This window comes from Ruegeria sp. S263 (assembly GCF_056780525.1).
In genome coordinates this window covers 195001-308151 of sequence record NZ_CM165558.1, presented here as the reverse complement: position 1 = coordinate 308151, position 113151 = coordinate 195001, and the positions used below count along the sequence as shown (strand labels likewise).

Annotated in this window: 109 protein-coding genes and 1 tRNA gene (1 of these 110 only partly in view); 60 read left to right on the top strand and 50 right to left on the bottom strand. The window is 57.4% G+C overall.

Going from position 1 to position 113151, the window contains the following annotated elements; genetic code table 11:
• From ACT2B1_RS01490 to msrA (ACT2B1_RS01475), 4 genes are all read left to right on the top strand, one after another.
• On the top strand, positions 1-428 hold the end of the coding sequence (locus ACT2B1_RS01490) for an argininosuccinate synthase (protein WP_171240445.1). 799 nt of this gene lie to the left of the window's left edge; the window shows 428 of its 1227 coding nt (coding positions 800-1227); its start codon lies off the left edge, out of view; its stop codon occupies positions 426-428.
• Positions 425-865 carry a DUF1810 domain-containing protein gene (locus tag ACT2B1_RS01485; protein ID WP_171240446.1) on the top strand — a complete coding sequence of 147 codons (441 nt, stop codon included), beginning with the start codon at positions 425-427 and terminating at the stop codon, positions 863-865. The genes ACT2B1_RS01490 and ACT2B1_RS01485 overlap by 4 nt, the downstream gene beginning before the upstream one ends.
• A gap of 77 nt (positions 866-942) precedes the next feature.
• Positions 943-1224, top strand: a complete 282-nt coding sequence (locus ACT2B1_RS01480; protein ID WP_171123810.1) for an SCP2 sterol-binding domain-containing protein — start codon at positions 943-945, stop codon at positions 1222-1224.
• An 88-nt stretch (positions 1225-1312) separates the two neighbouring features.
• Positions 1313-1984, top strand: a complete 672-nt coding sequence (msrA, locus tag ACT2B1_RS01475; RefSeq protein WP_171124105.1) for a peptide-methionine (S)-S-oxide reductase MsrA — start codon at positions 1313-1315, stop codon at positions 1982-1984.
• On the opposite strand, the gene ACT2B1_RS01470 is transcribed toward msrA (ACT2B1_RS01475), so the two are convergent.
• Both ACT2B1_RS01470 and ACT2B1_RS01465 read right to left on the bottom strand, forming a co-directional pair.
• On the bottom strand, positions 1981-2850 hold the full coding sequence (locus ACT2B1_RS01470; RefSeq protein WP_481668432.1) for a ribokinase: 870 nt from the start codon (positions 2848-2850) through the stop codon (positions 1981-1983). The genes msrA (ACT2B1_RS01475) and ACT2B1_RS01470 overlap by 4 nt on opposite strands.
• Positions 2851-2853: 3 nt before the next feature.
• Complete coding sequence (locus tag ACT2B1_RS01465; RefSeq protein WP_171124101.1) at positions 2854-5109, bottom strand: NADP-dependent malic enzyme; 2256 nt, start codon at positions 5107-5109, stop codon at positions 2854-2856.
• Between the two features lie 161 nt (positions 5110-5270).
• On the opposite strand from ACT2B1_RS01465, the gene mutS reads away from it, so the two are divergent.
• Positions 5271-7886 carry a DNA mismatch repair protein MutS gene (gene mutS / locus ACT2B1_RS01460; protein ID WP_481668994.1) on the top strand — a complete coding sequence of 872 codons (2616 nt, stop codon included), beginning with the start codon at positions 5271-5273 and terminating at the stop codon, positions 7884-7886.
• Between the two features lie 58 nt (positions 7887-7944).
• On the opposite strand, the gene ACT2B1_RS01455 is transcribed toward mutS, so the two are convergent.
• Both ACT2B1_RS01455 and hrcA read right to left on the bottom strand, forming a co-directional pair.
• Entirely contained in the window at positions 7945-8508 is a 564-nt protein-coding gene (locus ACT2B1_RS01455) for a nucleotide exchange factor GrpE (protein WP_481668431.1), read from the bottom strand.
• Positions 8509-8518: 10 nt separating this feature from the next.
• Entirely contained in the window at positions 8519-9583 is a 1065-nt protein-coding gene (gene hrcA / locus ACT2B1_RS01450; protein ID WP_171123802.1) for a heat-inducible transcriptional repressor HrcA, read from the bottom strand.
• Between the two features lie 112 nt (positions 9584-9695).
• On the opposite strand from hrcA, the gene rph reads away from it, so the two are divergent.
• From rph to ACT2B1_RS01430, 4 genes are read left to right on the top strand one after another with little or no spacing between them, the layout of a single operon-like run.
• Positions 9696-10409, top strand: a complete 714-nt coding sequence (gene rph, locus ACT2B1_RS01445; protein ID WP_171124098.1) for a ribonuclease PH — start codon at positions 9696-9698, stop codon at positions 10407-10409.
• A complete protein-coding gene (rdgB, locus tag ACT2B1_RS01440) occupies positions 10406-11020 on the top strand; it encodes an RdgB/HAM1 family non-canonical purine NTP pyrophosphatase (protein ID WP_171123799.1) in 615 nt (204 codons plus the stop codon). The genes rph and rdgB overlap by 4 nt, the downstream gene beginning before the upstream one ends.
• Positions 11010-12164: a radical SAM family heme chaperone HemW gene (gene hemW, locus ACT2B1_RS01435; RefSeq protein WP_481668430.1), complete on the top strand. Its 1155-nt coding sequence runs from the start codon at positions 11010-11012 to the stop codon at positions 12162-12164. Before rdgB ends, hemW begins: the two co-directional genes overlap by 11 nt.
• A 3-nt stretch (positions 12165-12167) precedes the next feature.
• Positions 12168-12521, top strand: a complete 354-nt coding sequence (locus ACT2B1_RS01430) for a YbaN family protein (protein WP_171123795.1) — start codon at positions 12168-12170, stop codon at positions 12519-12521.
• Here ACT2B1_RS01430 and ACT2B1_RS01425 read toward each other — a convergent pair.
• From ACT2B1_RS01425 to ACT2B1_RS01395, 7 genes are all read right to left on the bottom strand, one after another.
• The gene (locus tag ACT2B1_RS01425) at positions 12511-13404 is read right to left on the bottom strand and encodes a ParB/RepB/Spo0J family partition protein (protein WP_171240450.1); all 894 of its coding nucleotides are present in this window, start codon (positions 13402-13404) and stop codon (positions 12511-12513) included. The two genes, ACT2B1_RS01430 and ACT2B1_RS01425, sit on opposite strands and share 11 nt — an antisense overlap.
• A gap of 19 nt (positions 13405-13423) precedes the next feature.
• Positions 13424-14224: a ParA family protein gene (locus ACT2B1_RS01420; protein ID WP_171123791.1), complete on the bottom strand. Its 801-nt coding sequence runs from the start codon at positions 14222-14224 to the stop codon at positions 13424-13426.
• Positions 14217-14831, bottom strand: a complete 615-nt coding sequence (rsmG, locus tag ACT2B1_RS01415) for a 16S rRNA (guanine(527)-N(7))-methyltransferase RsmG (RefSeq protein ID WP_171240451.1) — start codon at positions 14829-14831, stop codon at positions 14217-14219. The genes ACT2B1_RS01420 and rsmG overlap by 8 nt, the downstream gene beginning before the upstream one ends.
• The gene (mnmG, locus tag ACT2B1_RS01410) at positions 14828-16696 is read right to left on the bottom strand and encodes a tRNA uridine-5-carboxymethylaminomethyl(34) synthesis enzyme MnmG (RefSeq protein WP_171240452.1); all 1869 of its coding nucleotides are present in this window, start codon (positions 16694-16696) and stop codon (positions 14828-14830) included. The genes rsmG and mnmG overlap by 4 nt, the downstream gene beginning before the upstream one ends.
• Positions 16697-16708: 12 nt before the next feature.
• Complete coding sequence (mnmE, locus tag ACT2B1_RS01405) at positions 16709-17995, bottom strand: tRNA uridine-5-carboxymethylaminomethyl(34) synthesis GTPase MnmE (protein WP_481668429.1); 1287 nt, start codon at positions 17993-17995, stop codon at positions 16709-16711.
• A 30-nt stretch (positions 17996-18025) separates the two neighbouring features.
• On the bottom strand, positions 18026-19297 hold the full coding sequence (gene rho, locus ACT2B1_RS01400; protein WP_171123784.1) for a transcription termination factor Rho: 1272 nt from the start codon (positions 19295-19297) through the stop codon (positions 18026-18028).
• A 148-nt stretch (positions 19298-19445) separates the two neighbouring features.
• On the bottom strand, positions 19446-19895 hold the full coding sequence (locus ACT2B1_RS01395; protein WP_481668428.1) for a CopD family protein: 450 nt from the start codon (positions 19893-19895) through the stop codon (positions 19446-19448).
• A gap of 404 nt (positions 19896-20299) precedes the next feature.
• Between ACT2B1_RS01395 and ACT2B1_RS01390 the strand changes: the two genes are divergently transcribed.
• The 4 genes from ACT2B1_RS01390 to dnaQ are packed head-to-tail and all read left to right on the top strand — an operon-like array spanning position 20300 to position 23034.
• Positions 20300-20899: a Maf family protein gene (locus tag ACT2B1_RS01390; protein ID WP_171123780.1), complete on the top strand. Its 600-nt coding sequence runs from the start codon at positions 20300-20302 to the stop codon at positions 20897-20899.
• Entirely contained in the window at positions 20896-21729 is an 834-nt protein-coding gene (locus ACT2B1_RS01385; RefSeq protein WP_481668427.1) for a shikimate dehydrogenase, read from the top strand. The genes ACT2B1_RS01390 and ACT2B1_RS01385 overlap by 4 nt, the downstream gene beginning before the upstream one ends.
• Positions 21726-22319, top strand: coding sequence for a dephospho-CoA kinase (gene coaE, locus ACT2B1_RS01380; protein ID WP_481668426.1), 594 nt, complete (start codon positions 21726-21728; stop codon positions 22317-22319). The genes ACT2B1_RS01385 and coaE overlap by 4 nt, the downstream gene beginning before the upstream one ends.
• Complete coding sequence (dnaQ, locus tag ACT2B1_RS01375; RefSeq protein ID WP_171124073.1) at positions 22312-23034, top strand: DNA polymerase III subunit epsilon; 723 nt, start codon at positions 22312-22314, stop codon at positions 23032-23034. The genes coaE and dnaQ overlap by 8 nt, the downstream gene beginning before the upstream one ends.
• 27 nt (positions 23035-23061) lie before the next feature.
• Here dnaQ and secB read toward each other — a convergent pair whose 3' ends face one another.
• Both secB and ACT2B1_RS01365 read right to left on the bottom strand, forming a co-directional pair.
• Positions 23062-23559 (bottom strand): protein-export chaperone SecB, encoded by a 498-nt coding sequence (secB, locus tag ACT2B1_RS01370; protein WP_171123773.1) that lies wholly within the window; start codon positions 23557-23559, stop codon positions 23062-23064.
• A 64-nt stretch (positions 23560-23623) separates the two neighbouring features.
• Entirely contained in the window at positions 23624-24115 is a 492-nt protein-coding gene (locus ACT2B1_RS01365) for an FxsA family protein (protein ID WP_481668425.1), read from the bottom strand.
• A 108-nt stretch (positions 24116-24223) separates the two neighbouring features.
• Between ACT2B1_RS01365 and ACT2B1_RS01360 the strand changes: the two genes are divergently transcribed.
• Genes ACT2B1_RS01360 through ACT2B1_RS01350 form a run of 3 tightly spaced genes read left to right on the top strand, consistent with a single transcriptional unit; the run spans position 24224 to position 26504 of the window.
• Positions 24224-24886 carry a Tim44/TimA family putative adaptor protein gene (locus ACT2B1_RS01360; RefSeq protein WP_481668424.1) on the top strand — a complete coding sequence of 221 codons (663 nt, stop codon included), beginning with the start codon at positions 24224-24226 and terminating at the stop codon, positions 24884-24886.
• Positions 24883-25917: a murein transglycosylase A gene (mltA, locus tag ACT2B1_RS01355; RefSeq protein WP_481668423.1), complete on the top strand. Its 1035-nt coding sequence runs from the start codon at positions 24883-24885 to the stop codon at positions 25915-25917. The genes ACT2B1_RS01360 and mltA overlap by 4 nt, the downstream gene beginning before the upstream one ends.
• Entirely contained in the window at positions 25917-26504 is a 588-nt protein-coding gene (locus ACT2B1_RS01350) for a Smr/MutS family protein (RefSeq protein WP_171240462.1), read from the top strand. The genes mltA and ACT2B1_RS01350 overlap by 1 nt, the downstream gene beginning before the upstream one ends.
• On the opposite strand, the gene ACT2B1_RS01345 is transcribed toward ACT2B1_RS01350, so the two are convergent.
• The 3 genes from ACT2B1_RS01345 to hslU all read right to left on the bottom strand — a co-directional run bounded on the left by ACT2B1_RS01345 (position 26501) and on the right by hslU (position 30222).
• Positions 26501-27721 carry an MFS transporter gene (locus ACT2B1_RS01345; protein WP_371808235.1) on the bottom strand — a complete coding sequence of 407 codons (1221 nt, stop codon included), beginning with the start codon at positions 27719-27721 and terminating at the stop codon, positions 26501-26503. The two genes, ACT2B1_RS01350 and ACT2B1_RS01345, sit on opposite strands and share 4 nt — an antisense overlap.
• Entirely contained in the window at positions 27718-28815 is a 1098-nt protein-coding gene (locus ACT2B1_RS01340) for an alpha/beta hydrolase (protein ID WP_171240463.1), read from the bottom strand. The genes ACT2B1_RS01345 and ACT2B1_RS01340 overlap by 4 nt, the downstream gene beginning before the upstream one ends.
• A gap of 99 nt (positions 28816-28914) precedes the next feature.
• Entirely contained in the window at positions 28915-30222 is a 1308-nt protein-coding gene (hslU, locus tag ACT2B1_RS01335) for an ATP-dependent protease ATPase subunit HslU (protein WP_171240464.1), read from the bottom strand.
• Between the two features lie 179 nt (positions 30223-30401).
• On the opposite strand from hslU, the gene ACT2B1_RS01330 reads away from it, so the two are divergent.
• A complete protein-coding gene (locus ACT2B1_RS01330; protein WP_171240465.1) occupies positions 30402-31643 on the top strand; it encodes an MFS transporter in 1242 nt (413 codons plus the stop codon).
• Here the strand turns inward: ACT2B1_RS01330 and hslV are convergent.
• Positions 31632-32192 carry an ATP-dependent protease subunit HslV gene (hslV, locus tag ACT2B1_RS01325; protein WP_171240466.1) on the bottom strand — a complete coding sequence of 187 codons (561 nt, stop codon included), beginning with the start codon at positions 32190-32192 and terminating at the stop codon, positions 31632-31634. The genes ACT2B1_RS01330 and hslV overlap by 12 nt on opposite strands.
• 197 nt (positions 32193-32389) lie before the next feature.
• Between hslV and ACT2B1_RS01320 the strand changes: the two genes are divergently transcribed.
• Positions 32390-32584, top strand: a complete 195-nt coding sequence (locus ACT2B1_RS01320) for a DUF1127 domain-containing protein (protein ID WP_171123756.1) — start codon at positions 32390-32392, stop codon at positions 32582-32584.
• Positions 32585-32642: 58 nt separating this feature from the next.
• Here ACT2B1_RS01320 and ACT2B1_RS01315 read toward each other — a convergent pair whose 3' ends face one another.
• The 10 genes from ACT2B1_RS01315 to regB form a co-directional block, all read right to left on the bottom strand.
• On the bottom strand, positions 32643-33002 hold the full coding sequence (locus ACT2B1_RS01315) for a Lin0512 family protein (protein WP_171124046.1): 360 nt from the start codon (positions 33000-33002) through the stop codon (positions 32643-32645).
• On the bottom strand, positions 32999-33349 hold the full coding sequence (locus ACT2B1_RS01310; RefSeq protein WP_171240467.1) for a Lin0512 family protein: 351 nt from the start codon (positions 33347-33349) through the stop codon (positions 32999-33001). The genes ACT2B1_RS01315 and ACT2B1_RS01310 overlap by 4 nt, the downstream gene beginning before the upstream one ends.
• Positions 33350-33416: 67 nt before the next feature.
• Positions 33417-33737, bottom strand: coding sequence for a thioredoxin (gene trxA, locus ACT2B1_RS01305; RefSeq protein WP_039542610.1), 321 nt, complete (start codon positions 33735-33737; stop codon positions 33417-33419).
• Positions 33738-33797: 60 nt separating this feature from the next.
• Positions 33798-37157, bottom strand: a complete 3360-nt coding sequence (gene addA, locus ACT2B1_RS01300) for a double-strand break repair helicase AddA (protein WP_481668422.1) — start codon at positions 37155-37157, stop codon at positions 33798-33800.
• Entirely contained in the window at positions 37154-40081 is a 2928-nt protein-coding gene (addB, locus tag ACT2B1_RS01295) for a double-strand break repair protein AddB (RefSeq protein WP_481668421.1), read from the bottom strand. Before addB ends, addA begins: the two co-directional genes overlap by 4 nt.
• Complete coding sequence (locus ACT2B1_RS01290; protein ID WP_171240470.1) at positions 40074-40760, bottom strand: nucleotidyltransferase family protein; 687 nt, start codon at positions 40758-40760, stop codon at positions 40074-40076. Before ACT2B1_RS01290 ends, addB begins: the two co-directional genes overlap by 8 nt.
• A complete protein-coding gene (locus ACT2B1_RS01285; protein ID WP_481668420.1) occupies positions 40757-41761 on the bottom strand; it encodes an aminoglycoside phosphotransferase family protein in 1005 nt (334 codons plus the stop codon). The genes ACT2B1_RS01290 and ACT2B1_RS01285 overlap by 4 nt, the downstream gene beginning before the upstream one ends.
• Positions 41758-42231, bottom strand: a complete 474-nt coding sequence (tsaE, locus tag ACT2B1_RS01280) for a tRNA (adenosine(37)-N6)-threonylcarbamoyltransferase complex ATPase subunit type 1 TsaE (RefSeq protein WP_481668419.1) — start codon at positions 42229-42231, stop codon at positions 41758-41760. The genes ACT2B1_RS01285 and tsaE overlap by 4 nt, the downstream gene beginning before the upstream one ends.
• Before the next feature lie 41 nt (positions 42232-42272).
• Positions 42273-43742, bottom strand: coding sequence for a PAS-domain containing protein (locus tag ACT2B1_RS01275; protein WP_481668418.1), 1470 nt, complete (start codon positions 43740-43742; stop codon positions 42273-42275).
• Between the two features lie 64 nt (positions 43743-43806).
• Positions 43807-45204: a sensor histidine kinase RegB gene (gene regB / locus ACT2B1_RS01270; protein WP_171123740.1), complete on the bottom strand. Its 1398-nt coding sequence runs from the start codon at positions 45202-45204 to the stop codon at positions 43807-43809.
• Between the two features lie 93 nt (positions 45205-45297).
• Between regB and ACT2B1_RS01265 the strand changes: the two genes are divergently transcribed.
• The 9 genes from ACT2B1_RS01265 to ACT2B1_RS01225 all read left to right on the top strand — a co-directional run bounded on the left by ACT2B1_RS01265 (position 45298) and on the right by ACT2B1_RS01225 (position 52838).
• On the top strand, positions 45298-45918 hold the full coding sequence (locus tag ACT2B1_RS01265; protein ID WP_171124030.1) for an SCO family protein: 621 nt from the start codon (positions 45298-45300) through the stop codon (positions 45916-45918).
• A 176-nt stretch (positions 45919-46094) separates the two neighbouring features.
• Positions 46095-47063, top strand: a complete 969-nt coding sequence (locus tag ACT2B1_RS01260) for a Hint domain-containing protein (protein WP_481668417.1) — start codon at positions 46095-46097, stop codon at positions 47061-47063.
• A complete protein-coding gene (locus ACT2B1_RS01255; protein ID WP_171240474.1) occupies positions 47060-47572 on the top strand; it encodes a toxin-activating lysine-acyltransferase in 513 nt (170 codons plus the stop codon). The genes ACT2B1_RS01260 and ACT2B1_RS01255 overlap by 4 nt, the downstream gene beginning before the upstream one ends.
• Positions 47573-47667: 95 nt before the next feature.
• A complete protein-coding gene (locus tag ACT2B1_RS01250) occupies positions 47668-48039 on the top strand; it encodes a cupin domain-containing protein (protein WP_171123723.1) in 372 nt (123 codons plus the stop codon).
• 406 nt (positions 48040-48445) lie between these two features.
• Complete coding sequence (locus ACT2B1_RS01245; protein ID WP_481668416.1) at positions 48446-50107, top strand: TadE/TadG family type IV pilus assembly protein; 1662 nt, start codon at positions 48446-48448, stop codon at positions 50105-50107.
• A 21-nt stretch (positions 50108-50128) separates the two neighbouring features.
• Entirely contained in the window at positions 50129-50755 is a 627-nt protein-coding gene (locus ACT2B1_RS01240) for a TadE/TadG family type IV pilus assembly protein (RefSeq protein WP_171212146.1), read from the top strand.
• A 1-nt stretch (position 50756) separates the two neighbouring features.
• Complete coding sequence (locus tag ACT2B1_RS01235) at positions 50757-51395, top strand: TadE/TadG family type IV pilus assembly protein (protein WP_171124020.1); 639 nt, start codon at positions 50757-50759, stop codon at positions 51393-51395.
• A 429-nt stretch (positions 51396-51824) separates the two neighbouring features.
• Entirely contained in the window at positions 51825-52379 is a 555-nt protein-coding gene (locus tag ACT2B1_RS01230) for an ActR/PrrA/RegA family redox response regulator transcription factor (protein ID WP_171123714.1), read from the top strand.
• Positions 52380-52466: 87 nt separating this feature from the next.
• Positions 52467-52838: a VOC family protein gene (locus ACT2B1_RS01225; RefSeq protein WP_481668415.1), complete on the top strand. Its 372-nt coding sequence runs from the start codon at positions 52467-52469 to the stop codon at positions 52836-52838.
• Here ACT2B1_RS01225 and ACT2B1_RS01220 read toward each other — a convergent pair.
• Positions 52835-53428: an HD domain-containing protein gene (locus tag ACT2B1_RS01220; protein WP_481668414.1), complete on the bottom strand. Its 594-nt coding sequence runs from the start codon at positions 53426-53428 to the stop codon at positions 52835-52837. The two genes, ACT2B1_RS01225 and ACT2B1_RS01220, sit on opposite strands and share 4 nt — an antisense overlap.
• Before the next feature lie 205 nt (positions 53429-53633).
• Between ACT2B1_RS01220 and ACT2B1_RS01215 the strand changes: the two genes are divergently transcribed.
• Together ACT2B1_RS01215 and ahcY are read left to right on the top strand one after the other, a co-directional pair.
• On the top strand, positions 53634-53954 hold the full coding sequence (locus ACT2B1_RS01215) for a hypothetical protein (RefSeq protein ID WP_171240479.1): 321 nt from the start codon (positions 53634-53636) through the stop codon (positions 53952-53954).
• A 101-nt stretch (positions 53955-54055) separates the two neighbouring features.
• Positions 54056-55444, top strand: coding sequence for an adenosylhomocysteinase (ahcY, locus tag ACT2B1_RS01210; protein WP_481668993.1), 1389 nt, complete (start codon positions 54056-54058; stop codon positions 55442-55444).
• Between the two features lie 63 nt (positions 55445-55507).
• Here the strand turns inward: ahcY and ACT2B1_RS01205 are convergent, their stop codons facing one another.
• Positions 55508-56155 carry a DUF899 family protein gene (locus ACT2B1_RS01205; RefSeq protein ID WP_171212148.1) on the bottom strand — a complete coding sequence of 216 codons (648 nt, stop codon included), beginning with the start codon at positions 56153-56155 and terminating at the stop codon, positions 55508-55510.
• 177 nt (positions 56156-56332) lie between these two features.
• On the opposite strand from ACT2B1_RS01205, the gene ACT2B1_RS01200 reads away from it, so the two are divergent.
• Positions 56333-56674: a DUF2853 family protein gene (locus ACT2B1_RS01200; protein WP_171123704.1), complete on the top strand. Its 342-nt coding sequence runs from the start codon at positions 56333-56335 to the stop codon at positions 56672-56674.
• Between the two features lie 201 nt (positions 56675-56875).
• Here ACT2B1_RS01200 and ACT2B1_RS01195 read toward each other — a convergent pair whose 3' ends face one another.
• From ACT2B1_RS01195 to tsaD, 4 genes are read right to left on the bottom strand one after another with little or no spacing between them, the layout of a single operon-like run.
• A complete protein-coding gene (locus tag ACT2B1_RS01195) occupies positions 56876-57298 on the bottom strand; it encodes an EVE domain-containing protein (protein ID WP_481668413.1) in 423 nt (140 codons plus the stop codon).
• Positions 57298-57567 carry a YciI family protein gene (locus ACT2B1_RS01190; protein WP_170386865.1) on the bottom strand — a complete coding sequence of 90 codons (270 nt, stop codon included), beginning with the start codon at positions 57565-57567 and terminating at the stop codon, positions 57298-57300. Before ACT2B1_RS01190 ends, ACT2B1_RS01195 begins: the two co-directional genes overlap by 1 nt.
• A 1-nt stretch (position 57568) precedes the next feature.
• Positions 57569-58531, bottom strand: a complete 963-nt coding sequence (locus tag ACT2B1_RS01185) for an NAD(P)H-dependent glycerol-3-phosphate dehydrogenase (RefSeq protein WP_171240481.1) — start codon at positions 58529-58531, stop codon at positions 57569-57571.
• Entirely contained in the window at positions 58528-59625 is a 1098-nt protein-coding gene (gene tsaD, locus ACT2B1_RS01180; protein ID WP_481668412.1) for a tRNA (adenosine(37)-N6)-threonylcarbamoyltransferase complex transferase subunit TsaD, read from the bottom strand. The genes ACT2B1_RS01185 and tsaD overlap by 4 nt, the downstream gene beginning before the upstream one ends.
• A 96-nt stretch (positions 59626-59721) precedes the next feature.
• Here tsaD and ACT2B1_RS01175 point away from each other — a divergent pair, with 96 nt between their 5' ends.
• The 3 genes from ACT2B1_RS01175 to ACT2B1_RS01165 are packed head-to-tail and all read left to right on the top strand — an operon-like array spanning position 59722 to position 63211.
• Entirely contained in the window at positions 59722-60435 is a 714-nt protein-coding gene (locus tag ACT2B1_RS01175; RefSeq protein WP_171240483.1) for a uroporphyrinogen-III synthase, read from the top strand.
• 54 nt (positions 60436-60489) lie between these two features.
• Positions 60490-61704, top strand: a complete 1215-nt coding sequence (locus ACT2B1_RS01170) for a COG4223 family protein (RefSeq protein WP_481668411.1) — start codon at positions 60490-60492, stop codon at positions 61702-61704.
• A 10-nt stretch (positions 61705-61714) separates the two neighbouring features.
• On the top strand, positions 61715-63211 hold the full coding sequence (locus ACT2B1_RS01165) for a heme biosynthesis protein HemY (RefSeq protein WP_171240485.1): 1497 nt from the start codon (positions 61715-61717) through the stop codon (positions 63209-63211).
• A 39-nt stretch (positions 63212-63250) separates the two neighbouring features.
• Here ACT2B1_RS01165 and ACT2B1_RS01160 read toward each other — a convergent pair whose 3' ends face one another.
• The 5 genes from ACT2B1_RS01160 to ACT2B1_RS01140 all read right to left on the bottom strand — a co-directional run bounded on the left by ACT2B1_RS01160 (position 63251) and on the right by ACT2B1_RS01140 (position 68240).
• Complete coding sequence (locus ACT2B1_RS01160; RefSeq protein WP_481668410.1) at positions 63251-64024, bottom strand: citryl-CoA lyase; 774 nt, start codon at positions 64022-64024, stop codon at positions 63251-63253.
• Complete coding sequence (locus tag ACT2B1_RS01155; RefSeq protein WP_481668409.1) at positions 64021-65208, bottom strand: CaiB/BaiF CoA transferase family protein; 1188 nt, start codon at positions 65206-65208, stop codon at positions 64021-64023. The genes ACT2B1_RS01160 and ACT2B1_RS01155 overlap by 4 nt, the downstream gene beginning before the upstream one ends.
• Positions 65198-66709, bottom strand: coding sequence for a tripartite tricarboxylate transporter permease (locus ACT2B1_RS01150; RefSeq protein WP_171123686.1), 1512 nt, complete (start codon positions 66707-66709; stop codon positions 65198-65200). The genes ACT2B1_RS01155 and ACT2B1_RS01150 overlap by 11 nt, the downstream gene beginning before the upstream one ends.
• Position 66710: 1 nt before the next feature.
• The gene (locus ACT2B1_RS01145; protein WP_171123684.1) at positions 66711-67193 is read right to left on the bottom strand and encodes a tripartite tricarboxylate transporter TctB family protein; all 483 of its coding nucleotides are present in this window, start codon (positions 67191-67193) and stop codon (positions 66711-66713) included.
• Between the two features lie 66 nt (positions 67194-67259).
• Positions 67260-68240: a Bug family tripartite tricarboxylate transporter substrate binding protein gene (locus ACT2B1_RS01140; protein ID WP_171123682.1), complete on the bottom strand. Its 981-nt coding sequence runs from the start codon at positions 68238-68240 to the stop codon at positions 67260-67262.
• Between the two features lie 108 nt (positions 68241-68348).
• Here ACT2B1_RS01140 and ACT2B1_RS01135 point away from each other — a divergent pair, with 108 nt between their 5' ends.
• The 12 genes from ACT2B1_RS01135 to ACT2B1_RS01080 all read left to right on the top strand — a co-directional run bounded on the left by ACT2B1_RS01135 (position 68349) and on the right by ACT2B1_RS01080 (position 81103).
• Positions 68349-69017 carry a response regulator transcription factor gene (locus ACT2B1_RS01135; protein ID WP_171123680.1) on the top strand — a complete coding sequence of 223 codons (669 nt, stop codon included), beginning with the start codon at positions 68349-68351 and terminating at the stop codon, positions 69015-69017.
• Positions 69007-70368: a sensor histidine kinase gene (locus ACT2B1_RS01130; protein ID WP_171240489.1), complete on the top strand. Its 1362-nt coding sequence runs from the start codon at positions 69007-69009 to the stop codon at positions 70366-70368. The genes ACT2B1_RS01135 and ACT2B1_RS01130 overlap by 11 nt, the downstream gene beginning before the upstream one ends.
• Positions 70347-71351: an ABC transporter substrate-binding protein gene (locus tag ACT2B1_RS01125; RefSeq protein ID WP_171240490.1), complete on the top strand. Its 1005-nt coding sequence runs from the start codon at positions 70347-70349 to the stop codon at positions 71349-71351. The genes ACT2B1_RS01130 and ACT2B1_RS01125 overlap by 22 nt, the downstream gene beginning before the upstream one ends.
• 120 nt (positions 71352-71471) lie before the next feature.
• Positions 71472-72563, top strand: a complete 1092-nt coding sequence (locus ACT2B1_RS01120; protein ID WP_171123674.1) for an MHYT domain-containing protein — start codon at positions 71472-71474, stop codon at positions 72561-72563.
• Between the two features lie 140 nt (positions 72564-72703).
• A complete protein-coding gene (locus ACT2B1_RS01115; protein WP_481668408.1) occupies positions 72704-73537 on the top strand; it encodes an FAD binding domain-containing protein in 834 nt (277 codons plus the stop codon).
• Positions 73538-73549: 12 nt separating this feature from the next.
• Positions 73550-74044, top strand: coding sequence for a (2Fe-2S)-binding protein (locus tag ACT2B1_RS01110; RefSeq protein WP_171123669.1), 495 nt, complete (start codon positions 73550-73552; stop codon positions 74042-74044).
• Positions 74041-76458 carry an aerobic carbon-monoxide dehydrogenase large subunit gene (locus ACT2B1_RS01105; protein ID WP_171240492.1) on the top strand — a complete coding sequence of 806 codons (2418 nt, stop codon included), beginning with the start codon at positions 74041-74043 and terminating at the stop codon, positions 76456-76458. The genes ACT2B1_RS01110 and ACT2B1_RS01105 overlap by 4 nt, the downstream gene beginning before the upstream one ends.
• A 170-nt stretch (positions 76459-76628) precedes the next feature.
• The gene (locus ACT2B1_RS01100; RefSeq protein WP_371808237.1) at positions 76629-77429 is read left to right on the top strand and encodes an AAA family ATPase; all 801 of its coding nucleotides are present in this window, start codon (positions 76629-76631) and stop codon (positions 77427-77429) included.
• Positions 77429-78616: a vWA domain-containing protein gene (locus tag ACT2B1_RS01095; RefSeq protein ID WP_171240494.1), complete on the top strand. Its 1188-nt coding sequence runs from the start codon at positions 77429-77431 to the stop codon at positions 78614-78616. Before ACT2B1_RS01100 ends, ACT2B1_RS01095 begins: the two co-directional genes overlap by 1 nt.
• Positions 78617-78626: 10 nt before the next feature.
• Entirely contained in the window at positions 78627-79430 is an 804-nt protein-coding gene (locus ACT2B1_RS01090; RefSeq protein WP_171240495.1) for an XdhC family protein, read from the top strand.
• A 106-nt stretch (positions 79431-79536) separates the two neighbouring features.
• A complete protein-coding gene (locus tag ACT2B1_RS01085) occupies positions 79537-79989 on the top strand; it encodes an SRPBCC family protein (RefSeq protein WP_171123979.1) in 453 nt (150 codons plus the stop codon).
• A 118-nt stretch (positions 79990-80107) separates the two neighbouring features.
• Complete coding sequence (locus tag ACT2B1_RS01080; protein WP_171123657.1) at positions 80108-81103, top strand: hypothetical protein; 996 nt, start codon at positions 80108-80110, stop codon at positions 81101-81103.
• A 55-nt stretch (positions 81104-81158) separates the two neighbouring features.
• Here ACT2B1_RS01080 and ACT2B1_RS01075 read toward each other — a convergent pair.
• A tRNA-Leu gene (locus tag ACT2B1_RS01075) sits at positions 81159-81245 on the bottom strand.
• A 197-nt stretch (positions 81246-81442) separates the two neighbouring features.
• Here ACT2B1_RS01075 and ACT2B1_RS01070 point away from each other — a divergent pair.
• Positions 81443-82426: a complex I NDUFA9 subunit family protein gene (locus ACT2B1_RS01070; RefSeq protein WP_171123655.1), complete on the top strand. Its 984-nt coding sequence runs from the start codon at positions 81443-81445 to the stop codon at positions 82424-82426.
• Here the strand turns inward: ACT2B1_RS01070 and ACT2B1_RS01065 are convergent, their stop codons facing one another.
• A complete protein-coding gene (locus ACT2B1_RS01065; protein ID WP_481668407.1) occupies positions 82427-83230 on the bottom strand; it encodes an undecaprenyl-diphosphate phosphatase in 804 nt (267 codons plus the stop codon).
• A 230-nt stretch (positions 83231-83460) separates the two neighbouring features.
• On the opposite strand from ACT2B1_RS01065, the gene ACT2B1_RS01060 reads away from it, so the two are divergent.
• From ACT2B1_RS01060 to ACT2B1_RS01030, 7 genes are all read left to right on the top strand, one after another.
• The gene (locus ACT2B1_RS01060) at positions 83461-84894 is read left to right on the top strand and encodes an NAD(P)-dependent oxidoreductase (RefSeq protein ID WP_171123972.1); all 1434 of its coding nucleotides are present in this window, start codon (positions 83461-83463) and stop codon (positions 84892-84894) included.
• Positions 84895-84917: 23 nt separating this feature from the next.
• Positions 84918-85352 carry a GFA family protein gene (locus tag ACT2B1_RS01055; protein WP_170786066.1) on the top strand — a complete coding sequence of 145 codons (435 nt, stop codon included), beginning with the start codon at positions 84918-84920 and terminating at the stop codon, positions 85350-85352.
• Entirely contained in the window at positions 85349-89881 is a 4533-nt protein-coding gene (gene gltB, locus ACT2B1_RS01050; RefSeq protein ID WP_481668406.1) for a glutamate synthase large subunit, read from the top strand. The genes ACT2B1_RS01055 and gltB overlap by 4 nt, the downstream gene beginning before the upstream one ends.
• A 111-nt stretch (positions 89882-89992) precedes the next feature.
• Entirely contained in the window at positions 89993-90727 is a 735-nt protein-coding gene (gene mtgA, locus ACT2B1_RS01045) for a monofunctional biosynthetic peptidoglycan transglycosylase (RefSeq protein ID WP_171123648.1), read from the top strand.
• Between the two features lie 58 nt (positions 90728-90785).
• Positions 90786-91451 (top strand): FtsZ-binding protein FzlA, encoded by a 666-nt coding sequence (gene fzlA, locus ACT2B1_RS01040; RefSeq protein WP_171124273.1) that lies wholly within the window; start codon positions 90786-90788, stop codon positions 91449-91451.
• A gap of 72 nt (positions 91452-91523) precedes the next feature.
• Positions 91524-92561: a tRNA epoxyqueuosine(34) reductase QueG gene (queG, locus tag ACT2B1_RS01035; RefSeq protein WP_171240513.1), complete on the top strand. Its 1038-nt coding sequence runs from the start codon at positions 91524-91526 to the stop codon at positions 92559-92561.
• A 72-nt stretch (positions 92562-92633) separates the two neighbouring features.
• Positions 92634-94637 (top strand): hydantoinase/oxoprolinase family protein, encoded by a 2004-nt coding sequence (locus ACT2B1_RS01030; RefSeq protein ID WP_481668405.1) that lies wholly within the window; start codon positions 92634-92636, stop codon positions 94635-94637.
• Between the two features lie 21 nt (positions 94638-94658).
• On the opposite strand, the gene msrA (ACT2B1_RS01025) is transcribed toward ACT2B1_RS01030, so the two are convergent.
• The 8 genes from msrA (ACT2B1_RS01025) to ACT2B1_RS00990 all read right to left on the bottom strand — a co-directional run bounded on the left by msrA (ACT2B1_RS01025) (position 94659) and on the right by ACT2B1_RS00990 (position 102119).
• Positions 94659-95168 (bottom strand): peptide-methionine (S)-S-oxide reductase MsrA, encoded by a 510-nt coding sequence (msrA, locus tag ACT2B1_RS01025; RefSeq protein ID WP_171240515.1) that lies wholly within the window; start codon positions 95166-95168, stop codon positions 94659-94661.
• Positions 95165-95614: a peptide-methionine (R)-S-oxide reductase MsrB gene (msrB, locus tag ACT2B1_RS01020; protein ID WP_171212168.1), complete on the bottom strand. Its 450-nt coding sequence runs from the start codon at positions 95612-95614 to the stop codon at positions 95165-95167. Before msrB ends, msrA (ACT2B1_RS01025) begins: the two co-directional genes overlap by 4 nt.
• A gap of 99 nt (positions 95615-95713) precedes the next feature.
• A complete protein-coding gene (locus tag ACT2B1_RS01015; protein ID WP_481668404.1) occupies positions 95714-96592 on the bottom strand; it encodes a DMT family transporter in 879 nt (292 codons plus the stop codon).
• 181 nt (positions 96593-96773) lie between these two features.
• The gene (locus ACT2B1_RS01010; RefSeq protein WP_481668403.1) at positions 96774-97229 is read right to left on the bottom strand and encodes a hypothetical protein; all 456 of its coding nucleotides are present in this window, start codon (positions 97227-97229) and stop codon (positions 96774-96776) included.
• Between the two features lie 191 nt (positions 97230-97420).
• Positions 97421-97708, bottom strand: coding sequence for an HU family DNA-binding protein (locus ACT2B1_RS01005; RefSeq protein ID WP_068341148.1), 288 nt, complete (start codon positions 97706-97708; stop codon positions 97421-97423).
• Positions 97709-97838: 130 nt separating this feature from the next.
• Positions 97839-99302, bottom strand: coding sequence for an AMP nucleosidase (locus ACT2B1_RS01000; protein ID WP_171123954.1), 1464 nt, complete (start codon positions 99300-99302; stop codon positions 97839-97841).
• Entirely contained in the window at positions 99299-101101 is a 1803-nt protein-coding gene (ade, locus tag ACT2B1_RS00995) for an adenine deaminase (RefSeq protein ID WP_481668402.1), read from the bottom strand. The genes ACT2B1_RS01000 and ade overlap by 4 nt, the downstream gene beginning before the upstream one ends.
• A gap of 142 nt (positions 101102-101243) precedes the next feature.
• Positions 101244-102119, bottom strand: coding sequence for a LysR substrate-binding domain-containing protein (locus ACT2B1_RS00990; RefSeq protein WP_171123951.1), 876 nt, complete (start codon positions 102117-102119; stop codon positions 101244-101246).
• A gap of 116 nt (positions 102120-102235) precedes the next feature.
• Between ACT2B1_RS00990 and ACT2B1_RS00985 the strand changes: the two genes are divergently transcribed.
• The gene (locus ACT2B1_RS00985; protein ID WP_171240519.1) at positions 102236-102991 is read left to right on the top strand and encodes a class II aldolase and adducin N-terminal domain-containing protein; all 756 of its coding nucleotides are present in this window, start codon (positions 102236-102238) and stop codon (positions 102989-102991) included.
• A 13-nt stretch (positions 102992-103004) separates the two neighbouring features.
• On the top strand, positions 103005-103994 hold the full coding sequence (locus ACT2B1_RS00980; protein WP_481668401.1) for a sterol desaturase family protein: 990 nt from the start codon (positions 103005-103007) through the stop codon (positions 103992-103994).
• Here the strand turns inward: ACT2B1_RS00980 and ACT2B1_RS00975 are convergent.
• Positions 103991-104932, bottom strand: coding sequence for a GlxA family transcriptional regulator (locus tag ACT2B1_RS00975; protein WP_171240521.1), 942 nt, complete (start codon positions 104930-104932; stop codon positions 103991-103993). The genes ACT2B1_RS00980 and ACT2B1_RS00975 overlap by 4 nt on opposite strands.
• 77 nt (positions 104933-105009) lie before the next feature.
• On the opposite strand from ACT2B1_RS00975, the gene ACT2B1_RS00970 reads away from it, so the two are divergent.
• From ACT2B1_RS00970 to ACT2B1_RS00960, 3 genes are read left to right on the top strand one after another with little or no spacing between them, the layout of a single operon-like run.
• Positions 105010-106170: an acyl-CoA dehydrogenase family protein gene (locus ACT2B1_RS00970; RefSeq protein WP_171240522.1), complete on the top strand. Its 1161-nt coding sequence runs from the start codon at positions 105010-105012 to the stop codon at positions 106168-106170.
• Entirely contained in the window at positions 106167-108185 is a 2019-nt protein-coding gene (locus ACT2B1_RS00965) for an acetate--CoA ligase family protein (protein WP_481668400.1), read from the top strand. The genes ACT2B1_RS00970 and ACT2B1_RS00965 overlap by 4 nt, the downstream gene beginning before the upstream one ends.
• Positions 108182-108961 (top strand): carnitinyl-CoA dehydratase, encoded by a 780-nt coding sequence (locus tag ACT2B1_RS00960; RefSeq protein WP_481668399.1) that lies wholly within the window; start codon positions 108182-108184, stop codon positions 108959-108961. The genes ACT2B1_RS00965 and ACT2B1_RS00960 overlap by 4 nt, the downstream gene beginning before the upstream one ends.
• On the opposite strand, the gene ACT2B1_RS00955 is transcribed toward ACT2B1_RS00960, so the two are convergent.
• Complete coding sequence (locus ACT2B1_RS00955) at positions 108958-109590, bottom strand: class I SAM-dependent DNA methyltransferase (RefSeq protein ID WP_171123617.1); 633 nt, start codon at positions 109588-109590, stop codon at positions 108958-108960. The two genes, ACT2B1_RS00960 and ACT2B1_RS00955, sit on opposite strands and share 4 nt — an antisense overlap.
• 90 nt (positions 109591-109680) lie before the next feature.
• On the opposite strand from ACT2B1_RS00955, the gene ACT2B1_RS00950 reads away from it, so the two are divergent.
• Entirely contained in the window at positions 109681-110526 is an 846-nt protein-coding gene (locus ACT2B1_RS00950; RefSeq protein ID WP_171212920.1) for an SDR family oxidoreductase, read from the top strand.
• A gap of 232 nt (positions 110527-110758) precedes the next feature.
• On the top strand, positions 110759-112960 hold the full coding sequence (gene katG / locus ACT2B1_RS00945; RefSeq protein ID WP_481668398.1) for a catalase/peroxidase HPI: 2202 nt from the start codon (positions 110759-110761) through the stop codon (positions 112958-112960).
• The last annotated feature ends 191 nt before the right edge of the window (positions 112961-113151 follow it).

The window sequence follows — 113151 nt, the reverse complement described above, 5'->3', positions numbered from 1 at the left end:
GCCGTTTTGTTGGCATGAAGTCGCGCGGTATCTACGAAACGCCCGGCGGCACCATCCTGCTGGAAGCGCACCGTGGCATTGAATCCATCACCATGGACCGCGGCGCGATGCACCTGAAAGACCAGTTGATGCCGCAATATGCTGAGTTGATCTATAACGGCTTCTGGTACTCGCCCGAACGCGAAATGCTGCAAGCGGCCATCGACAAGAGCCAGGAACACGTAACCGGCGCCGTGCGGGTGAAACTGTACAAAGGTCTGGCCTCGACCGTGGGCCGCTGGTCGGATCACTCGCTCTACTCCGAGGCGCACGTCACCTTCGAGGAAGACGCGGGTGCGTATGACCAGACAGATGCGGCGGGCTTTATCCAGTTGAACGCCCTGCGTCTTAAACTGCTGGCAGCCCGCGACAAGCGTTTGTCCAAGTGACCGAAGACGACGGCATCGGTGATGAGCTTGATCTGTTCATCGAAGCGCAGGACACGGTTTGGTCCGACGTCCTGCGCGAGTTGAAGCAGGGGCAGAAAACCAGCCACTGGATGTGGTTCGTCTTTCCGCAACTGGCCGCGCTTGGCCGGTCCGACATGGCGCAGCTCTACGGCATTGAAGATCTGGACGAGGCGACCGCCTATCTGGATCACCCAGAACTGCGCAAACGCCTGATAGAAACAGCGCAGTTGATGCTGCTGCACAAGGGCCGCGATGCCACGGACATTCTGGGCGGGATAGATGGCAAGAAGTTGCGGTCTTGCATGACGCTGTTCTCATCCGTACCCGATGCCCCGCCGGAATTTCTTGCCGTTCTGGACGCATTCTATGACGGTCAGCGGTGCGAACGCACTGTCCAGCTTTTGCAGGGGTCGTAGGCAGTGGTTCTCGTGGGGTCATCCTTGCCTGGCTAACCGGTTTAGCCTTACGCACAGGTCAACCGAGGAGAGATACCATGTTGCAGTCAATTGCGGACGACATTCAGAAAAACCTGGTTGGCAAAAGCTTCGAAGGCTCGTTGAAGTTCGATTGCGGCGATGACGGTGTGATCGTCCTGTCTGACAATCAGGCCACCACACAGGATCGGGAAACCGACTGCACCATCCGTATTTCGCAGAAGAACCTGACCAAACTGCTGACCGGCAAGCTGAACCCGATGACAGGAGTGGCTTTGGGCAAGCTCAAGATTTCGGGAAATATGGGCGTTGCGATGAAACTAGGGCAGTTGCTCGGATAAACTCCTCTCACCAGCGCGTGACAAACGATGTCAGGTGATTGCGTCGGGCAAAAAGACAAGGCAGCTTAATCTCAGAAGGAGACCTGCCATGACCCGCATCGCTTATCTCGACTACGTCAAACCGACGCTTCTTTTTACTTTGATCGCAATTGCCGCTCTGTTGCGAGCGACCCCGGCACCCGCCGCGGGAACCGAAACCCTGACGGTAGCCGGCGGGTGTTTCTGGTGTGTCGAATCCGACTTTGAATCCGTGAAAGGTGTGACAGGGGCAGTTTCCGGATTTACCGGCGGCAAAACCGCAAGCCCTACGTATGATCAGGTCTCCAAAGGGGGCACCGGTCATTACGAAGCCGTCCAGATCACCTTTGACCCATCGGTCGTTTCCCGTGAAACGCTGTTGAACCTCTTTTTCCGGTCCGTAGACCCTACCGATGCCGGAGGGCAGTTCTGTGATCGGGGGGATAGCTATAGAACCGCCATTTTTGTCTCTAATGCAGGCGAAAAAGCGTCTGCTGAACAGGCCAAGGCAGATGCACAACGTGCGCTGGGGCAGACCGTGGTTACGCCGATCCTGCAGGCTGGCACGTTCTATCCTGCCGACGCATATCATCAGGATTACTACAAAGGGTCCAAGCTGGTTCTCACGCGGTTTGGCCCCAAACGCCAACACAGCGCATACAAGGCTTACCGCAAAGCCTGCGGCCGGGACGCCCGTGTCAAGCAACTTTGGGGCGGCGACGCGCCATTTGCCGGATCCTAATCGAGCTTCGCGTCCCGGACCTCTTTCAAATCCGGGATGACATCTGCTGTACCGTGCCGCGTGACCATCAGGGCCGCGGCACGGTTTGCTTGGGAAATCGCCTGCGGGATCCGCATCCCTCGATCCATCCCGGCCAGAACATAGCCGGTAAAGGTATCCCCCGCGCCGGTCGTATCCACAGGCTGCACTTTATAGGCCGGGAAATCCGACGTCGCAGCGCGATGATGGTACCGCGCGCCTTTTGATCCCAAGGTGACAATTACATGCTCGACCTTCAAATCCGAGACCGATTGACCGGTGGCTTGACGCAGTTGATCGGCCTCAACTTCGTTCAATATCAGGAAATCCAGATAGGACAGCACGGCCTGCACCGCATCGGCCTGAAACGGGGCTGCGGCATAGCAGACAGTCAAACCCATCTCACGACCCATCTTCGCGGCCTCAACCTGAAGATTGGTTTCGTTCTGCATCACCAGCAAATCACCGCGCGAAGCTGAAGACAGCGCCTGCCCCAACTGATCCTGCGAGATTGCGTGGTTCGCCCCCTGAAACAGGATGATGTTGTTCTCACCTTCGGCATCCACGGCAATGATGGCGTGACCTGTCGGCACGTCGACCTGGGCGATATGGCGTGTGTCCACGCCATATTCCGTCAAACGATCCAACGCCCAGCGCCCATCCGACCCCACGGCCCCAACATGCGACACCTGCGCCCCGGCCCGCGCCGCCGCCACGGACATGTTCGCGCCTTTGCCGCCCAGAAAACGATCCAAACGGTTGGCCGAGAGCGTCTCCCCCGGCCCGGGAAGGTGCGGTACGTCGTAAATCATGTCCGCGTTGATCGAGCCGAGGTTCCAGATCGTCATCGCTTATCCAATGTCACAAGACGCCAGGATAGCCATGTTCAAGATGTCATTCGCCGTCGAAACGGTCGAGCAGATCTGAATCGGCTTGTCGACACCTGACAGGATCGGACCGATGACCGTAGCACCGCCCATTTCCTGCATCAGCTTGGTCGAGATCGACGCCGAATGGCGCGCGGGAACGATCAGGATATTTGCCGGGCCTGTCAGACGCTGGAATGGATAGCTGGCCTGTTGATCCACATTCAGGGCTACGTCGACGGTCATCTCGCCCTCATATTCGAAATCAACGCCACGCTGGTCCAGAACCGCAGGCGCACGGTGCATTTTTTCAGCCCGCTCCGACATCGGATAGCCGAATGTCGAAAAGCTGACGAAGGCCACGCGCGGCTCGAGCCCCATGTGGCGCGCAACGGCGGCCGAGCGCTCAGCGATGTTGGCCAGATCATTCTCGTCAGGCCATTCATGAACCAGTGTATCGCCGATCAACACGATCCGCCCCTTGTGCAATAACGCCGTTACACCAGCCGCGCCATGCGCCGCGTCCGCGTCGAACACGTGATTGATCCGGTCCAGAACATGCGCCGACTTGCGCGTGGCCCCGGTCACAAGACCATCGCCATGCCCATGCGCAAGCATCAGCGAGGAAAACACGTGACGGTCCCGCGCGGCAAGGCGGTGAATGTCCTTGCGGTCGAAACCCTTACGCTGAAGCCGATCGTACAGGAAGTTCGAGTAGGTCTCGAGATGCGCGGTATTGGCAGCGTTTACCACCTCAAGCTCACGCACGGCATCGCCCAGACCGGCCTCTTCCAGCTTGGCCTTTACGTCATCGGCACGCCCCACAACCAGCGCCTTGCCAAAGCCCGAACGCTGATAGGTGACAGCCGCGCGCAGCACGCGGGGATCGTCGCCCTCGGCAAAGATCATCCGGCTTTGCGCCTGACGCGCCCGCGCATTAAGGCCCCGCAGAATGCTGGCGGTCGGGTCCATGCGGGACTTGAGGCTCAGCTCATAGGCATCCATGTCGATGATCGGACGCCGCGCGGCCCCGGTATCCATACCGGCCTTAGCGACGGCAGGTGGAATACGGTGGATCAGGCGCGGGTCAAACGGCGTAGGGATGATATAGTCGCGCCCAAAGGTCAGCGATTTGCCATAGGCCATCGCAACCTCATCCGGCACATCCTCGCGCGCCAGGTTGGCAAGGGCGTGGGCACAGGCGATCTTCATCTCATCATTGATGGCGCGGGCATGGATATCCAGCGCGCCGCGGAACAGATAGGGAAAGCCCAGAACATTGTTCACCTGGTTCGGATAGTCGCTGCGCCCGGTGGCAACAATGGCATCAACACGAACTTCGTGCGCCTCTTCCGGGGTGATCTCGGGGTCGGGGTTGGCCATGGCGAAAATCACCGGGTTATCGGCCATCGACGCAACCATATCCTGCGTCACGGCCCCTTTGACCGACACGCCCAGAAACACATCCGCGCCCTTCATGGCTTCTTCCAGCGTGCGCAGTTCGGTCGTGATCGCATGAGCCGATTTCCACTGGTTCATACCTTCGGTCCGACCCTGATAGATCACGCCCTTGGTGTCACACACGATGCAGTTCTCGTGCCGCGCGCCCATTGACTTAAGCAGTTCGATACAGGCGATCCCCGCCGCACCCGCACCGTTCAGAACAATCTTCACATCTTCGATCTTCTTGCCCGAAATATGCAGCGCATTCAGCAAGCCCGCCGCACAGATCACCGCTGTACCATGCTGATCGTCGTGGAAGACGGGGATATCCATCTCTTCCTTGAGGCGCTGTTCAATGATGAAGCACTCGGGCGCTTTGATGTCTTCAAGGTTGATGCCGCCAAATGTTGGCCCCATCAGGCGGACCGCGCGACAGAACTCATCCGGATCTTCAGTGTCCAGTTCGATGTCGATCGAGTTCACGTCGGCAAAACGCTTAAACAGAACGGCCTTGCCCTCCATCACCGGCTTGCCGCCCAGCGCGCCCAGATTGCCGAGACCCAGCACAGCCGTCCCGTTCGAGATCACGGCGACCAGATTGCCCTTGTTGGTATAGTCATAGGCAGTCTCGGGTGCTTCGGCGATAGCTTCACAGGGAACGGCCACGCCAGGGCTATAGGCCAATGACAGATCGCGCTGCGTGGTCATGGGAACGGTGGCCTGCACCTCCCACTTGCCGGGGGTGGGGTCCAGGTGAAAGGCCAGCGCCTCTTCTTTGGTGATCTTCGCTTTGGGCATCTTATCGGTCGTTTCCATGAATTCGGGGCTGTTGCGTCATAGCGCAGGCGAGGCTGCGCCTCAACGACAATACGTTTTCACCTTTCGTCGCGGTTGGGGGATTTGTAAGGTCGCCACCGGAAGACGCCAAAAGGGGGCCGCTTTTGTCCACAATCACGCCAATGATGGCGCAATATCTTGAGATCAAAGAGGCCCATTCAGACGCCCTGCTGTTCTACCGCATGGGTGATTTCTACGAGATGTTTTTCCAGGACGCGGTGAATGCCGCCGAGGCGCTGGACATCGCCCTGACCAAACGCGGCAAGCACAATGGCGAGGATATCCCCATGTGCGGCGTTCCCGTTCATGCGGCCGAGGGCTATCTGCTGACGCTGATCCGCAAAGGCTTTCGCGTGGCTGTGTGCGAGCAGATGGAAAGCCCGGCCGAAGCCAAGAAAAGAGGCTCTAAATCAGTGGTTCGGCGGGATGTTGTGCGTCTGGTGACGCCCGGCACACTGACCGAGGACGCCCTGCTAGAGGCCCGTCGCCACAATTTTCTGGCCGCCTACGCCGAGGTTCGTGATGAAGCCGCGCTGGCCTGGGCCGATATTTCGACCGGAGCGTTCCACGTGATGCCTTTGACCTCGATCAGGCTTAGCCCCGAACTGGCGCGGCTTGCTCCGTCCGAGCTGATCGTGGGCGACGGGATGGAGCAGGCGTTAAATGAAACCGTCCGCGATCTGGGCATTTCGCTGACCCCGATCGGACGCGCCAGTTTCGACAGCACTGCGGCGGAAAAACGCATCTGCGGGTTGTTTCACGTGGGCGCTTTGGATGCGTTCGGGTCATTTGGGCGCGCCGAAGTGTCGGCCATGGGCGCGCTGGTCGACTATCTTGAGATCACGCAAAAGGGCAAACTGCCCCTGCTGCAAACGCCGCTCAAGGAATCCGAGGACCGCGTGGTGCAGATCGACGCCGCCACGCGCCGGAATCTGGAGCTGACCCGGTCGCTCTCCGGTGGGCGCGCCGGATCACTGCTGTCAGTGGTTGACCGTACCGTAACCCCGGGTGGTGCCCGGCTGCTGGAACAGCGTCTGTCCAGCCCGTCCCGCAATCTGGACGTGATCCACGCCCGGTTGGACGCGGTAAGTTTTGCCGCCGAAGACAGCCTGACCACCTCGGACTTGCGCGAGATCCTGCGCAAAACCCCTGATTTGGACCGTGCCCTGTCGCGCCTGTCGTTGGAGCGCGGAGGCCCCCGCGATCTGGCTGCCATTCGCAATGGGCTGACACAGGCATCGGCGATCGCTGAATTGTGCGAAGGTCAGGATCTTCCGGTCCTGCTGGCAACCGCAGTACAAAACCTTGTCGGCTTTGATGATCTACTGAACCTGCTGGACGAGGCGCTTGTTGCTGAACCACCCTTGCTTGCGCGCGATGGTGGCTTCATCGCCCCCGGTTTCGATGCCGAACTGGACGAAGCGCGCACGCTGCGCGACGAAGGTCGATCCGTCATAGCCGGGTTTCAGCAAAAATACGCAGAGCACACGGGCATCACATCGTTGAAGATCAAGCACAACAACGTGCTGGGCTACTTCATCGAAACCACGGCCACTCATGCCGAAAAAATGCTGAACCTACCGTTCAGTGAAACCTACATCCATCGTCAGACCACTGCGAACCAAGTCCGGTTCACCACGGTAGAACTGTCCGAGATCGAAACCCGCATCCTGAACGCCGGAAATCTGGCTTTGGAAATCGAGAAGCGGCTCTATCAAAGGCTTTCTAGCGAAATTCTGGCCCTCGCGGCCCGCCTCAACCAAGCGGCCCGAGGGTTGGCCGAACTGGATCTGACTACTGCTCTCGCTGATCTGGCGCGCGCAGAAAACTGGTGCCGTCCGCAGGTCGACAATTCGCGTGCATTCGGCATAAAAGGGGGTCGCCACCCGGTTGTAGAACGCGCGCTCCGCCAGCAATCAGGCGATGCCTTCATAGCCAACGACTGCGACCTGAGCGCCGATCAGGGTTCAGCGATCTGGCTGCTGACTGGTCCCAACATGGCCGGTAAATCAACCTTCCTGCGCCAAAATGCCCTGATCGCCCTGCTGGCCCAAATGGGCAGTTACGTTCCCGCCGAACGGGCCCATGTCGGCTTAGTTAGCCAACTTTTCAGCCGAGTAGGAGCGTCAGACGATCTGGCGCGGGGGCGTTCGACTTTCATGGTCGAAATGGTGGAAACCGCCGCAATCCTCAATCAGGCCGACGACCGCGCGCTGGTGATCCTCGACGAAATCGGGCGCGGCACCGCCACCTATGACGGCCTCTCCATCGCTTGGGCCACACTGGAACATCTGCACGCCGCCAACCAATGCCGCGCGCTGTTTGCCACCCACTACCACGAACTCACCGCCTTGGCCGGAAAACTCGAAAGCGTCGACAACGCCACTGTCGCTGTCAAAGAATGGGAGGGCGAAGTCATCTTCCTGCACGAAGTCCACAAAGGCGCCGCCGACCGATCTTATGGCGTGCAGGTCGCGCAATTGGCTGGGCTTCCCGCATCCGTGGTCGACCGCGCCCGCGTCGTGCTGGACCAATTGGAAAAAACTGAACGTGAAGGCGGAAAGCAAAAGGCATTGATCGACGATCTCCCCCTATTCTCAGCCGCATCAACCCCGCCGCCGCCCGCGCCAAAAACCTCACCAGTCACGAATATGCTGGACGACATCCTGCCCGATGAACTGACACCCCGCGAAGCGCTCGACCTGATCTACAAACTGAAAGAGGCGGCCAAATCCTGACCACCCCTTCTTCTGTTCAAAAATACTTCCGCCGGAGGCTTGGCCTCGCAGAGGTCAATCAGCTTGCAGGTGCTGAAGAAACGCCCACCTGCGCCGGACGCAGCAAACGGTCGTGCAGCATGAACCCCTCAGCCGAGACCTGAATGATATCGCCAGCCTTGGTGCCCGGAACAGGGGCCTCGAACATGGCTTCGTGAAGATTGGGATCAAACCGGTCGCCGACTTCGGGTGTGATCACCTCGATCCCGTGTTTCTGGAACACGTTCGTCAGTGCGCGCATGGTCAGCTCGACACCTTCGATCAAACCGGCAGCAACCTCTTTCTGCTCGTCGGTTGCGGCCTCAAGCGCACGTTTCATGTTGTCATATACCGGCAGCATATCGCGCGCCAGCTTGGACCCGCCATACTGCTCTGCATCCCGACGCGCTTTGTCGCCCCGTTTGCGCGCGTTTTCAGCATCAGCCAGTGCGCGCATGAACTTGTCCTTGAAATCATCACGCTCAGCGCGCAGGGCATCAATTTCCAGCGCCTCTTCACTGATTTCAGCAAACTCCTCGGCCAACTCTTCTGCCTCGGCTGTTGCGATATCGTCCAGAAAATCTTCGTTTTTGGGTTCCGCCATCTCTTACCCTCTAGCTCCGGTCGGAAATAAGCTTGCCGACCAGTTGCGCCGTATAATCCACGATCGGCACGATCCGTCCATAGTTGAGTCGTGTGGGTCCAATAACCCCGACCGCACCGATTATCTTTCGATCAGCGTTCATATATGGAGACACCACCAAAGAGGAACCCGAAAGTGAGAAAAGTTTGTTCTCAGAGCCGATAAAAATGCGCACACCCTCGCCTTCCTCGGTCAATTCAAGGAATTCGGCAATATCGCGCTTACGTTCCAGGTCATCAAACAAGGTGCGGATTCGATTCAGCTCTTCCGTTTGACCGGGTTCATTCAGCAGATTCGCGCGTCCACGCACAATCAATCGCGCTGAATCGCCTCCGTCTCCGTCCCAGGCGGCCATGCCGCTCTCGATCATCTCGCGCGCCAGTACGTCGATTTCCTGCTTACGGGCGTCAATCTGCGTCTGCATCTGCCGGCGGACTTCGCTTAGCGTTCGCCCCTCGATCAGCGCGTTCAGAAAATTCGCGGCCTCTCGCATCGAACTGGGTGTCTGTCCCGGCGGAGGAGTAAACAGCCGGTTTTCGACAGTTCCATCAGCAAAGACCAGCACGACGAGGGCGCGGTCATGAGCCAGAGAAACAAACTCGATATGCTTGATCTCGGATTCCTGTTTGGGCGTCAAAACCAATGAGGCACCATGGGTGACATGTGACAAAGCCGATCCCACACGATCCAGCATACCGCCCACATCGCCTGCGTTAGAGCCTAAAGTCTCATCCAATTTCTGCCGATCATCTGCCCCCAGATCGCCGACCTCAAGCAGCCCGTCGACAAACATCCGCAGTCCTTGCTGCGTAGGAATCCGCCCCGCGCTGACATGGGGGCTGTCCAACAGGCCCAGAAATTCCAGATCCTGCATCACATTGCGCACCGTCGCGGCGCTGACTTTTTCCGACAAGGTGCGGGTCAGGGTGCGGCTGCCCACCGGTTCTCCGCTATCCAAATAGCTTTCGACGATCAGCCGGAAAACCTCACGCGACCGGTCGTTCATCTCGTTCAGAATTTTGCTCGCTTCGCTCATCGGCGGTCCCCTGCTGGATCATCATTAAATCGCAGGCAAATGAAAGGTCAATCGGGGTTGCATCGTAACGCCACGGGGCGGTATCCCCAACCCAGCAAACAAAGGATTTTCCATGCGACCCTCAGGACGTAATCTAGACGAAATGCGCGCTGTTTCCATCGAGACAGGTTTCACCAAACATGCCGAAGGTTCCTGCCTGATTAAAATGGGCGATACCCATGTGCTGTGTACCGCCACGATCGAGGACCGCGTGCCGCCCTTCATCAAAGGCTCGGGCCTGGGTTGGGTGACAGCGGAATACGGGATGCTGCCCCGCGCAACCAACACACGGATGCGGCGTGAGGCGGCAAGCGGCAAACAAGGTGGCCGCACCGTGGAAATCCAGCGCCTGATCGGCCGGGCGCTACGCGCTGGTGTCGACCGGGTTGCTTTGGGCGAACGTCAGATCACCGTCGATTGTGACGTGATCCAGGCCGATGGCGGCACGCGCTGCGCTTCGATCACCGGGGGCTGGGTCGCGCTGCGTCTGGCTGTGAACAAGCTGATGAAAGCGGGTGATGTAATTTCTGATCCGCTGGTCGATCCCGTCGCTGCTGTGTCCTGCGGCATCTACGCAGGTCAGCCGGTTCTAGATCTGGACTACCCCGAAGACAGCGAAGCAGGCGTTGATGGCAACTTCATCATGACCGGCTCGGGCAAGCTGATCGAAGTGCAGATGAGCGCTGAAGGTTCCGTCTTTAGCCGCGCGCAGATGGACCAGCTTATGGATCTGGCCGAAAAAGGCGTCGGTGAACTGGCCGCCACGCAAAAGGCCGCCACCGCATGACCCGCAAGTTCGACGGTGACAGGCTGCTGGTCGCCACGCATAATAAAGGCAAGCTTGAGGAGATGGCGCATCTGCTTGAGCCCTTTGGCGTGACCGTGGTCGGAGCGGCAGAGATGAACCTGCCCGAACCGGACGAGACCGAGGATACATTCGTCGGCAATGCACGCATCAAGGCGCATGCCGCCGCCAAGGCCACCGGCCTGCCTGCCCTGTCGGACGATTCAGGGATTACCATTGATGCGTTGGACGGCGCGCCTGGTGTTTACACCGCCGATTGGGCTGAAACCGGTAATGGCCGCGATTTCCTGATGGCAATGACCCGCGCGCATGATGAGCTGGAAGCAAAAGACGCCCCGCACCCCCGCGCCGCTCAATTCCGATGCACTCTGGTACTGGCCTGGCCCGACGGTCACGACGAAGTGTTCGAAGGTATAGCCCCGGGCCATCTTGTCTGGCCGATCCGGGGTAAAGACGGGTTCGGTTATGACCCGATGTTTGTCCCTGACGGCCACGATATTACCTTTGCCGAAATGGATCGCTGGGAAAAGAACAAGATCAGCCATCGCGGCCGCGCGGTTGAGATGTTCGTGAAGGGCTGTTTTGGCGGATGATTGGCGCAACGGGGGCTTTGGCCTGTATGTGCATTGGCCCTTTTGCGAGGCCAAATGCCCCTATTGCGACTTCAATAGCCATGTTTCCAGAAATATTAATCAAAAACAATGGCTTAACAGCTATTTAGGCGAATTGCGACGCTCCGCCCTGGAAACGCCAGATCGGGTGCTGAATACGATCTTTTTTGGCGGTGGTACGCCGTCCTTAATGCATCCAGACTCCGTAGCCGCCATTATTGATGAGGCCCGCAGCCTGTGGCGACCTGCCAATGACATGGAAATCACGCTTGAGGCCAATCCCGGTTCGGTTGAGGCCGGGCGGTTTGCTGCCTATCGCGACGCTGGGGTCAACCGGATCTCGATGGGTGTACAGGCGCTGAATGACGATGACCTACGCAGATTAGGTCGAATCCACACGGTCGCTGAAGCACAGGCAGCGTTTGATATCGCCAGAACTTGCTTTGACAGAGTCAGCTTTGACTTGATCTATGCCCGCCAGCACCAAACCCTGGCCGCTTGGCGTGCTGAACTGACCCAAGCTTTGTCCATGGCCGTCGACCACCTGTCCTTGTATCAACTGACCATCGAAGACGGCACCGCTTTCGGCGACAGATATGCCGTTGGGAAATTGCGCGGCCTGCCCGAGGATGACAGCGCAGCCGACATGTATCTTGCAACACAAGAAATTTGCGAAGCCCACGGCCTGCCTGCTTATGAGGTTTCTAATCACGCCCGACCGGGGGCAGAATCCCGGCACAATCTGATTTATTGGCACTATGGCGATTACGTTGGCATCGGTCCCGGTGCCCATGGCCGAATTACGCTTGGCGATAGAAAACTGGCGACTGAAACCCACCTGATGCCGAACACTTGGCTGGACGCTGTGCGTAACGGCAGTGGAGAGCGGGAAAGAACCGAGCTTTCAAATCAGGATCAAGCAGTTGAATACCTTATGATGTGCCTAAGGCTAAAAGAAGGTCTATATATAGATCGTTATGAAGCCTTGTCTGGTTCTTCATTGCCGCAAGCAAAATTGGACGATCTGAGTGCCATCGGTATGATCGAACAGGTAAGCGGACGGGTCATCGCCACCAAAGATGGGCGTGCAGTATTGAACTCCATCATTCGCGAATTGTTGGGATAAGACATGCAATACGTCTGGGCGGCATTGGGATTGTTGAGCGTTGCACTTGCCGTCGTCGGCATCGCCCTTCCATTGCTACCGACCGTTCCGTTCCTGCTGTTGGCCGCTTTTTTCTTTGCACGCTCGTCTTCCCGGCTTCACAACTGGCTGATCACGCACCGGGTCTTTGGCCCGATGATCCTGGATTGGCAGAGTTCCGGTGCCATCCGTCCCGCAGCAAAAAAGGCGGCAACCCTCTCGATTGCCGCCGTTTTTGGAATTTCGATTATTCTCTCGGTCCCGAATTATGTGTTGGCAATTCAGGCGATTGTCTTGGGGGGTGTTCTAACCTTTATCTGGACTCGGCCTAGCGGCTGAGCTTTGCACAAAGATCGTCAAGCTGGTCCAGATTTTCATATGTCAGAACGACCTGCCCGGTTTCTGTCCCAGACTTGTGGTTGATGGCCACTTTCATCGCCAAGATAGCAGAGAGGTCTTTTTCAAGCGCCCGCGTATCGGCGTCTTTACCTGCATCCAGATTTCTGGATTTCGGCGTAGCTTTAACCGGGTCGGCCTGCTCTTTTTTAACAAGCGCTTCGGTCGCACGAACCGACAATCCGTCGCGTACCACGATCTTCGCCAATTCAGAGGGGTTGCTTGACGTAATCAACGCCCTTGCATGCCCTGCAGAAAGCTTACCTTCGACCACCAATTGCTGAACATCCATCGGCAACGACAGCAAACGAAGAAGATTCGCAATGTGACTGCGGCTTTTGCCAAGGGCCTCGGCCAGCTTTTCCTGCGTGTGCCCGAAACGATCCATAAGCTGCTTGTATCCGGCCGCTTCTTCGACAGCATTCAAGTCAGCTCTTTGAATATTCTCAATAATCGCAACTTCCAACACTTCGGTATCGTCGAAATCACGAACAATGACAGGAATATCATGCAGTTGCGCCATTTGCGCAGCACGCCAGCGGCGCTCACCCGCGACAATCTCATAGTCGCCTTCCGCAATCTCGCGGACGATCAGCGGCTGAATAATGCCCTTTTCCTTAACCGAAGCAGCAAGTTCATCCAGTTGTTCACGCGAAAAGGTACGGCGCGGCTGATTTGGGTTCGCATGAAGTTTTTCGATCGGAACCTTCATGTCCGCACGCCGCGGTTCAGATGGGCGCAACCCTTCTGTTTCCTGCGTTACGTCGGCCATCAAAGCCGATAGACCGCGGCCCAATCCCCTAGGTTTTGTTTTCTTAGCTGCCACTGGACCCTCCTACTGCCACTTATGCGGCTTTCTTGTTCTTGTGCATGACTTCGCGCGCCAAATGCCGATATGCCATCGCCCCCAGAGATCCGGAATCATATTGAAGTACAGGCAATGCGTAAGACGGCGCCTCACTGACCCGCACATTTCTGGGTATTTTGGTTTTAAATACCATCTCGCCCAGATTGTCACGCGCGTCTTTTTCGACCTGACGGGACAAGTTGTTGCGGTTGTCATACATCGTCAACACAACACCTTCGATCCGCAGGTCCGGATTGGCAGTTTGGCGGACCTCGCGAATAGTCAGCATCAACTGGGACAAACCTTCCAACGCGAAGAACTCACTCTGCAATGGAACAAGCACAGAATGCGCCGCGACCATCGCATTGACGGTCAACAAATTAAGGGACGGTGGACAATCTATCAGGACATAGTCCAGCTTGAACTGGTCAACTGACGTTTGCCGCAGCGCGTCGTGCAGCAGATAGCTTCGCTTTTCGTTGGAAATAAGCTCAATATCGGCTGAACTCAGGTCGACTGTGGCAGGGACCACGTATAAGCCGCCAATTTCAGTCTCCTGAATGACGGCTTCCAACGGGGCGTCGTCCAATATCAGGTCGTAGGTTGTCCAATCCCTGTCTTCAACGCCCAGACCTGTTGACGCGTTGCCCTGAGGATCCAAATCAACCACAAGAACGCGGCATCCGGCTTCGGCCAATCCCGCTGCAAGATTTATCGCAGTCGTCGTCTTCCCAACCCCACCCTTCTGATTGGCTACCGCAATAATCCGGGGCCCTGAGGGACGAGACAGATCAACCACGTGATACTCCTTTGATTTTAAGGATAACGGCCTGAGGTTCAGTTAAACTTGTAATCGGCTCGGCTTGGAAATTCCATTCCTTGCGCGCGTCTTCCAGTTCTTTTTTCCACGTTGCGCCTTTCGGCAACAGAGCCGTTCCAGAACTGCCTAAATGCCTGTCACAAAAGGACAATAAGACCGTCAGATCTGCTAAAGCACGCGCAGATAGGACATCCGCACCCAAGGGATCCACGGTTTCGATTCGTTTGGAAACAACGGAACACTTTGCACCACATTCCCGCGCCACTGTTCGCAAAAAGGCGGATTTCCTTTGATCACTTTCCACAAAAGTGAACTGCGCATTCGGGTTCTCTTCTATTGCCATGATCGCGCAAACCATTCCGGGGAACCCACCCCCGCTTCCCAAGTCCGCCCAATTCTGAAAGAATTCAGTGCAACGATATACCTGGATAGAATCTTTTATGTGCCGCGTCCAAATCTCGGGCAGGCTATTTCGGGAAACCAGGTTAATTTTCGGATTCCATCGCTTTACCAACTCAACATATTTGGCCAAACGCTCAAATGTTTCACGTGAAACATCCAAATCGCCAAATTGCACGTCACTCATGCCTTGCGGACCTTTTGTTCGCGACGCAGTTTCGCAAGAACAAGCGTCAAAGCGGCCGGAGTAACTCCTTCAACGCGACTGGCTTGCGCTATATTCTCTGGTCGCGCATTCGACAACTTTTGCTTCATCTCTGAAGACAAGCCATCCAGAGCGAAATATTCGAAATCCCTTGGAATTTCATGAGATTCGTCGCGCTTCATAGCTTCGACGTCCCTTTGCTGGCGCGCAATGTAGTTTGCGTACAGGGCATCCCTTTCAACCTGCTTCTGGATTTCAGGATCTGTATCCCCCAAGCTTGGAACCAGTGGTATAAGATCCCCAAACGAAACATCCGGGAATGCGAGAATAGCCATCCCATTTCGCCTATTTCCGTCCTGATTGACGCTGATACCAACTGATCGCATGTCTTTTGGGGTATAAGTCCTGTCCATCAGAATGGATTTTACCGCCGTCAATTTTTCCATCTTGTCGGAAAAGTGGCGCTCTCTAACGTCCCCTACGCAACCGATTTTCAAGCCAATCGGTGTTAACCTTTGATCTGCATTATCTGCGCGTAACGACAGTCTGAATTCCGCACGAGACGTAAACATACGGTAAGGTTCTGCTACTCCGCGCGTCGTCAAATCGTCTATCATTACACCGATATAGCTATCTGCACGCGTGAAATGAACCGGATCCCGATCAAATGAAAACAAGGCGGCATTCAAACCGGCGACCAAACCCTGTGCCGCGGCTTCCTCGTATCCAGTGGTACCGTTAATCTGCCCCGCAAGATATAGGCCCGAGATTTCCGGAACGGACAGGGATGAAGTTAAAACGCGCGGATCTACATAATCATATTCAATCGCGTAACCCGGTTGCAGAATTTCTGTATTCTCTAGCCCCTTAATGGACCGGACATATTGAAGTTGAACATCCTGGGGAAGCGATGTCGAAATCCCATTCGGGTAAATCGTATGATCATTAACACCTTCAGGCTCAAGGAATATCTGATGAGAGTCCTTATCGGCAAACCTGACTATTTTATCCTCAATTGAAGGGCAATACCTTGGGCCAACCCCATCAATATGCCCCCCGTACATTGCTGAACGGCTTAGGTTTTTCTCAATAATTTCATGCGTTCGCGCATTTGTATGCGTTATACCGCAAGAAATTTGGGGGGCCACAACAGACTTAGACAGAAATGAAAATAATGTAGGTTCATCATCTCCATCCTGGCGCTCCAGATCGGACCAGTCGATCGTGCGGCCATCAAGTCGGGGCGGAGTACCTGTTTTCAATCTTCCCAACGGAAGCTGAAAACTGTCTAAGCGTTGCGCCAATTTAACTGACGGATTGTCCCCCATTCTTCCGCCAGGGCGGGAAACGTCTCCAATATGTATCACACCCCGAAGGAACGTACCGGAAGTAAGTATGACTGCCTTGGCTCGAATCTCGGAACCATCTGCCAATCTGACTCCGCGCACGCTCTGCCCTTCCATCAGAAAATCGACAACTTCGCCTACCACAATCGAAAGACGTGGCTGGGCGTCGGTCTCTTTCTGCATCGCTGCGCGATACAACGCGCGGTCCGCCTGTGTCCTCGGCCCTTGAACTGCGGGTCCTTTGCGCCGATTCAACAGACGGAATTGAATTCCGGCTTTATCCGCTACACGGCCCATAACTCCGTCCAGGGCATCAATCTCTCTCACTAGGTGACCTTTTCCAAGGCCTCCAATCGCTGGATTGCAAGACATCACCCCGATGTCAGAAGCAGACAAGGTGACAAGCGCCGTTTCCGCCCCCATGCGGGCAGATGCATGTGCAGCCTCAGTTCCGGCATGACCCGCGCCGATAACAACAACATCAAAGTCTGAATGTTTCACGTGAAACACTCCCTATTTTCCCAGACAGAAGCTTGCGAAGATTTCATCCAAAAGATCTTCCACGCCTATTCTACCGACCAATGCCTCTAGCGCACGAATGGCTGTGCGCAATTCTTCGGCAGCGATATCATACAAGTCCGGGCCTGATTCCAGAACAGACATTGCTGCACCCAACGCCTCCTGAGCATTATTGAGCGAAATACGGTGCCTTTCGCGGGTTGCAATACCATAACTTGTGGCACGGCCACCCAATATACGCGATATATCGGAGATCAACTGATCCAAACCCTTACCAGTTTTACCTGATATCCCACCTTTTATATCATCCCTGAGGTCAGCCTTCGGCAAAACCTGAATATCACCGTCGCGCACTGAAACACCCAAAGACATCGGGTCCTCGGTCAGGAATACCCGTAAATCCGCGGCCTCTGCACGTTTAATCGCCAATTCGATTCCAAGGCTTTCAACATGATCTTCGGTTTCGCGAAGCCCGGCTGTGTCCAAAAGCGTGACTGGCAACCCCTCAAGATCCATTCGGACCTCGATCACATCGCGGGTCGTTCCGGCATATTCCGACGTTATCGCCGCATCTCGCCCGGCAAGTGCATTCAGTAAGGTGGACTTCCCTGCATTAGGAAGGCCGACAATTGCGACTTCGAACCCTGAGCGAATACGCTCCGCAATCCGAACTCCGTCGGCTTCGCGTTGCACATCAGCCATGACACCAGTGACCAAAGAACGGACTTCGGGCGTAACATCCGTCGGAACCTCTTCGTCAGCGAAATCAATGACAGCTTCCAAAAGGGATGCGGCGCGGATCAGATCACGACGCCAGCGTTCTGCAAGGGAACCCAGTTCGCCGGCTAATATTGTCTGTGCCTGTTTGCGCTGCGCTTCGGTTTCGGCATCAATCAAGTCGGCCAAGCCTTCGACCTGCGTCAAATCCATCTTGCCGTTTTCAAGCGCGCGACGCGTGAATTCCCCCGGCTCTGCAAGCCGCAAACCTTCAGTATCGCCAAGACTGCGCATCACCGCATTCACAGATGCCATACTTCCGTGAACCTGCAACTCTGCCACATCTTCACCGGTAAAGCTCGCAGGGGCCAGGAATGTTAGTACCAGACCCTCATCCAGAATTGAGCCGTCAGTTGCAAACAAGGCGCGCACACGCATGCCGCGGGCTGGCAGAGTATCCCTGGTTAATGCAGCCGCTGCGGAATGCGCCAAAGGACCAGAAAGGCGGATGACCGCCACCCCGGCTTTGCCCTGCGCGCTGGCCAAGGCGAATATCGTATCCATTCGAAGGCCTCGCGCCAGTTAAGACCTGTGTCAGGTGTTCATTGAATCGAAGAACTCGCCATTCGTCTTCGTCTGCTTCAGCTTGGATAGCAGGAACTCGATCGCGTCGGTCGTACCCATCGGGTTGAGGATACGGCGCAGAACGAAAGTTTTGGCCAAATCGCCCTTGTCGACCAGCAAGTCCTCTTTCCGGGTACCGGATTTGAGAATGTCGATGGCCGGGAACACGCGCTTGTCGGCAATTTTGCGATCCAGCACGATTTCCGAGTTACCGGTGCCTTTGAATTCTTCAAAGATCACCTCATCCATCCGGCTGCCGGTGTCGATCAGCGCGGTGGCGATAATGGTCAGCGAACCGCCCTCTTCGATATTCCGCGCGGCACCAAAGAACCGCTTGGGCCGTTGAAGGGCGTTCGCATCAACACCACCTGTCAGAACCTTGCCCGACGATGGTACCACTGTGTTAAACGCCCTACCAAGTCTTGTGATCGAATCGAGAAGAATAACAACATCTCGCTTGTGCTCGACCAGACGCTTGGCTTTTTCGATCACCATTTCCGACACGGCCACGTGGCGCGTTGCGGGTTCATCAAAGGTCGAGGATACAACCTCACCCTTTACCGAACGCTGCATGTCAGTCACCTCTTCCGGGCGTTCGTCGATCAGTAAGACGATCAGATAACATTCGGGGTGGTTCTGCTCGATCGAGTGCGCAATGTTCTGCAAGATCACCGTCTTACCCGTCCGCGGGGGCGCCACGATCAACGACCGCTGGCCCTTACCAATCGGTGCCACAAGGTCGATGACACGAGCAGATTTATCCTTGATGGTAGGATCCTCGATCTCCATCTTCAGACGCTCTTCTGGATACAAGGGCGTCAGGTTGTCGAACAGGATCTTGTGCTTGGCCTTCTCGGGCTCTTCAAAATTGATCTTAGTAACCTTGATCAGCGCAAAATAGCGTTCGTTGTCATCAGGTGCCTTGATCTCACCTTCAACCGTGTCGCCGGTACGAAGCGAATGCTGGCGGATCATGTCGGGTGAAACATAGATGTCGTCTGGACCCGGCAGATAGTTCGCCTCGGGCGAGCGCAGGAAGCCGAACCCGTCCTGCAAAACTTCCAGAACGCCGTCACCACCGACGGTCCAACCCTCATCCGCGCGTTCGCGCAGAATCTGGAACATCATCTCGCCTTTACGCATGGTCGAGGCGTTCTCGATCTCCAGCTCTTCGGCCATTGCCAGAAGGTCTTTGGGGCTTTTGGCCTTAAGGTCGGCCAGATTCAGAGTTTCATTGGACATGATACAAACCTTCACCGCTGTCAGCGCGGCACGAAGTGGAATTTCAGTACGGAAGATACGCCGCCCGGACGGGCGTGTTGACCCCTACATAAGCGTGGCTTCAGGTGGAGTCAAACCACCTGTCTGACCCTTATACGCAAAAAAGCCCTCAGAACTTCAGAATGACCGCCAGAACGATTATCACCATCAAAACGGTCGGAACCTCGTTCATCATGCGATACTGCCGCCCAGTGAGCTTATTTTGCCCCTCAAGGAAGTCTTTGCGCCGAGCCATCAGCCAATGATGAAACCAGGTCATACCAATCACGGATACGCCTTTGACCCAAGGCCATGCAAAATCCCAACCGACAATACCCGGTGTAAACACCATGATCAGGCCACAGACCCAAGCCACAATCATTGCGGGGCGCATGATCACACGCAGTAGCTTTTCTTCCATTTCAAAGAAGATTGCCTCAGCCCCTTCGACAGTCTGTGCTTTTTCGACGTGATAAACGAATAGTCTAGGCAAATAGAACAGGCCCACCATCCACGAGATCACTGCCATGATGTGAAGAGACTTCACCCATGGGTAAATCGTGAAAAGAAAATCCGTCATCTTGGCTCCGAAGATTACTCGGAACCCTCCCTAATAAAAAAATAAGAAAAGAAAAAGGAAGATGGTTTTGTAGGGTGAACAAAATCAGTGGATTACTTTTTTACACATCTGTTTTCCCCAGGTGGATAGAATCCGGTTTAGATACGGTGATTCTGTTGAGGGAATAAATTTCACAACAATTACAGTATTTTATATATTAACCGAGTATGAACTGCTGGGGATAAGTCTTTGAGTAACCTTGGAAAACCGGGTTATTCCTGTTCTTGGACTTATCCTTGTCCCTGCAGGATACCATTCGGGCGAATCCGGGAAGTTTAGCGTGAAAATCCCGGGCTTGCGTGTCAACTGGAAAACCATACAAACCATCCCGGAACAGTTAACGGTTTACTCAAGGGGTTTTCCACATGTCTGTCCCCATCATTCTGGCCTCTGGGTCGTCGATACGAGCGCAGCTTCTCAGGAACGCGGGCGTGCCCTTCACCGTGCAAACCGCGCGCGTGGATGAAGAGACAGCCAAACGGGCATTGCTAGCCGAGGATGCAAGCCCGCGCGATATTGCGGATACGCTTGCCGAAATGAAAGCACGCAAAGTCAGTGACAAATTTCCGGGTGCAATGGTGCTGGGCTGCGATCAGGTGCTGGATTTCGACGGTCGGTTGCTGTCCAAACCCGAAACGCCAACGGATGCACTGTCGCAACTCAGGGCGATGCGTGGCAAGCGACATATGCTGCTGTCTGCCGCTGTGATTTATCAAGACGGGGAACCCATCTGGCGACATGTGGGTCAGGTTCGATTGCGGATGCGGATGAGCTCGGACGCATATCTGCGAGATTATGTTGATCGCAACTGGGACAGTATCCGGCACGCGGTCGGGGCATATAAATTGGAGGAAGAAGGCGTGCGTCTGTTCGCAACCATTGACGGAGACTATTTTAACGTCTTGGGTATGCCCCTATTAGAGCTGTTGAATTTTCTGGCGGTCAAAGGGGTGATTGATCAATGAGTGAAGGCCGTATTCCTCTGGCAGGTGTGATTGGACACCCGGTTGCGCATTCAAAATCCCCGACCCTTCATGGACATTGGTTAAAATCCTATGGTCTGGCTGGGCACTATATTCCAATGGATGCTGCCCCGGATGATCTTGAAGTTGTCCTGCGCAGCTTACCTAAGGCTGGGTTTGTAGGGGCAAATGTAACGGTACCCCATAAAGAAGCGGCCTTGCGATTGGCGGATAACGTATCGGATCGGGCGCAGAAAATCGGTGCTGCGAACACGCTGGTCTTTCGTGAAGATGGCGCGATCCATGCCGACAATACCGATGGCTACGGATTCATGGAAAACCTGCGCAGCGGGGCACCGGATTGGACGCCGGGCGATGGTCCGGCCGTGGTGTTTGGCGCTGGCGGAGCTGCGCGCGCCGTTTTGCAAGCATTGGTCGAGGCCGGAGTGCCTAAGATCATGCTGACCAACCGAACACGGACCCGGGCGGATAAGCTGAAGGACGAATTCGGCCAAACCATCACCGTTGTCGATTGGGTGCAGGCCGGAAATGTGGTCGAAGATGCCGAGCTGGTGGTCAATACGACGTCACTTGGGATGCAAGGGCAGCTTGAGCTGCGGGTCCCTTTGGATGGGTTGCAGCCGGGTGCTGTTGTCACTGATCTGGTCTATGCGCCGCTGAAAACCCATCTTTTGCAAACGGCCGAAGAAGCCGGATGCACGGTCGTGGATGGGTTGGGTATGCTGCTGCATCAGGCCGTTCCTGGATTTGAAAGCTGGTTCGGGGTGCGGCCCGAGGTGAATCTGGATTTGCGCGCGGCTGTTTTGTCATGAGTTTCGCGCTGGGTCTGACCGGCTCGATCGGGATGGGGAAAAGCACGACGGCCCAGATGTTCGTCGATGAAGGCTGTGCGCTATGGGATGCGGATGCCGCGGTACATAGACTCTATTCAAGGGGTGGAGCGGCTGTTGAACCGATGCAGACGGCTTTTCCAGACGCAATTGTTGATGGGGCTGTCAGGCGTGATGCGCTGAAACGGATCATTGCGCGGGACGTATCCGCCTTAAAACAGATCGAGGAGATTGTTCACCCGCTGGTGGCGGCGGATCGGGCTGCGTTTCGGCAAAACGCGACCGCGGATATACTGGTTTTTGACATCCCTTTGTTGTTTGAAACCGGGGGTCATGTAGCGATGGACGCCGTGGCCTGTGTTTCGGTACCTGCCGATGAACAAAAACGCCGGGTGATGGATCGCGGCACGATGTCCGATGCGCAGTTTGAACAAATCCGCGCCAAGCAGATGCCGAACGAAGAAAAATGCGCCCGGTCAGATTTTGTGATCGTGACAGACAGTCTGGACCATGCCCGCGCACAGGTGCAGGATGTGGTCAAACAGATACGAGCGGGGCTGGCAGATGCGTGAGATTGTACTCGACACCGAAACCACGGGGTTCGATCCAGAAAGCGGTGACCGGATCGTGGAAATCGGTGCGGTTGAACTGTGGAACCACGTCGCCACAGGCGAAACCTATCACGTCTATATTAACCCCGAGCGCTCTATGCCTGAAGAAGCCTTTGGTGTGCATGGCATTGGCCCGGATCTGCTAGATAACCCGCGCCCGCCGGAAAAGGGTGAGGTGACGCTGAAGGACAAGCCGGTTTTCGCCAAGGTCGGTCAGGGATTTCGCGATTTCATCAAGGATTCGAAACTGGTCATTCACAACGCCTCGTTCGATATGAAATTCCTGAACGCCGAGCTGAAATGGATGGGTCTGCCCCCGATCCCGATGGATCAGGCGCTGGATACGCTGGCGATTGCGCGCAAACGCTTTCCCGGCTCACCTGCTTCTTTGGATGCGTTGTGCCGCCGGTTCAATATCGACAACTCGAATCGAGCGCTGCACGGGGCGCTGCTCGACTCCGAAATTCTGGCCGAGGTTTATCTGGAACTGATCGGGGGGCGACAGCCGGATTTCGGATTGTCGACTGCGGCATCCTCATCTGTGGGCGGCGGCGATGAATGGCGCCCAACAGCGCGCCCAAATGCGCTGGCGTCCCGTATTACCGAAGACGAACGCGCCGCGCATGATGCTTTCGTGGAAAAACTGGGCGAAAACGCATTGTGGACCCGCGCCTGAGAAACATCCCGGCGCGGGTCCGGAGCTTTAGGCTTCGGTTTTCTGGGCTTCGGCTTGGCGACGCATCAGTTCGTTGCGGTACAGGCTGACAAAGTCGATGTTGTCCAGATTTACCGGCGGGTAACCACCGTCGCGGGTCACATCGCTGACGATACGGCGCAGGAACGGGAACAGCATCCGGGGGCATTCGATCATAAGGAACGGATGCAGCTGATCTTCGGCAACACCTTCCACGTGGAACAGGCCGCAATAGTCCAGCTCACACAGGAACAGGATGTCTTCCAGACCCTTGGCCTTGGACTTGAGGTTCAGCTTGATCGACACTTCGTACTGATGGTCTGCCGGGCGCTTTTTCGCATCCAGATTGACCTGTACGGAAATCTCGGGCTGAACGTCGCCCGATACGCCCTTTTGGGCCATCACGTTTTCAAAAGACAGGTCACGGATGAATTGTCCCAGAACGCGCATCTGGATTTGCGGGGCGGCCTGGGCCGCGGTGTTTTCTTTGGCGTCTTCTTCGGCCATGGATCTACTCCGAAAATAAAATTCGTCACTGCTTAACAAGTTGGGGCAGACACCTCAATGCAGGTCACGGCCCTTCGACCCATTTCGATGGCTTTGATGGGTTCTGACGGGGGCGAACTTCGGTAAATTCGCCGTCAATCACGTCGTCTTGTTGAAACGGATCAGGCCCGGAGCGAAATTGTGCGCCAGTTCCCATCTGAAACTGCGTGATGGTGGCTTTGGATTTAAGGTACCGGAATACAGCAACCCGGACGCCGGGAATTAGTAAAGCAAAACCAACGGCATCGGTGAAAAACCCCGGCGTCAGTAGCAAAACGCCCGACAGCAGGATCATTGCGCCATGGGCCAGCGGCTCGGTCGGGTCGTCCAGTTCAGCAAAGGAACGTTGCAGGTTTTCCAGCGCCATGCGACCTTGTGTCCGTACCAAAACAGTGCCCAGAATGGCTGTCAGGACTACAATGGCAAGCGTTGGCCACAGGCCGATCAAGCCGCCAACCTGAATGAACAGAGCGATCTCGATGATCGGGACCAATAAAAAAGCCAAGAACAGATACATTTGCGCTATCCTTTACAGCAGGGCGGACTGTGGACTTGCCGCCTTGTGTCACCTACATAGTGGCTTGAGGCCGCGTACACAAAGTCCCGGCACTGAAAAGAGAATGAAATGAGCGACAACCCAATGATCCAGTTGCTGGTCCTGGCCGGAATTGCCGTTTTCCTGATCCTTCGCTTGAAAAGCGTTCTGGGCACGCGTGAGGGGTTTGAAAAACCCCCGGTTCAGCAGCAACCAGAGGCGCACAAGTCGCGCCGCGACTTCGAGGTGATCGAAGGCGGCCCGGATCACGACATCACCGACCACGTCGCCGAAGAAAGCGAACAGGCGCAAACCCTGACTGCGATGAAGCGGGTCGAGCCCAGCTTTTCTGTCAGTGAGTTCGTTCAGGGTGCGCGTGGCGCTTATGAGATGATCGTCATGGGGTTTGAAAAGGGCAATCTGGATGAAATACAGCCCTTCTTGTCCGAAGAGGTGTTCGACACGTTCGTATCCGTAGTCGCTGCCCGCGAAGATCAAGGTCTTACGATCGAGGCTGAATTTATTGGCGTGCGCGAGACATCCTTGGCAGATGTGAAGTTCGACAAGGATACCAACCAGGCCGAGATCACCATGAAGTTTGTTGGTGAGCTGACTTCGGTCGTGCGTGATCGCGGCGGGGACATCATCGAAGGCAACCCCAACACCGTCAAACGCCAGAAGGACAGCTGGACCTTTGCCCGCGTCATGGGCGCGGACGATCCGAACTGGCTGCTTGTCGCCACGGACGCATGATTGCTGCGCTTCGGTCGTTTTTTCTGGGGGCTGTGATGGCAACCTCTGTCAGCGCCGAAGCGACGCGTTCCATACTGACCTTTGACGATCTTGATGGCTGGGCCGAGGATGACCACGGCGCAGCCCTTTCGGTTTTTCTGAATACATGCGGTGATCTGGACGACCCTGACTGGCGTGCGCTGTGCGCCGTTGCCCGGGCCTATGAATCTGACGCTGCCCGATTGTTCTTTGAGCTGTTTTTCCGTCCTGTTCTGGTCGAAGACGGCAAAGATGCCCTATTTACCGGCTATTTCGAGCCCGAGCTGGATGGATCTCTGACCCGATCCGAACGTTTCAGATATCCGATTTACAAGATGCCGCCGGAAGCTCGCGCCGAAGGTCCGTGGCTGAGCCGCCGCGAAATTCTGACCGGCGACAGCATGACCGGCCGGGGTCTGGAGATTGCCTGGGTCGATGACCCGGTGGAATTGTTCTTTTTACAGATTCAGGGCTCTGGCCGTATTCGTCTGCCGGATGGGGGCGCGGTGCGCGTTGGGTATGGCGGGGCGAACGGCCACCCCTATCGGTCTATCGGGTCGGAACTGATCCGTCGCGGAGCGTTGGGTGCGCATCAGGTCAGCGCGCAGATGATCCGGGCTTGGGTGCGTAAAAACCCCGAAGCGGGTGCCGAACTGCTGTTCCACAATCCGTCATATGTGTTCTTCCGCGAAGTAAACCGCGTCGCGCCAGAATTGGGTCCCTTGGGTGCAATGAATCGGTCTGTCACCACACTGCGCAGCATTGCCGCTGATCCGGCCTATACGCCTTTGGGCGCGCCGGTTTGGGTTGAGAAAAACGGCAAAACACCGCTACGCCGATTGATGATCGCGCAGGACACAGGCGCCGCCATCAAGGGCGCCCAACGTGCAGACATCTTTTTCGGCACCGGGGATGAAGCCGGGGAAGCTGCCGGTCGATTAAAGGATTCGGGTCGAATGGTGCTTTTGCTGCCGATTCAACGCGCTTATGCGCTGTTGCCGGATGAGTTCTGATGACACGCCGTAAACTGACCGCGGAAGAAATTGAGCTGTGGCGCAAGGTGACCAATCAGGCCGAGCGCCTGCATCCCGAAGTGCCGCAAACTGTGCACCCGACGACGTTGCCCAAACCCAAGCCAACCAAAACGCCCAGGGTGCGGATTGAGCGGTTCGAGGTCGGGCAGAACGCCTTGGGAAAACCTGCGCGCAACGCGTTGAAGCCCACGGTCACAGAAAGCCTGCGCGCGACGCCGGTCCAGATGGATACCAAGGCTTTCAGCCGCATGAAACGGGGCAAGCTGAAGCCAGAGGGCAAGCTGGACTTGCATGGAATGCGCGTGGATACGGCGCATCCAACATTGATCCGGTTCATTCTGTCAGCGCAAGCATCAGGCAAACGTCTGGTTTTGGTCGTAACCGGAAAGGGCAAGGACCGTGATGAGCCCGGCCCCATTCCCACGCCGCGCGGTGTGTTGCGCAATCAAGTGCCGCAATGGTTATCTCTGCCACCCTTGGCGCAGGCTGTTCTGCAAGTGACACCTGCGCATGTCAGCCATGGCGGTGACGGGGCCTATTACGTGTATTTGCGCCGCGTTCGTTAAAGGGTTTGAGCGGCTCTTGCGATGCCAATGCGGGCAAGGACACTGACCAGTACGAAAAAGCCTCCGATCCACAGAAACTGGATGTCCAGCGGCACACCCAGATCAATCATCACGCCGGTCAACCCCGGCCCGATGGCTGATCCCAGAACCATGACCGCCGTTGCCATCGCCTTGATCGCGCCGATATGCCGGGTGCCATAGAATTCGGCCCAGAACGCGCTGGGCAGGGTGCTGTTGGCACCAACTGTCAGCGCCAGAAACATCAAGGCCAGCGTTGCGCCCCCGATCGACGATGTCATCCCCACGATCCCAAACCCAACGGCCATAGGCAGTTGATAAAACGGCATGATCCTAGCCGTGCCCCATTTATCCAGCGCCCAACCCCCCGCAAACATCGACAACATGGAAACGCTGGTGAAAATTGGAAACAGGGCAACCAGTTCGATATGCTGCCAGCCCTTCGAGCCCGCCAGATGAACCTGATGAAAGAAAAAGGCGGTGATAAAAGCAGACGGGCCCAGCAAGGCCGGTGCCATGAACCAGAACAGCGGATGAAAGATCGCTTCTTTCCGGGTCCAGTTACGACCTTCCATTCCCGTTGCCGAATATTCGCTGGACAGGCTTTGCGGGGTTCTTTCCTGACGAAGCAGCCGTAGCAGCGCAGGGATCCCCAAAAGGGTGACACACGCGGCAATCACCCAAAGCCACCGCCAGTCCAAGAAGGCCATGGCAGCCACAAAAGTGACCGGCAGCAACGCTTCGCCCACCGAGAAACCCAACGACGTGATCGCCAGTGCTTTGCCCCGTGTGGCAGTGAACCATCTGGCCATTGCCACCATCGCCAAGTGGGTGCTCATCCCCTGCCCAAACAGACGCAACAGAAACACCACAACAGGCAGCAAGGCAAGCCAGGCGTTCACCGCCATCGCCAACGCTGCCAGTGCCAGGCCTGCCAGAACCGCGGGGCCCAGAACCCTTACTCGAAAGATGTCGGTCAGCCCTCCGGCCCAGATCATCACGACGGCCGATATGGTGGTTCCAAGAGAATACAAACCGCCCCACGCGCCATGACTCAGACCAAAAGCGGCGCGGATTTCCCCAGAAAAGATCGAAATGAAAAAGGTCTGCCCAAAGCTGGACATGAAGGTCAGCAAGACTCCGGCACTTAACCATGTCGCGTTGTCCCGAAGGTATTGCCCCAACCGGAACCGCGTCACGGAGAGCTGACCCGCGCCTGCCCCGTTTCGCTTAGAACGATTTCAGTTGCACCCGTCGGGTTGCGAACGCTGTTGGGGGCGATCACATCAAACCCGCGACCGTCCGGGTCGAAGGTTCGGCTCACCCTTCGGGCGGAATTGATGATGGCCAAAAGCGCGGGCGACGTCGCGGCCACGAAATGCGAGGAATCCGCATCCTTGTTGAACGCCGTCGTGTCCAGAATGCTGATCTTGTAGTCCGCCAATGCATCAACGGAACTGATATTGCCAAGGCGCTCACCTTGAGTGGTGCCGCGCAGCCGGGCCGAAATGTTCAACAGTTTGTCTTTCCGCGACACCATCACGATGAAAGGGTCCGGTGGCGTTTTGATCGTATCCATTTGCGTCCGGAACAGATCGACATCCAGATCGGGGGCAATCAGTACGACACCTTCGATATTTTTGCTGGCCCAACCGGGTTCGCGCAATTCGGCCTGTCGCATCATCTCCATCGTCAGGGCTGTACCCATGGAATGGGCCACCAGAATAACGCGCCTTACACCCATTGCCTTAAGCTGTCGCACAGTCTGCTCTAATCCGTCGCGCGCAAACAGCATACTATCCAGATCATAGGCATATCCGGCACCACGGGCCTGGCTGGGCCAGGAATACACCATGATTGCACCGGGGATGTTGATGTCACGGCTTAGCTGGGCCGCGCGGAACGTGGTCTCGAACTGGGTTGTGTTATAGCCATGGATAAAGATGGACACCTCATCCTTGCCCCCCAATCGCGCCTTCATCTCACTTGGCCCTTGCAACTCATCCACACCGGCCATGACGAATTGCTTCTCGGGGTTCGGATTGGCATATGAAAAATCAAGGGTCCCGGGTGTGTGATTGGGCGGGATCGAAACCGTCATTTCCAGATATTGCAACGCCTCGCCCCGCTTAAATCCATAAGAACCGTCCGGCTCTCGCGCACGCGTTGTCGTTGCAAAAACGGTTTCAGGGCTTCCGACGGACAGCGCAGTTGGCACCGTCTCGGATATCGTACGGTCGACACAGGCGGTTAGAGGCACCGCCAGCAGGAAAATGAAAAAATAGCGCAGCAAAGGATTGGTCCTCGGGACAATATGCGCCCACGCTATCTGATTTTCGCCTCAGGTCCAGCGGTGCCGTACAGAATGACCGGCGGAAACCGGCTGGACCTATTACAAGACGTAACGGCTAAGGTCTGTGGACTTGGTCAGCTCACCCAGATTGTCATCGACGAATTGCGCGTTCACCGTGATCTTGGCCCCGGCCTGATCTGGGGCGGTGAAGGACAGTTCTTCGAACACACGCTCCATCACCGTGTACAAACGCCGCGCACCGATGTTTTCGACGCTTTGGTTCACGTCCGCCGCGATTTTGGCCAAGGCCGCGATGCCATCGTCGGTGAAGCTGACCGTGACCGCTTCGGTGCCCATCAGGGCGGTGTACTGGCGGGTCAGGGCGTTGTCTGTCTCGGTCAGGATACGCACGAAATCCTCTTCGGTCAGCGCGCGCAGTTCAACCCGGATCGGCAGACGGCCCTGCAATTCCGGCAACAGGTCCGAGGGTTTGGCGATGTGGAACGCGCCCGAAGCGATAAACAGGATATGGTCGGTTTTGACCGCACCGTGTTTGGTGCTGACAGTTGTGCCCTCAATCAGGGGAAGCAGGTCGCGCTGTACCCCTTCCCGGCTGACGTCGCCGCCGCGTGCATCTGATCGCGCGCAGACCTTGTCGATCTCATCCAGAAAAACGATGCCATTCTGTTCGACCGATTCCAAAGCCACGCGGTTGACGGTTTCATCATCCAGCAGCTTGTCGGCCTCTTCCCCGATCAGCGCGTCATAGCTTTCGGCGACAGTCATCTTCTTTTTGACGGTCCGCCCACCGAACGCCTTGCCGAAGATGTCGCCCAGATTCATCATACCCATCTGGCTGCCGGGTTGACCGGGAATGTCGAACATCGGCATTGGGTTCGCGCTGTCGGACAACTCCAACTCGATCACCGTATCATCCAGCTCGCCCGCTTTCAGTTTCTTGCGGAACATCTCGCGCGTGCCTTCCCGGGCATCGGTACCGGCGATGGCTTCGATCACGCGATCTTCGGCGGCCTGATGCGCCTTGGCTTTGACGTCTTCGCGCATGAATTCGCGGGTCTGGATAATCGCGGCATCTGCCAGATCACGCACGATCTGTTCCACGTCGCGCCCGACATATCCAACTTCGGTAAACTTGGTGGCTTCGACCTTGATGAATGGCGCGCGGGCGAGTTTCGCCAGTCGGCGGCTGATCTCGGTCTTGCCAACACCGGTGGGGCCGATCATCAGGATGTTTTTCGGATACACTTCATCCCGAATGTCATCGGTCAGTTGCTTGCGCCGCCAGCGGTTGCGCAGCGCGACGGCGACTGCGCGTTTGGCATCCTTCTGCCCGATAATGAAACGGTCCAGTTCCGAGACAATCTCGCGCGGGGTCAGGTCGGTCAAGGCGCAGTCCTTTCGGTCGGCATATGGAAACTTGGGCTTAGGTAATCACCGCTGGATCGAAAACAACAGCGGCAGCGTTGGTTAGCAATGCCCTATCCGGTTTGCAAATGCTTTCCTTAGGTGAAACGCACCCCCTCTGATACAGTAATTTCAAGGTGTTGAGGGTCAGGAGCGCGCGGATGACGAAAATTGCCAAGATCACCCTTCTGTTCGTGGTGTTTGTGGACCTGCTTGGGCAGGGGCTGGTTTTCCCGATCATCAACTCGCTGATCATGGAGACGAAATCCAACTTCCTGCCCGAAAGCACCGCAATGGGTATGCGGCATCTGTACTATGGGCTGGTGATCGGTTGTTTCTTTCTGTCCTGGTTTCTGGGCGTTGTGTATGTCTCGAAAGTCTCAGACTCGATCGGGCGCAAGAACGCATTGCTGGTCTGTCTGGGTGGAGCGTTGGCAGGCTATGCGCTGACCATTACGGCGCTGTATCTCAACAGTCTGATCCTGTTGATTATCGGTAGGTCGATCACGGGCTTTACGGCTGGGAACCAACCTATTGCACAGGCGGCAATGATTGATGGCAGCTCTGACGCCGCCGATCGCGACCGCAATATGGGATATATCATCACTGGCGTTAGCTTTGGCCTTGTCGGAGGTCCGATAATTGGTGCCGTCCTGTCCGATGCCAACCTGCTGGGCAGTTATGCGACGCTGAAAACACCGTTCTACGGGGCCTTCGCTCTGGTACTGATTGCGATTTTCCTTGTGATGTTCTTTTTCAAGGACACCCGCACGGAACGCGCAGCCTTTGTTTTTCGCCCCCGCGATATCACCGACAGCCTGATCGCGGTCCGCACGCATCCGTTGGTTCTGAAAATCCTGCCGGTTTATGCCTTGTTCATGATCGCGAATGTCACCTTCTATGTCTTCGTCGACAATTTCCTGACATCTGCATGGGGCTATGGCGTGATCGGCGGAAGCATGGCGATGGTGGTGATCGGATTTGCGCTGGCGTTCTCAAGCACTTTCCTTGTGAAACCGGCACAAGAAAGGTTCAGCAAGCATCAGATCATCTACACATCGCTGGTGGTCATGGTGATCTGCGGGTTTGGTTTTGCCTTCAGTCCCAGCGGTGTGCTGAGTTACATCCCGGTCTTCTTCTTCTATTTCTTCTTTGGCGTATCCTACCCAACCTTGCTGGGCCTGTTTTCTTCGGCCGTCAGCGAAACCGATCAGGGTTGGGTGATGGGCGTGACCACGGCTGTCTTCTGTCTGGCCGGAGGGGTCATGTCCCTGATCGGCGGCGGGTTGATGAGCATCGACATCCGGGTGCCGTACTACATCGTCATCCTCGCCGCGATACTGGGCCTGATCGGGATGCACCTGCGGTGGAAGGGGAAAGAGATCAAGGCGCTACTGGCCTGAGATTTCCTCAACCGTCAGGTTGCCATTGGTATAGACGCAAATATCGGCGGCAATCGCCATTGCCTCACGCGCCACCGTTTCGGCGGGCTTGTCGCTGTCCATCATCGCGCGCGCTGCGGCCAGAGCGAAATTGCCGCCGGATCCGATGGCGGCGACGTTGTGTTCCGGCTCCAGCACGTCCCCTGCCCCTGTGATCACTAGCAGATCCTTGCCATCCGTGACGATCAGCATCGCCTCAAGCTTTTGCAGGTATTTATCCGTCCGCCAGTCTTTCGCCAGCTCGACCGAGGCGCGGGCCAGTTGGCCTGGCGTGGCCTCCAACTTGGCTTCCAGCCGCTCCAGCAAAGTGAATGCATCGGCTGTTGATCCGGCGAAACCCGCGACAACCTCGAACCCGCCCGGCGACAGGCGGCGCACTTTCCGGGCGGTGCCTTTGATCACGGTTTGACCCAGGCTGACTTGACCGTCCCCGGCAATCACCACTTGGCCGCCTTTCTTGACGCCAATAATTGTCGTGCCGTGCCATCCGGGATAATCGCTGTCTGCCATGGAAGCCTCCGTTTTGTCTGGTCCCCTATATGGGCCGGGCGCGCGTACAGCGCAACAGTTCACAAACCGCTTAAAAGATATGCATTAAATGCAATTCGGGGTTACCAGACTAGCAATTGTGAGTCTCAGGCAATGCTCCTACATGAGCCTTACAACCGACACGAGGTCGGCTGTTTCAGTCACAAGGAAATGCGCAAATGGCAACTACTGCAAATATCCATGCGCCGCTCGGAGCAGCTACCATCCTGCATGTAGTGGACGCGATCTACGGAACATTCGAAAAAGCGGCTTTGTGGAATGAATCCCGCAAGACACGCAAGCTTTTGTCGAACCTGAGCGACGCCCAGTTGGAAGATGTCGGTCTGACCCGCGCGGAAATCGAGACGATCTGACCCGCACGATCATTACAAGAATAGTTGAGCCGCTCAGACTTGGGCGGCTTTTTCTTTTTCAGGATAATTTGTATCGGTCGGAAAGATCCGGCAGAAACGCCTCGACCGCAGCGGTGGCCACCACATGCCGCGTCCCGTCTTTGTCGTCGATATCCAGCCCGCCCTTTACGGCACGTACCTTGGCCCGCCCGCGTGGAAGATCTGCAGCGACCTGATCACAATCCACAGCTTCGGGATCTTGAACACCGATTGTCACCTGAACGCGCATCTCGTGGTGATCCACGCCCAGCTTGGAAAACAGCGTGATCGACGAGTGATGCAAGGCGTCTTGCACGGCCCGTCGTGCGGCCTTGGTGTAATCCTGTCCATACAGATCGTTGCCAGTACCCATTTCCAGAATGATACGTTTTTCGCTCATGTCGCAGGCTCCATGTCGAACGAGACTATAATGGCCGCGTTTGCGATGACGGTGCGCCCCTCGGCGTGGGGTTTGTCGATATCCAGTCCGCCTTCGGTGACAGTCACATTCGGCTGACCATAAGGAAATACGGCTTTCAGCGCATCCTGGTCCACCTGATCGGGCTTCTGCACCCCGATTTCAGCATCAATGATCATTGCCTCTTTCGGGAAATCGAACAATTCTGCCATGTTGACAGAGTTGTGCCAAAGCGCATCCTTGATCGCACGCAGAGCGGCCTCGGTATAATCCTCGCGGCGCAGCGAGGTTCCCATTCCAAATTCAACAAGAACCCGAGTTTTTGTCATGTGCCCTCCCGGCAGAAAGAAAGGCGCCCCGGTTGGGACGCCTTTGAAAACAGTCTGTCCAATCAGATCAGATGGACTCGTCAATCCAGCTTTGCAGCGCGGCTTTGGGCGCGGCACCTGCGCGGTTCGAAACAACCTGACCGTCTTTGAAGATGAACAGTGCCGGAATACCGCGCACGCCCATGGCGGCGGCTGCGTTCGGGTTGCTGTCCACGTCTACCTTGGCAATCTTGACCTTGCCGCCATACTCAGTGGCCAGCTCTTCCAGAGCGGGGCCGATCTGTTTACAGGGGCCACACCATTCGGCCCAGAAATCGACAACAACGGGGATGTCGGAATTCTTGACTTCGGCGTCAAAGGTATCATCGGTTACGGCTACGGTCGACATATTCTGTCTCCTGAATGGGGAATGCTTGGTCACTGAACCTAGGTGCGAGGTTTTCCAAGGTCAAGGCATCGGCGCACGGGCCAGTGCATCCGTCACAAGATCGTGTGGCAACCACATCAGCCCGGCGGTTCTGGTCCAGAGGATTGCAGTTCGGATATCCCGGTCCGGATAGATCTGCGACAGGGCTTGTGCATAAGCGCCCATCTGACGCAACAGCCCCTCAGGGCAGGCGTTCGCATCCTCGGGGATTGTGGCATTGGATTTGAAATCAATGGCTTGCACAGTATCGGCCGTGACGATCAACCGATCTATGACCCCGTGCATCCGGTGGCCGTTCAGGTCGGCGGTAATCGGAACCTCGGCCAGTGCGTCCGGACCAAATATGTCCTGCAGATGTTCTGCAGTCAGGACTGTATGGGCTTCGTCAAACAGCTCTTGTCGGTCCATTTCCTGCATATCGGGAAGAACGCGGGCGCAGAGCTGCGGCCAGTTGTCCCGTGGCACCGGCGGCAAATGCTCAAGCAGCAGGTGCAGGCGCGTGCCGCGAAGTTTGGCTGCGTCTTCGTCCTGACCGCTGTCACCCGGCAACGCCTTAGGGCCACCCAGATCCGATGGGCTGATCGTTTGTTGCGCCGGGGACGGGGTTGCAGCCGCCGCTAGAAACGCGGCAGGCAAATCGGCGTCTTCAACAGGTGCCTCTGCATGAGAGACAAGCGGCAAGCTGGTCCAGTCCCCATGTGACAGCCTTAATGTATCAGACCCCGGCTCTTGAGTAGCCCCTGCCCGGCCCATCGCGGCCTCAACCATCTGATACCAACTGGTTCCGTCCTTTCCGACATCCCCAGCGGCCCCAACGATCAGCCATTTCTCTGCCCGTGTCAGCGCAACGTAAAGCAGCCGGAGGCGTTCATTTTCCTCCCGCGTTCGCGCCTCGGTCCGGGCCTGTGCGATCAGGCTGGGGGACGCATCTGAGGGAACCTTCCACAGTGGCGTGTCATCGGCCACCATGATTTCGGCATCGCGCGGGGCTTGCCGCTTGCCGGTATCCGGCAGGATGACAATCGGTGCCTCAAGACCTTTGGACCCATGTACGGTCATCACGCGGATCATGTTGCCCACACCGCTCATCTGCCGCTTGATTTCCAGATCATCTGTCTGCATCCAGACCAGAAAACCCGTCAGGCTGGGTATATCCGTCCGCTCATAGGCAAGCGCCTGAGAAAGCAAGGCGTTGATGCCATCCTCAGCCTCGGCCCCCAACCGGCCCAGCAGGTTTCGCCGCCCGTGATGGCGGGTCAAGATGCGTTCGATCAAGTCATATGGGCGAAGAAAGTCGATCTGGCTGCGTAGGTCATTCAGCACGGCCAGCGTTTCGGGAAACTCTTCGGCGCGGTTGCGCAGCGCTGCCCACAGGAATTGTTCCTGCCGTCGATGCGCCAGATCGAAAATCTGCTGCTCGGTCCACCCAAATAGAGGAGATTTCAGCACAGTGGCCAGCGACAGGCTGTCTTCGGGCGTGGCCAGAAAACTCAGCAACGCAGCAAGGTCCTTCACGGCCAACTCCGCGCCGACCTTCAACCGGTCGGCCCCAGCGATTGGCAGGCGCAATGCTTTGCAGGCACGGATGATCTCGGCAAACAGATCCGAGCGGCGCTGCACAAGGATCAGAAAGTCCCCGGGCTGCACCTTGCGGCGAACGAACGTACCGGGGGTTTCACCGTCCTCGGGGATCGTTTCGCCAGTGTCGATCATCGACTTGATCGAATGGGCTATCTTTTCCGCAAGAATGACAGTGTGATGCCGCGCACCGGGGCGGTCTACCGGATCGGTCCAGTCGGCTTCGTCATCGTCGGTCACCTTTTCGATCGCAGGCCAAAGGTCTACGCGACCCGGCAGGCTGGACTTGAACGCGCGGTGCAGGGCTTTGTCCTGAAACCCCGCCTCGGCGTGGCCTTCAAACAGGATATTCACCAAAGACAAGATCGCACTGGACGAGCGGAAGGAGTATTCCAGCTCTAAACTCTCCAATTTAGAGCCTGAATTGATCAGTCGCCGCCCAAATTCCTGCTGCATCCGGTCAAAGGCTGCGGGATCGGCCCCCTGAAAGGAATAGATCGACTGTTTCTTATCCCCGACCACAAAGATCGTGCGTTCGACCCCGGATCGGGCCCCCTCCCCGCTGGTAAATTCCTGCGCCAGCTTTTCAACCACGTCCCATTGATCTGGGCTGGTATCTTGCGCTTCGTCCACAAGAATATGGTCGATGCCGCCATCCAGCCGATACAGCACCCATTCTGCGACCGCCGGGTCGTTCAGCACCCGCCGTGCGCGCAGGATCAGGTCGTCGAAATCCAGCCACCCACGCAACTGTTTACGACGTTCATATTCGGGCAGGAAAGCGGCGGCAAAGCGATGCAGTACATGGGTCTTACGTGCGGCAACCAAGGCCAAACGCAGCTCACGCGCGGCCTCGATGCGTAGCATCAGCGCCTCAAGCTGGGGCATTCGATCAGCCAACGCGCCTTCGCGCAGCGCCTTGGTCGAGAAGCTGTTAACCTTGGCCGAGAACGGTTCTTTGGCCCCTTTGCCGGTTAGAAAGACGCTTTCCAACATAGGCAGACTGGTCAGCCGGGGCTCGGTGAATGCCGCCAGTTTCGCCGCAGTTTTAGCGTTGGTGTTTCCGCCTTCGGAAAGCGCAGGCAGGATTGACTGAATAAATTCAACTTCTCCACCTAAAAATACTCGCTCCAGCAGCGCGTCTTCGTCAAACCCTTCGGGCAGATCAAATCGCCTTTGAATTTCCGCCCAGTCTAGCGCCTGCGCAAACAAGTTGCGTTTTTGGGTGATCGCAGCCGTTAGATTGTCGAACCCGGTATCTGTTACAAACCGGGCCACGTCTTCGATCAAAGCGGCTTGCGGTCCTTCTGCAAAATCTTCAACGATTTCCTCGCGCAACAGGGCGGCGGCGCGGTCTTCCATTTCCGCGAATTGCGGGCTGACCCCGGCTTCAAGCGGAAATCGACGCAGCAATGAGGCGCAGAAAGAGTGGATCGTCTGAATCTTCAGCCCGCCCGGTGTTTCAATCGCGCGCGCAAACAATGTTCGCGCCTGCGCCAGGCGACCGGAATTAATTGCGCCGGGCACACCCAGTTCCGTCAATTGCGCGCGCAAGGCGTCATCGCCCAGCATGGCCCATTCACCCAGTCGTTTGAACAGACGGTTCTGCATCTCGCTGGCGGCGGCCTTGGTGTAGGTCAAGCACAGGATATGCTGCGGCTGCACACCATCCAGCAGCAGGCGCGCAACCCGGTCCGTCAACACCCGCGTTTTGCCGGAACCCGCGTTCGCCGCAAGCCAGGTCGATGCATCGGGCCGTGCGGCTTGCACCTGCCGTTCGGTCGCGTCGTTGCGGTGGCTCATGTCAGAACCTCCGGCGCAGAGTCGCTGGTCCGATCCCATTCGCCGAAGCGGGCAAGATGATCATAGTCGCCGACATCCGTATCTTTGTGCAGCATCCTCCGCGCCGTGAAGCCCTGATCAGGCTCTAAATATGCGGAAATCAGTTCTCTTAGCTCTGCAATGACCTTATCTGGCGGTTCTTTTGCCAAGGGCGCAAGGACCTCTTTATACGTTCCGCCCATCCCCACAAACACGGCCTCGGCCACGGGCAGCGGATTCAGCCCCTCGATCCCGCCTTGTTCGGCGATGGCTGCCTCGATCAGCAATTGTTTTTCAAACTTCGCCTGCTGGCTTTCGCTCGGAGGTGCGCCGGTCTTGTAATCTATCAGACGCACTGCACCCCTGCTGTTCAGGTCGACCCGGTCGGCGCGGCCCACGATGGCGAAGTCCAAAGGAGCAAGAACAAGGTTCATTTTGGCCTCAAACGAAACCGGCCCCCCATCCCCGTGCCGAGCAGTTTCTGCGCTGAGAAAGTCATCCGCGATCCGGTCTAGCCGCGCCAGCCACAGCTTGCGCGCTGTCGGCCACGCGACGTGTTGCGCAAGCAGGTTTTCGGCGCGTTTCAGGAAATTCTCGCGTGTCAGCAGGGCTGTATCCAGAACACTGTCCTTGACGAAATGCTCCAGAATTTCATGAATCACGATCCCCCGTAGCAAGGCATCGGGGGCCTGAACCAACGGATCAAGGGGCCTCAGGCGCAGCACGTGCTTAGCGTAGATTGCGTATGGATCACGGATCAGACGTTTGATTTCCGTAACGCTCAGGCGGCGCGGTCGCGCAGCGACCGGCGGACGCGGAGAGGGACGCGGCGCGGGTTCAATCCGAGGTGCAGCTTCAAGCTGTTCCGACCAGCGCAGCCATTTCCTGCCGCGGGCGCGCATCTGGGACAGCGCCTCGCGGCCTCCCTGATCCGGTAACCCCTGCAGTAAGTTCGTCAAACGGTTCAACCAGCGGGACGGTACGGTTTCGGCATCATCAGACCGGGTTGCGCGCGTCAGCCACACTTCGGGCGCGCCGATCGCCTGTTGGAAATCATGCGCCGACAGTCCAATCCTACGTTCCGGAAGCAATAGGCCGACCTTGTCGCGCATCTGCCGGTTCAGCCACGGGTCAGGCGCTGCAGCTTCGGGCCAACTGCCTTCATTCAGTCCGCCCAAAATCAGCAGATCGGCCCCCTGTACACGCGCCTCAAGCGTGCCCCAGATCATGATAAGCGGATGTGGTGCGTCCCTGTCGCGGACCTCTTCTCCCGCCAGCAAAGCGCCAAGAAGATCCGCAAAATCACGCGCATTCATTGACCCGCCATGATGCGCTTCTGCCTCCAGCGCGCTTAGAACGGACAGTGCCTTTTGCCCGGCGTTCTTGTCCCACAGCGTACCTGCGTCCCCTGCACTTCCAGCGGAAATGCTTTCGGCCAGATCGCGCAGCCGCGCCACCCAATCTGGCAGTGCAAGCTCGTCACCGATCGGTTGATCGCAGAAATGGCGTACAAGCCACTGCATCCATGCGTTTGGCGCTTCTTTTCGGATAGCAAAATCGGTCAGGCTGCGCCCGTCCGGAAACGGCGGGCCATTGCGACGAAGATCCAGTTCAAGATCCCGCGTATGCAGCAGATGCGCCCCCCGATCGCCACCGTCATGGCACAGGGGGTGTTTCAAAAGGGTTAGCAGAGCTTCGCCGTCCAACCGCCGTGCAAACAGGTTCGCAACGTGCCGCAGGAATCGGCCGGGCGGCGATAACTGCAACGGAAGGCCTGCGCTGTCATCGGGCAGGATGTCCCAGCGGTCCAGCGCTGCGCTGACCTGACGCGTCAACATCCGGTCCGGGGTTATCAGGGCAGCGGTTTGGCCCGATTCCGCAGCCTCGCGCAGGCGCAGGGCAATCGCTAAAGCCTCGGCGCGCGGAGATTGGGCCTCGACCAGAGTCAGGTCTGCAGCCGCGCTGTCCAGACCAGTAAGTTGCGGGCCTTCGGACATCCACGCATCCGTGATCGGCGCAGGACGCAACGCCAATGAAACCAGCCGGTTACGGGCAGGGGAAGGCGGGGTATCCTGTGTCCATGGCCTGATCTGATCGGGTTTTAACCCAAGTTGCGCCATCAGTTTGCGGAACCGGTATTGTGGGTGATCTTCTGATGTCAACGCATCATCCAGATCTGTCCAGACATCGGCGGGCTGATCGAAGTCGAACCCGGGCAGGATCAGCGCGCCCTGCGGCAACCGCGCGACAGCCTCCATCAGCATCAGGGTCGTCCCCCTTGATCCCGTGGACCCGGCAAGAATAACCGGATGTTGCGGCGGTTCCGCCGTCCAGCGGTCGATCAGGTTCAGGACGACGCGCCGTTGTCGGGCCTGCATGTCAAGCGCATCGACCCCGGTGTCGATGAAATTATCCGCGATCCCGATAAACGCCTGTGCTCGCGCCCAGTGTCCGGACAGATCGCTGATGTCCAGATTCCGGATCGCGTCAGGTGACACACCTTCGCCCTGCATTTCATCAATCAAAGCGGCCAAACTGTCGGACAGGTCAAACACGGATGACCGCGCCGCCAAATCCGGCTGCTGGTCCAGCAGCTTAGAAACCAGCTGCGTCAGTTCCAGGCGCCGTCGCAGGGGCGGGATTGCGGGCGGAACCTGCGCCAGATCAACACTTTCACCCAGATCGGTGATCAGCGACAGACGTGGCAAAAGGCAGGGTGGGCCTTGATCAAACAACTCTCGTACACGCCGGGCCATCCTTCGTGTGTTGACCACCAGTTGCACGCGGGCAAGGGCCTCGGGCGGGGTACCTTCGTGGCGGGCCTGCAGCCCCCGAACCAGCGCCTTGGGAAAGTCCGTACCGGGTGGAACCGCAAAAACGCGGGGTAGGGCGCTAGGCTCAAACACTTGCCAAAAGCTCCTCGGCGAGGGCGATCCCTTCGGGCCTTCCGACATCGCACCATCGGCCTGGATAAGACAGGGCAAACAGGCGGTTCTGACTGTGCATCTGGTCCCATAACAGGTTTAAAGAAAAAGACTTTTGCTGAAAATTCATCAATCCATCTGTCTTGGTGATTTGGATTCCGCCATAGATCAACCCCGGCCCACGCGTAATCCGGCCTGACGCGTCGGCGGTGAAATCTCCTGTCCCCATATATCCAATGGTCCGAGTGACGGGCACACACATCAACAGGGCGTCCATTCTGTCCGGGTCCCATGCGTCGCGCAGCAGCGCAAGTGGGTTCGGCCCGGCCCAGATCGCATCCGAGTTTGCCGTATATACGGGTTCTGTGCCCAACATCGGCAGGGCCGCGCGCAATCCGCCACCGGTTTCCAGAATCTCGGCGTCTTCGCGGGACAGTAATACACCCTTGGGGGCCAGATGCGCCTCAAGCTGATCGGGCAGGTAATGCAGGTTTGCGACAATCCTTTTGGGGTGAACGTCGTTGATCAGGTCCAGCGCATAATCGATCAAGGGCCGACCTGCGACCTCAATCAGCGGTTTGGGCGTCGTGCTGGTCAACGCGCCCATTCGGGTACCAAACCCGGCTGCGAACAGCATGACGGCTTCGGGAGTTCGGGTCATGCCTGTCTGAGCCTTTCCAAAGCCTCGGGTGTTGGGGCGGGTAGGGCGCGCCGCAGCAGATCGGCGACTGAAACCAGCGCCGGGTGTTCCAGATCGCGCATCAGGTGGGACCAAGTTGCCGGGATCAGGTCAATATACTGGGGCTTGCCGTATTCTGTTGCCAGCCGTGCAAACACCCCCAGAATTCGCAGGTTTCGCTGGGCGCCCAAAACGGCATAGGCCGTGCGGAAATCGTGGTCGTTGACACCCGTTTCTGTGATGTATCGTGTGATCATCCGCATCTCGGTGCCGGGTGCCACGTCGCGACGAACGTCCTGTAGCAGGGACACCAGATCATACGCCGGATGACCCAGCATAGCTGTTTGAAAGTCCAGAAGGCCGACGCGCTGAACCCCTGTGCGATCCGGCAGCCAGATCAGGTTTTCGGCATGATAATCGCGCTGGATGACTACCTTCTGGCCAGACGTTTCGGTGTGCAGGATATCGGCGAACCGATTCTCAAAACGGGCCCGCATATCTTCGTCATAAGCCCCCTGCACGGCTTGCGCGTATTTTGTGAAGGACAGCGCGGCCAGCTCGGTCATCAGGGATGGGCCGTAAGACTGCAAAGACAAGGTCGGCGCGTCGTGCAATGTGATTAGAACATCCGTGGCGGCCTCGTAGAGTTCACGCTCTTGCTGCGGATGGTGTTCGAGAACGCGCGCAAACAGATCGTCGCCCAGATCCTCCAGCAATAAGAACCCGAACTCTGTGTCTTCTGCATAGATCTTGGGTGCGCTCAAGCCAACTGACCGCAGGTATTCGGCCATGCGCACAAAAGCCTCCACCGGTTCAGCCTGACCTGGGGGGGAATCCATCAAAACAGCCGTATTTCCGGAATCAGGGTCCGTCAGGCGCTCGTACCTGCGGTTTGACGCATCGCCAGCCAAAGGCGCGCGCCGGGCATTTGCCCATGGCGTTTGGGCAATCAGGGCTTCGGCCAGAACCGCCCGGTTCGTCATGAGCAGGACTCCAACTTTTCTGACCATCTCGGGTCCGACCACGTCAGGGTCAGCATTCGTTTTTCCATCATATTAGGGTCTGTTTCGAACGTTAGTGTGAGGGCATTTTCAGGCCGAAGCGGACCCAGCTTGTCGGGCCATTCGATCAGGCAGATCGACGTGTCGAAGGCTTCGGTCAGGCCGAGTTCTTCAACCTCTTCTACCGCGGATAGGCGATAGAGATCGGCGTGCCAGATTTCGGCGGCGGCTGTGTCGTACACCTGTACCAACGTAAATGTTGGTGAGGGCACATCTTCCGGAATTGTCATCAATGACTGGATGAGGCTGCGCGCAAAATGCGTTTTACCGCTGCCAATCTCGCCCTCAAGCAGCACAATGTCACCGGGCAACAGTTTTGAGCCCAATCGAGCAGCAAACCCGGCTGCTTCTTCTGGGGAATTCAGGTCAATCGTCAGCGGCGCAGTCGTCATGGCGCCACAATGACCCTGTGTCCGGTTGGCTGCAACCCGGTTCAGGCGCTGATCTGTTGTATCTCGGCCGGACGGATAACCTGGGCGTCCGTGGAAAAGCGTATGATTGTGGCCCCGTTGTGCAAAGGGCTGACAGTGCAGGTCAATGAAGTGCCGTCACGCATTTCGACGAAATCGCGAATTTCGCCCAGGATGGGTGTTGCGGCGCATTGTGTCTGCCACCCGCGCGTCACCTCCAACACAGAATCCGAGTCAAACCCGGTATCCGAACTTTCCCCCCAAAGCTTTTGGTAAGCATAGTTTGTAAAGGCCAATGTTCCGTCATCGCCAAACACGGCGATCGCGTCGGCCAGTTTGTCCAGAATGGATTGCATCAGGTCCATTTCCGAACGGAAGCGGCGGGTCAACGTGATCTCGGCCGTGATATCCTCGAACAAAAAGGCCACAGCACCATCCGGGTGCGGGCGTCCGCTGACCGAGTAGACAGAGCCTGACGGCAAAGACCATGTCTCTTGGTAATTTCCGTCTTCGGCTGCCTCAAGAAGATCGTTCATCTGACTGCGCCATGTCCGGTAGTTCTTGGGCTCAGGCATCATGTGCTGGTCGCGCAACCTGTCAAAAAAGCTGGACAGGCTCGGGCGGCAACTCAGGAAATCGGGGGGCAGGGTGGTCAGGTCGATCAGGGCCGGATTGAACAGCGCCAATTGACGATTGCGATCAAATATCGCCAGCCCGATTGAAAGCTGGGCAAATGTTTTGGTCATGGTTTGTACGAATTTGCGTTGGGCTGTCTCAGCATCAACAATTGCGTTGATGTCCACCGCATAGCACAGATGCCCCTCGGGATGGTCTACAAGGGTCAGGTCAAACCACAGCTTGTTTTCACTTTCCTCGGGTGAGATTGAAACCCGTGTCTTCGTGCTTAGACGCGTGTCTTCGTCTGATCCGGGAAACAGCGACGCCGTGAGATCGGTATCAGGGCCGCGCACCTTGCGCACCAATGAGATATAGGCCGCATTGCACCACCGTACATTGTCCTGATGATCCAACAGCCAGACCGGGTAGGGCGCCCGATCCATTGCTTGACGAATGGGATCGCTTGCATCCCGGTGAATGGTTTCCGGGCGTTCGGCGTCGTCGCGCAACTGAATCCTGACGATACCGTCGATCCATTCACACAGAACATCACGATTAACGGTGCAATCAATTGCCGGGACAACCAGATTTCCTTCCTTTTGAATTGGGTCCGGGGTTTCCGGAACGGTTGGAAAGTCCCGTTTCAACAGACGGCGCAGGTCGGGCCAGTGCCGGACCTCTTCAAATCCGTCCAGCGCAATATCGGAATGGCTGATCAGTCGGTCCCCGTCGACCAGAAAGACTGTGTCAAATAAGGAGGATGGTGACGAAAGACCAAAGTTGTCGCCGCTGTGTCTGCGGCGGGGCAACAACCAATGGACGGCGGCACTGGCAGAAACCAGGCTGATAATGGCCAGAATGATCCAGTCGACCATGGACGCTCCGCAACAGAAATGACTGTTTCAGATTATGGTTACCATTGGTTAACGGGGTCTTAATTCAGATCTGAAAGCGCTGGTTTGCACCGGACGGGACGGGCGTGTCACCGATCTGGGCGTCCACCAGTTTGCGGGGCCATGCGACTTTGACGATCGCGCCCCGGTGTTCGGGATTGTCGGACAGGTTCTGATAGGGATCCGAGCCGTTGGCGAATTCCAGTTCAGCGCCGCTTCGCTCCAGCAGGGTTTTGGCGATGAACAGACCGAGGCCCATGCCTTCGTATTCTGGCCGTGCGCGTTGTTCGGTCTCGGCGCGGCGACGGCGCATGAAAGGGTCCCCGATCCGGCCGATCATGTGTGAAGGATAGCCGCGCCCATCATCCATGATACCGATCGAGATCTGATCGGGTGTCCATTCGGCTTCGACCCAGACATTTGCCCGAGAAAAATCCACGGCATTCTGGATCAGGTTTCTCAGCCCGTGGACGATCTCGGGTTTTCGCAGGATTGATGGCTGCTGCACGTCGCCTTCGCCTGCGGGGCCTTCAGTGAAATGAACGATCTTGCCGCGGTTGATATGGGGTTCGGCCGCTTCGTGAATGACGGTGGACAAAGGTGCCTGCCGAAGATGCAGGTCGTCTTTGCCCGCACGCCCCATGTCCCGCAGGATGTCCCTGCAGCGATTGGCCTGCTCACGGATCAGGGCGGCGTCGTCCTTCAGATCGGGGCGGTCATCCAGTTCCTCGATCAGTTCCGAACTGGTCAGCTTGATCGTGGCCAGAGGTGTACCCAACTCGTGCGCGGCTGCGGCGACAACACCGCCCAGATCGGTCAGCTTCTGTTCTCGTGCCAGTGCCATATGGGTGGCGGCCAGCGCCTCGGACATGGATTGCACCTCTGAACTGACGCGGTGGGAATAGGCACCAATAAAGACAATGGCGATCACAACCGCAGCCCAATTGCCGAATAGCAGCATGTCGGGGATTTCAAGCACCTGCCCAGTTTCGGTGCGCAGCGGCAGGTGGAACTCGACAAGCAGCGAGGTCAGCGTAATGGCCACCGCTCCCACGATCAGGGTCGAGCGGGTGCTCATTACGTTGGCCGAGATCGTCACCGGGCCCAACAGCAGCAATGCGAAGGGGTTGTTCAGGCCGCCGGTCAGATATAGCAGGATCGCCAACTGCATCAGGTCGAACAGCACCATCAGGAAGTTCTCGAACTCGGTCAGACGCTTGTTTTGCGGAAACAGCAGAATCGCAGTCATGTTGCCCAGAACCGACACGCCAATGGCGAGATAGCACAGCGTCAGCTCAAGCTGCAGGTCGAAATACTGCTGCGCCACAGTGATGGCGGTGAACTGGCCGATAATGGCGACCCATCGCAACAGAATAAGGGTACGCAGGCGAATCCAACTGCTTCGTTCCTGACCGCGCCATAATGTGATGTTGGAATTTGCCATTGGTCGATTATGTCCTGTTGCATAGGCTGCTCATCTTGATAGGTGTCCGGGCCGAAACGATCAACAACCCCTTTTTCTTTCAGGAAGCCCGCCATGATCCGTCTGTATGCCATTCTTGCAACCGTGGTTCTGGCCATAGGCGTTGGTACCATGTGGCTGCTGACAAGAGGTGGCGGATCAGATGACAAGTTTGCACAATGCCGCTCCAGCCAAATTGCCGGCGGGTCGGCGGCAATCGGCGGGCCGTTCGAGTTGATCAACGGTGCGGGTGAAACGGTTACCGACGTGGACGTGATCACCGAGCCCACGTTGGTTTATTTCGGCTACACTTTCTGCCCGGATGTCTGTCCTTTTGACATGTCACGCAATGCCGAAGCTGTCGACATTCTGGCCGAACGCGGCCAGTCGGTGACGCCATTGTTCATTTCAATTGACCCGGATCGCGACACGCCCGAAGTGATGAGCGACTATGCGTTCAATCTTGGCGGAAAAACCATCGCCCTGACCGGATCGCCCGAGCAGGTCAAGGCGGCCAGCCAAGCTTACAAGACCTATTACAAGGCGCATGACAAAAGCGATGAGTTCTATTTGGTCGACCACTCGACCTTTACCTATCTGGTGACGCCGGAAGACGGATTTATCGAGTTTTTCAACCGCAACGATACGGCTGACCAAATGGCGGATAAGGTTGGCTGCTTTCTGGACCAGCTATAGCCGACGACTCTGCGCCGCCGGAACTATTTTTCTCTACATGCACATATTCACATAAAAAACACGCATGGTTGCTTGCTTGATTGACAGTCGCCCTACTGTGCGACGAAATAGTATTATGTCTAAGAACGAGTGACTTGCCGAACCGAACGTGACGGCCGATCGGGAAATGTAGTGATATGGGTTTTATATTTTATAATATCAGCGAGGTGACGGGGTTCACCGGTAGCGGCACTGCTAATCTGGATATCTGGACAACCTCAGCGGACTTAAGCGACCCTTCTGTAACAACGGTCACTGGCGACTTTGATCTGGACAACAATTTGGATGGGGTTGGAGGGAGTGAAGCGCAAGACGGTTATGTCTTCAATTTACCTGTAACCCCCTACGGTACATTTGTTACGAATTCCACAACCGGTGAATTCACCTTCATAATCGACCGGGCTGCAGTAATTGCATCCGGGTCTGATCAGGTTGTCAGCTTCACGGTTACAGGCAGTGATGCTTCTGGAGCCAGCGATACAGACACCGTTGTCATCAACCTGCTCATCTGCGTGTCCCGAGGCACGCTGATTGCGACTCCGGCTGGCGAGCGCCCGGTTGAGGATTTGCTGATCGGGGACGACGTTCTGACGGCGGATGGCCGGACGGAACAAGTTCGTTGGATCGGCAGTCGCTGCATTGATGCGGCAGAGTTGGATCGAAACGATAGCCTGTTTCCAGTAAGGATACGGGGCAACGCCTTTGGCCACGATGCGCCTAATGGCGATCTTTTGGTTTCTCCTCAGCACCGAATTCAGGTTCAGGACCCCTTGGCAGAGATGCTGTTCGGCCATCCGGCAGTTCTGGCCCCCGCTAAAGGCTTGCTGAATGATTTAACGATAACTGTCGATCGTTCGGTTGCTGAGGTCGAATACTTCCATTTGGCCTTCGATCAACACGAAGTCATCGTAACCAACGGGCTTGCAACCGAAAGCTTCCACCCCGGCCCGACCAGCTTGGACGGAATTGATCGGGATGCCGCCAATGAGCTGTACGAGATTTTTCCCGGCCTTAAGTCCAACGCCAATGAATTTGGCCCCTCAGCGTTGCCCGGCCTCAAGCCGTGGGAAGCGGCCTTGCTCAGTAAATCTTCGAAAGTGGCATGAAACAGATCCTCGATGCCTCTGGCAAACCTCTTCCGCGTGAAGAAGCACCCGACCCGAAACTTTTGCGCGCTTATGGCGACGCAATGTTTCTGGCCTTTCGCAGCAGCTATCACAATCGGATGACTGTTGCGAACCTGCGACTGGCGTTTGAACCGCCGCTTGTACTGGGCCAGTACAGGATATTCCGGTTCGATGAGGTTCCCCGCGCGATCTTCACCTGGGCCTTTCTGTCGGAGGACGCGGAAAAGAAACACATTCGGGGCGAACCGCTGATGCCGGAGGATTGGAAAGCCGAAGGCGGGCGGATGTGGGTGATTGATCTGATTGCCCCATATCGCAAACTTATGCCGAGCATATGGAACTGGGCCATGATTCCGGGAAATGTCAGCGATGAAGGGTTTCGTTTCTGTCGACATCAGACCGAAGACAGGAACCGCAAGATTGTGGACATCGACTTTGGCCGTCGGGGTCGCAAGCAGCGTATTCTGACGGAAAAGGACTTCTTCTGACTTCGCGGAATGTGAATGGTTAACAACGCCGAACCTAAACAAATAATGAAGGCCCCTGTCTCCAGGAAAGACACACTCTGAAACCGGAAATCAGTATGATTGAATACAAACCAGATGAAGATGTGGGGTCGCTTGAGCCCTGGCCTTTCGACAACCCCGAAAGCGACTATGTCATCAAGTCGGGATCGCCCACTGTTTTTGGGCGCATGGATGCTGGTGGGTCAGGCCATACGATGCGGGCCGGTATTTGGCGTTGTACTCCCGGCGTGTTTGAGTGCACCGAACAAGGTGATGAATTGATGACCATTTTGTCGGGCAAATGCCAGTTGACGGACAAGACCACAGGTGAGGTCAGCACCCTGTGCACAGGAGATAGCCTTTTCATCCGCGATGGCAGTCGCGTGGAATGGAACGTCACCGAAGAGGTCACCAAAGTTTTCTTCGGACAAAAGCGGGACGGCTATTAACAATTCAGGCATCTGCCAAGAGGCCGAATCCGGCAACAGTAAGGTGATATCGGGCCTATCGGATTGAGTTTGAACGCTAATAATGCTGTCTGATTCCGGACTGAACTCCTTTCGGCCCAATCAGGATCTAAATGGGCTTTCTAGTTTGCGCTTTCGCAGTTTTCACACCGTAACAATCTGAAAAATATATAACTTTTTTAGGACCGAGAATGCGCAATCCATTTGGGTGGACCTTCTCATCCTGTGCAGAATTTTGACTTAATGGCAAAATTGTGTTCATAATCCGTCTTGCTCCGTTCATTTTTGGTTCATTTTCGGTTAACTTTGCAGTAACGAATCGAAAGATTTTTCAGTGTTCTGGCCTCACCAAATCGTGTGAATGCGCCAGAGTTTGTGAGTGTTGAAAATGGTTAAGACGTATATTCAGCTTCCCGAGGACTCAATTTCCGAGTCAAAATCAAAAGAAAACTATCTGGACAAAAACAGCGCCCGCGATTTGTTTTCGCGGTTTCGCCAAGAGTTTGAAGGCGCGGTTCTTATCCTGCTGGCGATCTTCCTTGTCCCCATGATGGTGTTCATCGGGCTTGCCATGGAGCTTGCGCTGACGGAAGACATTAGGGTCAAGCTTCAGAACACATCGGATTTAGCCAGTCTTGCGTCGGCGGACCTTGAACAGGTTCTGGAACCTGAAGATGTGGTAAACGACTTTTTTGCGAAAGCGGGACTAGGCGATAATCTTCGGAACGTCACTGTTGTAAACACCGCCACCGAAAGAACGGTGGCGGTTGAATCGGATGCCTTTGTTCCAGCTTTGCTGACAAGGTTGGCTGGGCGCAACGGTTGGGATGTACCGGTTGTTGGTGCCGCGACCGAGTCCCGCCGTGATCTAGAAATCGCAGTTGCACTGGACAATTCGGGTTCGATGTCCTGGGCACCTGGATCGACCAGCGGACCTGCCGCCAACCCGTCGCGCATGGACCTGCTTATTCCTGCAGCCGAAGCTTTCGTCGATGCGGTGCAACCGAAACCTGGGCAGCCGGGCACGACGACGATTTCACTTGTCCCTTTTGCCACACAAGTCTCTGTGGGTGAGGATTTGCTGAACAACTTCACGGTGTCGGCTGAACATTCGACATCGCATTGCGTGACGTTCAACTCCACCGCAGACTATACCACCACGGCCGTTCCGACGAATACGTTGCTGAACCGAACGGCGCATCACGATCCCTCCAGCACGGGATGGAACCTGAGTACATACAACACGGTTTGCCCAACGGATTCAGCACGACGCGACATCGTTGCGTGGTCGGAAGATCCGGATGTTCTGAAAACCCGTATCCGGGCGATGCAGCCTTATGGCTACACATCCATCGAGATGGCAGCGAAGTGGGGCGCTGCAATGCTGGACCCAACCATGCGTCCGGTCTTGTCGTCCTTGTCGGGAATGACAGGCTATGAACACCTGTCTGGCCCTGCAGGGCGCGGGATGCCTTATGATTTCGATAATCCCGACGCTATTAAGTACCTGATCGTGATGTCTGATGGTGCAAACACTCTTAACTTCGATATCAGACCGCCCTATCGCGAGGGTAACTCGCCGCTGTTCCGTTTGCCGGGCACGAACAACTATAGCTATTACCGGAACCGCCCCGGAACAGGTCGGGATTTCTATCGGGTTTCGGGCGATTTTTGGAGCTTCACACCCGGTAGCGGCGCGGTACAGATGACTTGGCCTGAGGTTTGGGCCGATATGCCGGTGGACAGGTTCGTGGACAGCATCCTGTCCGAGGCAGACACCAGCCGAAGCGCGAATGGTCACTATAATCGGATCGTGCGGACTCGGACGGGTACGTGGAAAAACAACCGTACCTCTGCCATCTGCCAAGCCGCTAAGGACAATGACGTGATCGTCTTTACGATCGGAATGGATACCTATGGTCAGGGCGATGCAACTTTGGCTGACTGCGCGTCCTCGCCCTCGCATTTTTACGATGTCGATGGGTTGGACATTGATGATGCCTTTGCGTCCATTGCGCGTCAGATCAACAAACTACGGCTTACGCAGTAATTCGGCAGGGGGATTGATCTGATGACGCGATACCAGACGATAGCCTATGCAACCAAAACGCCCGATGGGACATCGGCACAGCGCGACGGAGCCTTTTCCGGTATCGCCCGGCGATCGCGACGCTGGTGGCGGGACGAAGACGGTACGACACTGGTTGAATTCTCTGTTTGTCTGCCGCTGCTTCTGCTGTTTCTGTTCATAACGCTCGAATTCAGTTACTTGATCGTGCGCCAAGTTGCATTGGATCGCTCGACGGACGAAACCTTCCGCGAGCTGCGGCTGGGGCTGATCTCTGATCCGACGCACGAAAAGGTAAAGACCGCCATTTGCGCCAAATCTCTGGCGCAAGTGTCCTTGTGGGATTGCGACGAAAATCTGCTGCTGGAGGTGCGTCAGGTCGAGAAGTCGGATTGGGAATTCAACCTTAATGGCCGCGCGAATTGCCTGAATACATCGCCCCCGGATGGATATGAGCCGCCGATCGACTTCACGGAAGGGACCGAAAATCAGTTGATGATCGCCCGCGCGTGCCTTGTCCAAAGGTCACTTTTCCCACCTATGCCGATGCTGGCATCGCTTCGGCGCTACGATGACTTGGGCAATTTCGCTCTTATCTCACGGTCAGCCTTTGTGAACGAGCCTTTTTGATATGTTTGTTTTGTATAACGAGTTTAAGTTCAGGTTGCGGCGCGCAATAGGCCGTTTTGTACGCGACACAAGCGGTGCGGCCCTTGTCGAAATGGGGTTTGCCTTGCCCATTCTGATCCTGCTGACGACGGGTGCGTTGGTGGTGCAGGATGCGGTTCGCATGTCCTATTTGCGGTCTAAGGCGACCTATACAGTATCGGACATGATCAGCCGCGAAGATACCTTTATCGACGCGGATTACTTTAATGGTCTGAACAGCGTTTTCCGATATATCGTAGGGCCTCAGCATCCCAGCGAGCTGCGGATTTCTACGATTGAATGCACAGCGGATTGCCAAGATGAGGCCCAGCGCGTGCTCGAGTTCTGTTGGTCGCATCCTTCTTCGGGATTGTCAGCGCTGACCAATGATCAGATCGCGAGTTACGAGGCGCGAACACCACTCTTTTCCGAAGGTGACACGCTACTTATGACCGAAGCGTTTTTGGATTATACGCCCTTGTTCGGCGACTTCATTATGTCGCCCCAAACCTACCAGACCGTCGCGTTTACCCGTCCACGGATTGCCGGACAGATCAAGTTTGATACCGGCGCTGTGGATACAGATGGTAACACAATCGTCAGAGACTGCTTTAACAACTAAAGTGCAACATAAGATAAACTGTGCACGACTTTGCAGGCGGGATCGCCGCAATGTGCCGGGATATTTTGGCGCTGGTTAAGCGACTGGCGAACGCGTCAGATACTCTGCTGTTAAACTCGAAGACATGTGTGAAACAGTAGAACGCTCCCGCTGGCGTCATGGTCAAAAAACTAGAAAATACGGTTGTTTATTCGCCTTGTGGTTCACGGCGTGGGAGGTATTGGCCTTGCCTTCCAAGTGTCTGCGAAAATACTTGACCATGCGAGTGGGCCGGGGCGCAACCGGCCTGTGATCAGGGGCGGATGACTTTCCGAGTTGTTCGTCGAAGACCCGCGAGACTCTACTACTCAAGGCCTGTTTGACCTTTCTCATGGCGCTGCTATTACTCATAAACTAGCCAAAGGCGTGAAATAGCGGAAAGAACGGAATATGGCGGACAGCTCTAACCTGGATATCGGCCCGGATAAATCCCTGCTTCTGGTGGATGATGACGAGCCATTTCTGAGACGTCTCGCCAAGGCGATGGAAAAGCGCGGTTTCGAGGTTGAGACCGCAGGCTCGGTCGCGGCAGGCCGCGCAATTTCTACCGCCCGTCCGCCGGCCTATGCGGTTGTGGATTTGCGGCTTGAGGATGGCAATGGGCTGGACGTGGTCGAAGTGCTGCGTGAGAAGCGCCCCGACAGCCGCGTTGTGGTTCTGACCGGTTACGGCGCCATCGCCACGGCTGTTGCTGCCGTCAAAATTGGCGCGACCGACTACCTGTCGAAACCCGCCGACGCCACTGACATCACCAACGCTCTGCTGACAAAAGACGACGAACTGCCTCCGCCCCCCGAAAACCCCATGAGTGCGGATCGCGTGCGGTGGGAGCATATTCAGCGGGTTTATGAGCTGTGTGACCGCAATGTCAGCGAAACTGCCCGTCGCCTCAACATGCACCGCCGGACGTTGCAGCGGATTCTGGCAAAACGCAGCCCCCGGTAGTGGTCACAGTTTCTTGACTTGTTATCTTTCGTCCCTTTGGCAAAGTTTTCGCTTTGGGACATCAGTTGCTAGACAGGGACCTTACAAATGATCGGTTACGTGACCATCGGCGTGTCGGATATGGAGCGCGCAAAGAAATTCTATACCGGCCTTTTCTCGGATCGTGACGCGAAGGTGATTATCGACGCGAGACGCATCGCCTTTATCGGCAGCAAGCCCGGTGAACCTATGCTGGCTGTTTGCGAGCCCTATGACGGGGGCGAGTGTTCGGTTGGTAACGGCAGCATGGTCGCTTTTGCCGCTCAGTCCAAAGAGGAAAGCAAGGCGTTGTATGACAAGGCTATCAGCCTTGGTGCAACCGACGAAGGCGAGCCCGGTCAGCGTGTGCCTGACCGTTTCTACGGGTCGTATGTCCGTGACCCGGATGGCAACAAGCTGTGCTTCTTCGTTTTCGGCTAAAGCTGACGTAACAGGGCTGCGTGCCGTTCCGTGTACGCCTGTCGCACCTCTACCGGCGGGCGTAAGACGATCTCCAGCCCCTCCATTACAGTCTTATCTGGGCGGCCAAAGAACTTGGCCGCCTCTGCCTCAGAAAACCCGGCGATCTGCGTGGCCTCCATCCAGGCGCTGATCTTGTCGGCCTTTTTGATCTGTCGCTTGATCGTTTTGGGCACAGCGGCGGGCAGTCCGAACCGGATGTGGATCGCCGCCGCCAGCCTGTCATCCAGCGCGCCGTAATCCGGGCCGACTGCGGATTTGACCGGTGAAATCATGTCCCCAATCACATATTCAGGCGCATCATGTAACAAAGCGGCAAGCTGCCATTTAATGGGTGCTTTGGGGGCGATCCGGCGAAAAAGCGCCTCGACCAGTAGGGAATGCTCGGCGACCGAATAGGCAAAATCCCCTGCGGTTTGACCATTCCAGCGCGCCACAAACGCCAGACCGTGCGCTATATCTTCGATTTCAATGTCAACTGGCGTCGGATCCAGCAGGTCCAGCCTGCGACCGGATAACATTCTCTGCCACGCTCTGGGTTGTGTTGCCATTATACCATGCCCGATTTCAACAGCGGCGATTGCGCAGCAGTTTTGTGGTATGGTTTACCTGTCAAGATCACCAGCTGCCAACTTTTTCTTGAGCGATCGTGCTTTGAACAAGTGCGCGGTGATACCGACATCTAGTACCGAGGGGGGCGCATGCTCCTCCCGGTGTGCCCCTCTCGATCGTAACACGTATCGAAAGGAGCTTGCTATGTTCAAGCGTTTGTTTGGAATTGCACTGGCCTTTGGAATGGCCGCCACCGCCCCTCCGGCTTTTGCCCAGAAAAGTACGTGCGCACAGCGTGAACACGTGATCGCCAAGCTTCAGGACAGCTACTCGGAACAGCTGGCCTTTGGCGGATTGCAGAAATCGCGCGGCTCGCAATCGTTGATGGAGGTCTGGACCTCCGAGGAAACGGGAAGCTTTACCGTTCTGGTGACGCATGCAAATGGCATCAGTTGCATCGTCTCTGTTGGCACCGACTTTTTCGAAGCCATTCCCAAGATCAAGGTAGACGGCACGCCAAGCTGATTTAGGCGTTAACAATCCCGTTTCCGGCCATCTGCGTTGCCACGTCCCCAAAGGGATGTTAGGGGCAACCCGGACCAAGATTTACCGGAATGGAGTACCTGATGGCCGGGGACTATATCGTCAAAGACATTTCATTGGCCGGGTTCGGCCGCAAAGAGCTGGATATTGCCGAAACCGAGATGCCGGGTCTGATGGCTCTGCGCGCGGAATACGGTGACAGCAAACCTCTGTCCGGTGCGCGTATCGTTGGCTCGCTGCACATGACCATCCAAACCGCTGTTCTGATTGAAACACTGGTGGCGCTGGGCGCAGATGTACGCTGGGCGTCGTGCAACATCTTTTCAACCCAGGACCACGCCGCTGCCGCGATTGCCGAGGCGGGTATCCCCGTTTTCGCCATCAAGGGTCAGACGCTGGAGGAGCATTGGGATTATCTGGACAAGTCCTTCTTGTTCGACCAAGGCCCCAACATGATCCTTGACGATGGCGGCGACGCAACGCTGTACATCCTGTTGGGCGCACGCGCTGAGGCCGGCGAAGACATCATCCCTGTTCCGGGTTCGGAAGAGGAAGAGGTGATCAAGAAACAGATCGCCAAGCGTATGGCCGCCAGCCCCGGTTGGTTCACCAAAATGCGCGATCAGATTCAAGGCGTGTCCGAGGAAACCACCACCGGCGTGAACCGTCTGTATCAACTGGTCAAAGATGGCCACCTGCCGTTCCCGGCGATCAACGTGAACGACAGCGTTACCAAGTCGAAGTTTGACAACAAATATGGCTGTAAGGAATCGCTGGTCGACGGTATCCGCCGCGCCACCGACACGATGATGGCCGGTAAAGTTGCCGTGGTCTGCGGTTATGGCGACGTGGGCAAAGGCTCGGCCGCTTCGCTGCGTGGTGCAGGTGCTCGTGTGAAAGTCACCGAAGTTGACCCGATCTGCGCACTGCAGGCTGCGATGGACGGGTTCGAAGTTACCCTGCTGGAAGACGAAGTCGCCAGCGCGGATATCTTCATCACCACAACCGGCAACAAGGATGTGATCCGCATCGAGCATATGCGCGAGATGAAGGACATGGCCATCGTCGGCAACATTGGTCACTTCGACAACGAAATCCAGGTGGTCAACCTGAAGAACCACAAATGGACCAACATCAAGGAACAGGTGGACATGATCGAGATGCCCTCGGGCAACCGTCTGATCCTGCTGTCCGAAGGCCGTCTGCTGAACCTCGGCAACGCCACCGGTCACCCTTCGTTCGTGATGTCGGCGTCCTTCACCAATCAGGTGCTGGCCCAGATCGAGCTGTTCACCAAGGGTGATGAGTACGAGAATAAAGTCTATATCCTGCCCAAGCATCTGGACGAAAAAGTCGCCCGCCTGCATCTGGACCGTATCGGCGTGAAGCTGACCCAGATGGACAGCGAGCAAGCCGCCTATATCGGTGTAAAACCAGAAGGCCCGTACAAGCCTGAACATTATCGCTATTGATTTCGGCGATAATGGAATTGAAACGGCGGCCCGTCAGGTCGCCGTTTTTTTTGTGCCTGATATTCAGCGCAAGGACGGAAAGAAATCGCCGCGACCTTCGGGCGTCAGGTCCAGAATATTCCAAAGCGGCCACGCGGCATCAATGTGCCGTGGGTGCCAGTCGCTGGGCTGGAAGAAAAGCTCAGAACTCCAGAAATGGCAGATTCCGTCCTGTGTACGTCGAAAGACGTTCAGGATGGGCAATTGGCTTCCGTCTTCGGCTTCGGCCAGATAGTCGCGCTGGTACTCGGTGCCCAGCGCGGACAATAGCGGCAGTTCATGCCAACCGATCTTTGCTTGTAGGGCTGTTAGCTTTTCCGGTGTATTCTGGGCAACCACGGCAAAACTGATCTTCTTTGAAAGGTGCGCAATCTGCCCGTTCAGCCCGTCCAGAAAGGCCGAGCACATCGGGCAGGGTAACTCTGCATTTGGGCCGTACATCAACGAATAAATCGCAAGCGTATCATGTGAACCAAAGAGCGAGGACAAAGGCGCATCATCGCCCTGAAGGTTTCGGAACGCGTAGTCCTGCGGAATCTGGCCACCCGATGGAAGTTTGCGGCGCAGATTGGCGACATCTTCTATCTTGGCGCGCAATTCTACTTCGGCGGCCAGCAGGCGGTTTCGCGCCTCGCGATACGCGGGGCTTTCGTTGGGCAAGGAAACGGTCATGGCACCCTCCTGATTTAATAATTTAACTTATATGTTAAATAATGGATGATTTGAAATCAAGGTCGGGTTTTCTTTGCGGGGAAAGCCGGTGATTTTTCCCTTTGTTCAATTCCGTCTGCCCATTACCGTGATTGGGGTGATGGGGAATTTGAAATCTACCCAAATCAGGAGATGACTATGGGAAAGCGCGATGAGCTGATTACCAAATATGCAGAGGACCTGAAATCCAAATGCGGCATGGACGCGGATATGGATCTGCTGACCAAAGTCACCATCGGTTGTGGACCGGCGATCTATGACGCTGATGCGTCAACGGTTGCGGCCACTCAGGAAGGTGAGCTTGAAACGGTCAAGAACAACTTTTTGATCAAGAAACTGGGTTTGTCCGATGGTCCGGAACTGATGGACGCGATCAACAAAGCCCTGGACACCTATGGCCAGTCCGAGCGCAATAAATATCGCGCAGTCGTCTATTACATGCTGACCAAGCATTTCGGGAAAGAGTCGGTTTACGGGTAAGTTTCCGCGCCACGGTCGCGCCCGCCGTACTAAAAGGGCGACTTAAATTTTAGATACTTGAGGTTTGAACTGCGCCCAAACCTTCGGCTAATGTCAGGGTGTGACCAGGACGGTCAGAACCAGACATTTCCATACGCGTGTGGTGAGTAGGGAGCACGCGGGGTAGGGAAGGTTCTGCATCCGTCAGAGCCTTCCCTTTAATTATTCCGCTTGCGTCTGACCCAGATCGCAGATCACTTGCCATTCCGCCTCGGTGACCGGTTGAACGGACAGTCGCGAGTTCTTGACCAAAACCATATCGCCCAGACGCTCATCCGCTTTGATGTCGTCCAAGGTCACCGGCGCCGTGAATGGACGTACCGCCTTGATGTCCACACATTCCCAGCGGTCATCATCCGTGGTGCTGTCGGGATGGGCCTCGGCGCAGACTTCGACGATGCCAACGATCGCCTTGTCTTTTTGGGAGTGGTAGAAGAACCCCCTGTCGCCAACCACCATCTGGCGCATGAAGTTTCGCGCCTGATAGTTGCGCACGCCGTCCCATTCTTCACCTGCGTCCCCTTTGGCGACCTGCTGGTCCCAACTCCAAGTCGAGGGTTCGGATTTGAACAGCCAATACGCCATCAGCCCACGACCTTTTTCCACGCGATCAGGTCAACCGACTGGAACAGACCGGCCTTGGCATATGGGTCATTGTCTGCCCAGGCTTGGGCGGCAGCCATGTCCTCGACCTCGAGAATGATCAATGAACCGATCATCGCGTCACCGTCCAGCAAGGGCCCAGCCTGTGCGACAACGCCGGTTTCCTCGATATAGCCGAGATGCGCGGCGCGGTTGTCCAAACGGGTTTGTAGGGCGCCGTCCTTGTCGCGGGCGATAAGGGCAATGAGCATATTATTCCTCCTTCAGGGGTCGGTTTAGCAGGGATTGAATGGCCTCGGGCACACTGTAGGCGCCACGGCTCAAGTCTGCCACTGTTGCGCTTATGGGCATATCCAGCCCTTCTTGTGTCGCGATGTCGGACATCGCACGCGCTGTAGCGACGCCTTCGACTGTGGTCGCAGTGTCGAAAGGCAGATTTCGACCCAAAGATAGGCCAAAACGGTAATTTCTGGACAACTCGGACGAGCAGGTCAGGACCAGATCGCCCAGACCAGACAACCCCATCAGCGTGTCGACCTGCGCGCCTCGCATAAGCGCAAATCGCTGCATTTCAGCAAAGCCCCGCGTCAAAAGGGCGGCACGGGCGCTGTCACCCAGTCCCGCACCGATGGTGGCCCCGCATCCGATGGCTATCACATTTTTTAACGCTCCGCCCAGTTCGGCTCCGGTGACGTCTGTTGTGCGATACAGGCGCAGGTTGGGCGTTGTCAGGGCGTGCTGCAATTGTTGGCTCAGATTTTGATCGGCACAGGCCAGTGTCAGGGCGGTCGGCAGCCCGCGCGCGATGTCGTCGGCGAAACTCGGGCCGGTCAGCAAGGCCGGACGCGCATCTGGAACAACCTGTTGAATGACCGAGATCGGCCCAAGCCCAGTTGATAATTCAATGCCTTTACAACAGGCCACCAAAGTCTTGCCCACAAAAGAAGAGGCGTGATCCAAAAGGGCGCTGCGTAGTTTCTGCATGGGCACGGAAACCAGCAGAATCTCGTTCGTTGCTGCCTCTGCGATGTCAGAGGTAACGGTGATCGCGCTGGGCAAGGACACGTTGGGCAACCGCGCCGTGTTTTCGCGGTCTCTTTGCATCGAACGCGCTTGATCCACGTCGCGTGCCCAAAGTGTGATTGGCCCATTCCCGGCTAACGAAATCGCCAACGCTGTCCCAAAGGCACCGGAACCCAGAACGGAGATACTCATGCCTTGGCACCTTTCTTACCGCTGCCCAGCATGGCAGGGCTGGTTTGGTCCAGAGGCCAGCGCGGACGTGCGGCCAGGTCCAGTCCGTCGCGGGCACCGGTGCGAAACCGCTCGATCCCGGCGTAGGCGATCATTGCGGCATTGTCGGTACAAAAACGCAGCGGAGGTGCGGTAAAGCGGGCCCCGTTTTCGGCCGCAACAGTCTCTAACGCGGATCGAATGGCAGAATTGGCCGCGACCCCGCCCGCAACGGCGATGACGGGATCAGGCGGGCTTTGTTGCAGATACAGGTCGATGGCCCTGCGGGTCTTCTCAGCCAGCGTGTCCACGACCGCTTGTTGAAACCCGGCACACAGGTCTGCCCGATCCTGACGGGTGAGCCCACCTTTCTCCGCGGCGATCTGGTCGCGCATTCGCATAAGGGCCGTCTTCAATCCAGAGAAAGACAGGTCGCAGTCGGGCCGATCCAGCAAGGGCCGGGGAAAACGGAACCGTTTCGGGTCACCTTTGCGCGCTTCGGCTTCGACCGAAGGGCCGCCGGGCTGCGGCAGACCCAAAAGCCGCGCGGTTTTGTCGAACGCTTCGCCGGGTGCATCGTCAATCGTACCGCCCAGCCGCGTGAACTTTTCCGGTCCATGGGCGATCAGATACTGACAATGCCCACCCGACACGAGCAGCATCAAGTACGGAAACGCGATCCCGTCTGTCATCCGAGGGGTCAGCGCGTGACCGGCCAGATGGTTCACTCCGATCAGGGGCAGGCCGGTTGCAGCGCTGATGCCCTTGGCGCACATGACACCGGACATGACCCCGCCGATCAGACCCGGACCTGCGGTAACGGCAACGGCGTCGACGTCATCCAGGGTCATCCCAGCGGATTCGAGCGCCTGCAACACGCAGGTATCCAGTTTTTCGGCATGGGCGCGGGCGGCGATCTCGGGGACGACGCCGCCAAAGGCGCTGTGCAGATCCGTCTGGCCAAAAACAACCGATGACAGCACCTCGGCCCCGGCGCCATCACGTTGGCGCACGACTGCGGCGGCTGTGTCGTCACAACTGCTTTCCAGCCCGAGGACAGTAAGTGTTTGCACCATTGGCCTGATCCGTTACACCTTGATTGCAAAGCGGGGTATCACCCTGCGCGGATGCAAACAATCCCAAGGCCAGGGGCACCGCCGTTGTATTTGTTGATGACCCGCCCTCGCGCCGCCTCGGAAAGGTTCGTTGCGCAATTGCCAACCCGGGTCAGGTCACGGGTTCAGGTCATCTATTCCCCGATCCTCGAAATCAAGCCCTTGCCGGTTCAGGTAAACGACACGGATGTGCGCGGTCTGATATTTACGTCGGCCAATGCGGTTAATGCCGCGGCGTCTATGGGCGTGGATCGCGCTCTGCCTGCTTTTTGTGTTGGCCCTGCAACCACTGGAACGGCCAAAGGTGCAGGATGGCAGGCGCAGATGGTGGGCCAGACTGCCGAAGAACTGGTTGCCGCCCTGCTGCAAGCCAGACCCGACAGCCCGCTTCTGCATCTGCGCGGAGAACACACGCGTGGAAGTGTCGCTGAACGGCTGACCGAATCCGGCCTGACTGTGCGCGAACTGCCCGTGTATCAGCAGCGATTGTTACCGCTGACATCCGAAGCCGAGGCCGCCGCGTTCGAAAAAGAGCCCGTAATTGCCCCTATTTTTTCACCCCGAACAGCGCGACATTTTGCCGACATCTGGCATGGAACGGCACCCTTGATGCTGGCTGCAATCAGCGCTGCGACAGCCGAACCCCTTTATTCCTTGGGCTCTGAACGCCTGAAGATTGCCAAGGAACCGACTCCGAAGAAAATGCGGAAAGCCATTAAAAAGCTTGTGAAACATGCGTTGCGGGTTGAGGGCGACGAGGCCACAGATTAACTTAGTTGGGTCTGTAGTTCAGGTCATTTCGGATTCGATAAAGGGAATATTGCGTTGGCTGGTAGTAAGAAAACCGATCAAAAGCCGGTGGATGACCCCAAGGTCGACGACGTAGCCGATGCTGCTGCGACGGCCGAGGAAACACCGGTTGACGAGGTTAAGCTCGTAGAAGAACCGGTTTCCGAAGCCGAAGCCGAAGCCGAAGCCGAAGCCGAAGCCGAAGCCGAAGCCGAAGCCGAAGCCGAAGCCGAAGCCGAAGCCGAAGCCAAGCTTGAACGGTTCAAGGAAAAAATTGCTGAGCGCAACACCAAGAAGCGTGGTGGGTTTTTGCCCGCGTTGCTGGGCGGCGTATTGGCCGCAGCCATCGGGTTTACGGTTGGTGACAGCAACATGTTCTCATCCGACGGGTCAGATCAGATCGCGGCGTTGGAGGCCAAGCTAGCCGAACAGGCCAGCCAGATTGAATCCCTGACCAAGTCGGTTTCCGGTGGCTCGGAACTTGCCTCAAAAGTCGATGCGTTAACTGGGCAACTGGCCCCTATCACCGCTGATCTGGATACCGTTAAGTCCAGTCTGGCGGGATTGGCCGAGAAGATTGAGCCGCTGACCGCCCGGTTGGGTGAGATTGAAAGCGGGGCCTTGACGCAGGGCGCGTCACCCGAAGCAACGGCTGCGTTTGAAGCAGAGTTGAAGAAATTACAGGATTCTCTGGCCGCCCAACGTGCAGAAGTTGAAAAGATGGTGGCAGACGCGCAGGCGCTTGAGGCGAAAGCCTCGGCCGAGGCGATGGCCGCAACAAATGCCGCGATTCTTTCAAAGCTGCGCGGTGAGCTGGACTCGGGCCAGCCTTACCCGGACCTGATTGCCGAACTCTCGGCCGGTGGTGTTGACGTGCCCGAGGCTTTGAGCGCCGCGGCGGATAAGGGTGTCGCAACACTTGCGGAGCTGCGCGAGTCGTTTGAACCATCTGCGCGCGCGGCGCTTGCTGACGCACGAGAGGCTGACAAAGGCGTCGGACTGGTTGCCTTCCTGCAGCGCCAGACAGGCGCGCGTTCTGTGACGCCGCAGGATGGGGATGGCCCGGATGCAGTACTGTCCCGTGCGCAGGCCGCGTTGTCAGACGGTGACCTGTCCGGCGCGTTGAATGAACTCAAGTCCCTGCCAGAGGCGGCAAAAGCTGCGATGGCCGATTGGGAACAGGCGGCACAAACGCGGGTTGCCGCGGTCGACGCCGCAGATGCGCTATCCTCTGGCGCGAACTCGAACTGAAGGACCTGCCATGCTGTGGTCACTTTTTAAGATTCTTGTTTTTGTAGCGATTGTCGGCTTGCTGGCTGTGGGCGCGGGCTTCCTGATGGAAACCAGCGGTGGCGTGCAGATCACCGCAGGTGGAATGGAATATACGCTGGGACCGTTGCAGTCGGTCATCGCGCTGGGCGTGATGGTTGTTGCGATCTGGCTGTTCTTCAAGCTGCTGACCCTGTTGATTGCCACGCTGAAATTTCTCAACGGTGATGAAACCGCGTTATCGCGGTATTTCGACCGCAGCCGGGAACAGCGTGGGTATCAGGCATTGGCTGACGGGTTGATGGCGTTGGCCTCGGGTGAAGGCCGCGTTGCCATGAACAAGGCGACCAAGGCTGAAAAACTGCTGAACAAACCTGAACTGACGAACTTGCTGGTGGCGCAGGCCGCCGAGATGAACGGCGACACCAAGAAAGCGTCCGAGACCTATCGCAAGCTGGTCACAAATAACGCCACGCGCTTTGTCGGTGTTCGCGGTATCCTGAAACAGAAGCTGGCCGAAGGTGATGATGACACCGCCCGCAAGCTTGCGGAAAAGGCACTGGCGATCAAGCCGCGGCATCAGGAAACGCAGGATATTTTGTTGGGATTGCAAACCAAGTCGCAGGATTGGGCCGGGGCCCGGTCTACCCTGACCGCCAAGCTGAAGGCCGGTCATTTGCCGCGCGACGTGTACAAGCGTCGCGATGCGGTGCTGGCACTGTCCGAAGCCAAAGGGATTCTGGACGAATCCGCAACGGTTGAACAACGCGAACATGCGATTGAAGCCAACCGTTTGTCCCCTGATCTGGTACCAGCGGCAGCAATGGCCGCGCGCGCGTATATCGAAAAGGGCAAACCACGTTCGGCAACCAAGATCCTGAAAAAAGCGTGGGAGGTTCAGCCCCATCCAGATCTGGCCCATGCCTTCGCCGAGATCGTTCCGGATGAAACCCCAGACGAGCGCATCAAGCGCTTTACCGCGCTGACCCGTGTGCACCCCGAAGATATTGAAACCCGCCTGATCCTGGCTGAATTGAACATCGTGGCCGAGGATTTTCCCGAAGCCCGGCGTGCGCTGGGTGATGTGGTCGAAAAGCAGGGGGATGCGCGGGCCTATACTCTGATGGCCGCAATTGAACGCGGCGAAGGCGCATCGGACGCGGTTGTGCAGGGGTGGCTGGCCAAAGCCCTGAATGCGCCGCGCGGACCGCAATGGGTCTGTGACAACTGCCATGACATTCAGCCCGAGTGGGCCCCTGTCTGTCAGAACTGCCACAGCTTTGACACGCTCAGTTGGCAAACACCGCAAACGCCCGAGATCGCCTCGGCCACCGGGGTTCACATGTTGCCGCTGATCGTGGGTGCGCTTGAGGACAAACCCGAGCCAGAGGTTGACGAACCGGAAGCAGAGGCTGAGTCCGAGGTGATTGAAATGGAGGCTGAACCCGTGCGCCCAGATATCGAGCCTGCAATCGAAGAAAAGGTCTGAGAGCGCGGTTCAAAAGACCCTTTAGAACCCTGTTACCCTTCAAGTGTCGTTGGGCCGATACGTCCAGCGGTACTTTGGTGGGGTCGGACCCTTGTTTCGGCCACCCTGCTGAGTTTGCTCCCAAGCGTGTGCCAGAATGCCGACAGATCGGGACAGGCAAAAAAGGCCGCGCGCCAGCGGTGCGTCAAAACCAAGCTCGGCATAGATCACCGCTGTGGCACCGTCGATATTCATCGGAACGGGCTTGCCTTTGCGCCGGGCCAGGTCCTCTTCGATGTCATGCGCTACGGACTTGTAGCGCCCGTCACAGGCACCTGCCTCAATCGCTTCGTCCACAAGATGCATTAAACGCGGGGCGCGCGGATCGGTTGGGGTGTGAAAACGGTGGCCAAACCCGGGCAGAATTTTCCCCTGCGCGGCGATCCAGTCATCCAGTGCCGGGCCAACGGCGGATGAGTGCGCGTTGACGAACTGATACAGGTTCACCGCTTGCTCACCAGCACCGCCGTGAACGTCACCCAGCATATTCACCGCGCTTGCCATGGCGTTGTTGAGCGGCAGACCGCACGTCACCGCCATACGCGCCGTAGCAATCGAAGGGGCTTGCGGCCCGTGATCCACGGCTGCAACCAGCGCGGCCTCGAACAATTTCAACTGTGCGGGGGATGGTCTGTCGCCGCGCACCATGAACCAGATCATTTCCGCAAAACCAAGGGTGCCGATAAGGTCCTGAATGGGTGTGCCCCGCAGGTCTATTCGTCCGGGTTCCATGTCGATGATGGATGTTGTCCACCAGTCGGCGACATCGCTCATATGACCCCCTCCTTCACCAATGCGTTGATTTCGTCACGAGTCAGGCCAAGCTCTGACCAGATCGCGACATTATCCGCCCCTAATTCCGGTGGCGAGGTCCGGGGCATTCTGCGTTGACCGTCCCTTACGACAGGGCTGCCGGTCAGTTTCAGTTTTTTGTTCTGAACTGGCAGAGTGCCAATCAATCCGCGGCCTGCAAGCTGTTCGTCGTCCAGCGCCTCGGGCACGGTCATTACCTGCCCGGTCGGGACGCCTAAGGCGTTCAGCTCACCAACCCATTCCCGGGCGGGTCGGGTGCGCAGAGTGGCTTCCAGATCGTCCTTTAGGGCGTGGCGGTTCCTCTTGCGATCTTCGCGCGTGGCATAGTCAGGGTTGTCCAGCAAATCGTCCCGCCCAAGGTGCCGGGCGAGCGCCTGCCATTGTTCGTCGCGGTTGGCCGCGATGTTGATCGGATTATCCGCTGTGGCAAAAGTTCCTGACGGGGCAGACGTGGTGTTTTCGTTTCCATGCGCCCCCGGCGTGACGCCCCCGATCAGGTAGTTCGATACCACCCAACCCATAGTGGAGACCACGGCCTCGGACATTGCGATATCCAAAAACGCGCCGCGCGGCCTCGCGTTCAGGGCGGCACTGATTGCGAAGGCGGCCGTCAGCCCTCCGACGGTATCGGCCAGCGGGTAACCGACGCGATAGGGCGCTGTATCGGCTGCTCCGGTGATCGACATGACACCGCTGATACCCTGCACGATCTGGTCGTAGGCCGGGTCTTTTTTGCGAGGACCGTCCTGCCCAAAACCGCTGATCGCGCAATAGATCAGATTGGCATTTTCAGTGCGCAGCACGTCATAGCCAAGGCCAAGGCGGTCCATGACACCGGGCCGGAAGTTTTCGACCAGCACGTCGGCGGTTTGCACCAGCTTCTTCAGCAAGGCTTTGCCTTTGGCGGATTTCATATTCAGTGTGACGGATTTCTTATCCGCGTTTTGTGCAAGAAAGCTGATCCCCATCCCGGCCGTGTTTCGATCCGGGTCAGCCCCCAACACCCGAGCAAGGTCGCCGCCCTGTGGACGTTCGACCTTGATCACTTCGGCGCCCATCAGGGCAAGTTGATAGCAGCAATACGGGCCTGCCAGAACATTCGTCAGGTCAAGAACCCGTATCGCTGCCAGAGGCTCAGTCGCCATCAGCGATACCGGCAGCCCGTGCCCGCGCGCGGCGCGCGCGATAGCTGGGCAGCAGCACCAGCAGCGCGGCGATGACCAGCAGGCCCAGCGTCATGGGACGTTCCCAGATAAACGCGATTCCGTCATAGAGCTGCATGGACCTTGCAAAGTTGTCCTCCATCATTCCGCCGAGGATGAACCCAATCAGAAGCGGGGCCAGCGGATAGTCGGCAAACTTCAAAGCCGTGGCGCAGACGCCGAAGCCAACAAGGATCAACAGCTCGGTCGCATTGTTCTGCCCGATATAGGCCCCCATCAGGGTAAAGAACAAAATGAACGGGATCAGGTAGTTGCGGGGAACCGACAGCACCTTGGCGATGTACGGGATCAGCGGCAGGTTCAGGATCAGCAGGACAAGGTTGCCGATGAACATCGACATGATCACCGCCCAGAAGATCTGTGGCTCGTCCAGCATTAGTCGCGGTCCGGGTGTCACGTTCAAGGCAATCAGCGCGCCCAGCAGGATCGCAGTTGTGCCGGAACCGGGAATACCCAGCGTCAGCAGCGGAACGAATGATCCGGTACAGGCGGCGTTGTTTGCTGTTTCCGGGGCTGCCAGACCCTTGATCGAGCCTTTGCCGAATTCTTCCTGTTCCTCTTTCGGGGCAATGTTGCGCTCAACAGCGTAGCCAAGGAAGCTGGCGATTGTCGCGCCCGCGCCGGGAAGAACACCGATGAAGAAACCTTGTACGGATTGGCGACCCACGACAGGTGCGATAGCCTTGGCTTCTGCCTTGGTAATGCGCAGGTCTTTGATCTCGCCATCATCACCTTTCAGATCTTTTGGCTTCAGGACCAGAAACAGCGCCTCGGGCAAGGCGAACATGGCCATGGCCAGCGTGATGAACCCAAAACCGGATTGCAGGTCCATAATCCCCATGGTGAAACGGGGTAGGTTGAACAATGCGCCTTCGCCTACGGTTGCCATGATAAGCCCAAGAACGGTCATGATGACGGCCTTGGCGACTTGCCCGCTTCCAGCAAAGGCAGCGATGGCCGACAGACCGACAACCATCAGCGCGAAATACTCGGCTGAATGGAACAAAAGCGCCACTGATGAAAGGGCAGGGGCAAACACCATTAACAGCACGGCACCCAGCGTGCCGCCTGCGAAACTGGCGATCGCGGCGATTGTCAGCGCTTTGCCTGCTTTGCCTTGTCGCGCCATCGGGTAGCCATCGAAACTTGAGGCCACCGTCCCCGCGACCCCCGGCGCGTTCAGCAGGATCGAGGATGTCGAGCCACCAAAGATCGCGCCATAGTAAACCCCGGCCAGCAGGATCAGCGCGGCGGACGGGTCGCCCATCGAGATCGCAACCGGGATCATGATAGCGATGATCGACATGGGTCCAAGACCGGGCAACATCCCGATGAATGTGCCGATCAGACATCCCGCGATGACCATCAGAAGGTTTTGGATTGAGAATGCCGTTTGCAGGCCGATCAGAAGTCCTTCAAGCATGTCAGCCTCCGAAAAAGCCCGGCAGCGGGCGCATGTAGATGCCAAGAACTTCCTGGACCAGATACCAGACCGCCCCCGTCGCAATGAAGGCAACAGGCAGCATGATGTGCCACTTGCGCTCGCCCAGAATGAATGAGCCAAGGATCAGGAATGCCGACGTCGAAATCAGGAAACCGACAGGACGCAGGCACAGGGCATAGATCACCATCAAAGCCAGCAGCATCAGCGCCTGATCCAGGTGGTATTCGCCCAGACGCCGATAGTCGATATCGGCTTCTTTCACCTCGGACTTTTCAAAGCCCAGCAGGATGATCGTTGTGGTGATGATCCCCAGAATGGACAGCACTTTGGGGAAGGTGCTTGGCCAGATTGGATTTCGTTGCATGAAAGGGGGAAGGCTACTGTCCATCGTGAACCAGGCGGCGTAGCCATATGTTAAACAAACACCCAGCAGAACGAGCGCGATCCAGCGATCCAACGCCATGATGCCCCCTCCTATTTTGTTGTCTTTGGGGAAGGCAGAGCGGCGGTCCGCTCTGCCAGTTTTCAGTTAGAGGAAGCCCAGCTTCTTCATCAGATCACCGATCTGCTGTTCCTGCTGCTCAAGGAACGTCTGGAAGTCAGCCCCCGAGTTGTGGATGTTCACCCAACCGTTGCGCGCCCGAACCTCTTCCCATTCAGGAGTGTCGTACATCTTGGCGATTGCGTCTTGATATGCCGCCAGCTTGTCTTCCGGCAGGCCGGGTGCTGCGAAGAAACCGCGCCAGTTGACGAAGGTGGTATCAATACCCTGTTCCATCATGGTCATCGCATCAGGAGCGGCGTCAACGCGTTCTTCCGCGGTTACGCCGATGATCTTGACCTCACCTGCATTTGCCAGATCGACGGCTTCCGAGAAACCGGTCGACAGCGCCGCAATCTCACCGGACAGCAGGGCTGCCATGGCTTTGCCACCTGCGTCATAGGGGATGTATTTCACGGCCAGAGCGTCTTTGCCTGCCGCTTCCATCACCATAGCCGCCACCAGATGGTCCATACCACCCGGAACCGAGCCACCGCCGATTGCCGTCCCTGCGGGGTCAGCGTCAAAGGCAGCCAGCAGATCGTCCATCGAGTTGATGGGGCTGTCCTTGCCCACAACAATCGCCGCATAGTCGCCGATTGTGCCGGAAACCAGAGTCAGGTCGCGGAAGTTATGCGGGAACACGCCGGTCAGCGAACGGATAACGATGGGGGTCGAGTTGACCATCAGCGTGCCGTGATTGCTGTCGGCGTTTTCGATTAGAAAGCCGATGGCTTTGCCGCCGCCGCCACCTGACATGTTTTCGTAGGATGCGGTTCCGACCAGACCTGCGTTCGTCAGCGCTTCGCCCGTGCCACGGGCCGTGCCGTCCCAGCCGCCGCCAGCGCCACCGGGAATCAGAAAGTGGATACTGTCTACGACCTGATCTTCGGCCAGCGCCGGACCGGTCAGGCCGATAGCGGCCACAGCTGCGATTAGGGCGCGACGGCCCAGTTTGAATGTCGTCATGGTTTCCTCCCGTTTGACAACCGGCCGCATGGCGGCTCAGATTGGACGGAACAAAAACACACCAACCTGACATCAACCTGTCACGCGGCAAAATACTGTTTGGGCCCGATGAAATTTCTGCTTGTCGAAGACAATCTGGATCTCGCGAATGCGGTCAGTTCGCGCATGCGGCTGGACGGCCATGTCATTGATCATGCATCGAATTTGGAAGACGCCACTGCCTTTGTCGAAACCGAAGAATACGACCTGATTCTGTTGGACATCATGCTGCCGGATGGGGATGGCCGGGACTTTCTGAAACGGCACCGGGCCAGCCGTCTGGACACGCCGGTGATCGTTTTGACTGCGCGCAGTCAGGTTTCGGATCGAATCGGTTCACTTGATCTGGGGGCGGATGACTACGTGACCAAGCCGTTTGATCATGCCGAGCTTGAGGCCCGCTGCCGCGCCGTCCTGCGCCGGAAATCCGGCAGCGCCAAATCCACGATCGAGATCGGCGGTGTCGTGTTTGATCCTGTGGCCGGTCATTTAACCGTGGCCGGGGAAACCCTTTCGCTGCGCAATCGGGAACTGCGCATGATGGAGTTGTTCATCAATGCGCCCGGCCACGTGTTTTCGAAACAGAAACTCGCTGACAGGCTGTTTTCTTATGATGACAGCGTGACGGATAACGCGATTGAGGTTTATGTCGGTCGCCTGCGCAAACATCTTGAGCCTTCGGACTTGAAGATAACCACGCTGCGTGGTCTGGGGTACAGGTTGGACCATGACCACTAATCCCAACGTTTCAGGGTCGCTCAGAAACAGGCTTGTTCTGACCCTGATCGGCGGTGCAGCGGTTCTGGCCGTGTTGTTGTTCTTTGCGGTTCGGAACTATGCCGCACAGGTGGCCCAACAAGGTCAGGACAACATCCTTGAGGCGTCCGTGACGTCCATTCTTGATGCCGCCGCGCTGCGGGATGGGGTGCTGGAGGTGGATATTCCCTATGCCGCGTTCTCGATGCTGACTACCCCAACCGATGATAGGGTGTTTTATGCCATTTATCAGGACGGTGTGTTTCTGTCCGGCTACGAAGATTTGCGGCTGGCAGCGGCCTCAGCCCAAAGCGATTGGTCCTTTACATCCGGTGAATTGCGCGGCGAACGCATTCGACAGGTCAGCGCAAGCCGAACGCTTGTGGGGCTGGGCCGGCAGACTGAAATCGAAGTTGTACTTGGTCAGACGCAGGACGCACTTTCACGGACCCTCGACCAGATCTCGCGCAATGCCGCATTTCTGGGGCTGGGGTTCTTTCTTTTGACGGCGGCGCTGTCTTTCTGGATCACGTCGACCACGATCGGACAGCTTAACAAACTGACGACATCCGTCACGCGGCGGGGTCCTCAGGACCTGAGCCCTTTCAAAAAGCCGGTGCCACGGGAAATGGCACCTTTGGTCATGTCTCTGAACTCTCTGATGGGGCGCTTGGATCAATCGCTCAGCCAGTCCGAGGATTTCATCGCTGAGGCCGCACATCGTGTCCGCACCCCTTTGGCAACCGTGCGGTCTTATGCCGAAGCGACGCTGCACCGTGTTGAGCGCAAGGAAAACCGCGAGGCGCTGCGGGCGATGGTGCGGGCAATCGACGAAAGCTCGCGCGCGGCGGGGCAGCTTTTGGATCATGCCATGATTACATTCCGCACGGACCACCTTGTGCGTGAGGATGTGGATTTGGTCGAATTGATCCGTGACCTTGTTCAAAGACTGACACCAATCGCGGAAATGAAGGAGTTGTCTTTGTCCATGACAGGTGATCCTACGGTCCCCTATTCCGGCGATCCGATTCTGATCCAGAACGCGGTGCGAAACATGATCGACAACGCGTTGAAATACGCTCCGTTGGACAGCACGGTCGAGATTGAGATTACCGGAAAGCCCGAAATCAAGGTGAGCGATTCCGGCCCCGGTTTTCTTCCTGAAGAGATTGAGACACTGACCCGCAGGTTCGAACGCGGCAAAAACGCGGCCGGAACAATCGGCTCGGGTCTGGGGCTGACGATCGCTCAGGACGTGGCGATTGCACATGGCGGCACGCTTGTTCTGACAAATCAGCCATCGGGGGGCGCATGCGTTATCTTATCGCTTTAGTTCTGCTTGTCCTGCCTGGACTCGGATGGGCCGACGATTGGGAAGATCAACTGATCTTCAACGAAGGTGCAGACGGTCCGCGCCTGCGCGTCATTTCCAGCACGGACACGGTATTGTTCGCCCCTTTGATTGATGGATTTGTCGCACAGAACCCCAATATCAGTGTCGAATACCTTGTTTCGGGGACTGCCGATATCAATCAACGCGTCCGCGCCACGCCGGATGCCTTTGATATTGTCGTTTCAAGCGCGATGGACCTGCAGTTAAAGTTGGCAAATGACGGGTTTGCCCTGCCATTAAAGGATATCGAGACACCATCGTGGGCCCAGTGGCACCAAAGCCTGTTTGCCTTTACGACCGAACCCGCGGCCATCGTGATCAACCGCGCAGCGTTCGAGGGTCAGGACATTCCGCAGACGCGTCAGGGCCTGATCGAGGCGCTGCGCAAACGGCCTGAAGAGTTTCGGGGCAGGATCGGAACCTATGATGTGCGCGACTCGGGTCTTGGCTACCTTTTTGCAACTCAGGACGCACGTGCGTCCGAGACATTTTGGCGGCTGATGGAGGTCATGGGCGGCCTTGATGTGCGCCTGTATTGCTGTTCCGGCGAGATGATCAACGATCTTGCCGATGGTACAATTCTGGTGGCCTACAATGTTCTTGGCAGCTACGCCGCCGTTCGCGCCGAGCGCAAGGATGCCCTTGAAGTGATTTTTCCGACCGATTTCCAAACGATCATGATGCGCACCGCGCTAGTGTCCAGGGCGACTCAGCAACCGGACGCGGCCGAGGCTTTTATCCAGTACCTTGTCGAAGAAAGGCCAGTGGCGCAGGGCAGCCAGCTATCTCTTCCTCCGCTCATGTCTCAGGGTGAGTCAACGGATCATGAGACAATCGGGTTGAATCCGGCCTTGCTGACATTTCTGGATGATTTGAAACGAAAAAAGTTTCTGTCTGCGTGGGAAAATGCGGTCATCCAGTAGGCGCGCCGTTGTAACCATGACGTGCGCATGAATGGTTTGTTTTCCACCTTTCAGCCAATTGTCCCAATCAAATCCGTTTGCTAACGTCGCCCTCGCGTCGAGGAGGGCGCGCAAACCGAAATGCTGGACTATTCGCATAACGCCTGGCTTGTGGCGGCGTCGTTGGCCGTAGCGCTGATGGCGGGCTTCACTGGCCTATACCTTACGCATGGCGCGTCCAAGTTGGATGATCAGAGGCGCAAGATTGTTGTCGCTCTGGCTGCGGTGGTTCTGGGTGGCGGGATTTGGTCGATGCATTTCGTGGCCATGCTGGGCCTGCAACTGCCTATCCTATTCTATTATGATGCGCTGATCACACTGATCTCGGCTTTGGTGGCGATCCTTATGGTCGGTCTGGCGCTGTTGCTGCTGCATTTCAGGCCACGCTCGGTGCAAACGATTGTTGGCGCGGGCGTCATCGTCGGCCTTGGCATCGTGGTGATGCACTATATTGGCATGGCTGGGATGGAGCTGTGCCGCCCGGTCTATAACGCCTGGGATGTTGCGATCTCGACCTTGGCCTCGGTGGGGCTGTCGGTGGTGGCAATCTGGGTAGCTTATGACAACCGCACCCAGCGCAATATCCTGCTTGGTACGGCATGTTTTGGGCTGGCCGTGTTTTCAATGCATTTCGTAGCCACCGGCCTCACGGATTTTGTTGCCAGTGACAGCGCCGGCGGTGCAGGTCCCGCGCTGAACAATCAGGTTCTGGCGATGGGCGTGACCGTAGCCGTGTTCCTGATCTGCGGTGCCTTCCTGCTGACCGGCGTCAGTTTCCTTGAGCCGGCTGTGGCGGAGCCTGCGCCTGCCCCAACCCCGGAACCCGAGCCTGCGGTGCTTCGGGCGGGGGTTCCGTTTGAACGGGAAGGCCAGACCTTTTTCGCCGAACCCGCCCGTATCGCCGCCATCCGTGCCGAAGGGCATTACACCGTCTTGTACATGGGTGCGGAAAAGCTGTTCTGCCCGTGGTCGATCACCGAAGCAGAATCCCGACTTGCGCCCGACGGCTTTCTGCGCGCCCACCGCAGTTATCTGGTGAACCCCAAACATGTCTCAAGTTTCGAGCGGCACAAGGACAACGGCACCTGTTACTTTGACGATGTTGATGCTTTGACCAAGGTCCCTGTCAGCCGATCGCGACTTTCTGATATTCGCGACGCGCTGGGCCTTTGATCGCAACTCGTGCAGCCCATTCGCATTTCGTGAAACAACCTGCGCGCCCCGTTCCCCTTAACTGGAACGGCTGATGTGACCGTTCTTTCCTTACCCTAGGTCCCCCAAGGCATATCGCTTCGGACCCAGGGAGGAAAAACATGATACCAGCCGGTTTTGAGTATCACCGGCCAGGCGACATCGCCTCGGCCATCGGCATTCTACAGGAACACGGAGACGAGGCGCGGGTGATCGCGGGCGGGCACAGCCTGATCCCGATGATGAAGCTGCGTATGGCAGAGATGGGCCACTTGGTTGACCTTCAAGCCATTGATGAGCTGAAGGGCATCCAGATCGGGTCCGACACCGTCACGTTGGGCACGATGGTCACGCAGCATGAGCTGATCACCCATGACGGTCTTGCCGCCGCTATTCCGCTGATCCGCGAGGCGGCGTTGCAGATCGCCGATCCGCAGGTGCGGTATATGGGCACTGTCGGTGGCAACGTGGCCAATGGCGATCCGGGCAATGACATGCCGGGGTTGATGCAGTGTCTGAACGCGACGTTTGAACTGTCCGGTCCCGATGGCAACCGCAGCGTGGCTGCGCGCGAATTCTATGAGGCCGCGTATTTCACCGCGCGCGAGGATGAGGAAATCCTGACACGTATCTCGATCCCGGTTCCGGGCGCTGGCGTCGGTCAGGCATATGAAAAGCAAAAGCGCAAGATCGGGGATTATGCGACGGCTGCGGCTGCGGTGATGGTGGGCAACGGAACGGCGTCGGTCGCGATGACCAACCTGGCTGACACGCCGATCTGGTCCGAAAGCGCAAGCGCCGCGTTGGCGGACGGTGATGCAAACGGGTGCGTCGCGGCAATGCTGGATGCGATTGAACCTGTGGCTGACAACCGCGGCCCCGTCGAATTCAAGAAACATGTGGCCGCTGTGATGCTGCGCCGCGCCATCGACCGCGCACAAAACCGCGCGAGTTGAGGAGGGGATAACATGTCAAAAATGCACGTCAAACTCACCGTGAACGGGCGCGAGGTCGAAGGTCTGGCCGAGCCGCGCACGTTGCTGATCCATTTCCTGCGGGAAGATCTGAAAATCACCGGCCCCCATATCGGTTGCGAGACCAGCCATTGCGGCGCTTGCACCGTTGATATCGATGGCAAGTCCGTCAAGTCCTGCACTACCTTTGTGGCGCAGGTGAACGGGTCCGATATCACTACCGTCGAAGGGCTCACTAACGACGATGGCAGCCTTGGTGTCTTGCAGGAAATGTTCCGCGAACATCATGGTCTGCAATGCGGCTTCTGCACGCCGGGCATGATCACCCGCGCGCATCGCCTGCTTCAGGAAAACCCCAACCCAACCGAAGAAGAAATTCGTTTCGGGATGGCAGGGAACCTGTGCCGCTGCACCGGGTATCAGAACATCGTCAAGGCAATCTCGGCCTCGGCTGACATGCTGAACGCTCAGAAGGAGGCCGCGGAATGAACGACCAAACAATGACCCCCGAAGAACGCGCCGCCAACCTCAAGGGCATGGGCAGCTCGCGCAAACGCGTCGAGGATGTGCGCTTTACCCAAGGCAAGGGCAATTATGTCGATGACATCAAGCTGGATGGCATGCTGTTCGGCGACTTTGTGCGCTCCCCCTACGCACATGCCCGCGTTGTCAGCGTGAACAAAGAGGCCGCCTTGGCGCTGCCCGGTGTGATCGCTGTTCTGACGGCAGAAGATCTGGCCCCGCTGGGCCTGCATTGGATGCCAACGCTGGCCGGTGACAAACAAATGGTTCTGGCCGACGGAAAGGTGCTGTTCCAAGGACAGGAAGTAGCCTTTGTCGTGGCCGAGGATCGCTATATCGCGGCCGATGCGGCGGAACTGGTCGAGGTCGAATACGAAGAACTGCCCGTTCTGACCGATCCGTTCGAGGCGCTGAAATCCGATGTGGTCCTGCGCGAAGACATCGCGGATCAAACCGAGGGCGCACACGGCCCCCGCAAACATCACAACCACATTTTTACCTGGGAGCAGGGCGATAAAGACGCGACCGAGGCTATTCTGGCCGAGGCTGACGTGGTCGCCGAAGAGATGGTGTATTACCACCGCACCCATCCGTGCCCGCTTGAGACCTGTGGGTCCGTGGCCAGCATGGACAAAGTGACAGGCAAGCTGACGCTGTATGGTACGTTTCAGGCCCCGCACGCGATCCGCACGGTTGTGTCGCTGATCTCGGGCATTGCGGAACATAACATCCGTGTCGTCAGCCCCGATATCGGTGGCGGGTTCGGCAACAAAGTTGGGGCTTATGCTGGCTATGTCTGCTCGGTCGTGGCCTCAATTGTCACTGGCAAGCCAGTGAAATGGGTCGAGGACCGGATGGAAAACCTGATGTCCACCGCCTTTGCCCGCGATTACTGGATGCAGGGCAAGATCGCCGCCACCAAGGACGGCAAGATCACCGGTCTGTGGTGCCACACCACGGCGGACCATGGCGGGTTCGACGCCTGTGCTGATCCAACCAAGTTCCCGGCGGGGTTCATGAATATCTGCACAGGGTCTTATGACATCCCGACCGCCTATCTGGCCGTGGATGGGGTCTATACCAACAAGGCTCCGGGCGGGGTGGCTTATCGCTGTTCCTTCCGTGTGACCGAGGCGGCCTATTTCATCGAACGCATGATTGAGGTTCTGGCGATTAAGCTGAACATGGACGCGGCTGAACTGCGCCGGATCAACTTCATCAAGGCCGATCAGTTCCCATATCAGTCGGCGCTGGGCTGGGAATATGACTCGGGCGATTATCACACCGCTTGGGATAAGGCGCTGAAGGCCGTGGACTATGAAGGTTTGCGCGCGGAACAGGCGCAGCGGGTTGAGGACTTCAAGGCAGGTAAAACCCGCAAGCTGATCGGTATTGGACTGACGCATTTCACCGAGATCGTAGGCGCTGGTCCGGTGAAGAACTGTGATATCCTTGGGCTTGGCATGTTCGACTCGTGCGAAATCCGCATCCACCCGACGGGTTCGGCCATCGCGCGGCTGGGGACGATCTCTCAGGGTCAGGGCCACGCCACGACCTTTGCGCAGATCATTGCCAGTGAGATCGGCCTGCCTGCGGATGACATCACTTTGGAAGAAGGCGACACCGACACCGCACCCTATGGTCTGGGGACTTACGGGTCCCGGTCTACGCCTGTGGCGGGGGCGGCGACCGCCATGGCTGCGCGCAAAATCCGCGCCAAGGCGCAGATGATCGCGGCTTATTTGCTTGAGGTCCATGACGACGACGTTGAGTGGGATGTGGATCGGTTCTCGGTCAAGGGCGCGCCCGAGCGGTTCAAGACGATGAAAGAAATCGCCTTCGCCGCCTATAATCAGGCGATCCCAGGGCTGGAGCCGGGTCTGGAGGCCGTCAGCTACTATGACCCGCCGAACATGACTTACCCGTTCGGGGCCTATATCTGCGTCATGGAGATCGACGTGGACACCGGCGAATGGGACGTTCGGAAGTTCTATGCGCTGGACGATTGCGGCACCCGGATCAACCCGATGATCATCGACGGGCAGGTTCATGGCGGCGTAACCGAGGCGTTGGCTATCGCGATGGGGCAAGAGATTGCCTATGACGAGATGGGTAACGTTAAGACTGGCACGCTGATGGATTTCTTCCTGCCGACCGCGTGGGAGACGCCGAACTATATCACCGACTATACGGTGACGCCGTCTCCGCACCATCCAATCGGTGCAAAAGGCGTCGGAGAAAGTCCGAATGTTGGGGGCGTGCCTTGTTTCTCGAACGCGGTGCATGATGCGTTCCGGCCCTTTGGGTTGGTGCAGAGCCATATGCCGCATGACCATTGGCGGATCTGGAAGATCGCCAATGGGTTGGGGATGCATGGGTGATTGGGTTCGGACCGGCCTGGGCCGGTCCGACCGGACGGAGGGGGCCAGCCCCCTCCGAACCTCCCCCGGGATATTTTTAGCCAGATGAAGAATGGATCCTGGTTTTGACTTTGAGTGATGTGCAGAACGGATTGGCCGCGCAGGGCTATGTTGCTGATAATCGGTTGGCAATGGCGCTGCACTTGGCGCAGGCTTTGGGGCGACCATTATTGCTGGAAGGGCCGGCAGGGGTTGGCAAGACCGAGGTCGCCAAGGCTATGGCCGCATGGCGGGACACGCGTCTTATTCGGTTGCAGTGTTACGAAGGGCTGGACGCCAGTCATGCCATCTATGAATGGAACTATCAGCGTCAGTTATTGGCTATTCGCGCGAGTGAAGCGCAGGGCGGAGCCAGCGAAGCACAAGTATTTTCGGACGAGTATCTGCTGAAAAGACCTTTGTTAGAGGCTATTGGGGAAGAAAAACCACCGGTTTTGCTGATTGACGAAATTGACCGGGCGGATGAGGAATTTGAAGCTTATCTTTTGGAAATCCTATCTGATTTTCAGATCACGATTCCGGAATTGGGGACGATTAAGGCGCGGGTTCGGCCAATCGTAATCCTGACGGCAAACGGCACGCGAGACTTGTCGGACGCGTTGCGTCGGAGGTGCCTATACAGCTTCCTGGACTATCCGTCACGCGAGACGGAACTGGCGATTTTGCGGGCCCGGATGCCTGAGATCGAGGGCGCTTTGGCGCGGCAGATCATTGGTGTGGTGCAGGCGCTTCGGAAAGAAGACCTTGAGAAGACGCCTGGCATTGCTGAAATGCTGGATTGGTCTGCGGCTTTGGCCGGATTGGGCGTGAATGATCTGGCCCAGGCGCGTGATGAGGTTCAGGCAACGCTTGTCTGCCTGCTGAAAACAGCCGCTGACTATGATGCGGCCCCGCCCGAGGTGATGGATCGCTTGATTGGAAAGGTTGCGTAATGCAGGTCACGCGGTTTCCTTCCCGTGCTTCTGGATTTGCGGATCGCATGTCCGGCTTTGTGGCGCATCTGAGGATGAATGGGATGCGGGTAGGGCCAAAGGAAACAGCGGGCGCTTTGAACGCGTTGTCTTTGATTGACGCGACGGATGCGGGTCAGTCCCGGCGTGCTTTGTGCGCCGTGCTTGCAGGAGATGCCGAAGATTGGCGTCGGTTTGATGACTTGTTTGACTCGTATTGGTTCAACGCCGGGAAGCAACGGGAAGGGTCGGCCAAGTCTGCTCATGTTCGCGTCCAGTCGGCCAAACCGATGATCTGGCAGCAACAGGACAAGGCGCAGGACGCTGCGCAATCCGGAACAGATCAACCCACCACGCCGGATCCGGATGAGGGAGAGGCAGAGGGTATGGACGGCAGGCTGATCGCGACCCGAACGGCGAATCTGTCGCGTCGGGACTTGCGAGAGTTGATGGATGATGAGGCTCTGAATAAGGCCGAAAGGACCGCAACGTTGCTTGCCCGTGCTGTCCGTGACCGCCGGTCGCGCAGGCGCAAGCAGGCGTCGAAGGGGCCGGCGCTGGACCTGAGGCGGATACAGCGCGCCAGTCTTGCACGGGGCGGAGAGCCGATTGACCTGTACCGTCGCACCCGCCCACCGCGTCCGATGCGCATTGTTGCGTTATGCGATGTCAGCGGGTCCATGACTGTCTATTCCCGCGTATTCTTGGCATTTTTGAAGGGTTTGATCGGCAGCGGAACGGAGGCGGACGCCTATTTGTTTCACACGCGTCTGATGCGCGTCACCGATGCTCTGCGCGATCGCGATAGCCTGCGTGCGGCGGGGCGGCTTTCGCTGATGGCAGAGGGGTTCGGGGGCGGTACCGATATCTCGGGCAGCTTGGAGCGGTTCGTGTCAGGCTATGGTGCACGCGCGCTGAACGGTCGAACGATCGTGTTGATCCTGTCTGACGGGTATTGCAGTTCGGACCCGCAGGCGCTGGGCGCGGCTCTGGCGCGCATCCGGCGAAAGGCGCGGCGGATCGTCTGGCTGAACCCGTTGAAAGGGTGGGAAAACTACCAACCCATCGCGGCTGCAATGCAGGCGGCCGAGCCCTATCTGGATGCCCATCTTCCGGCCAATACGCTTGAAGCGCTTGCAGCGCTTGAAGCGCAATTCCGGAAATTGTGAAAGGAGCCCCATGGCAAATTTCGACATATTCGACACGATAGAAGAGCTTCGCCGGACAGGCGACGCGTTTTGCGTGGCAACGGTTTTACGAACGGCGGATGCGACCTCGGCCAAGGCGGGCGGCAAGGCGGCGATCACACGGGATGGGCAGATACTGGGCCATTTGGGTGGCGCGTGCGTTCAGCGGGCCGTCAGGACATCGGCGCAGGATGCATTGTCCAGCGGTGCGCCGCAGATGATCCGTATCAAACCTTCGGACAAGGTGGTGAGCATGACGGACCCGGATGGTGTGCAGACATTCAAAAGCGGCTGCCCCTCGGGTGGAACGGTTGATCTGTTGGTGGAGCCTTATCAACATGCGCCACGTTTGGTGATTTTCGGAGGGTCGCCAATTGCGTCCGCTCTTGCCGATCACGCGGCGCTGGCCGGGTTTCGGGTTTGCGTTACGGAAACGGGCGGGGCACATGCACAGTTCGAACCGGATTCTGTCGGCGATCTTGGATTGGAGGCGCGGGATTTTGTTGTTGTGGCGTCTCAGGGGCGCGGTGATGCTGTGGCGCTTGAGGCCGCACTGAACACACCGGCGCGGCGCGTTTCCATGGTGGCCAGCCGTCGCAAAGCGGACACGCTGGTCGACAAGCTGGTGGCAAATGGGCTGGATCCGGCGCGTGCAGGTCAACTGAAGTCCCCGGCCGGTTTGGATATTCACGCTATTGATCCGCATGAGATCGCCCTGTCGATCCTGGCCGAAGTTGTGATGTGGCGGAACACGGACAAGACAAGAGAGGTGTCTGAGGATGAAAAGCTTGCTTAAACGCGTGCGGTCCCTGTGGCCGGCACGCGTCGAACAAACCCCCAAACAAGCGACGGAAACCGCACTTTTGGTTTTCCCGAGATGTTGTTGAACAAAGGAAGTATAAATGGAACTGTCTGACGAAATCCGCATCGCGGCCCCACGTGATGTCGTATACAAGGCGTTGAACACGCCCGAGATTCTGCAGGAATGTATTCCCGGTTGCGAAGAACTGATCCAGCATTCACCCGAGGAGCTTGAGGCCAAAGTTGTCCTGAAAATCGGCCCGGTCAAAGCGCGCTTTGCCGGACAGGTCACGTTGGATAACTCGAACGCGCCCGGTGGGTTTTCGTTGACCGGTGAAGGCAAAGGGGGCGCTGCTGGCTTTGCCAAGGGCGGGGCCGAAGTGACGTTGACCGAAGACGGGGCCGAAACTGTGCTGGCTTATACCGCCAAGGTCGATGTTGGTGGCAAGATCGCCCAGCTTGGCAGCCGGCTGATTGCTGGCACGGCCAAAAAGCTATCAGGCAAGTTCTTCACCAAGTTTGGTGAGGTCGTATCGGAACAGGCCGTTTCCTGACGGAATTGGGTTGGTCGGGTCAATTGCCCGGCCAATTCGGACGCAATTCAGTTGACCGTAGGCGCATTCGGCGCAATCACCGTAGTCATGGGCGTGATGCCTGTGGCAGGAGGCTTTGGTGAAAAACAGCGCGGTGCTGGAACAATTGGAAAACTGGATTGCAGTCCGCCCGAATGACTTGCAGGCGATCCGCCGTCTAGTCACACTTTTGGACATGTCAAATAGCGCGCAGGGTGTTTCCGGTGCATTTGGACGGGCCCAATCCAAGCTTGCATCTACACTGCCCAAAGACTGGCAACAGGCGTTTTTGGATCCGTCGGAATGTGCTCTGGCGTACAAAGGATGGCTAAATGTCCTGAAATCCGCAGGCATCAAACACGCGGTGCCGGTCGCTCAGGTATTTTCAGGTCAGGTCCTGAAGGTTCAGGGCAAAGTTCCTTATTGCGACGCGCGTTTGAAGTTCTTTGCAGAAACCAAGGTAATCCCGGCGTTGTGCCACGGTTGTTACAAGGTGCAGATTTTACCCGAATCGCTGGAAAAGATGATCCAGGCGTATCTGGTGCTGCTGAACCTCGACCTTCCCGGTGACAACACCAGAAAGTGCATGATTGAACTGCGCGACGGGATCAAATACCCGTACAAAGGCTACATCTATTGCAACAGCGCGGATGAGGCCAAAGCCTGTCTTGCCGCCTTTGAGGTCAAGTTGGCGGAGTTCGGTGTGTCTGGCCTTCATCAGAAGATCTCTCACGGCTGTTCGGAATACGGGCTTGAGTATCCGGCGTTCAAGTATTCGGAAGACGCAGAGCAGACCGAATTTGAAGCGCCGAAGGATTGGGCCGCAATCGAAGAACAGTACTTCAAGGGCACGAAGTTCCCCAAGCCGCAAATCAAAGCCTACACAAAGCCATTTATCAGTTTGCGTGACGTGTTCGTCTTTCGAACCTGGGCAAAATATGCCCAGTTGATCGGGGATGAAACGGTAACCCCCTACATCGCGCAGGGCGGTCCTGATTTACCAGCTCAGTTCGTGAAACGGGTCAAGGCGCAATCGGCGACACGAAACGCCGAACTGACAGAGCTTGCCGCGATGTCTCAAGGGGCGGCAGGCTGATCCAGAAAGGCCAAAAGCCGTCTAATACAGTGGGTTTTTCAAATTTCGGGGGATTTGGTGCCCAGGAGAGGACTCGAACCTCCACGTCCATACGGACACTAGCACCTGAAGCTAGCGCGTCTACCAATTCCGCCACCTGGGCAGGTGTCGTGGAGGGGCGTTTAAGCCTACTGGCGGTGGGCGTCAACCAGATTCGGGAAGTTTTTTGAAAGTTTTTTGACGGACGCCCAAGGTCTGTGGAACAGGGCGCGGATATCCTGAATGCGCGGCGTTATTGCGCCTTGTTTGCTTGGGATTTGAGGGGTAGATCGTGTATGACCCATCAGCAGGAGCCCTCGCATGTCCAAACTGGTCACGATTTTTGGCGGATCCGGATTTGTTGGCCGATACGTCGCCCGGCGTATGGCAGGTGAAGGGTGGCGCGTCCGCGTGGCCGTGCGGCGCCCGAATGAGGCCATGTTCGTCAAAACTTATGGTGTTGTGGGGCAGGTCGAGCCCATATTGTGCAATATCCGCGATGACGCGTCGGTTGCTCTGGCGATGCAAGGCGCTGACGCCGTGGTCAACTGCGTGGGTGTGCTGAATGAGCTGGGCAAGAATGAGTTTGACGCAGTGCAGGCCGAAGGCGCCGAGCGCATTGCGCGGCTGGCAGCGCAGCAGGGTATAGCGCAGATGGTGCATATCTCTGCGATCGGCGCGGATGCGGTATCAGACAGCCAGTATTCGCGGACCAAGGCGCAGGGTGAAGCTGGGGTTCTGGAGCATATGCCGGGCGCGGTCATCCTGCGCCCTTCGGTCATATTCGGGACCGAAGATCAGTTCTTCAACCGCTTTGCCGGTATGACCCGGATAAATCCGTTCCTGCCTTTGGTGGGTGCTGAGACTAAATTCCAACCCGTTTTCGTGGACGACGTGGCCCAAGCCGCCGTGAAAGGTGTTCTGGGACGGGCTCCGGCTGGCGTGTACGAATTGGGTGGACCAGAGGTAAAGACGTTTCGTGCGTTGATGCAGCAGATGCTGGACGTGATTCACCGGCGCCGGGTCATAATTGGAATGCCGTTCTGGGTGGCGCGGATCATGGCCGGAGTGCTGGACATCGTGAAATTCGTGAGCTTCCAGCTTTTCCCCAACAACATCCTGACCCGTGATCAGCTTAAGAACCTGCGGCGCGACAATGTTGTGTCAGAAGGTGCGATGGGATTTGCCGATCTGGCGATTGAGCCATCGACTTTGGAATCGGTGTTGCCCGAATACCTGTGGAAGTTCCGCCCCTCGGGTCAGTATGACGACATTCAAAACTCGGCGAAGAACCTGAAGATCTGATCAGCTATAGGCGATGATCAGTAATGCTGCGCCCAGAATGACCCGGTAGATCACGTAGGGTGTGAAGCTGACGCTTCGCAACAGGCGCATCATCAGGGTCAGGGCGAGCAGCGCTGCAATGAAGGAAAAGAAGGCAGCGATAGCCCCGTCAATGGCCAGTTGCGCATCAGCTTCGCGGATCACATCGACCGACAGCAAAATCCCCGAAGCCAGAATTGTCGGGATCGACATCAGCATGGCGATCCGGGCACCGTCCTCTCTGGTATAGCCCAGATGCCGCGCGCCCGTGATGGTGATCCCTGACCGCGACGTGCCGGGTATAAGCGCCAATGCTTGCCAAAGGCCCATAATGGCCGCATCCCTGATGCCCCAGTCGCCGGCCTTTTTCGTCTGCGGCCCCTTCTGATCCATCCAGTAAAGTAACAGACCAAATCCCAGCATCGTCCACCCGATTACCGTCATTGATCGCAGCGATTGGCTGAGGCCCGTCTTGAACAGGATCGCACCGACGATGATTGTGGGAATCGTCGCGATGATAAGGCTCATAGCCAGACGCGCTTCGGCAGAATCGATACGCCCCGTCAGGGCGCGCGGCAGGCCGGAGACCGCCTTCTTGACCTCGGACCAAAAATACAAAACCACAGCACCCAAGGTGCCGACATGGACAGCGACGTCTATGGCGAGACCCTGATCATCTAAACCCGTCAGGCTGGGCAAAAGGATCAGATGACCAGAAGATGAGATCGGCAGGAATTCAGTGATACCCTGAATTATTGCCGTGAGAATCAATTGAAAAAGGCTCATCGAATTGCCCGTGCCACCGTCACGTTTTTATTGTGCTCACTGGGTATAAGTGTGATGCGGAAAAGAAAAGAACACAATTAGGTCCGAATCGGAACTAAAAAGGTGAAGTTTTTTCACTCGGATGACTCCCAGCGGCAAAAATTTTGAAAATAGGTCAGTACAATTGACTTTTCATCCGATCTTGTATCTCTTAAAGAAGGTCGACCAAGCCAATTCATGGAGTCTGACCCGTGGCCAAGCAACCGATGCTGAAATTTGTGCAAGTCGATCGCGCCATGCCCGAAAAGCGTGCCGCGGACACGCGCAAGGAAGACTTTGACGAAATCTATGCCGAGTTTGCCTCAGCCAAGGCCGAAGAACAGGCCAGTCGCTGCAGCCAGTGCGGTGTGCCCTATTGCCAGTCGCATTGCCCACTGCACAACAACATCCCTGATTGGCTGCGCCTGACCGCGACGGGCCGTTTGGAAGAGGCGTATCAGACCAGTCAGGCAACCAACACCTTCCCCGAGATCTGTGGCCGGATCTGCCCGCAAGACCGTTTGTGCGAAGGCAATTGCGTGATCGAACAGTCGGGCCACGGTACCGTGACCATTGGCACGATCGAGAAATACATCACCGACACAGCGTGGGACAAAGGCTGGGTCAAGCCTGTTGTACCGGGTGCGGAGCGTAGCGAAAGCGTGGGTATCATCGGCGCGGGTCCGGGCGGACTGGCGGCGGCGGATATGCTGCGGCGTGCAGGTATTCAGGTGACGGTTTATGACCGTTACGACCGTGCAGGTGGCCTGCTGATGTACGGCATTCCCGGCTTTAAGCTGGAAAAAGACATCGTACAGCGCCGCAACAATTTGCTGGCCGACGGTGGCGTAACGTTTGAGCTGAATTGCGACGTCGATGCCGCAAAGTTCGAAGAAATCCGTGGTCAGCACGACGCGGTGATAATCGCAACCGGCGTTTACAAATCGCGCGACCTGTCCATGCCGGGCAGCGGTCTGGGTGGCATCGAAAAAGCCATCGACTTCCTGACTGCCTCAAACCGCAAGAGCTTTGGTGACGATGTCGAAGATTTCGACAATGGCCGCCTGAACGCCGCTGGCAAAAAGGTTGTCGTGATCGGCGGCGGGGATACCGCGATGGATTGCGTTCGCACCTCGATCCGTCAGGGTGCGACCTCGGTCAAATGTCTGTATCGCCGCGACCGCGCTAATATGCCCGGTTCGCAGCGTGAAACCCAAAATGCCGAGGAAGAAGGCGTGGTCTTTGAGTGGCTCAGCGCGCCCAAGGGCTTTGCCGGCGACGACGAAGTCACAGGCGTGATGGTGCAGAAGATGCGCTTGGGCCAGCCCGACGCAACCGGCCGTCAGGCCCCCGAGGTGATCGAAGGCGCGGACTATGTCGAAGACGCCGATTTGGTGATCAAGGCGCTTGGCTTTGAGCCCGAAGACCTGCCCAGCCTGTTCGGCCAGCCCGACCTGCCGGTGACACGCTGGGGTACCGTCAAGGCCGCCTTCCAGACCGGCGAGACCGAAATGGACGGCGTCTATGCCATCGGTGACATCGTGCGCGGGGCCTCTTTGGTCGTGTGGGCGATCCGCGACGGGCGCGATTGTGCCGATGCGATCATCGACCGGTTCAACGCCAAGGCTGCAGTCGCAGCCGAATAGACCCAGCGATCAGGAGCCTCGAAATGCCCGAGTTGCAAGGCCAATGCATGTGTGGTGCGGTCACGGTGACCGCTACGCCCGCGCGCGATGCGCTGGGCGCGTGCCATTGCGACCAATGCCGACGCTGGACAAGTTCGATGCTGGTTACTTTTCAGGCCGAAGAAGGCTACGCCGCGCTTGGGCCGGTCAAGACCTTCACCTCGTCCGATTGGGCCGAGCGCGCCTTCTGCGCCGACTGCGGCTCGGCACTGTGGTACCGGATCACGCTTCCCGGTGAGATGCACGGACACACGCAAATCGCCGCAGGCCTGTTCCCAGATACCGGCCACACGCTGAAACTGGAACTTTATTTCGACAAAAAGCCCGAAGGGTACGCGTTCGCAGGTGAACGCCAGCAAATGACCAAAGCCGAGGTCGAGGCCATGTACGCCCCCTCGGAAGAAGGAGACAGCCAATGACCAAATACGATGCCGATTGGGTGCGCGCCGAAGAAGCCAAACGTCAGTGGATGGCCGAAAACGGTCTCTATTCCGAGGAGGAAGAACATTCATCCTGCGGCGTAGGCCTTGTCGTGTCTGTCGACGGTAAGCCGTCGCGTAAGGTTGTTGATGCAGGTATTGATGCGCTCAAGGCGATCTGGCACCGCGGCGCGGTGGACGCGGATGGCAAGACAGGCGACGGCGCGGGTATACATGTGCAGATACCCGTTCCGTTCTTCTATGACCAAATCCGCCGCACCGGGCACGAACCCAATCTGGATGAGCTGATCGCCGTGGGTCAGGTCTTCCTGCCCCGCACCGATTTTGGCGCGCAGGAAAGCTGTCGGACCATCGTGGAAACCGAAGTGCTGCGCATGGGCTATTACATCTATGGCTGGCGCCACGTGCCGGTTGATGTGACCTGTCTGGGAGAAAAAGCAAACGCGACCCGGCCCGAGATCGAGCAAATTCTGATCTCAAACTCCAAAGGCGTGGATGAAGAGACTTTTGAGCGTGAGCTGTACGTAATCCGCCGCCGGATCGAAAAGGCCGCCGCAGCTTCGGGCATCTCTGACCTTTACTTGGCTTCGCTTAGCTGTCGTTCGATTATCTACAAGGGCATGATGCTGGCCGAGCAGGTTGCGGTCTTCTACCCCGACCTGATGGACGAACGGTTTGAATCGGCTTTTGCGATTTATCACCAGCGTTATTCGACCAACACCTTCCCGCAATGGTGGCTGGCCCAACCCTTCCGTATGTTGGCCCATAATGGCGAGATCAACACGCTGAAGGGCAACGTCAACTGGATGAAAAGCCACGAGATCCGCATGGCCTCGGGCACCTTTGGTGACTATGCCGAGGATATCAAACCGATCATCGCTGGTGGGTCGTCGGATTCGGCTGCATTAGACTCGGTTTTCGAGGTTCTGGTGCGCGCGGGCCGCTCGGCCCCGATGGCGAAAACCATGTTGGTGCCGGAAAGCTGGTCCAAGCAAGCGGTTGAGCTGCCTCAGGCATGGCGCGACATGTACTCCTACTGCAACTCGGTGATGGAGCCGTGGGACGGCCCTGCTGCCTTGGCCATGACCGATGGCCGCTGGGTCTGTGCCGGTCTGGACCGGAACGGGTTGCGCCCGATGCGTTATGTGGTGACCGGTGACGGTCTGGTAATCGCAGGGTCCGAGGCCGGAATGGTGCCGATTGATGAAGCCAGCGTAACCGAAAAAGGCGCGCTGGGTCCGGGGCAGATGCTGGCCGTGGATATGAAAAAGGGCAAGCTGTTCCGCGACACTCAAATCAAGGACAAGCTGGCCCGTGCGCTGCCATTTGGCGAGTGGGTCGGCAAAATCAACGATCTGGATGAAACGCTGTCGGACGTGACCGAAAGCGCGAAGTTCAGCGGCGAAGAACTGCGCAAGCGCCAAATTGCTGCCGGTTATTCGGTTGAAGAACTGGAACAAATCCTTGCGCCCATGGCCGAGGATGGCAAGGAATCCATCGCCTCGATGGGCGACGACACTCCGTCTGCGGTTCTGTCCAAACAATACCGCCCACTCAGCCATTTTTTCCGTCAGAACTTTAGTCAGGTTACGAACCCACCCATCGACAGCTTGCGCGAATACCGGGTGATGTCGCTGAAAACTCGGTTCGGAAACCTGAAAAACGTGCTGGACGAAGACAGCAGCCAGACCGAGATCATCACTCTGGGCAGCCCCTTTGTGGGCAACGCCCAGTGGGACAAGCTGGCAGAAAGCTTTGGTTCGCCGCTGGCCGAGATCGACTGTAGCTTTGAACCAGGTCGGGGCGCACTGAATGCCGCTTTGGCCCGCATCAGAGCCGAAGCAGAAGAGGCCGTGCGCTCAGGCGCGGGGCATCTGGTGTTGTCCGACATGAACTCGGGCGAGGGTCGCGTGGCGATGCCGATGATCCTGGCGACAAGTGCCGTGCATTCGCATCTGACCCGTCAGGGGCTGCGGACCTTCTGTTCGTTGAACGTGCGCTCGGCCGAATGTGTCGATCCGCATTACTTTGCCGTACTGATCGGTTGCGGCGCGACCGTTGTGAACGCTTATCTGGCTGAAGATTCACTGGCCGACCGCATTGATCGCGGCCTGCTGGACGGCACGCTGACTGAAAACGTTGCGCGCTATCGCGAGGCGATTGATCAGGGTCTGCTGAAGATCATGGCCAAGATGGGGATTTCGGTGATTTCGTCCTATCGCGGCGGCCTGAACTTTGAGGCCGTGGGCCTGAGTCGTGCCATGGTGGCCGAGTATTTCCCGGGCATGACCAGCCGGATTTCCGGCATCGGTGTCACGGGCATTCAGGCCAAGGCCGAGGAAATCCACGCCAAAGGCTGGGACAGCGAACTGGACGTTCTGCCCATCGGTGGTTTCTACAAATCGCGCAAATCGGGAGAAACCCACGCGTGGGAAGCGACCTCGATGCATATGATGCAGATGGCGTGTAACCGGGCATCCTATGAGCTGTGGAAGCAGTATTCCGCCAAGATGCAATCGAACCCTCCGATCCACCTACGCGATCTGATGGACTTCAAGCCGCTGGGCAAGCCGGTGCCGATTGAAGAGGTCGAATCGATCACGTCGATCCGCAAGCGTTTTGTCACGCCGGGCATGTCGCTGGGCGCGCTGTCGCCAGAGGCGCACAAGACGCTGAACGTGGCGATGAACCGGATCGGTGCGAAATCTGACTCGGGTGAAGGCGGCGAAGATCCGGCACATTTCGTGCCAGAGCCGAATGGCGACAACCCGTCGGCCAAGATCAAACAGGTGGCTTCGGGCCGCTTTGGCGTGACCGCCGAATACCTGAACCAGTGTGAAGAGCTTGAGATCAAGGTCGCCCAGGGTGCGAAACCGGGTGAAGGTGGTCAGTTGCCGGGTATGAAAGTGACCGACCTGATCGCGCGTCTGCGGCACTCGACCAAAGGCGTGACGCTGATCTCGCCACCGCCGCACCACGACATCTACTCGATCGAGGATCTGGCGCAGCTGATCTATGACCTGAAACAGATCAACCCGCGCTGTAAGGTGACGGTCAAGCTGGTGGCGTCCTCGGGCGTGGGCACGATTGCCGCCGGTGTGGCCAAGGCCAAAGCGGATATTATCCTTATTTCGGGTCACAACGGCGGCACGGGCGCCTCGCCCGCGACCAGCATCAAATATGCCGGTCTGCCGTGGGAAATGGGCCTGACCGAGGCGCATCAGGTTCTGGCAATGAACAACCTGCGCGACCGCGTGACCCTGCGGACCGACGGTGGTTTGCGCACCGGGCGCGATATTGTGATGGCCGCGATGATGGGGGCCGAGGAATACGGCATCGGCACCGCTGCCCTGATCGCGATGGGCTGTATTATGGTGCGCCAGTGCCAGTCGAACACCTGCCCGGTTGGTGTGTGTACGCAGGACGAATCCCTGCGTGCCAAGTTCACCGGCAACGCGGACAAAGTTGTCAACCTGATCACCTTCTATGCGCAAGAAGTACGCGAGCTGCTGGCCAGCCTTGGCGCGCGCTCGATTGACGAGATCATCGGTCGCGCCGATCTGCTGGCGCAGGTCAGCCGGGGTTCAGCGCATCTGGATGATCTGGACCTGAATCCGCTGCTGATCACCGTCGATGGCGCGCAGGATATCGTCTATAACCGCGGTAAGGATCGCAACGCAGTGCCCGATACGCTGGACGCTGAAATCGTGCGCGATGCCGCTCGGTTCCTGAAGGATGGTGAGAAGATGCAACTGTCTTACGCGGTGCAGAACACGCACCGGACAGTGGGTACGCGGGTTTCCAGCCATATCGTGCAGAATTTCGGGATGCGGAATACGTTCCAGGACGACCATCTGCACGTGAAACTGCAAGGCTCGGCCGGTCAGTCGCTGGGCGCCTTTGCCGCGCCTGGGCTCAAGCTGGAAGTGTCTGGCGACGCCAATGACTATGTCGGCAAGGGCCTGTCGGGCGGCATGATCGTTGTGCGCCCGCCGCAGGTCAGCCCGCTGAAGGCGGATGACAACACCATTATCGGCAACACGGTTCTGTACGGTGCCACCGACGGACACCTGTTTGCAGCAGGCCGCGCAGGCGAGCGTTTCGCGGTCCGCAACTCGGGTGCCAAAGTGGTGATTGAGGGCTGTGGCTCGAACGGGTGCGAATACATGACCGGCGGTGTGGCGGTGATTCTGGGCAGCATTGGTGCCAACTTCGGTGCGGGCATGACTGGCGGCATGGCCTACCTGTACGACCCCGACGGTAAGGCGCAGGCGCTGATGAACATGGAAACGCTGGTGACATGCCCGGTCACGGTGGACCATTGGGAAGACCAGCTCAAAACGCTGATCGAAACCCATCAGGCAGAAACCTTCAGCCGCAAGGCCGCCGATATTCTGCAGCATTGGGATGTGGAAAAGGCCAACTTCCTGCAGGTCTGCCCGAAGGAGATGCTGAACAATCTCAGCCATCCTCTGACCCACGAGGCGGAAGCGGTTCCGGCGGAATAATTCGCAAGCACAGACAAACGAAGCCCGCGCGCCCTGTCGGCGTGCGGGTTTTCTTTTGCTGGTGACGCCCCAGCCGTTTCAAACCGCGATCACTCGTCGTATAGCTGGGGCATGGCAAAGAAAGCAGTCCGCAAGAAAAGCGGTAAGAAAAAGAAGGCGTCCAAGGCTAAAACGCCGATCCTGATGCAGATTCGCCGCTGGGTTTTACGCGGTGCTTTGGGCTGTGTGGTGTTTGTGGTTGCGCTGGTAGCGCTGTATTCGGTGGTGAACCCGCCCGTGACACATACGATTTGGTCGGAATGGCGCAGGTTGGGCAAGGTTGAACGCGATTGGGTGCCGATCGAAGAGATCTCGCCCATTATGGCACGGTCGGTCGTGGCGGCCGAAGATGCGAATTTCTGCCTACATTGGGGCTTTGACGTCGAAGCGATCCGCGACGCGCTGGAGGATGGCGGATCGCGCGGGGCCTCGACCTTGTCGCAGCAGGTGGTCAAAAACGTGTTCCTGTGGCAGGGGCGTAGCTGGGTGCGCAAGGCGTTAGAGACTTCGATTACGCCGGTGGTCGAAATATTCTGGAGCAAACAGCGTATCCTTGAGGTTTACCTGAACGTGGCCGAGACCGGGAATGGAGTTTTCGGGGTCGAAGCAGCAGCCCAGCGCAATTTCAACATTCCAGCGTCAAAACTGTCCTCGGTGCAGGCCGCGCGGATTGCGGCAATCCTGCCGTCGCCGCGCAATCGGTCGGTGACCGATCCCTCGGTGCGTACACGCAGGCGGGCGGCCTCGATCCTAGATGGAGCGGCCACCATCCGCGCAGATGGTCGCGCGGATTGTTTCGAGGATTGAAAAACAAACCCTCTCGGCGCTAAAGCTGGAGGGTATTCACTGGTTCGATTGGAAGATCATGGCGCGTCTGTTTCACGTTCCCCTGTCCCCGTATTGCCGCAAGGTCCGGTTGTCGCTGGCAGAAAAGAAGATTGAGGTTGAACTGGTGGAAGAGAGATACTGGGAACAAGACCCGGATTTCCTGCGCCGTAACCCTGCGGGAAAAGTCCCGGTTCTTCGGCTGGATGGAAAGACCTTATCCGAGAGCACAGCCATCTGCGAGTATATCGAAGAGACCCGCCCAGAACCCGCGCTTTTACCGAAAACACCGGAAGACAGGTACGAGGTTCGGCGTCTGGTGGCGTGGTTTGATGACAAGTTTCATCAAGAGGTCACCTCGAAGCTATTGTATGAACGGGTGAACAAGAAAATCACTGGCGAGGGCTATCCGGACAGTAAGAACGTCAAGGAAGGTGCCAAGGCAATCAAGTACCATTTGGATTACATGGCCTGGCTGCTGGATCATCGTCGTTGGTTGGCCGGGGATCAGATGACGCTGGCGGATTTTGCAGCGGCTGCGCACCTTTCGGCGTTGGATTATATCTCGGACGTGGATTGGAATCGATCGGCGGCGGTGAAGGATTGGTATGCCAAGATCAAGTCGCGCCCTGCGTTCCGGTCGATACTGGCGGATCAGGTGCCGGGGTTTCGGCCTCCGCCTCATTACGCTGATCTGGATTTCTGATAGGGTAGCAGGGGGGCTGTCTGCCCCCCATCGCGCCGGGGCGCGATTCCCCCCGAGGATATTTTTAGCCAGATGAAGAGCGGATCGGGTTTGAAGGACAGGTTGGTGGCGCAGGCCCTGAACGAGGGGTTTGTGTCCTGCCGTGTGTGCCGTCCGTGGGACGTGCCAGCGGTGCCCGCGCGGCTGGAGGCGTTCTTGCAGGCCGGGTACCACGGACAGATGGGCTGGATGGCCGAGCGAACCCATTGGCGTGGTGATCCGGCGGCTTTGTGGCCCGACGCGCGATCGGTGATCATGCTGGCTGAGAGTTACACGCCGGACCATGATCCGACCGAGGTTTTACGGCACGCGGAACGCGGGGCGATCTCTGTTTATGCCCAGAACAAGGACTACCATGATTTGGTAAAAAAACGCCTCAAACGGTTAGCACGGTGGCTGATCGCCGAAGCCGGAGGAGAGGTGAAGGTGTTCGTCGATACCGCACCTGTGCCGGAAAAGGCGTTGGGCCATGCGGCCGGGTTGGGGTGGCAGGGGAAGCATACCAATCTGGTTAGCCGGGACTGGGGGAATTGGGCTTTTATAGGGTCTGTTTTTACTACTTTGGATCTTCCATCAGATATGTCGGAGGTTGATCATTGCGGATCATGTCGGGCTTGTCTGGACGTGTGCCCGACCGATGCCTTTCCGAGGCCTTACCAGTTGGATGCCCGGCGATGCATTTCTTATCTGACCATTGAACACAAGGGTCCGGTAGATGAAGAACTGCGAGGGAAAATGGGGAACCGGATTTACGGCTGCGACGATTGTCTGGCCGCGTGCCCCTGGAACAAGTTTGCCGTCGCTGCAAGTGATCTGAGATATGCGTCGCGTCCCGAGTTGAAGTCTCCGCCCCTGGCGGAACTGGCCGGTTTCGATGACGCGGCATTTCGCAAAAAGTTCTCGGGGTCGCCCATCAAGCGGATCGGGCGGGATCGCTTTGTGCGAAATGTTCTTTATGCGATCGGGAATTCCGGGCTGCCGGAACTGAGGCCGATTGCGGCGCGACTGGTCGACGATCCTGATCCGACGGTCGCCGATGCCGCGCGCTGGGCGGTGAAACAACTGGCTTGAGTGCCGCAAACGGGGTGGACGTGTCGCTGCGAACCGCTACACCGATCTTCAGCGAACAGTGAGGAGGTCCCGATGGCGTTGGCTTTGGGGGTGGATACAGGTGGAACTTATACGGATGCAGTCCTTGTTCGGGATGAAAGGGACGTAATAGCATCGGCCAAGTCCCTGACCACACGGACGGATTTGGCGATTGGTGTGGGCAAAGCTATTTCCACGGTGTTGCAGCGGGCGCAGGTATCGCCCGATCAGATCTCGTTGGCGTCGCTGTCGACGACGTTGGCCACAAATGCGCTGGTCGAAGGGCAGGGTGGGCGTGTCGCACTGGTGTATATCGGGTTCAAACAGGCGGATCTGGACAGGCACGGGCTGAAGGATGCCTTGAAGGGTGATCCGGCCGTTGTGTTAAACGGGGGTCACACGCATGCAGGCGCTGAGGCGGCCCCGCTGGATATTGAGGCGCTTTTATCCTTTTTAGACTCACATTCGGGCGTGTCAGGGTTTGCAGTGGCGGCGCAGTTTGCGACGCGCAACCCGGCTCACGAACTGGAAGCTGCCCGGATCATCGCAGAAAAGACAGGCGCGCCGGTTACGTGTTCGCATCATTTGTCTGCCAAGTTGAATGGCCCAAAACGCGCCGTGACCGCCGTGTTGAATGCTCGGCTGATTGGAATGATCGACCGGTTGATCGGGCGTGCGCAGGATCAACTGCTGGACCTTGGTATTTCGGCGCCGATGATGGTTGTGCGCGGTGATGGCGCCTTGATGAGCGCGGAACAGGCGCGGGACAGGCCGATCGAAACCATTCTGAGCGGGCCTGCCGCATCGATTGTAGGGGCAAGTTGGCTAACCGGGGCTGAAAACGCGTTGGTTTCGGACATCGGGGGCACGACCACGGACATGGCGTTGATCCGGGACGGAAAGCCGGCGATTGACCCGGCTGGCGCGCAGGTGGGCGGGTTTCGCACGATGGTCGAGGCCGTGGCCATGCGAACGCATGGGCTGGGCGGTGACAGTCAGGTGCACGTAAAGACTGAAGGCCTGGCAGGCGGTGTATTCCTTGGGCCGCGGCGGGTTTTGCCTGTCTCTCTGATAGCGGCAGAGCATCCCGAAATTGTTCATCCGGTACTTGACGCGCAACTCCGTGCGACAACGGTGGGAGAGCATGATACGCGCTTCGCGCGTCGCGTGCCTGGCCTTCCTGCCGAAGGACTGGGGCCGCGGGAGGATGCGTTGTTGGACAGGCTCGGGGATCGGGTTGTGCCACTGTCCGAGTTGCTGAAAACCCGGATGGAGAGCGGTGCGCTGACGCGGCTGGTGGATCGCGGGATCGTTCAGGTCAGTGGCGTCACCCCGTCTGATGCGTCCCATGTGCTTGGGCGACTGACTTCGTGGGACAGTGAAGCGGCGCGTAAAGCGCTGGAGCTGGTGGCGCGCAAGCGTGTTGGTACCGGGGATGTCTTGGCCTCAACACCTGAAAAATTGGCCGAGATGATCGTGAGCCAGTTGACCGAGCAAACCGCACTGACTTTGTTAGAGACTGCTTTTGCGGAAGAAATTGAGGATTTTGGGCTGTCTGCCACAGATCTGGCCCACCATGTTCTGACGCAAAAAGGGCTGGATCGGCACCGCGGTTTGCTGGCACTGGATGCAGCCCTGAATGTGGATGTGATCGGCCTTGGGGCGTCGGCACCCAGCTACTACCCAGCGGTGGGCGAGCGGCTGCATTGCAATATGGTCCTGCCCGAACATACCGATGTAGCCAATGCGCTTGGGGCTGTTGTGGGCCGCCTGACCTTGCGCCGGTCGGGGACTGTAACGTCACCTTCAGAGGGGCGCTATAGGGTACATCTTGAGAGCGGGCCACAGGACTTTACCGAACCTGAAGAGGCATTGGAGCTTTTACAGACAGCCCTGAAAGATGAGGCCGAAGGCGAAGTCCGTCAGGCGGGTGCCGAAGACATCCGGGTGATTGTCAGCCGCGATATTAGGACCGCACGAATTGAGGCGCAGGATGTTTTTGTCGAAGCGACCGTAACGGTCGAGGCCAGCGGTCGCCCGAGGGTGGCGTCAGGTTAGCCCCAGGCTTGGGGCTATCCATTATTCGGCAGCATCGCGTTTGGGCAGAACCCAGTCAGGGCGCGGGAAATGGCAGGTATAGCCGTTGGGGATACGCTCAAGATAGTCCTGATGTTCCGGCTCGGCGTCCCAGAAATCGCCAACGGGTTCGACTTCGGTAACGACCTTGCCGGGCCAGATGCCACTGGCATTCACGTCGGCAATCGTATCCAGCGCGATCTGTTTCTGGGCATCATCCACATAATAGATTGCGGATCGGTAACTCATGCCGACGTCGTTGCCCTGCCGGTTGACGGTGGTCGGGTCGTGGATCTGGAAAAAGAACTCCAGCAGATCGCGATAGGTGATCTGCGTAGGGTCAAAGAAGATCTCAATCCCTTCGGCATGGGTTCCGTGATTGCGATAGGTGGCGTTTGGTACGTCACCGCCCGTGTATCCGACGCGGGTGCGCGATACGCCGGGCAATTTGCGGATCAGGTCCTGCATGCCCCAAAAGCAGCCACCGGCAAGAACGGCGCGTTGTTCGGTCATTGGATATCCTCCACATGGATCAGGTATTCTGCATAGCCTTCATCCTCCATGTCATCGCGATGGATAAACCGCAAGGAGGCCGAGTTGATGCAATAGCGCAGCCCGCCATGTTCGCGCGGGCCGTCTGGGAACACGTGCCCCAAGTGGCTGTCCCCGTGTTTCGAGCGGACCTCGGTCCGGATCATGCCCAGCGTGCGGTCGGTGAACTCTTCCACATGTTCGTGCACGATGGGCTTGGTAAAGCTGGGCCAGCCGCAACCGGATTCATATTTATGGGTCGAGGCAAACAGCGGCTCGCCCGAAACAATGTCGACATAAATCCCCGGTTCCTTGTTGTTCAGAAGCTTGCCAGTGCCCGGGCGTTCCGTCCCGCTGTTTTGCGTGACGTGGTATTCCTCGGGTGACAGGGCAGCAATCGCCTCGGGGTTTTTGGTGTATCGGGTCATTGGTCCTCGGGACGTGTGGAAACTGGTTTGACCTAATAAATGGGGTTTGAGCGGCGAAAGCAAAGGGGGTTTTGCCTTCCTCGCGCAGATGTGCGGGTATCAGCCGGGTTTCGGCGCGGGCTGTCGGGAAAGCTGAACGGCTAGAATTCCCAATGTGGTCACACCAACGCCGACCGCATCCAGTGGTCCAAGTTTCTCAGCAAGTAAGATTGCGGCGATTGTGACGCCGAAGACCGGGTTGAGGAAATGAAACGTGGCAGCCCGTGTTGCTCCGATCCTGTCCAGCAACAGGAACCATATGAAGGTCGCCAGCAGGCCGGGGAAAAGGGTTGTATAGGTAAAGGCCAGCGCCAGTGGGACCGTCGGGTGGATATAGATGGTTTCAAACAGCGGTGCGGAGGCAAACAGAACTGTGGATCCCACCAGCATTTGCAGGCCAACAATCATCATGAAATTCCCGCCCGAGGTTGCCCCGCGTACTGCCAGCGTCGCAAAGGCCAGTGCCAGCGCCCCAATGCCACAAAGCATCACGCCGAACATGTCGACCCCAGCGCTGATGCGGCTGCTCATGATCAACGCGACGCCGGCGAACCCTGCAAACAGACCAGCCACCCCCATTGGACGCAACCTGTCGCCCAGAAACAGCCAACTGGCCAGCGCCACCAGAAGGGGCATGGTCGAAGCGATGATCGCTGCAACCGAGGCTTCGACAGTCTGCATGGCATAGAAATTCAGACCCAAATACAGGGCATTTTGGCAAATACCGAACAGGATGGTTGCGTACCACTGTGATCGGGTCAGCCGCCAGCTTTGGCCCATGGCCCATGCGATCGCAACCCCAATCAGACCAGAGATCAGAAACCGAAGGGCCAAAGAAAACAAAGGTGAGGCATCCGCCACGATAATGCGTGCCGAGGTAAAGGCCGACGACCAGATAAACGCAAATGTCAGCCCCATGGCCATGGCACGCAGATCCATCGCCACTCTCCTTCGTTGATTTCGGGCACTGTTCCTTAAATCGGTAAGGGTCGCAAGATGTTGGGGCCAATCCTCGACCGCCAAGTTCGTAATAATGCGCTGTCTTGGTCTAAATGCTTAGAAGATCAAGCCTATGATGCTGGGGTTCTCTTTCGACAAAACCCAAACACACCTAAGTTTTTCACTGTCTCTTGTTTGCGACGCAGGCAACAAAGCACCGAAATTTTGCATCTGGAAACTTGTGCGAGAAAAAAACGTGTGTCTTGCCCGGATCAGATTTCACAAATTGCATATCTCTGCTGGTTATTTGATGATTGCGAATTCTGGTCTCTGGCCCGTTTGCAATCAGGCTGGCCCAGCCCGGAGTAGTTGGCAACTCTGCGGTTTTACTCTCTCCGTCTTGATAAATACGACAGGCGATTAGTTGACCAAATGCGGTGTTCGGGATTTTGATTTCATAAGGATGCGCCATAATGCGAGGATAAGATTTGACTTCGAAATCGAAAATTTCCTCATATGTGATTTCTGCTTGCAAGCTGTAGGCGTTTGAACGGCTACATTCTGCAACTGCGGAAGAGGGAAGCACAGACAGCAGGCAAAACGACAGCGTGGCGCAGGAAAAAGCTCGGAATAGCATTTGTTGGTTTCATGGGTTCGGTTGTTGAAACTTAACCAAGAATAAGTCCGTACTTTGACAGCCTTTTGGCGCGACGAAATTAGAAAACACCTGTTGAAGCTGATACGAATTTCTTAATTGTGGAAATATGTGGGAAAAGAAAAAGGGCCCCCGAACGGCGGCCCTTGATCATTTCGCAGTGAAAGCTGGGTTCAGCCGTTTACGCTGTCCTTCAGAGCTTTCGCGATGGTCATCTTGACCACCTTGTCGGCCTCTTTCTTGAACTGCTCGCCGGTGGCGGGGTTGCGCACCATGCGCTCGGGGCGCTCGCGGCAGTAGATTTTGCCAACGCCGGGCAGGGTCACTGCGCCACCGGCGGATACTTCGCGGGTAATCAGGCCGGTGATGGCCTCAAGCGCGCTGTTGGCGGCTTTCTTGTCTGTCCCCATTTCCTCAGCGAGAGCAGCAACCAGCTGAGTCTTTGTCATAGGCTTTGCCATTTCTTGGTCTCCTTAACGTGCCCGATAAATAGGGCCTCACCGCGTAACTGTAACGGGATATTGTGGCCGAACACAACGAATAGTAGCGCCGAAAACCCTAAAAATATGGGGAAAACGTTGCTTTTTTGCTTCAGAGAAAGGCCGTTTCGTCGAAAGAACGCAATTTCCGGCTGTGCAGGCGCTCTAACGGCATGCCGCGCAGATGTTCCATTGCACGTATTCCGATCGCCAAATGGCGGCTGACCTGCGTGGTATAGAACGCCGAAGCCATACCCGGCAACTTCAATTCCCCGTGCAGCGGTTTGTCTGATACGCATAGCAAGGTGCCATAAGGGACGCGAAACCGATAGCCATTCGCCGCTATGGTGGCGCTTTCCATATCCAACGCGATGGCGCGTGACTGGCTGAGGCGTTGCACGGGTCCAGACTGGTCGCGCAACTCCCAGTTGCGGTTGTCGACCGAGGCGACGGTGCCCGTGCGCATGATCCGCTTCAGCTCATACCCCTCAAGTTCCGTGACCTCGGCGACGGCCTGTTCCAAGGCCACCTGAACCTCGGCCAGCGGAGGGATCGGCACCCAGACCGGCAGGTCATCGTCCAGTACCTTGTCTTCGCGCAGATAGGCATGCGCCAGAACAAAATCGCCCAACGCCTGCGTGTTGCGTAGACCAGCACAGTGACCGACCATCAGCCATGCATGAGGCCGCAGAACCGCGATATGATCAGTGGCGGTTTTGGCATTCGACGGCCCGACCCCGATATTGACCAGCGTAATGCCCGACCCATCCGCGCGCTTCAGGTGATAGGTCGGCATCTGCGGCAGCTTCAACGGTTGTTCCAGAGTTCCATCCGCCGTGGTGATCTGCACATTTCCGGTCGATACGAAGCTGATGTAGCCGCTATCGGGATCGGCCAGTTGTTCGCGCGCGTAGTTTTCGAACTCGGACACATAGAACTGGTAGTTGGTGAACAGCACGTGGTTCTGAAAATGGCTGGGATCGGTTGCCGTATAATGGGCCAGACGCGCCAGTGAATAATCGACTCGTTGGGCGGTAAACAAGGCCAGTGGACCATCTTCGTCTTCGTGATCGTGAACGCCATTTACAATGTCGTCATTCGTGGTGGTCAGGTCAGGAACATCAAAGACATCACGCAGCGTGAAACCGGCCGCACCCTGATGGGGAACAACCAGATCCGGATTGTTCGCCACCGCGAAATGAACCGGGATCGGCGTATCTGAGGCTCCGATCGTCACCGGTTGATCGTGGTTCTTGATCAGTAGCGCGATTTGCTGGGTCAGGTAGGACCGGAACAGATCAGGCCGCGTGACGGTGGTTGCGTGCATTCCGGGCTCGGAAACATGGCCAAAGCTCAGACGGCTGTCGACCTGCGCATAAGACGAGGTCTTGATCCGAATCTCCGGGTAAAAGGCCCTGTATCGTTCGGTCGGGGTGCCTTGTTCCATCGCCTGGGCAAAGCTGTCGCACAGAAAGCGCGTTGCTTGTTCGTACAGTTGTTCCAGCCGTTCAACGGCAGCAGCCGGATCGGTAAATTTCTCGGCGCTGGGCACGTCTGGTGTTTTTATTATTGTCATGCAAGTGGTTCCAGAAGGTCAATTTTTTCAAATGTACGCACGTCGATCAGGCCGAGGTCGGAAATCCGTAACTCGGGGATCACGACAAGGGCCAAAAGCGAGTGCTGCATATACGCATTGTTAAGGTCACAGCCGCAGGCCTGCATCGCCTCGACCATGCGTTCGGCCTTGGCTGCCACGTCAGATGCAGGACTGTCGGACATCAGTCCGGCAATGGGCAACTCGATCAAGGCCAGTTCCGCGCCGTCCCGGAAAATGGTGATCCCGCCCCCGACCTCGGCCAGTCGATTTGCGGCCAGGGCCATCTGCTCGCGGTCGGTTCCCACAACGATCATGTGGTGGCTGTCATGCGCCACGGTGGACGCCATGGCCATCTTACCCTGATAGCCGAACCCCGAGACAAAGGCGTTCGTGACCCCTCCGGTCGCGCGGTGGCGTTCGACAAGCGCGATCTGGCAAACCTCACCTTCGCCTTCCACCAACCCTTCGATGATCGGCAATTCGGCCTTGAGCGCCTTGGTCGGCGCCTGATTTTCAACCACTCCAATCACGTTGGCCTTTACGCGATTGGCTCCGGCGGGCGCTGTGATCTCAAAATCAGCAGCGGCGAGCGTATGCCCCAGATGGACGGTGTTCCGTGCGGTCTCGGGCCAGTCAAGATGTGGGCAATTCACCGTGATTGTTCCGCCCTCGGCCACAACCTGACCGCGGGCGATGACCGTTTCAATCGGCAGTTCGGTCAGGTCTGAGCTGAGAATGATATCGGCCCGCCGCCCCGGCGTGATCGAGCCGATTTCTCGTTCAAGTCCGAAATGGGTCGCTGTGTTGATCGTGGCCATTTGCAATGCGATCAACGGATCGCACCCGCAGGCGATCGCATGTCTCACGACCCGGTTCATATGACCATCATTGACCAATGTCCCAGAGTGACAATCATCCGTGCAAAGGATGAAGTTCCTTGGGTCCAGCCCTTTCTCGGTAACGGCCGTAATTTGGCTTTCCACGTCGAACCATGCCGACCCCAACCGCATCATGGATCGCATACCTTGTCGAACCCGCGCGATTGCGTCGGCTTCGCAGGTTCCTTCGTGATCGTCTGCCGGTCCGCCTGCCACGTATGCCGCAAAATCAGGCCCTAAATCAGGCGAAGCGTAGTGTCCGCCTACTGTTTTTCCCGCATTTTGCGTTGCTGCGATCTCGGCAAGCATCTTGGGGTCGCCATTGATCACACCCGGGAAGTTCATCATCTCGCCCAGTCCGATTATGCCGGGCCAGGACATCGCTTCGGAAACGTCCTGTGCGGTGATTTCGTATCCCGTTGTTTCAAGGCCGGGCGCAGACGGTGCGCAGGATGGCATCTGGGTGTAGATGTTCACGGGCTGCATCAACGCTTCGTCATGCATCATCCGCACGCCGTCTAACCCCAGCACGTTGGCGATTTCATGCGGGTCGGTGAACATGCTGGTGGTTCCATGTGGAATGACCGCGCGGGCGAACTCGGCTGGTGTCAGCATCCCCGATTCGATATGCATATGGGCATCGCACAAGCCGGGCAGCATGAAGCGACCGTTTGCTTTGATGATCCGGGTGTCTGGCCCGACGCAATGCGACGCATCTGGTCCCACAAAGGCAATGCGCCCGGATGCAATGGCAATATCGTGACCTGGCAGAACTTCGCGGCTGTGCACATTTACCCACGACCCGCCGCGGATAACCAGATCTGCGGCTTCGCGTCCTGCAGCGACAGCGATCAAACGGGGGGCGACTTCGGGCCAACTTGGGAAAGGTGTGTATTCCATGGCCCAACTTTCCTGAATGCTGGGAAAGGTTCAACCCCTGCTGAAGAGCTATCATGAAACCGTCACGCGGCGCGTCAGCGCTGCCCGGCCCAACCAAAGAAGATGCCCCCTGTGGGCATTGCCGATGGGCGGGAGCGTTCCATCATGTTTGAAGATCGCTTTCAATCTCGCGGCGCACCCAATCGGCAAAGGCCAATGCTCCGGGTGTTTCTTCGGCCTGAGGCGACAGCAGTAGATAATAAGCTTCGGGCATTGCCGCGTGATGATCGAAAGGCGCGATGAGTTTGCCCTCGTCAATTAACCTGCGGGCGATGGTGTCATGTGTCAGGCACAGCCCACCGCCTGCCATCGCCACCGAGAGGCTGACCAGATAGGTCGTCGAGTAAGTGATGGGCGGTTTTTTCCAAATTAGACCCTGTTCTTCGACCCAGCTCTCCCAATTCGACAGCAGGTTGGAGCAATCGAACAACGGATGTTGCTGCAAAGTTTCCAGCGTAACCTGATACCCCGGCGCGCAGACTGGATAATAATGATCGGTCCTTAATAACTCGGTGCGTACCGTATCTGAGGGACGCAGAGAGTACCGGATCTCGACCGCAGCGCCTTCGGCCATTTCCCTTGGTTCCCAAAGCTCTGTGAAGATATTCAACTGAACCTCCGGGTGCTTCGCCCGAAATCTCGGAAGTCTTGGGGCAAGCCAGTTCACGGCGAAAGATATGTTGCTTTGAACCTGTACTGCGTTCTGCTGCGTGCCGGTGACGGCCTGTGTGCCCCGAACCAGAGTTCGAAACGCATCTCGCACAACCGGTAGGTAAGTAATTCCGGCTTCCGTCAGTTCCAGTGCGCGGGGCCTACGCAAGAATAAGGGCTGACCCAGATACCCCTCCAGCGATTTGATTTGCTGACTGACCGCGCTTTGCGTCATGTTCAGGTCCCGCGCGGCACCGGTGAACGAAAGATGGCGTGCCGCGGCCTCGAACGTGCGCAGCCACCCCAGAGGAGGAAGAGATTTCTGCATTGGCATAACTCAAGCATAAGTTTGACTAATGCATTACTTGCGTTTTTTTCGTTGGTCAAACATCCCCGGCGAAGGCAGGCTTTTTGTAGTTCGAATTCACCCGACAGGAGCCTGACATGAGCGTCACCAATCTGCGGCCCAATATCGACCACTGGTCCGAGCGCGTGAACCTTGCCGCGACTTTCCGGTGGACGGAACGGTTGAACATGCATGAGGGCGTGGCCAACCATTTCAGCTTGGCGGTCAATCCGGAAGGAACGCAATTCCTGATGAACGCCAACCAGATGCATTTTGCGCGGGTCAAGGCGTCAAACCTGTTGCTTTTGGACGCGAATGATCCTGATGTGATGGCCCAACCCGGCGCTCCGGACCCGACAGCATGGGGTTTGCATGGGTCTATTCACCGGCGCTGCCCTCATGCGCGCTGTGTGATGCATGTACATTCCATTTTTGCGACAGTTCTCGCCTCGCTTGCTGACAGCACCCTGCCGCCGATCGACCAGAACACGGCAACCTTTTACGACCGATATGTGGTAGATGAGGAATTTGGCGGACTGGCCTTTGAAAGCGAAGGTGAGCGTTGCGCGGCCATGCTTTCAGACCCGAAAAAGAAGGTCATGATCATGGGTAATCACGGGGTGTTGGTCATCGGCAGCGACCCGGCAGATGCCTTTAATAGGCTCTATTATTTCGAACGGGCGGCCGAAACATATATTCGCGCGCTTCAGACCGGTCAGCCCTTGCGCGTGTTATCGGACGAGGTTGCCGAAAAGACCGCGCAAGAACTGGACGACTATCCCGATCAGGCCGAAGCACATCTGCGAGAGATCAAATCTCTGCTGGATGCCGAAGGCTCAGACTACGCCACATAAGCAGGAGGCCGCGATGACAAACGCGTCTCAGGACCCCGAAGCCGCCCGCTGGCACTACCATCCTGACGGGCCGGTGGGATTGAACCCATTGTTCAACTGGCCACCACGCCCCGCAGCCGTTTTGAAGTGGTACAGCGGCGCTTGGTTGCAGATCACGTCGCTGACGCTTTGCATGGTTCTGGCGGTGACGGCTTACGTGTTTTTCTTTCCTGCGTTGGAAACGATGCAGAGCTTCGCGCCCGGCTGGATGTTCCGCATCTGGTTGCTGAACATGGTGCCGCAGATCCTGGTCGCCGGCGGGCTTCATTGGTGGCTGTACAAGCGCAAAGGGCAGGGCATGTACAAGAAATTCGATCGCCGGGACCTGACTCGCGACAACGGCAACTTCACATTCCGCAATCAGGTCTGGGATAACATCTGGTGGACGCTGGGCAGCGCGATGACGGTCGCCACCGTTTATCAATGGGTGATCTACTGGGCGATGGCGAACGGATATGTGCCGACCGTGACATGGGCCAGCGCGCCGGTCTGGTGCGTGGTGTGGATGCTGTTCATCCCGATGTGGTCAGGGCTGCATTTCTACTGGGTTCACCGGCTGGAACATCATCCGAAGCTTTATAAACACGTCCACGCGGTTCACCACCGCAACGTGAACATCGGGCCATGGTCGGGCATTTCGAACCACTGGTACGAGAACCTTTTGTACTTCACGACCTATTTCATTCACCTGATCGTGCCGTCGCACCCGCTGCACCTGCTGTTTCATACCTATTTCCAGCAGATCAGCCCGGTGCTGTCTCATTCAGGGTTCGAAAAACTCAGGGCAGGCGAGACGGATGCTGCCCGTGCCGGGGATTTCTTTCACCAACTCCACCACCGGTATTTTGAATGCAACTATGGAACGTCCGAGATCCCATTCGATAAGTGGTTTGGCACGTATCACGATGGATCGGCTGACGCGACGACCCGAACGCGTGCCTTCAAGAAACAGATGTATACCTAACCGGCCCGCAACGTGCGTGGCGTAACGCCGAATTCGGCCCGGAATGCACGGGTCAGCGCGCTGGGATCGTCATAGCCTGACCGCAAGGCGACCTCTGTAATCGTCAGGTCGGTTTCGGTGACAAGCTTGCGCGCAAGGTTCAGGCGCAGGCGGCGGTAAACTTGCGCTGGGCCCGCGCCCAGTTCCGCGTGCATCCGAACGGACAGAGCTTTGTGTGATCGTCCAACGCGGCGGGCGATTTCGGTGATAGCCAGCGGCGTTTCCAGATTCTCCTGCATCAATGCCAGCGCCTTGTTCACGTATCCGCTGGTCGCACCCGCGCCACCGGAATGCGAGCGCGCGGAATCGCGGGTCATGAAAAGCTGCGCCACCTCCAGTGCCAGGGCTTGCCCGTGATCCTGCCCGACCAGGTGCAGGACCAGATCAAAGGCGGCCATAGCACCTGAGCAGGTGATGCGCTTGCGGTCGATGATGTAACGCTCGCGCCTTGTGTCGATGTCGGGGAACCGCTCGGTAAAGCTGTTAAGTTCTTCCCAGTGGATCGTGGCGCGGTGAGCGTCCAGCAACCCCGCAAGCGCCAGCAGCCAGCTTCCGGTGTCCAATCCGGCCAGTTTCGCATAGCGACCAGCAGAAGCGCGCAACCCGGCCAAGGTGCGCCATCCGCCATGCGCCCGGAACCCGTAAGAGGGCATGACGAACAGAATATCCCCGCGGGCATCTTGAAGCGTTTGGTGCGGTGCGACCTGCAAACCTGAAGAAGACGTCACGGGCGTGCGGTCCAGTGACAGAAAGTTCCAATCATACAGTTTTTGACCTGCTATCGTGTTTGCCGCACGCAGGGGCTCGACCGTGTTGGCGAGGCAGTGATTTGAAAACCCGTCGAACAGAAGCACCCCGAATTGCTGCGGCGCAGAGGGGGATTTGATCCATTTCTGCATGCTTCATGACTATTTCTGCACGACAGAAAGATCAACCCGCGTCAGGATATGTTCAGATTCAGACGTGGAGACTCCAAATGCAATACGGCCTGTCCGACGAACAAGAGATGATCGTATCGACCGTTCGCAGTTTCGTCGAAAATGAGATTTACCCGCATGAAGACATGGTTGAGCGCACGGGCGAGGTTCCGCAGGAGATCGCCAACGAGATCAAGCGCAAGACGATCGAGCTGGGGTTTTATGCCTGCAATTTTCCCGAAAGCGTCGGCTGCGCTGGCCTGAACCATTTGGAATTCGCACTGGTCGAGCGTGAACTGGGTCGCGGGTCGATGGCCTTGAACCATTTCTTCGGACGCCCGCAGAACATTCTGATGGCGTGCGAAGGCGATCAGGTCGAGCGGTATCTGATGCCCGCCGTGCGTGGTGAAAAGATGGATGCGCTGGCGATGACCGAACCGGGCGCGGGCTCGGACGTGCGGGGGATGAAGTGCGCTGCTGTGAGGGACGGTGGTGATTGGGTGGTCAATGGCACCAAACATTTCATCTCGGGCGCAGAACACGCGGATTTCATCATCGTCTTCATCGCAACCGGCGAGGATCAAACACCCAAAGGCCCCAAGAAGCGCATCACCGCCTTTTTGGTGGATCGCGGCACTCCGGGTTTCACGATTCGTGACGGATATAAGTCGGTCAGCCACCGCGGCTATAAGAACATGGTGCTGGATTTCGACGATTGCCGCCTGCCGGATGCGCAGGTTTTGGGCGAGGTCGATGGCGGGTTTGAGGTGATGAACACATGGCTCTATGCAACGCGGATCACCGTCGCCGCCATGTCGGTTGGGCGTGCGCGCCGGGCATTCGACTATGCGTTGGATTATGCTGCAACGCGTGAACAGTTCGGCCAGAAGATCGGTAAGTTTCAGGGCGTGTCTTTCCAGATCGCCGACATGATCACCGAGATTGACGCCGCCGACCTGCTGACCCTTGCTGCCGCGGATCGGTTGGATCAGGGATTGCCGGCCAACCGTGAGATCGCCTCGGCCAAGTTAAACGCCTCGGAAATGCTGGCGCGGGTGACGGATGCGGCGATTCAGGTGCATGGCGGCATGGGTCTTATGGATGACTACCCGCTGGAACGGTTTTGGCGCGACGCCCGTGTTGAACGCATCTGGGACGGCACCAGCGAGATCCAACGCCACATCATCAGCCGCGATCTGCTGCGGGCGCTTGGCGCATGACCGCAGCGCTGACCCGTGCGCTGAACCCTGAATCCATTGCTGTGATCGGGGGTGGGGCGTGGTGTGCCTCGGTCATTCAGCAGGCGCGAAAGTTCGGGTTCAAGGGCGATATCTGGTCCGTTCATCCCAAGGCGGCTGAGGTTGCTGGGGAAAAGGCGTTCGGTTCACTGGAGGTGCTGCCCTCATCGCCTGATCTGGCATTCGTGGGGATCAACAGGCACGCCACAATTCAAACGGTTAAGGTTCTGTCCGCGATGGGCGCGGGGGGCGCGGTCTGTTTCGCCTCGGGCTTTACTGAGGCGCAGGCCGAAGATGACGCAGGAACGGACCTTCAGGAGCAGTTGATCGCAGCGGCTGGGGATATGCCGATCCTTGGCCCCAACTGCTATGGGTTTGTGAACGGCTTGGATCGTGTGGCCGTATGGCCCGACCAACATGGAATGCGGCCTGTGGATCGTGGTGTTGCGATCCTGACGCAAAGTTCGAACATCGCCATCAACATGACGATGCAGCGCCGTGCCCTGCCGTTGGCTTTCATGCTGACCTGCGGAAATCAGGCCCAGACGCATCAGGCCGATATTGCCCTGGCTCTGTTGGACGATGATCGCATTACTGCCATTGGCGTGCATATCGAAGGTTTCGGCGATCTGCGCAAATGGGAGGCTTTGGCCAGAAAAGCGCGGGTTCGGGGTGTACCGATTGTTGCGCTCAAGATGGGTCGCTCTGCCCATGCGCAGGCGGCGACGATCTCGCATACGGCGTCCTTGGCTGGTGGCGATGCCGGTGCGCAAGCTTTTTTGGACCGGTTGGGAATTGCACGGCTGGATGACATTCCGAGCTTTTTGGAGTGCCTCAAGCTGCTGCATGTGACCGGACGACTGGATAGCAACGGCTTGGGCACCATTAGCTGTTCCGGAGGAGAGGCCAGCCTTGCCGCAGATATGGCCACAAGCCGGGATGTGCATTTTCCGCCGCTGTCTTCGACGCAACGGGCCGAATTGCGGGATGCCTTGGGGCCGATGGTGGCATTGGCCAATCCGCTGGATTATCACACCTATATCTGGCGCGACGCGGCGGCCATGACGCGGGCATGGGCCGCCATGATGAGTCCAGAGCAGGGTTTGACCATGGCAATCGTCGACTATCCACACACGGACTCGACAGATTGGGATTGTGCAACGCAGGCTGCTTTGAATTGCGTGGCGCGTTCGGGTCGTCCATTTGCCGTGACAGCAACTTTGCCGGAATTGATGCCTGAGGACGTTGCCCAACGGCTGCTGGACGGAGGGGTGGTGCCGTTTGCAGGGTTGCACGAGGCACTGGCGGCCGTTGAAGCCGCCTCGCGATCATTCGACGCCCAAGCGGATTCTGTTCTGATGCCATCCTCTGCTGAAACGAACATTGTTCTGACCGAGGCAGAGGCGAAATTGGCCCTTGAGGAATACGGTGTACGAGTGCCGAAAAGCGTCGTGGCGCAGCCTGAAGTGGCACGGCGGTCTGTAGAAAAACTGGTCGGTCCATTTGCGGTCAAAGGTATCGGTCTGGCGCATAAATCCGACCAAGGGGCCGTTCGGTTGAATGTGAACCTTGAGGATGTGGACCGCGCCGCGTCCGAGATTGGAACGGCGGAAATTCTGATCGAAGAAATGGCGCCAAGCGGGGTTGCCGAACTGCTGATCGGCGTGACGCGCGATCCGGCCCATGGCTATGTACTGACGTTGGGCGCAGGTGGGGTTTTAACGGAAATTCTGAGGGACTCGGTGTCTTTGTTGATCCCGTCGTCCCGTCAGGCGGTTCACAAGGCGCTGAACCGACTGGCCTGTGCGCCCTTGCTGGCGGGCTACCGCGGCAAATCCGCAGCGGACATGCAGGCAATTCTGGATACGATAGATGCCGTGCAAGCCTATGTCATTGCTAATGCAGCCCATGTCAGCGAAGTTGAAATCAATCCGCTCATTTGCGGCCCCGATGGGGCGGTTGCGGTGGATGCCCTGATCCGAAAGGCAAGCTCATGAATCCGGTCAAAACCAAGCGCGAGGGCGCGATCCTGCAGGTCACTCTGGACCGGCCAAAGGCAAATGCGATTGATCTCGCCACCAGCCGCGTGATGGGGGATGTGTTTCGCGACTTTCGCGACGACCCGGATTTGCGGGTCGCCATTATTGCAGGGGGTGGAGACAAGTTCTTTTGCCCCGGTTGGGACTTGAAAGCAGCAGCGGACGGCGATGCGGTAGACGGTGATTACGGCGTCGGCGGCTTTGGCGGCCTTCAAGAGCTGCGCGATATGAACAAACCGGTCATCGCGGCCGTCAATGGCATTGCGTGTGGGGGTGGGCTGGAATTGGCCCTGAGCGCGGACATGATCATCGCCGCCGATCACGCAAGCTTCGCGCTGCCGGAAATCCGTTCGGGTACGGTGGCGGATGCCGCCAGCGTCAAGCTGCCCAAGCGCATCCCTTACCATGTCGCGATGGAACTTCTGCTGACCGGGCGCTGGTTCAACCCGGAAGAAGCAAAGAACTGGGGCCTGATCAATGAGATCGTGCCGTCCGATCAGTTGATGGATCGCGCTTGGGAGATGGCGCGCCTTTTGGCCAGCGGTCCCCCGCTTGTTTATGCGGCGATCAAAGAGATCGTGCGAGAGGCCGAGGATTCCAAGTTCCAGGATGTCATGAACCGGATTACAAGGCGGCAGTTGCCAACCGTGGATACGCTCTATGGGTCTGAGGATAATCTGGAAGGGGCGCGTGCTTTTGCTGAAAAGCGCGATCCGGTCTGGAAAGGACGTTAGACGCGCTCGAACAGGGCGATCAGGGCTGTGTCGTCCTTGTTTGGACCAACTGCCAGATCGCCATAAATGGGGACTTCGGACAGAGTCAGGTTCTGTATCTGACCCTGCGCCATCTTGTGCAAGGCTTCCGCGAAACCCAATTTCTCATAGTGCTGCGCATTGATGGACAGTGCGAACTGCGCCCCATGCCGGGCGACGCGTAGCAATGCAGGAAGAGCTTCTGGCCCAAGGTGGCCGTGGGTGAACGTGCCGGATGATACAACGCCGGAGTAGCTTTCGCGCGGCACGGGGATACCTTTGTTCAGATCAGCTTCGATCGCATCGCGGTAGATATCCTTGCGCATGGCGCGGTCCAGCATTTCGGCGCTGATATCTGTGGCGTCTATGGGACCCACGCCCAAACCGGCAAGAACGGCACCGCACAACCCGGTGCCTGCGCCGACATCCAGAACCGGACCCTGGCCTCCGGCGCTGACAAAAGCCCGAGCGGTGTGGACATGCAGTTGATAGTCCTCGCGCGCGGCGAACCCTTCGTCGTAATCGCCGGCCCATTCCGCATAGAGCCGCTTGTGATCCTCTGGAGACTCCAGCGCATAGGCGGCGTGCAGGTCGGGTGTTTTGGTACTCATGCCTAAAAGAAAGGCGCATTGAGGGATTCGAATCAAGTATCTCGGCACCCAAGCTTGCATCTGCCGAGATTGCAGATCATCAAGGGCGGCATGACAGGCACTCTTTTTTCGTTTGGTCACGGTTATTCGGCACAGGAAGTTTCCCGGCTGTTGAAGCCGAAGGGCTGGCGGGTTCTGGGCACCACGCGGGACCCTGCGCAGTCACCGGCTCTGAAGGCATCCGGGGCCGAACCTGTTGTCTGGCCTGGACAGACACCCGACCTGAACGGGGTCACGCATTTGCTGATCTCGACAGCACCAAATGCGCAGGGCGATCCTGTTCTGGCGGCCCTGCGGGATGAGATCGCAGCGTGCGCTTCGCAGTTCAAATGGGTTGGGTATCTATCCACCACAGCGGTTTATGGCGATCATCAGGGTGATTGGGTTGATGAAATGACCCCACCTGCACCAACGGCCGAACGCGGCAGGTGGAGGGTGCGGGCCGAGTCTCAATGGCAGGACATTCCGGGTCTACCGACCCATATCTTCCGTCTGGCTGGTATTTACGGACCGGGCCGCGGCCCGTTTTCCAAGCTCAAACGCGTTGGGATGCGTCGCATTATCAAACCCGGGCAAGTCTTTTCCCGTATCCACGTCGCAGATATTGCGCAGGTGCTTGTGGCTTCGATGGCGGCCCCAAATCCCGGCGCAATCTACAATGTTTGCGATGACGAACCCGTTCCGCCGCAGGATGTGATCGCCTATGCAGCCGAGCTGCAAGGCTTGCCCCTTCCCCCAGCCGTGCCGTTTGATGAGGCTGATCTGACTCCGATGGCCCGCAGCTTTTACAACGAAAACAAGCGTGTCAGAAATGACAGGATCAAGGATGAGCTTGGCGTGACCCTGCGCTATCCGAATTACCGGGTAGGGCTGAAGTCTTTGATGCAGGATGAATGAATTATGATAATTTTTAGTTATCACAATCATCCATAAACAAAACTTAAATGCATTGCTGGTCTTTGTTAGAACGGTTCTCGACAAGACCAAAGAGTCGCTCTTGCCTATCCCGCCTGCGCGAATTTTCACCGTGCGTTTAGGGTAGATAAAAACGTCATCTATATGTGTTCTTGATCGACCGAGTTTTTAACCGCGCAAGATTGCCGGAATTTAGCCAGGATTGGAGATCGACATGGACGGAAGTGATAACCCCAAGGCAGGCGGATGCCCTGTAATGCATGGCGCCGGAACCCGCTCGAACCGGGATTGGTGGCCGAACCAGTTGAACCTCTCGATTCTGCACCAGAACGCGCCAGCCTCGAACCCGCTGGGTGCCGATTTCGATTATGCAGAGGCGTTCAAGAAGCTGGACATGAAAGCGTTGAAGGAAGACCTCTATGCGCTGATGACGGATTCGCAGGATTGGTGGCCTGCTGACTATGGTCACTATGGCGGGTTGTTCATTCGTATGGCATGGCACAGCGCCGGGACATACCGGACCGCAGATGGCCGTGGCGGGGCGTCGACCGGGAACCAGCGGTTTGCGCCGCTGAACAGCTGGCCGGATAACGGCAACCTTGATAAAGCGCGCCGCCTGCTGTGGCCGATCAAACAGAAATACGGCAACCAGATTTCCTGGGCCGACCTGATGATCCTGGCGGGCAATTGCGCCATCGAATCCATGGGCGGCAAGACCTTTGGCTTTGCCGGCGGCCGCGAAGATATCTGGGCCCCCGAGGAAGATATCTATTGGGGGACCGAGACTGAATGGCTGGCCCCCACCGACAACCCGCACAGCCGCTATTCAGGCGAACGTGATCTGGAAAACCCGCTGGCCGCCGTGCAGATGGGCTTGATCTATGTAAACCCCGAAGGCCCGGATGGAGAGCCGAATGTCTTGGCCTCGGGCCGCGACATCCGCGAGACATTTGGCCGGATGGCGATGAATGATGAAGAAACTGTTGCCTTGGTCGCCGGTGGTCATACCTTTGGCAAGGCGCATGGCGCGGGCGATCCTGATCTGGTGGGACCCGAACCCGAAGCCGCCCCGATCGAGGAAATGGGCTTTGGCTGGATCAACAAATTCGGTTCGGGAAAGGGTGACGACACCACTACCTCGGGCATCGAAGGCGCGTGGACCGCGAACCCGATCAAATGGGACAATGGATATTTCGACCTGCTGTTCGGCTATGACTGGAACCTGACCAAAAGCCCCTCGGGTGCATATATCTGGGAGCCGGTGAACGTCAAAGAAGAAGACATGGCCCCGGCTGCTCACGACCCGTCCAAGAAGGTCAAGACCATGATGACCACCGCTGATATGGCGATGCGCATGGATCCGATCTATGGCCCGATCTCGAAACGCTTCCACGAAAGCCCGGACGAGTTCGCTGATGCCTTCGCCCTTGCCTGGTTCAAGCTGACCCACCGCGATATGGGCCCGCGTTCGAACTATATCGGCGAAGAAGCCCCCACTGAGGAGCTGATCTGGCAGGATAACGTGCCTGCGGTCGATCACGATCTGGTGGATGATGCGGATGTGGCCGACCTGAAAGCCAAGATTGCTGCGACTGGGCTGTCGGTGTCCGAGCTGGTCTCGACCGCGTGGGCCTCGGCCTCGACCTTCCGTGGGTCGGACAAGCGTGGCGGCGCCAATGGTGCGCGTATCCGTCTTGCGCCGCAGAAAGACTGGGACGTCAACGAGCCCATGAAGCTGTCCAATACATTGGCCACGCTTGAGGGCGTTCAGGCCGCGTACAACGATGCACAGTCGGGCAGCAAGAAGGTCTCGCTGGCGGATGTGATCGTTCTGGCCGGTGCCGTGGGCATCGAACAGGCGGCCAAAGCTGGTGGTCAGGATGTTGAGGTTCCGTTTACTCCGGGTCGTACTGACGCGTCGCAGGACCAGACGGATGTCGACAGCTTTGCCGTGATGGAGCCCGCAGCGGATGGGTTCCGCAACTACCAAAAAACCGACTATACTGTTTCACCCGAGGAACTGTTGGTTGACCGAGCGCAACTGCTGAACCTGTCTGCGCCCGAGATGACCGCGCTTGTCGGTGGTCTGCGTGTGATGGGTGCCAATTTCGGTGACAGCAAGCACGGTGTGTTCACGGATCGGGTTGGTACGCTCAGCACCGACTTTTTCACCAACCTGCTGGACATGGGCATCGAATGGAAGCCCGCAGGCAAGGGTGTCTATGAGGGTCGCGATCGCAGTAGCGGTGAGGTCAAGTGGACCGGTACCCGTGTCGATCTGGTTTTTGGCTCGAACTCGCAACTGCGAGCGCTGGCCGAAGTCTATGGTCAGGCAGATGCAGGCGGGAAATTTGTCTGCGACTTTGTCTCGGCCTGGAACAAGGTGATGAACGCAGACCGCTTCGATCTGAAATAATCCTGTAGCCTTTGAAGTGTCATGCGCCGTCCGAGTCTCTTCGGGCGGCGTTTTCATTGGTCCGACTCCCTGCGGCATACCAAGCTTTGGGTACGATTCCGTTGAGGTGCAATTCAAACCCTCTTAATCAATGCGCAATAAATGGGGTTTGCGGGGATAAGTTTGACGGTAACCTGTTGTTTTTATTAAGA

Excerpts from the sequence above, each read along its gene's own strand:
- ACT2B1_RS01480 (WP_171123810.1), top strand. The coding sequence starts at position 943 with ATGTTGCAGTCAATTGCGGACGACATTCAGAAAAACCTGGTTGGCAAA.
- msrA (WP_171124105.1), top strand. The coding sequence starts at position 1,313 with ATGACCCGCATCGCTTATCTCGACTACGTCAAACCGACGCTTCTTTTT.
- ACT2B1_RS01470 (WP_481668432.1), bottom strand. The coding sequence starts at position 2,850 with ATGACGATCTGGAACCTCGGCTCGATCAACGCGGACATGATTTACGAC.
- ACT2B1_RS01465 (WP_171124101.1), bottom strand. The coding sequence starts at position 5,109 with ATGCCCAAAGCGAAGATCACCAAAGAAGAGGCGCTGGCCTTTCACCTG.
- mutS (WP_481668994.1), top strand. The coding sequence starts at position 5,271 with ATGATGGCGCAATATCTTGAGATCAAAGAGGCCCATTCAGACGCCCTG.
- ACT2B1_RS01455 (WP_481668431.1), bottom strand. The coding sequence starts at position 8,508 with ATGGCGGAACCCAAAAACGAAGATTTTCTGGACGATATCGCAACAGCC.
- hrcA (WP_171123802.1), bottom strand. The coding sequence starts at position 9,583 with ATGAGCGAAGCGAGCAAAATTCTGAACGAGATGAACGACCGGTCGCGT.
- rph (WP_171124098.1), top strand. The coding sequence starts at position 9,696 with ATGCGACCCTCAGGACGTAATCTAGACGAAATGCGCGCTGTTTCCATC.
- rdgB (WP_171123799.1), top strand. The coding sequence starts at position 10,406 with ATGACCCGCAAGTTCGACGGTGACAGGCTGCTGGTCGCCACGCATAAT.
- ACT2B1_RS01430 (WP_171123795.1), top strand. The coding sequence starts at position 12,168 with ATGCAATACGTCTGGGCGGCATTGGGATTGTTGAGCGTTGCACTTGCC.
- rsmG (WP_171240451.1), bottom strand. The coding sequence starts at position 14,831 with ATGAGTGACGTGCAATTTGGCGATTTGGATGTTTCACGTGAAACATTT.
- mnmE (WP_481668429.1), bottom strand. The coding sequence starts at position 17,995 with ATGGATACGATATTCGCCTTGGCCAGCGCGCAGGGCAAAGCCGGGGTG.
- rho (WP_171123784.1), bottom strand. The coding sequence starts at position 19,297 with ATGTCCAATGAAACTCTGAATCTGGCCGACCTTAAGGCCAAAAGCCCC.
- ACT2B1_RS01395 (WP_481668428.1), bottom strand. The coding sequence starts at position 19,895 with ATGACGGATTTTCTTTTCACGATTTACCCATGGGTGAAGTCTCTTCAC.
- ACT2B1_RS01390 (WP_171123780.1), top strand. The coding sequence starts at position 20,300 with ATGTCTGTCCCCATCATTCTGGCCTCTGGGTCGTCGATACGAGCGCAG.
- ACT2B1_RS01385 (WP_481668427.1), top strand. The coding sequence starts at position 20,896 with ATGAGTGAAGGCCGTATTCCTCTGGCAGGTGTGATTGGACACCCGGTT.
- coaE (WP_481668426.1), top strand. The coding sequence starts at position 21,726 with ATGAGTTTCGCGCTGGGTCTGACCGGCTCGATCGGGATGGGGAAAAGC.
- dnaQ (WP_171124073.1), top strand. The coding sequence starts at position 22,312 with ATGCGTGAGATTGTACTCGACACCGAAACCACGGGGTTCGATCCAGAA.
- secB (WP_171123773.1), bottom strand. The coding sequence starts at position 23,559 with ATGGCCGAAGAAGACGCCAAAGAAAACACCGCGGCCCAGGCCGCCCCG.
- ACT2B1_RS01365 (WP_481668425.1), bottom strand. The coding sequence starts at position 24,115 with ATGTATCTGTTCTTGGCTTTTTTATTGGTCCCGATCATCGAGATCGCT.
- ACT2B1_RS01360 (WP_481668424.1), top strand. The coding sequence starts at position 24,224 with ATGAGCGACAACCCAATGATCCAGTTGCTGGTCCTGGCCGGAATTGCC.
- mltA (WP_481668423.1), top strand. The coding sequence starts at position 24,883 with ATGATTGCTGCGCTTCGGTCGTTTTTTCTGGGGGCTGTGATGGCAACC.
- ACT2B1_RS01350 (WP_171240462.1), top strand. The coding sequence starts at position 25,917 with ATGACACGCCGTAAACTGACCGCGGAAGAAATTGAGCTGTGGCGCAAG.
- ACT2B1_RS01330 (WP_171240465.1), top strand. The coding sequence starts at position 30,402 with ATGACGAAAATTGCCAAGATCACCCTTCTGTTCGTGGTGTTTGTGGAC.
- hslV (WP_171240466.1), bottom strand. The coding sequence starts at position 32,192 with ATGGCAGACAGCGATTATCCCGGATGGCACGGCACGACAATTATTGGC.
- ACT2B1_RS01320 (WP_171123756.1), top strand. The coding sequence starts at position 32,390 with ATGGCAACTACTGCAAATATCCATGCGCCGCTCGGAGCAGCTACCATC.
- ACT2B1_RS01315 (WP_171124046.1), bottom strand. The coding sequence starts at position 33,002 with ATGAGCGAAAAACGTATCATTCTGGAAATGGGTACTGGCAACGATCTG.
- ACT2B1_RS01310 (WP_171240467.1), bottom strand. The coding sequence starts at position 33,349 with ATGACAAAAACTCGGGTTCTTGTTGAATTTGGAATGGGAACCTCGCTG.
- trxA (WP_039542610.1), bottom strand. The coding sequence starts at position 33,737 with ATGTCGACCGTAGCCGTAACCGATGATACCTTTGACGCCGAAGTCAAG.
- addA (WP_481668422.1), bottom strand. The coding sequence starts at position 37,157 with ATGAGCCACCGCAACGACGCGACCGAACGGCAGGTGCAAGCCGCACGG.
- ACT2B1_RS01290 (WP_171240470.1), bottom strand. The coding sequence starts at position 40,760 with ATGACCCGAACTCCCGAAGCCGTCATGCTGTTCGCAGCCGGGTTTGGT.
- ACT2B1_RS01285 (WP_481668420.1), bottom strand. The coding sequence starts at position 41,761 with ATGACGAACCGGGCGGTTCTGGCCGAAGCCCTGATTGCCCAAACGCCA.
- tsaE (WP_481668419.1), bottom strand. The coding sequence starts at position 42,231 with ATGACGACTGCGCCGCTGACGATTGACCTGAATTCCCCAGAAGAAGCA.
- ACT2B1_RS01275 (WP_481668418.1), bottom strand. The coding sequence starts at position 43,742 with ATGGTCGACTGGATCATTCTGGCCATTATCAGCCTGGTTTCTGCCAGT.
- regB (WP_171123740.1), bottom strand. The coding sequence starts at position 45,204 with ATGGCAAATTCCAACATCACATTATGGCGCGGTCAGGAACGAAGCAGT.
- ACT2B1_RS01265 (WP_171124030.1), top strand. The coding sequence starts at position 45,298 with ATGATCCGTCTGTATGCCATTCTTGCAACCGTGGTTCTGGCCATAGGC.
- ACT2B1_RS01260 (WP_481668417.1), top strand. The coding sequence starts at position 46,095 with ATGGGTTTTATATTTTATAATATCAGCGAGGTGACGGGGTTCACCGGT.
- ACT2B1_RS01255 (WP_171240474.1), top strand. The coding sequence starts at position 47,060 with ATGAAACAGATCCTCGATGCCTCTGGCAAACCTCTTCCGCGTGAAGAA.
- ACT2B1_RS01250 (WP_171123723.1), top strand. The coding sequence starts at position 47,668 with ATGATTGAATACAAACCAGATGAAGATGTGGGGTCGCTTGAGCCCTGG.
- ACT2B1_RS01245 (WP_481668416.1), top strand. The coding sequence starts at position 48,446 with ATGGTTAAGACGTATATTCAGCTTCCCGAGGACTCAATTTCCGAGTCA.
- ACT2B1_RS01240 (WP_171212146.1), top strand. The coding sequence starts at position 50,129 with ATGACGCGATACCAGACGATAGCCTATGCAACCAAAACGCCCGATGGG.
- ACT2B1_RS01235 (WP_171124020.1), top strand. The coding sequence starts at position 50,757 with ATGTTTGTTTTGTATAACGAGTTTAAGTTCAGGTTGCGGCGCGCAATA.
- ACT2B1_RS01230 (WP_171123714.1), top strand. The coding sequence starts at position 51,825 with ATGGCGGACAGCTCTAACCTGGATATCGGCCCGGATAAATCCCTGCTT.
- ACT2B1_RS01225 (WP_481668415.1), top strand. The coding sequence starts at position 52,467 with ATGATCGGTTACGTGACCATCGGCGTGTCGGATATGGAGCGCGCAAAG.
- ACT2B1_RS01220 (WP_481668414.1), bottom strand. The coding sequence starts at position 53,428 with ATGGCAACACAACCCAGAGCGTGGCAGAGAATGTTATCCGGTCGCAGG.
- ACT2B1_RS01215 (WP_171240479.1), top strand. The coding sequence starts at position 53,634 with ATGTTCAAGCGTTTGTTTGGAATTGCACTGGCCTTTGGAATGGCCGCC.
- ahcY (WP_481668993.1), top strand. The coding sequence starts at position 54,056 with ATGGCCGGGGACTATATCGTCAAAGACATTTCATTGGCCGGGTTCGGC.
- ACT2B1_RS01205 (WP_171212148.1), bottom strand. The coding sequence starts at position 56,155 with ATGACCGTTTCCTTGCCCAACGAAAGCCCCGCGTATCGCGAGGCGCGA.
- ACT2B1_RS01200 (WP_171123704.1), top strand. The coding sequence starts at position 56,333 with ATGGGAAAGCGCGATGAGCTGATTACCAAATATGCAGAGGACCTGAAA.
- ACT2B1_RS01195 (WP_481668413.1), bottom strand. The coding sequence starts at position 57,298 with ATGGCGTATTGGCTGTTCAAATCCGAACCCTCGACTTGGAGTTGGGAC.
- ACT2B1_RS01190 (WP_170386865.1), bottom strand. The coding sequence starts at position 57,567 with ATGCTCATTGCCCTTATCGCCCGCGACAAGGACGGCGCCCTACAAACC.
- ACT2B1_RS01185 (WP_171240481.1), bottom strand. The coding sequence starts at position 58,531 with ATGAGTATCTCCGTTCTGGGTTCCGGTGCCTTTGGGACAGCGTTGGCG.
- tsaD (WP_481668412.1), bottom strand. The coding sequence starts at position 59,625 with ATGGTGCAAACACTTACTGTCCTCGGGCTGGAAAGCAGTTGTGACGAC.
- ACT2B1_RS01175 (WP_171240483.1), top strand. The coding sequence starts at position 59,722 with ATGACCCGCCCTCGCGCCGCCTCGGAAAGGTTCGTTGCGCAATTGCCA.
- ACT2B1_RS01165 (WP_171240485.1), top strand. The coding sequence starts at position 61,715 with ATGCTGTGGTCACTTTTTAAGATTCTTGTTTTTGTAGCGATTGTCGGC.
- ACT2B1_RS01160 (WP_481668410.1), bottom strand. The coding sequence starts at position 64,024 with ATGAGCGATGTCGCCGACTGGTGGACAACATCCATCATCGACATGGAA.
- ACT2B1_RS01155 (WP_481668409.1), bottom strand. The coding sequence starts at position 65,208 with ATGGCGACTGAGCCTCTGGCAGCGATACGGGTTCTTGACCTGACGAAT.
- ACT2B1_RS01150 (WP_171123686.1), bottom strand. The coding sequence starts at position 66,709 with ATGCTTGAAGGACTTCTGATCGGCCTGCAAACGGCATTCTCAATCCAA.
- ACT2B1_RS01145 (WP_171123684.1), bottom strand. The coding sequence starts at position 67,193 with ATGGCGTTGGATCGCTGGATCGCGCTCGTTCTGCTGGGTGTTTGTTTA.
- ACT2B1_RS01140 (WP_171123682.1), bottom strand. The coding sequence starts at position 68,240 with ATGACGACATTCAAACTGGGCCGTCGCGCCCTAATCGCAGCTGTGGCC.
- ACT2B1_RS01135 (WP_171123680.1), top strand. The coding sequence starts at position 68,349 with ATGAAATTTCTGCTTGTCGAAGACAATCTGGATCTCGCGAATGCGGTC.
- ACT2B1_RS01130 (WP_171240489.1), top strand. The coding sequence starts at position 69,007 with ATGACCACTAATCCCAACGTTTCAGGGTCGCTCAGAAACAGGCTTGTT.
- ACT2B1_RS01125 (WP_171240490.1), top strand. The coding sequence starts at position 70,347 with ATGCGTTATCTTATCGCTTTAGTTCTGCTTGTCCTGCCTGGACTCGGA.
- ACT2B1_RS01120 (WP_171123674.1), top strand. The coding sequence starts at position 71,472 with ATGCTGGACTATTCGCATAACGCCTGGCTTGTGGCGGCGTCGTTGGCC.
- ACT2B1_RS01115 (WP_481668408.1), top strand. The coding sequence starts at position 72,704 with ATGATACCAGCCGGTTTTGAGTATCACCGGCCAGGCGACATCGCCTCG.
- ACT2B1_RS01110 (WP_171123669.1), top strand. The coding sequence starts at position 73,550 with ATGTCAAAAATGCACGTCAAACTCACCGTGAACGGGCGCGAGGTCGAA.
- ACT2B1_RS01105 (WP_171240492.1), top strand. The coding sequence starts at position 74,041 with ATGAACGACCAAACAATGACCCCCGAAGAACGCGCCGCCAACCTCAAG.
- ACT2B1_RS01100 (WP_371808237.1), top strand. The coding sequence starts at position 76,629 with ATGGCGCTGCACTTGGCGCAGGCTTTGGGGCGACCATTATTGCTGGAA.
- ACT2B1_RS01095 (WP_171240494.1), top strand. The coding sequence starts at position 77,429 with ATGCAGGTCACGCGGTTTCCTTCCCGTGCTTCTGGATTTGCGGATCGC.
- ACT2B1_RS01090 (WP_171240495.1), top strand. The coding sequence starts at position 78,627 with ATGGCAAATTTCGACATATTCGACACGATAGAAGAGCTTCGCCGGACA.
- ACT2B1_RS01085 (WP_171123979.1), top strand. The coding sequence starts at position 79,537 with ATGGAACTGTCTGACGAAATCCGCATCGCGGCCCCACGTGATGTCGTA.
- ACT2B1_RS01070 (WP_171123655.1), top strand. The coding sequence starts at position 81,443 with ATGTCCAAACTGGTCACGATTTTTGGCGGATCCGGATTTGTTGGCCGA.
- ACT2B1_RS01065 (WP_481668407.1), bottom strand. The coding sequence starts at position 83,230 with ATGAGCCTTTTTCAATTGATTCTCACGGCAATAATTCAGGGTATCACT.
- ACT2B1_RS01055 (WP_170786066.1), top strand. The coding sequence starts at position 84,918 with ATGCCCGAGTTGCAAGGCCAATGCATGTGTGGTGCGGTCACGGTGACC.
- gltB (WP_481668406.1), top strand. The coding sequence starts at position 85,349 with ATGACCAAATACGATGCCGATTGGGTGCGCGCCGAAGAAGCCAAACGT.
- mtgA (WP_171123648.1), top strand. The coding sequence starts at position 89,993 with ATGGCAAAGAAAGCAGTCCGCAAGAAAAGCGGTAAGAAAAAGAAGGCG.
- fzlA (WP_171124273.1), top strand. The coding sequence starts at position 90,786 with ATGGCGCGTCTGTTTCACGTTCCCCTGTCCCCGTATTGCCGCAAGGTC.
- queG (WP_171240513.1), top strand. The coding sequence starts at position 91,524 with ATGAAGAGCGGATCGGGTTTGAAGGACAGGTTGGTGGCGCAGGCCCTG.
- ACT2B1_RS01030 (WP_481668405.1), top strand. The coding sequence starts at position 92,634 with ATGGCGTTGGCTTTGGGGGTGGATACAGGTGGAACTTATACGGATGCA.
- msrA (WP_171240515.1), bottom strand. The coding sequence starts at position 95,168 with ATGACCGAACAACGCGCCGTTCTTGCCGGTGGCTGCTTTTGGGGCATG.
- msrB (WP_171212168.1), bottom strand. The coding sequence starts at position 95,614 with ATGACCCGATACACCAAAAACCCCGAGGCGATTGCTGCCCTGTCACCC.
- ACT2B1_RS01015 (WP_481668404.1), bottom strand. The coding sequence starts at position 96,592 with ATGGATCTGCGTGCCATGGCCATGGGGCTGACATTTGCGTTTATCTGG.
- ACT2B1_RS01010 (WP_481668403.1), bottom strand. The coding sequence starts at position 97,229 with ATGCTATTCCGAGCTTTTTCCTGCGCCACGCTGTCGTTTTGCCTGCTG.
- ACT2B1_RS01005 (WP_068341148.1), bottom strand. The coding sequence starts at position 97,708 with ATGGCAAAGCCTATGACAAAGACTCAGCTGGTTGCTGCTCTCGCTGAG.
- ACT2B1_RS01000 (WP_171123954.1), bottom strand. The coding sequence starts at position 99,302 with ATGACAATAATAAAAACACCAGACGTGCCCAGCGCCGAGAAATTTACC.
- ade (WP_481668402.1), bottom strand. The coding sequence starts at position 101,101 with ATGGAATACACACCTTTCCCAAGTTGGCCCGAAGTCGCCCCCCGTTTG.
- ACT2B1_RS00990 (WP_171123951.1), bottom strand. The coding sequence starts at position 102,119 with ATGCAGAAATCTCTTCCTCCTCTGGGGTGGCTGCGCACGTTCGAGGCC.
- ACT2B1_RS00985 (WP_171240519.1), top strand. The coding sequence starts at position 102,236 with ATGAGCGTCACCAATCTGCGGCCCAATATCGACCACTGGTCCGAGCGC.
- ACT2B1_RS00980 (WP_481668401.1), top strand. The coding sequence starts at position 103,005 with ATGACAAACGCGTCTCAGGACCCCGAAGCCGCCCGCTGGCACTACCAT.
- ACT2B1_RS00975 (WP_171240521.1), bottom strand. The coding sequence starts at position 104,932 with ATGCAGAAATGGATCAAATCCCCCTCTGCGCCGCAGCAATTCGGGGTG.
- ACT2B1_RS00970 (WP_171240522.1), top strand. The coding sequence starts at position 105,010 with ATGCAATACGGCCTGTCCGACGAACAAGAGATGATCGTATCGACCGTT.
- ACT2B1_RS00965 (WP_481668400.1), top strand. The coding sequence starts at position 106,167 with ATGACCGCAGCGCTGACCCGTGCGCTGAACCCTGAATCCATTGCTGTG.
- ACT2B1_RS00960 (WP_481668399.1), top strand. The coding sequence starts at position 108,182 with ATGAATCCGGTCAAAACCAAGCGCGAGGGCGCGATCCTGCAGGTCACT.
- ACT2B1_RS00955 (WP_171123617.1), bottom strand. The coding sequence starts at position 109,590 with ATGAGTACCAAAACACCCGACCTGCACGCCGCCTATGCGCTGGAGTCT.
- ACT2B1_RS00950 (WP_171212920.1), top strand. The coding sequence starts at position 109,681 with ATGACAGGCACTCTTTTTTCGTTTGGTCACGGTTATTCGGCACAGGAA.
- katG (WP_481668398.1), top strand. The coding sequence starts at position 110,759 with ATGGACGGAAGTGATAACCCCAAGGCAGGCGGATGCCCTGTAATGCAT.